The organism is Gammaproteobacteria bacterium (assembly GCA_014075255.1).
In the GTDB taxonomy this organism is placed as follows: Bacteria; Pseudomonadota; Gammaproteobacteria; order UBA4575; family UBA4575; genus JABDMD01.
This window is the reverse complement of record CP046178.1, coordinates 2,203,849-2,319,191: the sequence shown is the minus strand read 5'-3', so window position 1 is coordinate 2,319,191 and position 115,343 is coordinate 2,203,849. Positions and strand designations below refer to the sequence as shown.

Sequence of the window (115,343 nt, the reverse complement as noted above, 5' to 3'; positions counted from 1 at the left end):
ACTGTGTTGTACTAAATTATATTGCCAACAAAACAAACTCACTTATCCCTCTTATATCAACTCCACGGATATGGGCTATTGGATACCGGATGTAATTTTCCTTGCGCATAACGAGCAAAGCGGAATGGCTCCAACAATGAAGATGTAGTTCCGCATATTTCTTCTGCAACCAATTGGCCAATACCCAACATCTTATAACCATGATTTGAATCAGCAATGATGTAACAATTGTCTTTGAATACATCAAACACTGGAAAACTATCGGGGGTAAAACATCCTAAGCCGCCGGAGGGTTCACGCTTATACTGTGGTAATGTTCCTTCGAAGCGTTTTTGACAATGCGCAAGTGCCGATACCCACATCTCTACAAAATCATCATCCACAATGTAATGCGGTGACTCAGAACCGTAGGGATCAATGTCAACTTTATTAGGATCTTCATTGACTCTAAATGGAGCCGCACCACCTTGTATGCCGCCAAAATTAAAATCAGGTTTGTAATAAATTCCCCACATCTTATTGGTAATTAAATCACCTGTTTTATCTGAATAAAGGGGCGCTACTGAATCCACGTGCACAACGGGTGGGAATCCACCATCGTTGGTTTTTTGAATATCAGGGTCGACACCCAAAGTACCCTCTTGTAATGACCAATAAATCCACATGGGAACATCATTCACTATTTTCCCATCTGGTTGTTTAATACTTACCGTTTTTGGTAGCTCCAACATGTCCCAGAATGTTTTCACCCATGGCCCGGCACCAATAACAACGTAATCACATTCAATAGTGCCCTGGTTTGTTTCTACTGCTTTAATACTGTCACTTTCATTTGCATACTGGAAACCCGTAACCGTGACGTCGCTTATAATCTGAACGCCTTGCGCTTCTACCTTAGAAGCTAATCCTTGCATTGATTTAACATTGTTCGCATAACCGCCACGTTTTTCGTGCAATACGGAGGTAATCTCTTTGGCTTGCCAATCGTGAAAAAGACCTTGCATGTATTTCATGCTATCGCTTTCTCCCTCTATGAATACGGACTCATAACCAATTTCTTTTTGTTGTTTTGCAATGCTTGCAACATTTTCATGCATCACTTCCGGACTAATCTGCATATACCCTACAGGATGATAACTATAGGTTTCAGGATCGCTATCCCATACATTTACACTGTGCGCCATTAATTCACGCATGGCGGGTTGAAAGTAATTATTTCGAATAACACCACATGCAATGCCGGTGGCACCTGCGGCTATTCCACTTTTATCAACCACAAGTATATCTTTACCACTACCTTGCCCATTTGCTTTTAACTGCAATGCCAAATGATAGGCAGTGCTCAGCCCATGTATGCCAGCGCCAATGATTAAGTATTTTGAATGCTTGGGAATACCCATATATATACGTATGAATTCTTAGAAAATATTAATCTAAAAGCCTTTATAGGCTTGATTTAATAAACAAATATGGCCGTCGATGGGTAGTTCGGCAATTGCACTTAGGACGTACCACATAGTGAGTAATCTCCTTATAATAAAGAGACTAAATATTGGGAATCTTAATGTGCTGATATAAAGCTGCCAGCTGCAATTCATCGCACTTCAGAGAATTAGCTTCTTCTCAATCGCCACTGCCTAATTAGTCCATATAGACTAATCACAACCCAAAAGCCTTCAATGACAAATGCGGACATATTGAATTCGTACATCAGAGATACAACCACGAGAAAAGCCCCAAGCGCATTGAATAATGAGTATTTATAACTAGAGAATTCAATACGTTCCATTTGCAAAAGCAAATACATACCCACCATTAAGGCAACACCAATATTGCCCAAAAAATCATGCCATTGATAATTCATATTTAAGTTCTCTGTGCTCAATCCATATAAAATCAAATACCATACTGCTATTTGATTTGTCTGAAAGGAAAAATTATGAACTGGTTTCTTGCAATATTAGCAACTATTACATCCTATACTTTATTTTCAGTATTCGGCTTACGAACCGGACAAGCCGAATCAGTCTATCAAGCGGCTTTCTCTCTTGTTAGAGATCCTATAAATTTTCTGTTAATTATTATTGGTAGTGCCGGATTTGGAGTAGCCACTTTCTACGCCTATAAAAGTTCCCCTTTCGCAATTACCGTCGTAATTTCCATAGGGTTATTGGTGTCTTTTGTGTTTTCTGTCATCTTTGCAAATGGCGAAATAAATCTGCAAAAAATGGCTGCGCTATGTCTAATAGTGTTAGGTATATGGTTCATTAAGTAATCTTCAAACTCATTTGCAAAAGGATTTATCTAAATTTTTAAGAAATAAGTTTTCAGTCAAATCCCTTATATTAATTAGTGTTATTCAGCAGGTTTTATCATCTAAAATAATCACTATGCCTAAAAGAATATTTAAATATAAATGATAATCATTATTATTTAGAATACATATGAAATACCTCTTCATAACCACCCTTCTATGTTTAACGACTGCAATCCTTCATGCAGAAGAATTGGATCCGCCAGAAATAGTAAACGGTGAACGACTATTTATAGAAACAAGATTTGCACAATTTTTTTATCAGTATCTTGAAAACGGCGGAACAACAAACAAACCCATGCCGAAAGGCGATCCAGTCTTAAGCAAAACCGTACGCTTTTTTGGGCTACCGCCTTATCAAATTCCATTTACCAATAGCCCCTATGCAGGACAGTCCATAAACTGCCGCACCTGTCATATGGTTGATGAACATATAGAACAATCAGAACTCGGTATGCGCGCTTACGCAGATTTTGCAGCACGCAGCCCGGTCCCAGCACGCGAAGACAAGCAAACTACTGTTGTTAGAAACTCTCCTATTTTAGTAGACGCATCGATTGCACGTAATAATTTTCTATTACATTCAGACGGAGAATTCTCCAGCTTAAGACAGCTAATTGTCGACACATTGGCAGGTAGAAATTTTGGTTGGATACCAGGTGAAAAACAACTCGCCATTAACCATGTTTGCCGAATTTTAAAAGAAGATAACGGTGAAGATGAATTAGCAAAAGAATTTGGTGGGCTTTCCTATACAGAAATGTTTTCTGGGGTAACCCGTAATACCACTCCAGTTGATCAAGAATTTTTACTGCCAGAACAATACAGAGTAAATATTAACAAAGCATCATGTGATGAAATGTATGCTGGCGTTGTCAATTTAATAGCTGCCTATACTGAGGATCTAACCTTTGCAAGTGATGAAGAAATTTTTTCTCCTTATGATGTGTTTTTAAAGATTAACAACCTCCCAACCCAAGCAAATGAAAACGAAACGGATTTAGTCTATAGCAAGAGATTGCTTACAGAAATAGAGTCATTAAAGAAAAACAACAAACTTAAATTTGTAGAAAAAAACCCAAACACTGAAGATGGTAAATTTATAACTCATGATCCGGATTATAAATTTATGGAAGAAGAACTAGCAGGTCTAGAGGCTTTTTTCAATCAAGATCCGGAAGATAATATTGGCACAGGCAACTGTATTGCATGCCATGCTGCTCCACACTTTACAGACTTTGGATTACATAATATTGGCATTTCACAAATCGAGTATGACAACATCCATGGATTTGGTAAATTTGCCGCATTAAATATCCCTTCACTCAGTCAACGTGAAAAGAATCCAAATGTATTCTTACCAGCCAACGAGAAGAATCCTAAACGAAAAGGAATATTTAGAAGGCCCGCATCACAAGAACACCTCGCTTATACAGATTTAGGTACATGGAATATTTTCTTTAATACAGACTACCCGCTTCCCCAAGAAAGTATTTACAACTTAATATGCATAAAGAATGGAGAAGTAGTGTGCAAATCAAGAGATGATGCACTATCACGTAGCTTGGCAAGCTTCAAAACACCAAGCTTGCGAGACTTAGGACACTCTGCACCCTATATGCATAACGGTCAAATCAGCGATCTACATGCAGTAGTAGGGTTTTATCTAGCCGCTTCGATCAATACTCGTAACGAACAATTTAGAAACCCAGATGAAGATATTGCTAAAATTGATATCAAACCAAAAGATGTTATTCCCTTAACACTTTTTCTAATCTCGCTGTATGAAGATTATAACTAGCCGGCAATCGCAGCTACGCTAATTATTTTCAAAATAACAATTAGCCTTAACAAGCCCGGAAATCTTTCCATTTTTCAGCTTAACGCTAATCTTTTACAACCCCGGTAGCCGCTCCTGCGTTACCGGGATACAATTACATCCCTGGCAGAAAATTGCTCCTGCATTTTCTGCACTTCCGCCTTCCATGGCGGTCGTACATCATTTATTTTAAGAATAAAAAAGCCCCGCTAAAAGACGGGGCTAGTTACGCAACTAAGGGGAGAAATATCTACGTATAAAATCGGTATGTATTAAAAAATTAAAAGCATTAAGCCAAATACAGTCGATATTCCTACTACAAATAACAACACATCAGGCATCAATACATTGTATGCAAAGGCATTCTCTACGCAGCTAGTCATGGTAATGTTCCTCTATTTTAAAATTATGGGTTAAATTAATAATATCGTTAAAAATTATTTTTTCAGTACTTATGTTAGTTAGACGGAGCCAATCACTTCAAGTTCAATTTATCGATATGAATCTTTTTTATTCGTAATAATCGATATTCTTATAATCCTAAGATTTAACTACACCTTTATCGTCAATTAGCATCATTACTTAAGCATTTTTTAAACTGCTACGAGACAACTCGGTTCTAGTTTCAATCACCAGTCGTTTATCATCGGCATATTGAATATATAGATACTTAAATTCTTAAGCCCAACACTTTTGGCTTATCCTTTAAGTAACGGGGCGCAGACTATACACAGAAAGTTAATAAAATATTACAGGTGAACGACATCTTCACGACAAAAGGTGGAAGCAATGGAATAAACGACAAACAGAGGAGGAATAACTTGGAGCTTAGACGCGAAAAAAGACTTATGAACTAAATCTAATAAAGTAAATCAGAGGTATTACTTAAGTATAGTGTTTGTGATCTTTACGACGTGTACCCGCACGTTGAACAATAACGCCTCGCACTGCATCCCTATTCGAAAGTGATATTTCTTCATAGCCCTGTTTGAGTGCGCGCAGATAATAGCGATCATCTTCAACAATGAATTGGCGAAAAATATATTCTTCATTTACCATTGCCAGCACATAACTACCGCTCTCTACAGCCGCAGCTGAATCGATAATAATAATACAGCCATCTTTGAATTCAGGCTCCATACTGTCACCTATCACTCGCAACGCAAACGGCTCTGAATTTGCGCAACCACCGTGGTCGGCTAAATCAGCGTGCAGTACTTGTTCTTTTATGACAGCTTCTGAAGGATTTTTAGAGTCGCTCATATTTTGGCTCATAATTAATATTGTACTTTGCAAAAATGTCTCATACTAATTCCATTCTCGGTATCACTTAAACTTCTGATTCGACAGCTTTTTCCGCGGCACGTTCTTCCTGTTGTAGCGCCCACATATTGGCATAAATACCCTGTTGCGCTAGCAGCTCACGATGGCTACCCGTTTCCACTACCTGCCCATGGTCAAACACATAGATACTATCGGCATCAACAATAGTTGAAAGACGGTGCGCAATCACCAGGGTAGTGACCCCTTGGGTGACCTCTTGCATGGCATTCAAAATCATACTTTCCGATTGCGAATCCAAGCTGGAAGTCGCTTCGTCAAAAATAACAATCCTTGGATTTTTCAATACCGCACGCGCAATCGCAACGCGTTGCTTTTCACCACCTGAAAGCTTCAGGCCACGTTCACCGACAATGGTTTCATACTGTTGTGGAAGCTGTTCAATAAAGTCATGGATATTGGCCAGCCTCGCAGCCTGTTCAATCTCTTCTTTGCTCGCACCGGGTTTAGCGTACTGGATATTGAAAAAGATGCTCTCATTAAATAGCACGGTGTCTTGTGGAACGACGGCAATGTTTTCATGCAGACTTTGTTGCGTGCATTCGCGCAGATCCTGACCATCAATTCGTACTGCACCCTCAGTCACATCATAAAAACGAAACAGCAAACGTGCGACGGTCGACTTACCCGCACCCGAGGCGCCGACTACGGCTACTTTATGTCCCGAAGGAATAGCGATGGAAACATTACGTAAAATTTCGCGATCTTGGTTATATGAAAACGAAACATTATCGAATTCAATTTGCGCTGCACTTACTGCCAATTGCTTTGCATCGTTTGCATCTTTAATTTCAGTATCTTTTTGCAACAGCTTCACCAACATATCCATATCTGCCAGTGAATACGTAATCTGTCGATACACAATACCCAAAGTATTAAGCGGCACAAACAATTGCAACATCAATGCATTCACCAATACCAAATCACCCAACGTCATACTTCCATCAGCCACGCCACCGGCTGCAAAAATCATGATGATGGTAACGCCAATAGCAATGATGAAGGCTTGACCAAAGTTCAACATCGACATGGTAGTAATACTTTTTACCGCTGCATTCTCCCACTGCGAAAGCGTTTCACCATAGCGCGATAACTCATAACGCTCATTATTAAAATACTTTACGGTTTCATAGTTCAGCAAACTATCTACGGCAATCGAGTTGGCTTGCGAATCCAAACGGTTCATTTCGTGGCGATATTTCATGCGCCAATTAGTTACAAATAGAGTGAATGAGATATATATGATGATCGTAATCAAGGTCGCGACTGAAAATTTCAATGCATAAGCACCCAATAAAATGGCTGCAACCAATCCCAACTCAACAAAAGTCGGCACGATAATAAACACCATATAATTGATAATCGAAGACAGACTTTGCGTACCGCGTTCCAGATCACGTGTGATCGAGCCGGTTTGTCTTTCTAAATGAAAACGCAACGACAAGTTATGCAAGTGCTCCAACACACGCGTAGAAAGATTTTGGATTGCACGGTAGCGAACGCGCGCAAATAACACATCACGCAACTCATTAAATATCGCAGTGGTTAAACGCAAAGCGCCATAGGCTAATAAAAAACCTAATGGCAATATTAATAAACTAGCTTCTACATCTAATGAATCAACAATGCGCTTCAAAATTAATGGCACTGCAACCGTCGCCACTTTAGCGATCACTAAACACCCTAAAGCAATGAGCACTCGCCAACGAAAGGCCCACAAATAAGGAAACATCTGCAACAGATTTTTAAAATCGGTACGTTTTTTATGCGGCTCTTCGGTTCGTGCGTGAAATTGCATGTAATTACATTAGTTAATTATTAAAAATGACGGGACTTATGTATGCCTAGGCATCATGACGCAAACAAATTTTTTACTTAATATCTCTGAATTCACGTTGAATATATTTTTGAGTAAAAAATTAAATTTGGAAAAATTTAAACGGTCGTTTTTGCAGATCTCAGTGTGCCCCAGTACAAAAAAAAGAAGATCTTTTATAAAACTTTTCTATCCAATCGATCGAAAGATTTTAAGTCAAAAGCGCCAAAAAAAGCTTGCTTTTCTCCAACCACACGAACGTTCAGGATATTTTAACCTAATTGTATTCAACCAACGGCTTATCCACAGCTTATCCACAGCTTATTCCACACCATACACACAAGATGTTGTGCTTGACGAAATTCTCACCCCAATTTATAGTAATCCCCGTTCACAGCAGTCCACTTCAGTTTACCTGAAGTTTATAAAAATAGATCTAAGGGCGCGTGAAAAAGGGAAGTAAAAACAATAACTTATAATGCCAAGCTGAGAGACCAAATGCAGCCAGAACTTACTACTATTACCGAAGAAAAAACCCCAAACACTCCACATGAAAATAATGCACCTACTAAACTTGAAATTGCTGCCACAGCACCCGGCCAATATCGTGTAATTCGCCGTAATGGCAAGGTAACCACCTTTGATCGTGAAAAAATTAAGGTTGCGGTCACTAAAGCCTTTCTAGCCGTTGAAGGCGGTCATGCCGCGGCATCAACTCGTATTCATGAGATGGTGGATAAGATTACTGACACAGTTTTCTATGCCCTGTCACGCAGTCGCCCACAAGGCGGCACCTTCCATATAGAAGACATACAAGACCAGGTTGAACTGGCTCTGATGCGCAGTGAGCACCATAAAATAGCTCGCGCCTATGTCTTATATAGAGAAGAACGCACACAAGAACGCGCACAAATTGAATTGGCTGCACATACTAGCCAACAAGAAACCGACACTCCTAACCTGAACGTAAAAGATGAGGCAGGTAATGTAAAACTTCTAGATGTCGAGCGCTTGTCGCGCATGGTGGAAGAAGCCTGTACAGATACCGTTGATGTACCCGCACGACCGATCATCGATGAAACCCTGCGCAACTTATACGACGGCATTCCTGAAAATGAAGTGGGCACAGCGGTCACCATGAGCGCACGCACACTCATTGAACAAGAACCAAATTACAGCTATGTAGCAGCACGCTTATTGTTAGATACCCTGCGTCGTGAAGCACTTACTTTTGTCTATGACATGCCTACTGAAGCTACCTTCAAAGAAATGTCTTATCAGTATGCAGACTACTTTGAACACTATATTCACAAAGCGATTTCCTTAGAATTATTAGATCCAAAACTGGCTAGCGAATATGACATAAAGAAACTTGGTAAAGCGTTACAACCGAAGCGTGACCACCAGTTCACCTACCTGGGTATGCAAACTTTGTATGACCGTTACTTCATTCAAAGTGAGGGCACTCGATTTGAATTGCCACAAGCATTTTTTATGCGCGTAGCGATGGGTTTAGCACTGAACGAAGTGGAGCGTGAAGAACGTGCGATTGAGTTCTACATGTTGTTGTCTTCGTTTGACTTCATGAGCTCAACGCCTACTTTATTTAACTCTGGCACTTTACGCCCACAATTATCTTCTTGTTACTTAACCACCGTGCCGGATGATCTACACGGCATCTTTGAAGCGATTCAAGACGATGCCATGTTATCCAAGTTTGCGGGCGGTTTAGGCAATGATTGGACACCGGTACGCTCCATGGGCGCACACATCAAAGGTACTAATGGTAAATCACAAGGTGTGGTTCCGTTTCTTAAAGTGGCTAACGACACCGCGGTTGCAGTCAATCAAGGCGGTAAACGTAAAGGTGCAATGTGCGCCTACTTAGAAACTTGGCACTTAGACATAGAAGAGTTTTTAGACCTACGCAAAAACACCGGTGATGATCGTCGTCGCACCCATGATATGAACACGGCCAACTGGGTGCCAGATTTATTCATGAAGCGTGTCAGCGAGGACAAGCCTTGGACATTATTCTCACCACATGAAGCACCGGATTTACACGAGTTAAGTGGTAAAGCTTTTGAAGATCGTTATGCAGCTTACGAGAAAATGGCAGATAACGGTGAAATTAAAAACTTCAAACGTCTAAAAGCGGTAGACCTCTGGCGCAAGATGCTCGGCATGTTGTATGAAACCGGTCATCCTTGGATCACATTTAAAGATCCATGTAATTTACGTTCGCCACAACAACACACTGGTGTAGTGCACTCTTCTAATCTATGCACAGAAATCACGCTGAACACCAAGCAAGATGAAATTGCAGTGTGTAACCTAGGTTCTGTAAACCTCGCAGCGCATATAGATGAAAACGGCTTAAATCTTAATAAGCTAGAACAAACCATCTCTACCGCGATGCGCATGTTAGACAACGTAATTGAATACAACTATTACAGCGTAGACAAAGCAAAACGTTCTAACTTGCGTCACCGTCCAGTGGGCTTGGGTATGATGGGCTTTCAAGATGCACTGTATAAGCAACGCATCTCGTATAGCAGCCAAGACGCAGTGGAATTTGCCGATCGTTCGATGGAAGCGGTTAGCTACTTCGCCATTCAAGCTTCTAGCAACTTAGCCGAAGAGCGCGGCGCCTATGCAACCTATAAAGGCTCATTGTGGGACCAAGGTATTTTACCCATCGATTCGATTGAAATTTTAGAACAAGGTCGCGGTGATTATTTAAAACAAGATCGCAGCATGACGATGGATTGGGACAGCTTACGTCAACGTGTGCAATCCGTGGGCATGCGCAACTCCAACACCATGGCAATTGCACCAACCGCAACTATTTCTAATATTTGTGGTGTGACACAAAGCATCGAACCTACCTACCAAAATTTATTTGTGAAATCGAATTTATCCGGTGAGTTTACGGTAAGCAATCCACATTTAATTGACGACTTAAAGCAACGCAACATTTGGGATGAAGTCATGGCCAATGACCTCAAATATTATGATGGCAGTGTGCAATCGATTGATCGCGTTCCAGAAGATTTAAAAGTGTTATATGCCACTGCGTTTGAAGTAGATCCACGCTGGTTAGTCGAAGCGGCTTCGCGCCGACAAAAATGGATTGATCAAGCACAGTCGCTCAATTTATACATGTCAGAACCTTCAGGCACAAAACTAGATAACTTATACAAGTTAGCCTGGGTACGTGGCTTAAAAACTACTTACTACTTACGCTCTATGGGCGCTACGCATGTAGAAAAAAGTACCGTCGAAGGTCGAGAAAGCAAACTGAATGCAGTTAGTAATGGCGACAGTAAAGCACCGCAGGCTTGTTCGATCTTAGATCCAGAATGTGAAGCCTGCCAATAATAGACAGGCAATATAGTAGACCAAAACCTTGCTTAGAAAATATTTTTATAAGTTTGGTTTTTAAATAGAGGAGAGAGGAAATATGCAAAGCTGGGAAGACCCAATCGCTGATTCGCGCGTCATGACAAGTGCCGCCGCACCCGCCGTGTTTACAGATTCTGCTACATCACAAGATGTGCCAGTACTAACAGACCCAAAGACATCACACACTTTTGAAGAGGTGGTGGCTACGCCAAGTACCACCGCAATTGTTGAAGCCACACAAGCACTGCAAAACCTAAGAGATGAAGTTGCATCAGAAGAACAACAGGCTGAAAACACAAGCGCTAATGAAAGACATGAAGGTGTCACAGGTTTAGAAGGCATTGAAATGGGTGCAGACCGCATCCAAGTTGATGACAAAAAAATTATCAACTGCCGTGCAGACCTAAACCAATTGGTACCTTTCAAATATGAATGGGCTTGGCAGAAGTATTTAGATGGTTGTTCAAACCACTGGATGCCGCAAGAAGTAAACATGAATGCCGATATTTCTTTATGGAAAGATTCAGAAGGCTTAACTGAAGACGAGCGTACCGTAATCAAGCGCAACCTTGGTTTCTTCTCTACTGCCGATTCACTCGTAGCAAACAACTTAGTGTTAGCCGTATACAAACACATCACTAACCCTGAGTGTCGTCAATATTTATTACGTCAGTCGTTTGAAGAGGCGGTTCACACCCATGCATATCAATACTGCATTCAGTCTTTAGGTTTAGATGAAGGCGAAGTATTCAATATGTATCGCGAAGTACCCTCAGTAGCTAAAAAAGCGGAATGGGCACTGCCATACACCAACAGCTTGGGCGATCCAGACTTTCACACCGGTACCACAAAAGATGACCAACGTTTACTACGTGACCTCATTGCATTCTATGTAGTGTTTGAAGGCATCTTCTTCTACGTAGGTTTTGTGCAAATTCTTTCCATGGGCCGTCGCAATAAAATGACCGGCGTTGCAGAACAGTTCCAATACATTCTGCGCGATGAGTCTATGCACATGAACTTTGGCATCGACGTAATCAACCAAATCAAATTAGAAAATCCGCACTTATGGACTGAAGAGTTCCAACAAGAAATGATTGACCTGATTAAGGGTGGTGTAGATTTAGAAACGCAATATGCTTACGACACCATGCCACGTGGCATTTTAGGTTTGAACGCACCGATGTTTGAAGAATATCTGCAGTTCATCGCCAACCGACGTTTCTCACAAATTGGTTTGCCACAGCAATACAATGCAGCCAACAACCCTTTCCCTTGGATGTCTGAAATTTTGGACCTTAAAAAGGAAAAGAATTTCTTTGAAACACGCGTAACGGAGTACCAAACTGGCGGGGCGCTTACGTGGTAGGCAAGGCCTGGCAATAGGATTGGTAATCAACATGACAAATAATGCAATGTTAAACCAAGCGTATGTAACCAAAGAAAATGGTACAGAAACCATCAAAGTTTTTAACCAAGAAAAGAATGTTTATTTCGAATTAACCATGAACACTGTAACCAAAGAAGTTACCCATTATCGTTCACTACCTGTGAATGACGTATTGGTAAGCGATTTAATGCAGTAGTTAACCGGCGTTATGGGGCCACCACTATGGTGGTTATATTAAGGGAGCAACCTCTGCTCCCTTTTTTTTATCCAATAACTTTTTGCAATAAAGCTTGGTAGGATTTTTTAACACTATCTCCAAACAAAGGATCTTTAACAAACTCCAATTCGCTACTAATATTTTCCCAATCATCATCATTTAGGACTGAATTAATAATTGGATAAACAAGTGATTCTTCTTTATTCATATGTTCTTTTTGAACAGAAATATACTCTTTTAAGTATCGTTGAAGCTCCTCTCTTTTTTGAGGTATATCAGCTAGCGCACTTTGTAGCATTTCGATAAGTCTATCGGTGAGCTCAGGTAATTCATCATGTTCATGCAAAAGTGTTTTTAACTCGCTGCGAACTTCATCGTGATTTTCTAGGAAATATTTGAATACGACATTCTCTAAGGGGTGATGAACTAAATCAGGATATTCTTTCATATACTGAATTGCATCAAGCATGGATTCCAGGTCTGATTGTTGATAATTTTTCAACAGACGTAGCTGATTTTCTAGAAACTCTAAAAGCTTGATAAAGTTTATGTGGTCATTATGTAACTTATCTATTATAGGTTTCATAATTATTAGGCTAACGAATATGTATTTATGCCTTTGCCTCTTCTATCATTTTAATTGTCTTTTTTTCTACTTCATTAGCCGTTTCTTCTAAACTCTTATTTTGAGAAAGCGCTGATAACATTTTTTCTGGCTTAATCAAGCCTATTTTTGTAGTCGCGCCTTCTGTATAGACAGAGATTCTACACGGCAATGCCATATTAAGACGCATATCTGTAGATAAAACCTTCGCAGCTTGCTTAGGATTGCATACCTCAAATATTTTACATTCCTCATTGAAATCCACGCCTTTGCTACGCAGCGTGTTACCTAAATCATGAATATGCAACACTCCGAAACCATGTTTTTTTACTGCTATCTCTAAATCATCGACTGCCTGATCAAATAGTTTTTCAGTCTCAGCAATGTAATACATGCTTTGATTTGTTTCTTTATCTTGCATTTAAAACTCCTTAGACCAACCAAGCCCAATTTCATATTGTTTCATTTTAATGCGTATAGTTTGAGTAGGATCTAAAGGATTCACACCGTCTTGGGAATGATGGAATGCATGCATTGCTTCAAAATTTAGTTCGCCCATATTTTTAGTTTTATAGGTAAAACCTGCGGTAACATGATCTTCCACTACAGCGGTTGCTAGTATATTAAATAAAACTTGATCACTATCAATCGGCTGATCAGCATGACTAAAACCAAATCTCCAAGTTGCGCTTGGAGAAGCTTGCCATTGCAAACCAAGTTTAAACACATCAACATTGTTCCACCCAAATCCTGCACCCTCATCACCCCCTAAACATGCTTCCACATTAGAGCCACCCAATGCCGGACAATCAAATAGTCTCTCAAAATCATTACCTAATGAATCGATCTCGTCATACCAAATCTTTTGGTAATCAAATACTAGTGTCACACTCTCACTTAATTCTGCTGCAATACCCGCCCATAATGTAGGCGGTACATCAAAATCTCCATCTTCAGCTAACAAGTCAGAATAATCATCAAACTCACTCATCCAAATCTTTGAGCGATAAGAAATTCCAAAGTCTGTGGTTCCAATTAAATCTTTTGCTACCACTCCAATTTGCACACCACCACCATAAGAGTAGTCTTGTCCATTTTCAGTTAAATTAGTGGGCATTTGAGTAAAACCACTTTCTACAAAAGTTTTGGTGAAACCTGCAAATGGGCTTACACCATTGCCTCGAAATGACTGCACAGCAAAGATCGGGCTAATACCAATTGACAATGTATCGCTAAATTTATGCGCATAGGAAAAATTGATAAATAGTTGGGATAAATCAGCACCTGCGGTACCTCCACCAAATACGCCAGCAAAGGTAGTCACGGGTGCTGGACCCATTCCATCAGGATCAAACGTTGCGGAACCACCGCCAGATCTATACGTCGTATTTAAACCGCCATTTCCATAGACTGATAAACCAATCGCATCTCGCTCAGTCACCATCTTATTAATACCAAAACTAGGAATAAGAAAAATATTATCGCCACTGTCTTGCGCATCAGGCCCAATCGTAAATGCACCGCCCATACCATTCGCTAAACTATTAGAAGAGGAATAACCTCGATCAGGATTAAAAATGACTAAGCCCACATCATATCGATCACCAACAAAAACCATGCCTGCTGGATTAGTTGCACTAGCCATTGCATCTTGTGGAAATGCAACGCCCGCTCCTGCAAGAGCACGAGTTTTTATGCCAGTACCGTGGGAAAAATAACCATTGGTGGCGCTTGTAAGCGTTGGGGAAAAAATAAATATAAATATAATTAACGACCTTATTGAAAACATAAATAAACTTCCATGTACTGTTTGGTTTAAAAAGAACATAAATCAGCGCTTTTCCGCAACGTTCTTACTCGTTATTTTTTTAGCAGAATTTCCCCATTGTAACCGTTCATGGTTTACAACCGCAGCAACCTCTTCATTCGATAATTGCGCAGCAAACCCTGGCATGGGTGCAGAGTAATTCACACCTGAAATTTCTTTATCTTTTAGCCCATTCAAGACTATATCTATATGTTCGCTTGCGTCATCCGCTAACACTACTTCGCTATTTTTAAGAGGCGGAAATACACCTGGCAAACCTTCTCCATTACTTTGATGGCATGATGCACAGTAATTCCCATACACTTGCTCACCCAGTACAGAAACATCACTACTATCATTTTTACTAAGTTGATCTTTATTATCTGAATTAGAACTCGTACCACTATTAATTCCAGAACTAATACTCGAATTAGAAAGTAATGACTCCCGAGCACCATATTCCCAAGTAAGATAGCCAACCGCCCAAGAAAAAATAATTAAACAAAGTACCCATGCCCATGTTGGAATCGGCAAAGGTGTCTCTATACGTACTGGCTCAAATTCATCACCGATGCGGCTACTATAGGCGTTAGCTAATATTGAAACTTCTCCTGAAACCACATCATTATTACGAATACCGTGAAGAGCTATACTAGGGCCATTACTAACAATAAATTCAACTTCTCGCTCACTAGTGACACCATCTTTTTCAACTGCGCAAAAACGTAATCGATGACGACCATCTGATAATTCTTTGGAATTAATTTTTATATTCTCTGGTGGCTCTATAACCTTATATGGCTTTGAGTCATCATCTAAATATATTTCTATTTTCATTTTTTGAATCAGTCTTCTAAAACTTTACGCTTAATATGTGCTGATGAAGTTTCGCCAGGCCATAGGGTGCAAATAATCGCTTGGTAAAATGCATAAACAACAACCCCTGCAGAAAAAACAACAACCAGCAACGCCGGCACTGAAATATCAGAACTGACAATATCGCCACAAAGCGTTAGAAACAGCTTGAAATAATATGTAGCCTCTTCAAACATTATTGAATCTCTACCTGTTTAAGTGATTGCAAATACGCAACGATTGCTTGTGCATCATCAGTAGCCACAATTTGAGTATTTTTTGGTTTATATGTATCAGGTACAGGCACCAATACATCATTGATATCAGCTTGTTTTTTTTCTATGAAATACCACGGATAACCAGGCATTACTGAGCCTGCAACCACTGCTCTAGGGTTATAAAGATGGATTAAATTCCACACTTCGCTAGGCTGTCGAACACCAACATTGGACAAATCTGGCCCAGTACGCTGTGTCCCCAATAAAGGCGGGTCTTCAGTTGCAAAATCTCCCGCTACAGATCCTCTTCCATAAGGCGCATCTACAGGAAGATTACGAACAAATTGTGTATGACAAAATGCACAACCTTCTTCTATGTATAGCTCACGACCGCGTTCTTGTTGAACTGTGCGCGCAGTTATATTTTCTAATGGTAATGTTTTTTGTGCTTCAAATGCAGGAAACACTGCAATTATTAAAGTAAGCACGAAAAACCCTATCGCTGAAACAGCTACCAATGCACGATGATCAGTATGTAAACTCATGCATGCACTTCCTTTAATACTGTAGCTTCAGAACGTGGACGCATTTCCCAAAGATTAACTACAAATACAACATGACTTGCTACCATCATCAAACCACCCACAGACCTCCACAACCACAAAGGCGCAGCGGTATGCACAGAAGCCATAAATGACTCTCCCGCTACCCAAGAAATCCCCTGCAGTACTCCAGCAATTGAAATGGCAATTACATACATGCTGCCACCAACAAATGCTAACCAAAAATGCAAGCCCATCATGCCTTCAGTTGGCGAGCGCCCCGTTATACGTGGAAGCAAGCCATAGATCGCACCCCAAATTCCAAATGCTACAAACCCATACATAGCAAGATGTGAATGCCCTACTGTGAAATTAGTAAAATGCCAATAAATATTGGCAGATCTAAATGCTTCTATAGTTCCTTGCGTGGAAGACAGTGCATAACCCCAAATCCCTACTAATAAAAAAATAGCTGCATAACTTTTTCGCACCTTGTGCCACGAACCTTTTGCAGTCATAAAAAAATTACCAAACCCAGACCACACTGGCACCATCATCCCAACACTGAATAAAATTGCAGTCGTCTGCACCCACCAAGCAACTGGACTGAAAATAAAATGATGTGCACCAATGAGTGTGTAAAAAGCTAAACTAGTCCAAAAACCCAAAACTCCTAGCGCATAAGAATATATTGGCTTACCCAATATGCGAGGAAGTGCATAGTAAGTAATACCTAAAACCAATGGAGTAAACCACATGCCTACTCCCGTATGCATGTAATACCCTTGCGTGACAATATTTCCGATACCACCTTGATAGAATGGTAAGTACCCAACGGTATAAAGGATCGCAAGCCAACAAAATGCGCCTAAGATATACCAGTTAGAAATATATATTTCTTTAGGCTTACGATTAGCAACAGTTTGGTAACTGTTATACGCATTCAGTAATAAGCCTATTGCATATATCACCGCAATCGGCCAAATAAGTTCTCGATATTCTTGCGGTCCGCGCGTTATCCCTAACGACAAGGTGATCACTCCAAGCGCAATGGCAATATTCCATAAATACAAAGCATAACGTGAAGATCGCACGCTATATAATTTCACTTTTGAGGTACGTGAAACAATAAATAATGCCAAACCCACTAACGCCATAGATGACCATGCGAACATCACTACATTAGTATGCACTGGACGAATTCGCCCAAACGATAAGCCACTAAATGCTAAAAGATCGGGCCAATACAGTTTAAATGCGGCAAGCAACCCATAAATCGTGCCCACCATTAACCAAAATGCTGACCAAGAAAAATATGCGTATATCAGCCTTACGGTATCGGGCTCATGTCCTGATGGTAATGGGTTGTTATTTTCTTTCATTGCTAACTTTTATATTGTTACTTAAATTGTCATGAATATTTTTTGTAAGTTGCATGTAATCTTGATTATTTGCGTAGCTGCCAACTAGCACACCATTTGGATCTACGAGATAGAAATAGTCTGAATGAATTACTCCGTTATTCGAATCATTTGATGTCTGTGTGAATTGCGAAAAAGTTCTAAAAACCTTTTTAACTTTTGTTATCTCTTTTCTTGTTCCAGTCAGCCCAACTATGCGTGCATCAAAATGCGCAATGTAATTCTTCATTATTTTAGGTGTATCACGATCTGGATCCACAGTAATGAATATTGGTACTACTAAATTGGAATGCCCACTTAATTTCAGCTCTTGCAAAACTTTTTTCATAACAAACATTTGTGTTGGACATACCTTAGGGCAGTTGGTAAAACCAAAATATACAAACAACCACTTATCTTCAAAATTTTTTTCAGTTTTCTCAATATTATTATGGCTTATTAAATTAAAATTAATTTTTTTACTAAGGCCATCCTCATGATGCATAAATGCAAATATTGTTGTACCAATTAATACCAACGTTGCGGTTAGCATTAAAATAATTAAGCGTTTCACATGCATTTAAATTATTTAATTAATAAATTTAAATTTTCCACTGATAAGCTTCTTCGCCTGCGATGGCAAAAAACATCCATACATCAATTAATAACACCGTTAGAAATACGACAGAGGTACCAAGCGCCCATATAGGGTCGGCATGGTGATCACCGACCCCGATTGAATACAAAATAAAACCTATCATCGCTGTAAAAATTGTTATTGATAGTAATGCTAGTGGTGTTTTCATTTAAAATTCCTCAAAGAAATAGAATTAAGATGGTTTTTCACAAAGCGGCATGTCATGCCAGCCTGCGTTGTAATTCATTCTGGCTGCAATACTACGTTCGCCTTCGCTGGCTCTTGTTTCGTCCCACTCCGCAAGTCGCGGTTTTATAAATGCCTCCCATACTGGTGGCACAAGTAACATCGCAAACATTGTGTAGTACCCATAACCAGTATCGGGTGCACCACAATCATCTAACTCCCAAAAGTGAGTCTCGCCTCTATCGTGATGATCTGCCTGACGACCTATTTCTATGAAGCCCCATTGTGTAAAAGGAGAATCGCCTACATCCCATGAATGGTGATAATCGATCGGTTGGCCTTTCTCACGAATTAATCCGTAATGCTCAAGATAATTTAATACCTCTAATTCAAAAGCCGAAATTACCCAGGAACCCACCATCACACCCAAACCTACCCAACCACCTGCAAACCAAAACATGAAGATACTTGGAAGACTCATTGCGTAACCGCGTATCCAGCGATTTTGCCAAGAGATAAATGGCACACCTTTTTTAAGTAAACGCTGTTTTTCCATCACGAATAAAAATCGCGATTGGCCAAAGTGAGAAAGTAGATAGTGCTTGTAAATGCTACGACCTCTAGGAGAAGTTGCAGGATCATCTTCACAGCCTAATTCTAAATGATGGTTATACACATGCGCATAACAAAAATGTGCGATACCACTTAACGCCATCATCCAACGTGCTAATACAAAGGTAGGTCCTTTTGTGTGCGCAAGTTCATGCCCAAACATAATGCCGAGCCCAAGATAGATGCCTGCAGATACTGTTGCACCATACAATTGCCAACCTGTAACACCATGATGAATTGTGATGCCTAAAATTTCAGAAGGACCAAAAGATACGCCGCTTACATATTCATATACGCGCCATACCAATGCTAATTGCAGCATCACAAATATTGGATACTGCACCCACATCATTACCTTTAATAAATTAGCTATACCATACAACTCCCCATTCTCATCCGTGCCCGCAGGCCCGCAGTGAATAAATTTCATAGCACTCGTTAAATAATCGACAATGATGGATGCAATAAATAACCCCACCCCCGTCCATACCCAGGGCCCACCCACTACAACACCTACTAACGCTAAGAAAATTAAACTCGGTGTTAAAAAATATCTTATATTTACTAAAAATTTATGCATTATTTCCTCACTTACTATCTATTTATTATTTAAATTAATTTTCTTAGTAATTATCAATTACCACATCCTTAAGTTGTCCTTTCAGTGTCTCGCCTGAATTTGGCAACATGTCATAAGCTATGAGATCTTGGCCACATTGACTTTTTCTAAATTTAATTCGATCAAACCATGCTTTTACATTTTTTCTATCATCGATAATAGATTCATACCCAGCGACTACACAAAGATGAGCATATGCAGTCCAATGAAGATCTGCCCAGGTATACTTATCGCAAACAATATATTTGTTACTTGACAACTGCTGATCTAAAGCATCAAAAAATATTTTTAGATCTTCGTTATTAGCATTAATCACCTGTGTATCAGGCAAATAAGAAGAATCTTTTATTTTCTTTGTAATCGCTTCATCAACCATAAGATTTACATGAGGTGCAACATTTGATTCAGCTATATCTACCCAATAATTTTGCATTGCTGCAAGCGATGCATTACGTGGCGTAAGCGCATATCCCAAACCTCGTGCATCTGTGAATGAAGTTATGGCATCACTACCGCAAGTAACAAAGTCACCCTCTTTTAAGCAGGGAGTAATTGAGAATGGAGATATTTCTTTTATTAAATTATCCATGCCATCTACAGCATTAGTAATCATGCTGTAGCAATTCATCTCCATACCTTGTTCTGCAGCTGTGATAATACATTTGAGAGTATCTGCATCGGTTGGAGAGCCAATCAACTCAAGCACGTATTGTGTCTTTTTCATTTCACCAGACATGCCATATTTAGAAGCATCTGCATGTCCTGATTTTTCTGCCATTGCATTGAATAAATCTGTCATAATTTTTCCTATCATTAAAATGTATGTAATTTTTTATGCCGCTACTTTTTCAGTATTAGACTCATACCCTGGTATCTCTGTTTTAATTTTAGTCAACCATGAATTTAAGTTTTTGAAGCCACTAAATAAGCTGCTTTGACCTTGGTCTTCAAGTAACTTGAATACTGCAGACCAATGAACATCTGCGAGTGAGAATTCTCCAACAATATAATTGTTTCCAGCTATTTCCCTGTCTAAAACTTCTAGAATGTCTGAGATGCGCACTACATTACTTGGTATATCATTTAACAATGGTTCAAATTTTCTTGATAAAACTTGAACCCAATAATTTTGTGCAGCCAACAACCTAGCTTTTCTCGGATGTATTGTAGGTGCCGCCCCTTTTATATTTAAATAAGTTAAAACAGCCTCTGCTCCGCATACCGTAAAATCTCCTTCCTCTACACAGGGGAAACGATTCAATCCTGTCATATGCAAAGACTCTGACATTTTGTCATCGGCAACAGAAGATTCTTCCCAACTCACTTCAACAGGAAGTTTTCTATAAGATGCTAAAAAGACACATTTGTATGAACCAGCATCTTTTTTATTGCAAATAAGTTTTGTAGCTTGATGTACTTTTTTCTTTGAACTAAATAGACCCATGTTCTTAATCTCCAAATAATTTTGTGCCAAAATCTTGAACACAGGTTAATTTGGGCCTTACAGGATTACACTGATCTAAATCAGCATAATTTCTCAGATACTGAATAAAATGAATTATTATTCGTATTTACTGATCTAGAACAGGAAAGCTCAATTGAACAAATTAATTAAGATGCTTATTCATAATAATTAAGCGCTAGAATGCGTTAACATATGTATATAGAGACTGCACGCAAACCTTATAGTACAAAGGGAAATATAGAAACCTAATGCCTCAGACCGAACAAAAAGTTAATTTCAAATCACTTAAGGCTTCATGCAAAAATTGCTCATTGGTTGAGTTATGCCTTCCACGAGGCTTAGATAGTAATGATCTAACGACTCTAGATGAGGTAATCCAACAAAGAAGACTGGTACAGAAAGGCGAGACTATATTTAGACAAGGCGAAAAGTCGGGTTGTGTATATGCCGTTAGATCGGGATCTGTAAAGACATTTAGTACAGACAAAAATGGCGAAGAACAAGTACTAGGTTTCCATTTGCCCGGTGAACTGCTTGGTTTAGATGGCTTAGATAACGAAATACATAGTTGTTCGGGAATATCACTTGATACCACTACTATTTGTGAATTACCCATTAATGATCTAAATGTTTTATGCGTGAAAATACCAGGCCTTCAACAACAGTTACTCAGTTTGATTAGTAATGAAATTACCAAAGACCATACAATGCTGATGTTGCTTGCGCGCCGTAATGCTGAACAAAAACTAGCAACGTTTTTAATCAGCCTCTCTGGACGTTTTAAAGCTCGTGGATATTCAGCAGAAGAGTTTGACTTAACAATGACTCGATATGACATTGGTAACTATCTTGGACTTGCAGATGAAACAATAAGTAGATTAATTTCTAAATTTAAAGACAACAAAGTTTTAGATGCCAACAGAAAGAAAATATCGATACTTAACCATAGTCTATTGTGTGATATTGCTGAAGGCGATCAGTCTTTAAACTAAATAGCCTCCCCTATATACACTTCAATTTTCCTACCTAGACAATTCATTAGCTTATTCGCTAATTACTGATCTATATCAGATCACGCATATCGTTGCGCATTTAACCTATCTATATCGCTTCTAAAGCGAAAAGCCTTTAGTGGCAAAGACCGTTACTAAATTGATATCAATCTATGGAGGCGTTATGGATCAGACATTATTTGATGAGATAGGAGGCAAGGAAACTGTCGAAAAAGCTTCTGCCATTCTCTATGTAAATATACTACGTGACGAACGCATTAATGGTTTTTTCAAAAATATAGATATAGAAAAACAAAAGCGAAAAATGTCCAGTTTTTTAACAAACATATTTGGTGGCCCATCTTTATATTTAGGAAAAACGATGCGTAAAGCACATGAGAAGGTTGTTGAAAATGGCCTTAATGATGATCATGTAGATGCCATGATGGAATGCGTAAGCGCTACCTTAAAAGAATTAGCAATAGAAGACACATTAATAAATAAGGTAATGGCAAAAATCGAAGAGCATCGAAAAGATGTGCTTGGAAAATAGGAGCTTAGAAATGCGCTATCAATATAGTTTCGATAAAGCAAATTTATTAAAAATAAATACTACTCAAGCACTATTATTTTTACTTTTCTTAATATTATCTTGTAGCTTTAATACCGTGTCTGCGAGCGAATCTATAGATGCAGTAAATGCTGGCGCTAAAGAATTTCAGCAACGATGTGCGTTATGTCATGGAGATAATGGGAAAGGAAATGGACCCTATGCATTTGCGCTTGTTTTCAAACCCTCTGATCTCACCACACTGCTTGCAGATAATAATGGTGTCTTCCCTTTTCTTGAAACCTATTTAATTATCGATGGTAGAGAAATCGTAAAAAGCCATGGGCCAAGATTAATGCCAATTTGGGGAAACCGATATAGTACAGAATCTTGGTCAGAAGTAGACCCTGAGTACGGCGATACCTTAGTTAGAGGTAGAATTTTAGAACTCATTTTATTTCTATTCTCTATCCAAGAACCTATTACATCCAATAATTAAGCAAAAACTTAATCTATGAATACAAAATTAGAGGAGCTAGGGCAATGCAGGAAACGGCTGTTTAGGAAGTGAATTAAATCGTTACTGAAATGAAGAAATGATTCCAATTTTAAGCCAGGAGGTTAAATGTTGTATGGCATGGCTTGCAACCTCCTCTTCCACATGAAACTCAAGCAGCTCTTCACAAATTTCTGCAAAGTTACTGCCCTGTAAAAAACCGCTCAACATGGCATGCTCATCATTCGCAAGTGAACGAAACTCGGTAATGCGATCACGGTTACGCCATATCAACCATTGTGCTTTTAACTCTTCTTGTTGAGGTGGAGATTTTTCAGCTTTAAGAGCTTGCCAGCTAGGCACTGAATTCCAATCGGTTGTATAAATCTGCAGGCTCGGATGAAAACGTAATGTTAAATCCGGCCATTGCTCTTGTGGAATTGCAGTTAACTCTTCAATAGTCGCTCTTTGTGCATTCCCTGCATCAAATGCAATTAATAACAGTCTTTCGAAATCTGCAATCTCGGCAATAATAGGATGATCCGAAAAAGGTGCCGTCGTTCTTAAATACTCTGGCAAGTGTTGGCAAAAATCACGCAAGGAAGTGTAATGCGAAGGCTTAGATTCAATGTATCCCGCAGCCAGTAAATCAAACAGCTCATCTCCTAGATAGATGCCCAGCATTTCGTGGTCGTTTTCGATACTGCCTTTTAAACGAACCTTATAAGCATTGCCATAAATACCCAAGCGGGTAGAAACAGGCACCTGTCCTTGTTGCGTTACATTTTGAGCAATAACGGAATCTTTATCCAACAAATGTTGCATAAATTCATGTTGCAGCTTACTCAGTTCAAACATAAATAAACTTATCCATCGTTCTAGGCCACCCTTCTAGGCCGCTTGTGGATGAACCGTTTGCGCAATTTCTTTTGCGTGGTTCATTTCTGCCTGTAATTCTGAAAATTCTGGAATATTATCATCACGCTCAATCATTGCACTTACCGGACCAAAGCGTTTCAAAGCATCAGCATATAAATCCCAAACCGGGTCAGGCACATCATGATCGTGCGTATCAATTACATAATCACCACAGTCTTCATGCCCAGCCAAATGAAACTGTTGAACACAATTAGGATCAATATTATTTAGAAACTCTTGTGGTGAGAAACCATGATTACGTGAACTAACATAGATATTATTAATATCTAACAGCATTTTACAGTCCGCACGTTTTACAATTTCACTAATAAATTCCCACTCTTCCATTTCAGAGTTTTTATAGGTCAAATAACTAGACACATTTTCAAATAAAATCTGCCTGCCCATAAAATCTTGCACTTGAGTAATTCGATCCACAAGATGATCTATCGCTTCCTCGTTATAAGGCATGGGTAATAAGTCGTGGCTATTGATGTCACCTACCGCAGTCCAACAAAAATGATCTGAAATCCATTCAGGTTGAACTTCAGCCACTAAGGTTTTTAGTTTCTTCAAATAATCAAAATCTAACGGATCCGTACTGCCAATCGACATCGACACACCGTGTAAAACAAGAGGATAATGTTCACGAATGGCGTGTAAGTAATACTTAGGCTTGCCACCTGCGACCATAAAGTTTTCAGAATGCACCTCAAACCAATCCACATCCGGCTTGTGCTCTAAAACATGCTGATAGTGCACGGTACGCAGACCCAGACCATAACCAATAAATTTATTATTCATATTAATAAAACCGGGGAAGTGTTAATGCTCCCCCGGTCCTTGGAGGTGTTTAATATAGTAGAGCTAGTTTAGCCAACCTCTCCACCAACATCACCACAAGATTTAGCAGTAGTCCCTACAAATCCTGTTCCCTTACATGAAGCTTGACCAGCACAGTCATTATTTGCAGTACCGCAGTCATTGTGGCCTTTGCAAATATTTACACCATTACAATGAACAAGATCAGCCGTAGTGACTTCGCCTCTCCATTCATCTTTAACGGTTCCACCGATGTCACCACATGCCTTAACCGGCATTGCAACAAATCCTGTGCCTTTACATGAAGCTTGACCACCACAATCATTCGTTGCAGTGCCACAGTCATTGTGGCCTTTACAAGTGTTCACGCCATAACAGTGTGCAAGTTCTACGGTTTCCGCCGCAGCGGTAGTTTCCGCACTGTTAACCGACCCACTAGTAGTACAGCCAGCAATAAGACCTGCCGCCGCAAGCGCCATGGTCATACCCGACAATGCAGGCAATGTATGTTGTTTTTTCATTTGAATGACTCCTAAATTTTAGTTGAATTAACCATATACAGGCCTATAGACCTTATATATAGCGAATTAATTACTTCATTTCGAGAATTTTATGAGCAGTCCGTGAAACACACGGACTAATTATCAAGACCGGCACCCGTTCAAATATATTACATGCAAAAAATGAATCATTACGATGAATTTTTTGCGCGTAAATCAGGCAAATAAGCTGCAATGAATATTCCATTAGCCGTGTCTATTGAGTCGTAACTGATTAACTTAACAAAAAGGAAATATGGACATGAAAACAAAAGCGATCGTAACTCTTACATTATTGTTAACAAGCGGCTTGGCACTAGCCCAAGGTGGTCGCGACTTCAGCAATATAGATGTGAACAATGTTAAGCCCGCTGTAGTTGAAATGACTGAAATTAAGGCTCAAGGCCCAACGGATCAGTTCAATGTAAAAGTTGAAAATGCTGAGAAAGAGGATATCACTTCACTTCAGCAATCTTATGATTCACTTAATGACGTTTTATAAACTACGAAATGGCAGATTTTAAATATATAAGGATGTAATCAAGAACAAGGACGTTCTCTTTAAACATACATAATTATGAAAACTATATATACAAGTATATTCATTGCACTTTTAACCATAAGCGCTAGCGCAGCAACCGCCAGTGAATTTGAAATAAATGACGAAACAATGAATTTTAAAGAAATTGTTGAACCTCGTTTTCAGATGACGTTATTTCCAGGCATCGCAAGACCCGCTAAGAAACCATTAGCTATGCATATGGTAGAAACACCAAGAGATAACGCTAATTTATTAAATTTGAATTCAAGTTTAGTGAACTCAACAAATTCGGTTAAACCTGATACCTATTTAGATGACATAGAAGTAGTCAATAATAATATATTTGAACTTAGATTTTAAATTGTGAACTAAACCTTAACTGGAGCGAGAACATGAACCAAATAGAAAAATCAAAAAACTTGGACAAGCACTTAAATCTAGTGGCTGAATTATTCCTTCGCGAAATGATTCGCAAAGAGTACCCAGACTGGGTGGATTACAACGGCGAATGCAATAAGTGTGATGAATATTACAACTCTCTATTGGATGTAGTAGAAGTAAAGTAAAAGAGAACTACCATGCAAAATAAAATTAATCTTGAAGTCGTACTTGTATCCGTAGCAACTCTTTTATTATTGCTATCTGCTAATGCAAGTAACGCACGCGACTTAAATGAAGGTTTACATCGTACGGTCTACGAGTCAGAAGCTTTGCACTCCTCCCTAAACTTCAGCAAGGCTTCTCACTCTAGACATTATGGAAAACGAAATTACCGCCACAAATCGAAACGCAATCATTATCGCGGCAATCGATATTACCGAGGTGGAAATTCTCATTATAGAGGCCATCGATATAACCGCTATGGTCACCGTTATTACCAACCACGTAACTACTATTACTCTAATCGATACCACAATCGTTACCGATATGGACATTAGAAAATTTTACTAACAAAAGAAAATGAAACTTTAAGGAGAAAGGCGATGAATAAAATAGGAATACTAATATTAATGCTTGCAGCCATGACGGGCTGTGCCAGCTTACCTGGAACTAACCAAACTCAAGGCACCGTAGCCGGAGGCGCGATTGGTGCTATTTTAGGCTCCACCGTCGGCGATGGACGAGGAACAGTATGGGCCACAGCGGCAGGTGCCATTGGTGGCGCGCTGGTGGGTTCACATATTGGCAAACGCTTAGATACGAATGATCATCAAGCCATGCAAAAAGCCACGTATTCTGCACTTGAAACCAACAAGTCTAATACCGAAACAATGTGGTCCAACCCAGACAGTGGTAATGCTGGATCGGTGATACCGACCAACACCTTTGAAATGGCGGATGGCAGCTTCTGTCGTGAATACACCTCCATGGTTGAAGTGGGCGGTGAATCGGAAACGGCCTATGGCACTGCCTGCCGCCAAGATGATGGTAGCTGGAAAATAGCCAGCTAAACCACCCATCCTCAACATTAGAACCACTTACAAGTAAGGGATTAAATTTTCCCCTTACTTGTAAGGATTCCAACCCCTTCCCGGGTCTACTTGAGTAGAACCCATGCAACATAATGATCGTTGCATTAATCAAATTTCAGGAAATACAGCCATGAGTGAAGCTAGACAACAATTTTACAAAACGACAGAGCAATATTTTCTAAACCATACAGAACGTAACCCTCAAACCAAAGAAACCCATTCAACATCTCAAACAAAGAAGTTTTACATTAAAGAAGGTCCTTTCATCAATTCTACAAACGTTGATTACCGATAATGACTCATTCTTAAAACTCTTCTAGAAACATGTTAAAAATAAACACTTTCTTCACCCAAGCATTTTTTTTAATCGTCGCCAGTTTGGTTGCGAATACAATCCATGCCAGTGATGATCTACATCAACCTTTCACAGACGTATTAAGTGAGAGTGTTACAAATGGGCAAGTGAATTACAAAACCATTAATGAGAACCCAAAATTCGCTAGCTACCTAGAAACCCTTAAAGAAAAAGCTACTTTTGAAAACCAAGATGAAGAATTGGCGTATTGGATTAATGCTTATAATGCATTAGTTATTCAAGGCATTCTAAATGGTGGCTCACCCAGCTCATTCTTTAGCAGAATGCGTTTTTTCAAAAAAGACAAATACCAAGTAAATGGCCTAAGCATTAGCTTATTTGAAATTGAACATGAAGTGATACTTCCTCTTGGCGAACCGCGCATTCATTTCGCCATTAACTGTGCCTCTAGCTCATGTCCCAAACTCACCACACAAGCCTATAGCGCAGAAAATCTGGATGAAGAACTCACCCAAGCCGCAAAGTATTTTATTAATGACACCATGCGCAACCACTTTGATAAAGCTATGAACATCGCTTCCATTTCAAAAATATTTGACTGGTTTAAAAGCGACTTTACCAATCATTCTGGAACGGTTGAAAAATATATTGCGCAATATGTAAATGATGAAAACGTCGCAAAAGATTTAAGTGAAGGAAACTACAAAACTAAATACTTAAAATATGATTGGAGCCTAAACGGCACCGGGCCATAACGGGCCATAAACTACTTATTATTTACAACTAGAAAATCGTACCAAAATGCTGCGACTAACGTACTTCCTGATACTCCTCTTCGTTAGTTGCAGTACTTTTGTTTTTGCCCAAGAAGAAAATACAGAAAATAATAGTAGTAGCGACAAACCCGTACATGAATATGCCATCGATCTATATGGCGCTACCAGCATTCGTATCGCGGCCAGGCAATGGATGCTACAACGTGGCAAAACCGATGTCGTCCCAGCACTAATTCGTAGCCTGCGTTACTTCCCAGAAGACTCAAGCCAAACACTGCATCTATTAAGAGAGCTCACCCAACAAGATAGCGGCCCGCTTTGGCATGATTGGGTGCTATGGATGCAAGACAACCCCACCGAACCATTTGCTAAAAACGAATTATTTATAAAAACCATCACTAAACGCATTGATAAAAACTTCCAAGACTTTTTTCATGAAGATATACAGCGAAGCATACGTTTAGATGAAATAGTGTGGGGCGGTGTACGCAAAGATGGCATCCCAGCGCTAACCTACCCTTTCATGACTGCTGCAAAGGAAGCCGATTACATCAGCAAAGATGAACTCGTATTTGGCATTTCTATTAATGGCGATACCCGTGCCTATCCGTACCGCTTTATGGATTGGCATGAAATGCTAAACGACATGATCGGCGGCGTTTCCGTATCGTTAGCCTATTGCACGCTCTGTGGTTCCGGCATTTTATATAAAACCAAAATAACGCCGGATGAAGACCCACTTATATTTGGCTCATCAGGATTCTTATATCGCTCTAACAAACTCATGTATGACCAAAAAACCCATTCCCTATGGAATCAATTCAATGGTAAACCAGTTGTAGGTTCGTTGGTACAGAACGATATCGAACTCGAAGTGTTGCCACTGGTGACCACTACCTGGGGTGAATGGCTAGCACAACACCCTGATACTAAAATCATGTCATCCGAAACTGGATTTAAACGAGACTACACGCCCGGTGCAGCCTACGGTGCGTATTTCTTCAGTGATGAACTCATGTTTCCCGCAAGCGTAAAAGATGATTCACTCAAACAAAAAGACAAAGTGTTTGGTCTGCGCATTAGTGGTGCCAACAAAGCCTGGCCCTTAAAGTTGTTTGAACAAACTAAAGTGATAAACGACCAAGTCGGCATTATTCCCATCGTCCTCATTGGGGATGCAAAAACCGAGACCGTCCGTGCCTATCGTTCAGAAGGCAAAAAGTTTCAACTTTCAAAAAACGGCCAACTCATAGCAGACAAACAAGAATGGCAACAAACCGAAAACGAACTCATCGGTCCCAAAAATCAAAAACTCTCTCGCCTACCCGGGCATGTAGCCTATTGGTTTGCATGGAGTGGATATTTTCCAGAGACCTTAGCGAAAAAGCCTCCAAATCTGACTAAACATTAGTCACTTCTCCCCAGTAATTAAATAAGCTTTGATAGAATACCTATCAATGAACTTCTTTTGGTACAAGTTTTTCAAAAAATGACTCATGTCAAATACTTCAGAATCAGTCTTCTTTTCCCAATTGTTGTGGGGGCAACCTTAGCGGCATTAATTTTTTTATTTGAGAAATCTTTTTTCAAAAGTGACTTGCAACCTTATTTAGCTATCGCTGCGATAGGACATTTATATGCCGCAGCACCGTACATAATTTTTGCAATCATTATTGCAATACTAATTAAAGGTTGGAGCTCTAAACGAATAATTGTATTGCTATTACTAACCCCTATCCTATTTTTAATCGTACCCTTGGGTATGGATATATTACTTGGCCTAAAAGGACTCATTTGGATTGCGCTAGTCGCAACGTTAATCTGCGGCTATATCTATGTAGTGCTAATATTAGGTGGATATTTTATAGGCCGTTCATATGGATGGATTGAAATAAATGGGTAAATTCAACTACACAGGACAAACCGTAGTTATCACTGGCGCGGCAGGTGCACTGGGCTCAACCGTTGCAGAATTATTCTTTCGTGCAGGAGCAGACATCGCGCTAGTCGATATCAGCTTTGCAAAACTCACTCACCCGCGTTGGAAACATGCCAAAAACGTTGGTTTGTTTGAAACCGATTTAACCGATGTAAATTCTGTAAATAATACTGTCGCACAAATTATAGAGCGCTTTGGAAAAATAGATTGCCTAGCTAATGTTGCTGGAGGTTTTAAAATGGGGCCGATGGTGCACGAAACATCCGTAGCCGATTGGGACTTCATGATCAACCTGAATGCCAAAAGCGTGTTCTTAATGTGCCGCGCCGTGATCCCCCATATGCTTGAAAAGAAAAAAGGCAAAATTGTAAACGTTGCTGCACGTGCAGCGGTAGAAGGCAAAGCTAAAATGGCACCGTATTGTGTGAGTAAAGCCGCTGTAGTTACGCTCACCCAAAGCCTAGCAGCTGAACATAAAATGAATAACATCAATGTAAATTGTATTTTACCGGGAACGGTGGATACACAACAAAATAGAAATGATATGCCGGATGCTGATTTTAGTAACTGGGTACCTACGACTGATTTAGCCAATGAAATTTTGCACCTATGTTCAGAGCAAGCAAAAGGCGTGACGGGTGCTGCGGTGCCTGTTTATGGGAAGAGTTAGAGCTAAAATCTGCACAAAATAACTAACAATTTCAGGCTCTATTGATTTAAGGAATAAATTGAGGTCAGACTCCTTTTAATTGATATATTTAATTTAACTTAGTCTAATCCCACCAAAATCCCATAGCGTTTTTTTCTTTTAAGTCGCGTTGCAATAGTATTAAGCCATAATTTTCATCGCTAAAGTCGATTCCTTCGAGCAACTTTTCTGCTCAAGCAGGAATTTCATGACCATTTTCTTGCGACATTTCTAGCATGTCTTCCATACAACCATAGCCTTGATCGATAATATCGGGACAAAACTCATACATTTCATTCGCTAATGCTTCTAAGTTTTCTGGTAAATTTTCAAATTGAACCGTGAGGCGATCTGCTTCTATTTCTAAAATGGTTATTGTGTATTGCTCATCCCACTTCGTTAATTTTTCGATTACATCTTCATTGGTAATTTCATAATTAATTCCATTAGTACCTTTTTCATATACTTCTTTTAACTTTGGATTAATCGCATTAACTTTTTCTTTGCGCTTTTTAATTAGCTCACTAGGCATCTGTTGGATTAACCAGTCTGCAAGCTCTTGATAACCACCTTCTCGCGCTACTCGATCAGCTGTGTATTTATGATCGCCATATGCGTATTTAGTCGTATCTGCACCGGCATTAACCAACAACTTCACCATCTCTAAGCTTCCAAAACCTGCTGCCGTGATTAGACAGGTCTCGTCATTTTCATCTGTAAGGTTTCCATCTGGATTAACACCTTCTGCGATCAGTAACTTCATCATTTTAATATCTTGATTGCGAACCGCGTTACTTAATGGATTTATTTGTTGAGAAGTTAAATCTATCTTGTTGTCTATAAATTGCTGCACTTGTTCGTAGTTTTTATTCATTACAGCATTTGTAAATTTCAAAAACACTTCGTCACTTTGATCTGCATCATATTCAATTAGTAGTTTTTTGATCTTTTCCATTCTATCTTTAACTACATTATCACTTAGTCGAGCGATACAGATGCCCCACGGGGTAATATCATTTTTGTCTCTTAGTGAGGAATCTGCACCATTTTCTAATAATATTTTAACGGCCTTAGAGGAACTCATGCCGCCTTCGATAGCTTCTGTAAGGGGTGTTGCGCCATCTTCTGAAAATGAATTAACGTCTGCACCATTTTTCAGTGCATGCTTGATTTTAGAAATAAAATCTCCGCTTACACCGGGTTGTTCACACCAGGCAATTGCAAAGAATAATTCTTCATTTGGATCATCAAATTCAATTTTATCTAGAGGTGTATTTGGATCGATATCCATATTTGCTTTACTCTGATTTATTTATGGCTATGCAGATTAGTAATCTCTACTTAAAAGATTAAAACAAGTGGAATTAACGTTGCAATCCGTTGAGTGATGAGCATATTAGAAATCTCCTTATTTATGCTAGAAAAGACTCGTGTCAATTATAGCTAGAGTTTTTTTCAATCATGATGCGTGCTTCATAGATGGCGCTATATCCAGGATAAACCTGGTGAATTGAATACATTAATATTTAATAACGAATTTCGATAGGAGTCAGCCGTTCTCGGCATCCTATCTATCACGACACTTGTACATCCAGGTACATAGACTCGATTGAATGCATAGATACTAAAAATTCCCACGTAATTGAATGCTAGCCGCAATACCTGCAGCTGTGTTGCCTATTGTTTCTTCATAGTCTGAGTCAAATACATTATCAACTGCGAATATCAAATCTAAATTTGAATACGCATTCCAAACTGCGGAAACATCTACTTGTGTGTAGTCTTCAAGCGTGACGCGCCCTGTGGGTATAGCACTATCTTCTACATCATCTACATAAACAGCATTTACGTTATAGCTTACATTGTCTTTCGCCTGCCAATTTATCGATACACTACCTCGCCACTCCGGACGGTTTAATAACTCATCTTCACTGCCTTTTATATTCGTGTCGATATAATTGATAAACATTCGGCTCGATAATTTCTTTGTGGGAAAAAATGACAGTGCAAACTCCACTCCTTTTGCATTGACTTTGCTTCGATTCACCAAGCTGGGTGGGGGGCCTACATCAAAGTCGACGATGTTTTCAAATTCTTGCGTAAATAACGTTACATTGACTTGCCCTTTATCATTTAAAATATTGGTGTCCATACCCAACTCAAACGTTTCACTGGTTTCAGGCTTAATTTCTGCATTGCCGACAATTGGGTTGCCGAGTGCAAAAAAACTAGGCAACTTAAAACCTTTACCCCAATTCATTCTTAAATTTGAATTTAAATTTGGAAGTTGATACTTCACCCCAATATTTGGGCTAACACGATTACTAAAATCTTCCGGCATATCAAAGCGCAACCCTGACTGCAATGAAAATGATCCTACGAATGCTTCTATTTCTGCAAAGGCAGAGTATGTGGTACGTTCTAGATCAAAATCGGTTGGCATCTGAACAAAGCCAAAATCTAACAAGCCTTTTGTATCCCCTTCTTCAACTTCAACATTCACTCCTACCACGCTGGTGACATTGTGTGCAGTGGTAAATAAGCCACTGGTTGTAAACACGTACCGGGTAAATTCACTATCACTACTGTTTATTGGAATCCCGAAGGGGTCACGTATACCCGGCGCCACACCAGGTGATTTCGTATCTTCTTCGTGGTGAAATAATGAACCCTTAAAGGAGAGCTCCAAAAGACTACTCACATTATGTATCAGTTCGAAATTGCTTACGGATTCAAACACATCTCGTTTATCGACAGTTCGGTTCACTGCAAAGTCTGAACCACCGCTGTCTTCTGGAAAGGATGAGCCATCACTTTCGTAATAGCGTGTATGAAATTTTAATTGTGTGGCATCACTAAAAATCCAAGCGCCTGTTACATCTCTACTGCGACTTTCTAATTCTGTACCGCGTACTTGTTCTCCTGAATCATTATAAGCACCGGTCATGCTAAATTTAAACTGATCTGAATCTTGGGAAAATGTGGATGAAATAGAATGGAGTCCACTTTCACCTTTAACGACCTTCACAGTGGCGTCTGTTTCTGTGTCTGACTGTGTGGTAATGATATTAATGACACCTGAAAGCGCCGATGAGCCATAGGTAGAGGATAGGGGTCCTCTAATAATTTCAATGCGTTCTATGGTGTCTATATTAAGACTGGAAAAATCAAACGAACCGCCACGACTATTGGTGGGATCATTCACTTTTACACCATTGATTAGCACCAACGTAAAATTAGGATCTGCTCCTCGTACATATATAGAGCTTAAGCTACCTGGCCCTGCTGCTTGTTCAACATGCAAACCATAATGCGTTAATAATTCAGCTACATTATGAGCTGTATCATTTTCGATATCGTTACGACCTATTACGGTTACATTAGCAGGAATATTATTAAGTTTTGGAGATAGCCTATAGGACTGAATCTCCACTATCTCTGAATCATTAGCATGCACAGAAAGAGAGAAAATGCAGGCTATTAAACCAATCCAGCCACAAACATAGATCAATCTACATTCGATATATATGGTCAGGCCCTCTTATTTTTATTAGGTACTAATTTAGTTCTTTTAAATCTTGCAACATGGTTGGAATGAGCTCTGCAACCGTTGGATGCACATGCACTGCATTTTTAATGACATGATAAGGGGCTTTTGCATACATGGTGTCGATAAATAAATGAATAATTTCATCCCCACCAATCCCCAAAATATTCGCGCCTAAAATTTCATCCGTTTCTGCATCGATGAGCACTTTCATAAAACCTTGCGTTTCACCGCGCTCTTTGGCGCGACCGATGCGTGACATCATCATCTTTCCTACCAGTGCTTTTTTGCCGGAGTCTTTCACTTGCTGTTCGGTTAAACCTACACGGCCCAAGGGTGGGTCGATAAACAACCCGTAACACATGATGCGGTCATTCACGCGGCGTGTTTTGGCGTCGAATAAATTATCGGCGACGATCTCATAGTCATTATATGAGGTGTGTGTAAAGGCACCTTTGCCATTGCACTCTCCAATCGCCCATATTCCTGGAACATTGGTTTGAAGTTCATCATCGACTTCGATGATTCCAAATTTATTAACCTTCACACCTGCTTTATCTAACCCTAGATCATGGCTATTGGTCTCCCGCCCTACGGCGAGCAACACATGGCTGCCGATAATTTCATGTTTTTCATTATTACAGCTATCCGTTACTGCAATGTTAGAACCTTGTTTAGAAAAGCTAATACATTCTGCATCGAGGCGTATATTGACACCTTCATTTTCTAGAATTTCTTTTACGGTTTCGGATACATCTTCGTCTTCTCTTGGAATAAGTCGATCTGACATTTCAACTACCGTAACTTCGCTACCAAAACGACGGTATATTTGCGCAAACTCTAAGCCGATATAACTGCCCCCGATTATAATCAGGTGTTCGGGCAAGAAATCGACATCCATGATGTTGGAGTTGGTGAAATATTCAATTTCATTTAAGCCTTGCATCTCAGGCACACGTGCACGCGCACCTACATTGATAAATATTTTATCGGCTTGCAGTTGCTCGCCGTTTACACTTACTACATTTGAACTTTCAAACTGGCCGTGCCCTTCATACACATCTAGGCCTTCCATGTTTTTCATCCAACCGGTTACGCCTTGATTAGATTGCTGTACCACGGCATCTTTTCTGGCTTTGACTTTTTGCATGTCCATTTTGATATCGCCCGTGATATCCACTCCAAAATCATCTCCGCGACGCGCCATGTGTGCTGCACGCGCACTGGCCACTAACGTTTTGGTAGGAATGCACCCAGTGTTTACGCAAGTACCGCCAAATAAGTTACGTTCAATAATGGCCGTTTTTAGGTTTTTGGATACAAGCTTTGCAGCCAAAGAAGGGCCTGCTTGGCCTGCGCCGATAACAATGGCGTCATATTTTTTCATTATTCTTTTCCTATTTTTCTTAACTAAATATTCTGACTTAATTATTCTTTTTCTATGTTTATAGACCTATGTGTGATTGGTTCTATTACAAATAATACTCCTTATGTGTGAAATATGGACTACGTAATCCTATTTACCAGGCGTAAGATAGGTATACATGAATCAAGCATCGGCTAAATTACTTTCTATTAATGTGGGTACGCCTAGAGAATTTGAATATAAAGGGCGAACTGCGATTAGCGCTATTTGGAAGGTACCGGTCACCGGTCGTGTTGCAGCTAAAGGCGTTAATTTAGAAGGCGATGATCAAGCTGACCGTGAAGCGCATGGCGGAGTTGATAAAGCCCTTTATGCTTATGCCATTGAAGACCTGCAATGGTGGGAACAGCAAATTGAACAAGACATTGAGCCTGGTCAGTTTGGAGAAAATCTCACCACACAAGGGATTGATGTTAATAATGCGTTAGTAGGTGAACACTGGCAGATTGGCAGCACGATTTTGGAAGTGTCTGAACCCAGAATTCCTTGTTGGCGCTTTGGAGTGCGCATGAAGGACAAAACCTTCCCTAAAAAATTCACTCAAGCGTTACGACCCGGCACTTACCTGCGCATTATTCAAGAAGGTGATGTTGGAACCGGTGATGAAATAAAAGTTATCGAAAAACCAAAGCATGATCTAACCATTAAAGATGTGTTTCGCATCTATACAAAAGACCGTGACGAAGCCGAGCGCATACTTGAGGCAGAGCATGTATCAGATGCTTGGAAAGTATGGGCTAATAAACAATTAGCTAAAGCTAAGAAGTAGATATAGCACTCTAAGTGCTCCTAAGCTCAATATCTTTTCGAACCTCTACCAGCACTTTACATATCTTGGTTTGGAATATACGAATCACCGCCTGAAACATAAACTTAATCCACCAAGAAGCTTGCATTTCAAAATCAACATCCACTAAAGCTAAGGTATAATCACTTTTTGGTTTTAATATGCAGTTCAACAACACTGTGGTTGGTATATAGGTTGTGTTTTTATCTAAACTGGTTCTACGATCAAACTTCACTGACCATGCAATCTTCTCAAATGGCTCATACTCTATTATTTCTACTGTGAACACCTGCTTTCTAAGACTGGCACTGTGTTTGCTTTCTACTTCGTAACGGTATTTTTTTCCATAGCAGGCACTACCTAGATCATTTATGGTCTTGATGGAGCGCTTATCTTTATATAGATCTACCACATTTTGCAGATCACTTAGGTAATTAAATACCTGATCTTGAGAAGCATGAATTTTTTGTTTGCAAGTAGGCATATAGGTATTTACTAACGCTTTATTTTTTCCATTTGTTTAACTATCAATAACGTCACCTGGATAAGTTGCTCGTACGCTTCTTTTTTTGTTAATACTTGATCTATATGAAGATCAAATCTGAATGATTCATTATTATGCAAAGAATCTACATAGTTATCTTCAATATATCGCACTTCAATACTGTACTTAGCATCCAGTTGTGAGAGCGCATCACAAACCTCACTGGTTAACAAGGCAATTAGATAGTCATCATGTTTGGCTCGCAGGGTGAATTTTTTTTCAAACTCTTCAATACTCGTTTTTTGTTTTCTTAAATTTTTATCTGTTTCTAAATATTTTGTTGGCGTAGATCTACTGATTATTTTAAATACACAATCTTCAGAAAACTGATGGGTAGAAAAATGCACATAGGTAAATGCACCATGCTCATGAGGCATGGCAGAAATTTGAATGGTTAGATCTTGGTGGGGGAAAAATAGCTGAGGGTAATGGATGATTCCGTGCTTTACATTGCCATTGTATTGAGAGGCTAGTTGCTGAAATGCAAATTGGATGCTTACACTCTCTTGCTTAAATAGATACAGCCCTAGCAAGCAGAGCCCTATTATTATTGGCCAGAAGTAATCCATATCCTTACAGTATATGTGATAATCATTGAATCTTAGATGCCGCTTGTAACTGAAATTGACGATCCAATATGCTTTTTAACTTTGACAATACTTATGCAAAGCAACTTGAGGGGTTTTACTCCCCATATCAAAGTGCAAAATCACCAGCACCTTCAATCATTAAAATAAACACTGCGCTTGCCTCTCAACTTGGTTTAGATCTTTCATGTCTTAGCGAAGAACAACAAACAGAAATATTTTCTGGAAATCTTGCACCGGAGGGCGCATCACCACTCGCTCAAGTTTATGCAGGTCATCAGTTTGGTGGATTTGTACCGCAGTTAGGTGATGGCCGAGCTTTGTTATTAGGTGAAATTGTTGATAGCAACGGTGCACGTTTTGATATTCAACTAAAAGGTTCAGGCCGAACTCCTTATTCGCGTGCAGGTGATGGAAAATCTGCACTAGGACCTGTATTACGTGAATATATTGTAAGCGAGGCTATGCACGCACTTGGCATTCCAACCACACGTGCACTCGCTGCAGTCACTACGGGTGAACAAGTGACGCGCAATAAAGATATTTTACCTGGTGGAGTGTTTACCCGTGTGGCCGCGAGCCATATTCGTGTAGGGACGTTTCAGTATTTTGCAGCACGCGGTGAAACCGAAAAAATACAACAGTTAGCCGATTATACAATTGCGCGGCATTATCCTAAATTGAGGCAAGAACTAAAAGAATCTGAAAGTTTATATCTTTCTTTATTAACTGCTATTTCAGACGCACAAGCATTCCTCATTGCACAATGGATGTCGGTCGGTTTTATTCATGGCGTGATGAACACCGACAATATGACGGTATCAGGTGAAACTATTGATTACGGCCCTTGTGCATTTATGGATGTGTACTCACCCGATACGGTATTCAGTTCTATTGATAGACAAGGTCGTTATGCGTATCAGAATCAGCCACCTATTGCGCAATGGAATTTAGCACGCTTGGCAGAAACCATATTACCGTTGATAGACGATAATAATGAGCGTGCCATTGAATTAGCGACTGAAGCGATTAATGCTTTTCCAGAAAAATATACCGAACACTGGTTAACAAGCATGCGCGCAAAAATAGGCTTGAGTACTTCTGAAGAAGATGATTTAGCACTGATTAACGATTTACTAGCGACCATGGATGGACAACAGGTTGACTTTACACTGTTGTTTCGCAATCTTGCAGTTCTATTGCAAGACCATGAATTACCAGACACGCAACAGGCTGCCTACACACAATTTGATGATGCTTCTTTATTTAAACCGTGGGTGGAGCGATGGCGCGAACGGTTACGTCACGAGACACAAAATACAGATAAAAGCATTCAGCTAATGAATCAAGTTAACCCGCTCTACATTCCTCGTAACCACAAAGTGGAAGAAGCTCTAGACGCGGCTGTTTCTCATGCGGACTACTCTAAATTCGAAACTTTAATAGACACTCTTAGCAAGCCGCATCTGTTGCAAACAGGAAAAGATGAATACGCGCAACCCGCACCAGAAACATTTGGTGCTTACAAAACGTTTTGTGGTACTTAAATCTATTTATGTCTCAGCTGTCATTATCCATACCCAGTTTTTTTGCTAAGAAATAATCCAAACTTAATTTCCCAGGTCCCGTAGTTATCAACCAACCAAATAGAATTATGTACATCACTTGTGGCAAGTAAAGAAACCAGCTCATCCAGTCTAACGGGCCAATACCTTTTGGTATTATATGTTCAATTTCTACTGTGGCGATGGCTACAATCATAGCAATGGTTAGCGCGATACATACAAATGTAGACAAAAAACCTACCATAAGCATTAAACCACCAAAGAACTCTACGCATGCCAAAAACAATGCCATAAATTCAGGCAGCGGCACGCCGATTTCCATCATCAGTTCGATTAATCCTGCATGTTTCTCTTCATTAAAAAGTTTGTTGTAGCCTGAAACTGCAAAAAACAAACCCAGCGATACGCGTGCAACCAAGATAGGCAACCATTCCCAGCGTCGCTCACCCAGTAGCGTTATTTTAATTAAATTCGCAAACATAATATTTCTCCAAGTTTTATTCACATGAACTACGTTAGTTCATTACCACTAAACACCTTTAAATCCTGTTCTGCATTCTGCTTCTAGGCTAGGCACAGCCTTTTTTTCTGATATACCTTCATCTTGTAGTTTTTCTTGATGAATTTTTTGCAAGGTTGCATATAAAAAATTGCAATGCCGCTTAATAACACTGCGCCACCAATATAATGTGCGGAGCTAGGTTGCTCTCCAAGGATTAAATATGCGGCGAGTACACCGGATACCGGAGCAAATGAAGTAGCTAGCGATACATCAGTGGATTGTGATTTCCGTACACCGGTATCCCATGCTAGTTGACCGGATACGATAATAATGCCGCCATACACCAACATCCATTTCCAAAGAAAAGGCGAACCTATATCAACAAAATGACCCAGGCCAAATAGATACGAGGCTATGATAAAAAATACAATCGTGCCCACTGCGCTTCTAAATACACTAAAAATTCCAAGCGGTACATTTTTTAGAAATAATTTTGCAAGCACGATGGACACCGCATAAATTACCGCTGCAAGGGCTGCATAAACCTCACCCCGACCAATAATTAAGCCTTCTGTTTGCGGTTGTAGTAATGCAATTAACGCAACCCCTAGCAAACATATTATCGAGCCTATGAATGACCATTTACTAATTTGATCTTTAAACACCAACCAAGCTAAAAAAAGTAACAATGGAGGTTCAATTTGACTAATTAACACAACGTTGGTCACCATGGTGCTTTCTATTGCTACAAAAAATAGCCATGGTGCAAGACAATTAGCAAGCAGTGCTAAAATAACTAGAAACAACCACTCTAAATTTGTAAGTTTGCGCAAATTTTCCATGGTCCATTGCTTGCGGTGAACTGCATATAACACGATTACTGCACAAGCATTACCTGCAAATAGCAAATTACAAAATGATATGACGTTACGGCCATCCACCGTGTGCTGAGTGCCGAGTTCTGCAAGGATATGGACAATGGAACTTGCAGCTCCAAAAATGATAATGGAGTACCACAGAAGTGCTGGACCTGGAATACGTCCAATCATAATTTATTACATGACACGTGAGATGAGCATCTTAGGCTCGCTGTTCTTATTACTTATACAAACAAATTAGTGAAACACTACTACTTTGTCAATTTATAAAATTAACACTAACTCATTAGTTAGGGTTAATTGATTATTACAAAGAGTATAAGTGCTTCTGCCTTTCCACGTAAGTACAAGAAAAGTAATCAGAGCTCTTCTTACAGACCGCTTCCCATTAATTATCTAATAGAAAACTAATCAGGCAATACTTCTGCATTTATGGGTAACGTATCATCCCGAGACCATTCATTCCAAGAACCGAAGTAGTTGCGCATATGCTTAAATCCCGCCAGCCTCATAGCAACGAAGGTATTGGAAACCCGTGCACCTTTGAAACAATAAATTATAATATCGTCATCAGGATATAACCCATATTCTGCACACATGGCGCGCACTTTTTCGGGTGATTTGAAATAGGGAATGCCACTGCCACGTTCCATAAAGTTGTACCACTCTATCCAGCGCGCACCGGGTAAACGACCTTTGCGTGGTGCAAAATCTACGCCATAGGGTGAAGAACTTTTACCCACCCACTCAACTCGATCACGGTTGTCGAGTAATTTTATTCTGTAGTCTACTAAGGATGCGAGCACCACTTCTTTCGTGGCAATAATATCTTCACGTAGATTAAGTTCGAAATTTGATGGCTCAGGATTTGGAGTTTCATCGTCTGCAGACATGCCTGCTTCCAACCAAGCAGAAAAGCCGCCATCTAAAATGCCTGTATTCGGATGACCCAAATAAGTTAATAACCAATACCCTCGACAAGACCCGCCATAGCGACTATCAAATGCATCTTCATAAATAATAACGGTTTTGTCAGCGTTTATTCCTGCTGCTGAGAACAGTGCTTGAAACTTATCTTGTACTTCTTGCAAACCTTCATTTGATGTTTCTGCTAAATAGTAAAAAATATCAGGAATGCTTACTGCGCCAGGAATGTGATTCTCTTTGTAGTCTTCTTCATCACGAATATCGACCACTACGGTATTGCCTTTGGTAATTAATCTTTGAACTTCTTCAGGCGTATAGAGTATTTTATTTGCCATATGGTGCCTCACTTATTATTCATTTTATTTTTGAAACATAGAACAATTTGAACGATCGCTATTGACCGCAGATATGAACAAGAGTTTATATATTCTGCTCATAGAGCTGATTTAACCACCGCACACTACTGTGAGTATGGCGAACTTTATTTTATGCTACTTGAAGCGACTCTTAAGTAACAAATAGTATATTGCTATGAATACAATCAGGGTTTTCTATAGCATTAGTAACTATAGTAAATTCAAATATGTAGAGTTGCAAAGTAAAGACTACAATAATCTTGTAGAGGATAGAAATACTAAGAGAGTGTCATTATGAAACTGCACAATGTCGATTTTTCAGGAAATTGTTATAAGGTACGTCTGTTTTTATCTTTGCTAAAAATGGACTGCGAAATAGTACCCATCGATCTTGCCAACAAGGAACATAAATCTCCTGCATATTTACAGAAAAATCCTTTAGGTGAAATTCCCGTTCTTGAAGATGGTGATCTCGTCTTACGTGATTCTCAAGCGATTCTTGTTTATCTGGCAAGAAAATATGGTACTCAAGATTGGTTCCCTAACCAACCAGATGAAATGGCACTTGTGATGCAATGGCTATCTACTGCATGTAATGAAATTGCGCGCGGCCCAATGGATGCAAGAGCTCACTATAAATTTAAACTGGATATAGACATCAAAAAAGCGCAGGAGAAAAGCAGCTCTATTTTAACCATAATCAATAATCATCTTGCTGATAGAGATTGGCTGGAATTAAATCGCGTGACCATCGCTGACATTGCCTGCTTCCCCTACATTGCACTTGCATACGAAGGTAAAGTTTCTTTAGATCCTTACCCTAATATAAATAAGTGGATTGCAGGCATTAAGGAACTACCCGATTTTATTTCTATGCCAGGATTACAATGAATATTTAATCTGATATCACCCGCATACTTTTCCATGGGCCGGTTTTAAATCTCCAGAAAAATACCAAGCAATAAATCACTACATTTAAAGTAATAATCCACCAAAGTCCTAGTAACTTTGCATCAAAATATCGTATGTACAAATAACAGGGTACGACTAATAAAAATATAGAAATTAGAATACTCATTTTCATAATAAAATGCGTATCCCCTGCGCCTTCTAATGCACCTAGGAACACTAAAAAGATTGCATCAAACAGGCAAAAGAATGCAATAAATCTTAATAACACCACAATGGTTTCAACACTGTTATCTAACTCACTTAATCCTCCGTGCAAGGTGAATGGGTAGATAAACATTTTAGGAACGGTTAAATACAACACTGCAAGTACACCAAAGAATGCGAGTGCAAGATGAATTGCAGACCATGCTGCTTTTTCTGCAAGTTCAGGTTTGTTTTCACCCAGTCTTTGACCAACGATGACTGCAACTCCTATCATCATTCCCACCATCGGCAGAAAAGATAGTGCTTCAATATTAAATGCGATGTTAGTAGTTACACCTTCATATGTGCCAAGCGTTCCGACAATCAAAAGAAACCCAGTAAAGGCAGTCATATCAATAAATAATCTAAGTCCATTTGGAGCGCCAAAGTAGATCAATCTATTAAATAGCGATCTATCTAATTTCCAAGAGGATGTTAAATTAAACCTAGCACGGTATTTTTTTTGAAAAATTAGGTATAGATATAGTAGCGCACCAGATATGACAGCGATGTTACTTGCTGTAGCAGCACCGCGAATGCCCATTTCAGGGAACCCAAAATTTCCGAAAATGAAAATATAATCTAGCGCTATATTGATGATGGTAATTATTACACTTACCCACATTACAACCATTGTTTTCCCAAGACCCGAAAAGAAACTCCCTAATGCATTATTCAGCACCATAAACATGGCTGAATACATTAATATTTCAAAATACAGCGTTTCTTGTACTTGCACTTCTGGCGCATGCCCTACCATTGCAAAGAATTTACTGGCTAAGAAGTAGGCAGGAATAATCACTACTAACGACATTGCACTGAAGTAAATACCTTGCCATACGATAGCACCAATTTTATGGTCCTCTTCTGCTCCGTAATACTGTGCAACAAATGTATTTACATACGCTGCCGTTCCAATGAAAAAACACAACATTGCAAAACTTGTCATCCCTGCTGGCATTGCGGCTGCTATTGCGGCAGGTGAATACCAAGCGAGAAACATACGATCGAAAAATAATAAAATACTCCAAGCACCAGTGCTTAAAATTAAAGGGATTGATATTACTAAAACTTCACGGTATCCACTCTCTTCTGCCCATCGATGTTGCATTGCTTTTAACATGTGGGGAATCTTACAGATATTTACTTAGGTTTAAATTTTTTAAAAACTTGCATAAAAAAAGCCCTGCTATGCAGGGCTTTTTTTAATTAGCTAAATAATTAGAGCAGTTTATCTACGATCACGACGTCGGTCTCTTCGATCACCATCTCGTCCACGATCTCTTCTATCACGTGAGTCGTGTCTGTCTCGGTGACGATCTCGGCGATATTCATGTCGATCTCTGTGTCGATCATGAGTAGCATGATGTCGACGATCACGATGTCTATCGTAATGATGTCGATCACGCTTATAGTGATGTCTCTTGTGCTTGTAATGGTGTCGATAACGATGGCCATAGTGATGCCCATAATCATGATGGCGCTTATAATGACGTTTGTAGTGGCGTTTGTAGTTTCCGTGTCCACAGCTAGGCCCATGCCTATGTCCTCGGTCATAACCGTATCCACCGTTATAGCCAACCAGTATGCTCCATGGATAATCGTTATAACCTACATTTCCATACACACCGCTGGCATGTGAGGGTACCGTGGCAATTAAAAGCAGCATCCCTACTGGTATTAATATGAGCCGTTTCTTAATGTTCATCCTTTTTTCTCCTCTACTTTTCGCTATTGATACTGCCTACAACGCTTAGTACTGCCGTAGGGTTGACGTATTTCACAAAAATTCTTTATATACACTAAAAAAGGCTATAACTAACTGATATTTTGTGAATTGATCCATATAAAAAGTAATGAATTATGTACCTAATTGCTCAATTTTCCAGCAAGTTCGAGAGCATACTTATTGGTTAATATTCATCGCCAAATGTATTAAGATTCATATGGTTAAGGGAAAACTACAGCTGATTTTTAGCGTACAGCCCATCGATTTATATTTAGGGAGAGAATATCTTAATGACCACTCTGGATTCCCCATCAAAAGAGCAACAAGCCGATACACATGAGCTTGAGCTAGGTCTTGAGATTCCCGTACTTGGTGCATCCGAAAATGAATTAGCTTCACTTCGTTCTGCTTATGAAGCTGCTAGTTCTATACGTGATGAATTACAAGCCAAACTAAAAACTGCAGTCGAATATTCAAATGAACAAGCCAAACTCATCGATGATATTAAAGACAAACCATCTGAGATTACCGAATTAAAAACTTTACTTGGTAAGGCTACTCAACAAAACAATACTCTCAGCAAAAATCATCAAGAACATGAAGTTGAGATTCAAGACCTTAATGATGAAATTTCCTTTCTACGTGAAAGTATTTCTGACTTAGAACCTTTAAAAATACAACTTGATCGTGCGGACGAAGACAACCGAGCTCTTAGCAAACAATTACAAGAACGTGATAGTCAAATTGAAAGCCATAATGAGAAAATTTCTGTACTGCGCTCTAAGATTATTGATATTCAAGAAATAAGAACACAGCTCAAACAAGCAGATAGCGATAATCAAACATTAAGCAAAGCCCTTGAAGATCAACGCATTCATTTAACCAATCGAATTGAAGAATTAGATAGTCAGATTTTATCGTTTAACTCTATTAGTAAAGAATTCAATAGTCGTGGTGTTGAGCTAAAAAAGTTGCAAGATGAGCTAGGCCACTCTGATAATAAAATCTACCAGCTTACCGGTGAAGTGGAACAGCGCACCGAAAGAGAAAACTTATTACAGAAACAAATAGAGAAAGATAAGAAATCTATTGAACTACATGAAATCAAAATTCAAGCGCAAGAACTTCAATTAGCTGAACTAACAAAAATCCAGAGCCAGCTGGTTGATCGTGAAAATAAAGTTAAAAAGCTTAACCAAACAATAGAAGCTGAACGTACACACACACGATTGCTTGAAACCGAGATGAGCGAGGCTCGCATGGTAGTTGATAGCTTACAAACTAAAATTGAAAATGCTAATCAAGCCATTCCAAACCTGGAAAAAAATATTCGCTTACGAGACGATAAGATCTCTACGCTTGAACAAGAGCTAATTGCACAAGAAGAGCGACTAGAGTCCTATAACACTTCGATTAATTTACGTGACAGCAAAATCACTTCACTTGAAAATGTGCTAACTCAGGCCAAAGAACAAGTTTCACCTCTACGCAATGAGCTATCCACACAAGAAACAAGAATTCGCGAACTTGAAAAACTATTTCACGAAGCCAAGAAAATAGTTCCAATCTCTAATCGAGAAAAAGCCAAATAAACCGACTTTTAAGAGATAATTTTACGACAACTTTAGTAATTCAAGAATACAGCTATCAATTTCACCAGCACTCACTTCACCTTTCTCAAATAAAGAACCACATAAATTAACTGCAGCGATAGGCTGTGAAGATTTCTGTTGGAACAAATCAAGCGCTGAGCCGCCTCCATTGGCGATATCCTTAATAACCAATGGGCTTAGCATACCTGCCGCTTCTAGCACTGGACACTGCACAACATTATGAATAGCCGTTAGCAGCTTTGGTCCAATAAATTGAGGTGGCATACTACCTTTATTTTTTGCCAACAGACGCTCGGCCGTATCGATGTAGAAATCTAGAAAGGCATTTTCTTGTTTATACATCATAAAAGCATTATGAACTTTCACATATGCAGTGAGCTTATTTGAAGCCTCATCTGCATTCTGCACCCATACTTCTCGCCCTATTACGTATTTTTCATCAGGAAGATTAAACTTTTCTGGAAAAAATATAAGGAAATCAGCATCACACCAAACTACCGTTTCATACCCTTCAGCCAAATAGCTTTTAAGTGCAATCAAACGCGCCAAATCTGTGGCAATCACACGTTGATTCTTAGTTTTTTCTAAAATTTCAGCAGACACATGATCAAATAGCTCATCGCCGATAAATTTATAATCGAAACTATTAGTTTCAGCCCAGTTTTTTACAGAATCTACACACTTCTGCATCCATTTTGCAGGCAAAGGCAGCTGGTGAGACTGAAGCACTAATGTTTTCGTCATTACTTATAATGGGAAAATAAAAAACGAAAAGAGCATTACACTCTTTTCGCTCTCAGTTTGAAAATTATTACCCTAGTAGATTGGCATTAACGATATTTTCTGCAAATCCTTGATATTCACCCTCAAATTGTTTTGCCATAGAATCAGGAAACGCATGGAACTCTCCTTTTTCAAGCGCCTCAAGAATACTATCCGCAACTAGGCTAGGGGGTTCTGCAATTTCGCCGATACCAGCTGCATCAGCCATCTCGGTGGCTATTGGTCCTGGGTGCACACTCACAACCGTTGTTCCTTGCTCTTTTAAAAGATCACGCAAGGCTTGCGTAATTGAATATGCTGCTGCCTTAGATGCACTGTAGGTTGCAAAGGGTGCAAAACTCTTTATCGATGCCAATGAATTAAGTTGAATTAATGCTCCACCCCCATTCTTTTTTAATACCGGTGCAAAGGCTTGAGCCATTCTTACTAAACCCGATACATTCATATCCATTTCATACGCCATGCTGTCCAAAGCATTTGCATCTAAAGGTGTTGATGTTTTGAGCACGCCCGCATTGTTTACTATAATATCTACATCCGTCGCCTTAGTTGCAGCTTGCTTTATTGTTTCTGGTTTTTCTAAATCAATTAAAATAACCTCAACTTGATCTCCGTACTGGTCTATTAAAGGTTTAGCTGAGTCTAGATTTCTAACGGCTGCATAAACTTTTTTAACGCCACCTTTATCTATTAAGGTTTCTACAATCACTTTTCCAATGCCGCGATTTGCACCCGTTACTAATGCTGTTTTTCCTTTAATGTCGTATGAAGTCGTCATGGATTGCCCCTTTATTGTTTGATAAATTTACTATCTCGATGCACAGAATATCGAGCAGTTATACTGTATATAGATGACAGAATTTATATCGAGTGTATTACAAAAAAAGTATACGATTAACAAATATCGCATACCGATTTAGCTCTAAGACTGATAGGTAGAATTTATGAATATTCATGAAAAAATTAATTACGTAGAATTTCCGGCTAAAGATATTAATGCGGCAAAAGCATTTTTCACTGCTGCCTTTGATTGGACCTTTACTGACTACGGGCCAGACTACACTGCTTTTGAAAATCAAGGTCTTGATGGCGGTTTTTTCACATCAGATAAAACCACTTCAACTGAAGACGGTAGCGCCTTAGTAGTTTTTTATAGTAATGCATTAGAAGCAACACAAACTAAAATTAAAAATGCAGACGGAACAATCATTCAAGATATATTTCCTTTCCCAGGCGGTCGGCGCTTTCATTTTGCAGACCCAAATGGAAACGAGTATGCGGTTTGGTCAGATAAATAATCTGCTGGAAACGGCTAGTTTATCGTCTAAATACAACTATCTAAGCATCCTGATCTTATTAGCTCCTCTCTGCATCTTCTAAAATACTAGAATTGTTGAACTACCCTTATTCTGAATTAAGAAAAGGACAAAAATAATGCTAATTCTATTACAAACTCTATTTTTTTTCGTTGGAGCGCTATTTACTGGTTTTCTTCTGATTGAAGGATGGCTTACCCAAGCTGTATGGGTTAAAGGCTGCAGCAAAGGCTTACTTGCCAGTGTGACAGAAATGGAATCATGGGCCATTAAAAAACATCGTAACTCCGAACCAACAGACTATTGGGGATTTATGGGATTTTATGGCGCAGCTTTCCTGTTTTTTATTATCGTATTGGTTTTTTAGCTCAAACTTCTCTTATGATATAAATAAACATAAATTTTTATACCGTATATTTAAAGGTAATTTTAAAATTAAGTAATAGAGTTCACTTTTTATTTTTTTTGCGCCAATCCCAAGGTTTAGTTCTTTGACTTTCAGGTAATGTCCATATACCTAGTTTATTTTTCTCTGCTTGTGCTTGATACTGGTATAATTTCTTAGAAACTGCATAACGGTCGTACACATAAGCATAGCCCCGTTGCACCAACTCACCATTCACCCAAGTATCGTTTATGTAAACATGCCCGACGATGCGGCCATATTGATCACGATCAAACTCCTCAACCGAAACAGTTTTTCCAGACACATATTCTTCCAACGCTTTTCGTGACTGCTTCCAAAATGGCTGATTACGCTCAGGAGCATCAATCTCTGCTAGTCGAATGCGAACTTCTTTGCCTTGTTGAATAATATTTATTGAATCTCCATCCAGTACATTCACCACCTTTCCTTCATAAACTTCATTAAAAGAAAAGTCTTCGCATGCAACTACGCTGAGCAGTAAAGCAAACCATATAACTTTCTTGCTTAACTTCATACGGTCTATAGTAAAACAGAAATGAATATTCTTTTTAATTAAGACTTCTATTGCGTGAATAGCTTAATTGGCCCACAAAAAATAACGCACAACCTGTGACTAAAATCACTAATGAAATGATTAACAACTTAGTGTACTTATGCGCATCACCTAGCCATTGAGTATGACCTGATGATTCAAGAAAATAGAGCCCTGCACCTAATATGGCGATCATAAAAGCAAACAAATAACTCCAACTTGGAATATTTTTTTGCTTGCCAAAGATAGAAAAGAACACTACTGGCGCTAGAAATAACGATGCAGTTCCACTCACTGCCACAGCACTGAAAAGATCTTGATTGCCAAAAAATACACACAGCAATCCCAACAACATAAACACCAACATAATTACTCGACCATTTTTTACACTGGTACCTACAAGTCTCATATCTACAGCAATTAATTTTGCAGAGCTAGATAACGTGCTATCGAGTGTAGACATCGCAGAAACAACTAAGGTGGTACTAAACAGCAGCATTGGCCAGTCACCTAGTAACCGTATCAGCACGGTATTCATAGTATCGCCTTCTCCTGCATGCGCGCCCGCCCAAACACCCAAGACACCAAATGCAATAATACAAATAATACTTATCCAAGCCGCATGGTAAAAACTTTTACGCGTAGTATCTCTGTCTGCTATAAATCCTCGATCCATCATTACTGGATCATGCATTGGGTAGCTCCATATTTGTAATAATGCCACTAGCATTAATATTGGACCAGGTTGATCAAATTGAAACTCTTTAAATGCTAAATCAGCAATCGCAAATTGCCCACTCCCTAAAACCGTAGCAAGTAACATTAAAAGTACAAATACAAAAATACTCATCTGCAACACATCCGTTTTCAAAGAGGCATGTAATCCACCTAACATTGAATACAGTAAAGTGACTGCAGAAAAAGCAATGATGGCCAGAATGTAAGCATTCGAACCTGCCATGCCAAACAGCATGCCTATCACTAGTAAGTTAGCAAATACTTCACTTACTAGACGAATGATGATCACAATGTTGTAACAAGTGACCCCCATACGACCAAAACGTGCTTGTAAAAAATCTTGCACACTTGCAAATCCTTGTTCAAAGCGCAACTTATCTATTATTTTACCGCCAGTTAGAAACGACAAATAGTAAAGCGCATAAGCAAGTGTGCCCCATATTCCGTAGTAATAACCAAGAATGGCAGCGTTCATTAAAGAACGTGCAAATATCCAGGTAGTGACTTGAGAGAAGGTTAATGTAATTAAACTTGGTGCTTCACCCTGTGATGATGAACCCGAAAAAAACGTATTTACTGTTTTTGCGATGGGTGCAAATACAATAGACAAGGTAGCAATTACGCCTGCTATAGCGATCAGCGCATATTCCATTATGTAGGTCTATATCTTTTTAAATTTATTAGTTTGAGCAAAATATATGAGAATTGTGCCTATATATGACAGGAATAACATGAATTTACTTACAGAGGTCTTTGATAAACATTAGCGTAGTCGCTGAACTAAATCACATCGCTCAAATCTTATGGGTGTCATTGATTAAAGCATAACCACAAAGCACATTGATAAAAGTCTTTTAACGATTTGGGATCTTATATCGTTTAATTTATAGGCAATATATTTAAATTAGTAAAAAATAATTATAAAAATTCTTAAAGTTATCTTCTGTACATCAAAAATTCATAAGTAATAATTAAATATTTTTCACTTACGTTAAATACTTAATCTTTTACATTAACTGTTTTATTAATAAAAATTTTTTGTGGACTATTACCTTAAAAATAGTACCTCTATTTCCCTGAATGTAATAATATTGTCAAAGAATTGTCGTAAAAATAGGTATAAACAATTATTAACACCCGTTCAAAGTAGGCAAATCCTATTAAAAAAATTAATGCCAAGCACCTTATAAAAATAACCCGCTAGAGAGAATAAAGATGACTTATTTAATTTCCAATATTGTGTTTACACTTCTCGCAACATTTATATTGGGTTTAGTTATGGGATGGATTATCTGGGGTCGTTTAAAAAACCGACTTCAGTCAGTTGAAGCAAATTGGCGTACTCGTTATTTAAGTTTAGATAGTGAATACAAGTCAGTAATTAAAGATTTCAATGAAGTTGAGAAAGCACTTAAAGATAGGATAACGCATATCGATACACTCAATAGTGAAAAGAACGAACTAAATAGAAAACTAAGTGGCGCAGCAACTCTAACAAGTGAAGCAGATTATGAGATTGAGGAATTAAAGAATCAAATAGGAGAAACATCTACACGTAATCAAATTGCTAACAAAGAACTTGAAGAACATAAACAAGAATTAGAAATTTTACGCAGCACACCAAATGAAATAAGCGAACTTAAAACCTTGCTTGGTCAAGCCACTCAGCGTTATAACAATAATGGTCTTGAATTAAAAAATAAAAATGAGGAACTTGGGGTTTTACAGAATAAGTTTGACGAAATTAACAAACATAACAACTCGCTAAACAATGAGTTAGGAAAATTGCGAGAAAAACTATTACAGCAAGACAAAAAACATGATAACCAAACGGTGTCTATAACTAATTTACAAAATGAATTAAATAACACTAATGAAATGTATAAAGTTGCTCAGAACGAACTGGATTCACGTGATAATAACAGCGCTACAAACAATCTTCAATTAAGAGAACGTGATGAGAAAATATTAGTATTAGAAAACCAAGTTAAATTAGTATCTAAGCAATACAAAGATTCCCTATTAGAATTAAACGATGTTAAAAAAACATATTCCTGCTTTAAATAACGAAATCAATTCACTACAAAAACACATTCCATCTTTAGAGAGCTCACTAAAACAACGTAATTCGAGTATTGCAGCACTTGAAAGCGAAGTGAGCCGCTTAGCTAAACAATTCCCTCCATTACGAGATCAGCTTGAAGCACGCAGCACTGACTCAAATGTGCTAAAGCAGCAGGTGCATACATTACAGCAAAAAATTCCTGCTTTAAAAAGTACCATTGCTGCACGTGATGCACATATTCACGAACTAGAAGTGTTCATGAAAGAAGCACAGAAAGCGATTTTAAAACCAAGCCATGGCACTGCTATCCAAAACGGTAACGGACATAGTAATGGAAATGGTCACAGTAGTAGAAAAACAGCAAATGGTAAAAATGGTAACAGCGCAAAAGATGGCAATGTTATCCACATCAATGGTAAATCTAAAGCAAATGGCAATGGAGGCTCACAGAGTAACGGTGCATCCAAAGCAAATGGTTCGGCCAAACTAGCCACTGTAAATGGCAAAGCTATTACAAAAGCCCCAAAACGCAAAATCAAACCCTATGGCTTAAAAAAACCAACTCGCAAGCCAGACGACCTAAAACTCATTGCAGGAATAGGCGAAACACTTGAAAAGACGTTACACAAATGCGGAATCTACTACTTTGAGCAGATTGCTGGCTTTAATCTTAAAGATGTTAACACTGTAGATGAATTGCTAAATTTCAGGGGGCGCATTGATCGTGATGACTGGATTAAACAAGCACGCGCTTTGATTCGGAATAATAAGATTCCAGCAGCGACGAAGAAAACTACACAAAAACGCGCACCACAACGCACTAACCGCAAATCAAAAATGAAGCCTCTTGGAATGAAACGACCCACTGGCGAGTTAGATGATTTGCAACTCATTAATGGTGTTGGGCCAACACTGGAACGAAAACTTCATCGTCTAGGCATATATCATTATGAGCAAATTGCTCACCTAACCGCTGAAGATATAGTGATGATAGACAGCAAACTTAAAACCTACAAAGGTCGTGTGAAGCGTGACAAGTGGCCTATGCAGGCACGTAGATTACATAAAGAATTTTATGTCGGTTTATAAGCTAAATTGTAAAGCACACTAAAATTTTTACGTCCCTGTGCTCACAAGCTCAGACTGCTCTTGGCTCGCAAGATATTCTTCATAGTTGCCGTGAAATAATTGCATCTGCTGATCTTTTATTTCTACAATACAATTAGCCAGAGATGAAACAAATTCGCGGTCATGGCTGACAAATATCAAAGTACCTTCATAGTGCTCTAGTGCGAGATTGAGGGATTCGATACTTTCCATATCAAGGTGATTAGTAGGTTCATCTAATACCAAAATATTCGCATCAGACAACATTAACTTTCCAAACAACAAGCGATTTTTTTCGCCGCCCGAGCACACTTTAGCTTGTTTCTTAAAATCATCTGAAGAAAATAATAAACGACCTAGCGTGGCACGAACTGCCTCATCATCATGACTGGGTTTTCTCCACAGAGCCATCCAGTCAAATAAATTCATATTGCCTTCAAACTCGTTGCTTGTATCTTGTGGGCAGTACCCTAAGTTTGCATTCTCGGACCATTTGATCATGCCTAGATCAGGTTTAAGCTCATTCACTAAACAGCGTAGAAAAGTTGATTTCCCTACACCATTTTCTCCGATTACTGCCAAGCGTGTTCCTGCTTCAATAATCATTTCTCCACCATTGAATAACTCTTCGCCATCAAATCCATGGCCAAGGCCCTCTATAGTCAAGGCGTTGCGATGTATTTTTTTCTCTTGGTTAAAGCGAATAAAAGGACTGCGTCGACTTGAAGGTTTAATTTCTTCAAGCTGAATCTTTTCAATTTGCTTAGCACGTGAAGTCGCCTGACGGGCTTTCGATGCATTGGCTGAGAAGCGGCTAACAAACTGTTGCAAGTCTGCAATCTGCGTCTTCTTTTTAGCATTTTCTGATTGCATGCGTTCGCGCACTGCTGTAGATGCAATCATAAAGTCATCATAGTTGCCTGGATAAACACGCAGTTCACCAAAATCCATATCCGCCATATGCGTGCATACTGCATTTAGAAAGTGCCTATCGTGCGAGACGATAATCATTGTGCTTTTACGTTCGTTTAAGATGTTTTCTAACCAACGAATCGTATTAATATCTAAGTTATTGGTTGGTTCATCGAGCAGTAATAAATCTGGGTCTGAAAATAGAGCTTGCACTAATAACACACGCAACTTCCAACCAGGCGCTACTTCACTCATCGGACCATTATGAAATTCTAGCTCTATACCCGCACTAAGTAATAAATCACCAGCACGACTTTCTGCACTGTAGCCATCCAATTCAGCAAACTCTACTTCTAAATCAGCTACTTTCATGCCATCTTCTTCAGACATTTCCGGCAATGAATAAATACGCTCACGCTCTTGTTTAATTTCCCATAACTGCTGGTGACCCATGATCACCGTATCAATCACTGAAAACTCTTCAAAAGCAAATTGGTCCTGGCTCAACTTACCCAAACGTTCATTAGGGGTAATGGAAACATTGCCTGATGTAGGCACTTGGCTGCCATCCATGATTTTCATAAAGGTAGATTTACCGCAGCCATTAGCTCCAATTAAGCCATAACGATTACCATCACCAAATTTTGCAGAGATATTTTCAAATAATGGTTTTGCACCAAATTGCATGGTGATATTTGCGGTAGTAATCAATTGAAGTATTCCTGCAGAAGTAGATGAACAAGCCTTTTAAACGCAGCGTACTATAAAGTTTTGTGGCTTAATCGTCGAGTGAAACCGTGCAATATTGTGAAGTTTGTAATCTCAGATGAAATTAGCCGTACATATTCAAAGTACTAATGGTTTTTCTATTCACATTTGGATGTATTAGCTACCACCATAGCCAATGGATGATAAGGTTTGCTATAAGAACTCACTAATCAATTTACTTGTGTCCACAACTACTTTCTCATATCTGCCATTAATTCCCGAACTACTCACTAATATTGAGTCTTTAGACTATCAGGAAATGACTCCTATCCAAGCACAAAGCCTGCCTTATATACTGGACGGCAAAGATGTGCTTGCTCAAGCAAAAACGGGTAGCGGTAAAACTGCAGCTTTTGCTATTGGTATATTGGAAAAATTTAATCCTAAAAATTACCAAACTCAAGCTTTAGTAATTTGCCCTACTCGAGAACTTGCTGATCAAGTTAGCAAAGAGTTGCGTCGACTCGCTCGCGCAATTCCGAATACTAATATCCTCACTCTGTGCGGAGGCAAACCACTTGGCCCTCAGTTAGTTTCACTAGAACGCAATCCACATATAGTTGTGGGAACACCCGGGCGAATACTCAAGCATTTGCAAAAAGGCACCTTAAAACTCAATGCACTTAAGATATTAGTATTAGACGAAGCCGATCGCATGTTGGACCTAGGTTTTCTAGAAGACATAACGAATGTTATTGAAAAAACACCACAAAAAAAGCAAACCCTGCTCTTTTCTGCAACCTACCCAGATGAAATTAGAAACATCAGTAAATCTATTCAGAATAATCCCATCGATATTTGCGTAGAAAGTTTGCATGACGATAAGAAGATTAAACAAGTATTCTATGAAATAGAAAAAGGTGAGCGCACTAAAACATTAACGGCCATACTAGAACACTACCGACCTGAATCTAGCTTGGTGTTTTGTAATCGCAAACAACAGTGCCAAGAATTAGCGGATGAGTTATGGAGAAAGGGTTTTCATGCTTTAGCCTTACACGGTGATCTGGAACAAAAAGAACGCGATCAAGTACTGGTACAAGCTGCGAATAAAAGCACTTCTATCCTGGTAGCTACAGATGTGGCCGCACGCGGTTTAGATATTAAGGATTTGAGTGCAGTAATTGTGTTTGAAATATCTCCTGACCCTGAAGTACATATCCATCGTATTGGTCGTACGGGACGTGCTGGCAATGTTGGATTAGCATTAAGCTTGTTTATGATTTCTGAAATTCGAAAAATAACTGCTATTGAAGATTATCAACATACTCCAGCGACTATAAAAAAGCCCTCTACGCTTAAATCCAGAGAAAACTTTAATCTGAGTCCACCCATGGTGACTTTATGCATTAACGGTGGCCGCAAAGAAAAAGTTCGTGCTGGTGATATTTTGGGGGCATTAACTGCAAATCAGTCTCTTCCAGGTAAACAAATTGGCAAAATTGACATATTTGATCATGTAGCTTTTGTAGCAGTAGAGCGCCCTATTGCTAAGCAAGCTTTGAAAATACTTTCTGAAGGGAAAATTAAGGGCCGTAAATTCAGAGCACGTAAATTACGGTAGCCTGTACATTAAGTTTCAAGGGCTTCCTTGTCAGCATCCCATGCTAGGTGCATAAACAAAGGCTTCCTCTTTTCCTTCATGAACAATTCATCACGACTGCGCGTGACAATATGGCCACTATCTAGTTGAATGCGAAAACTCTCGATAATGTTTCCACGTTTAATCACTTCAATAATTTTACCATGCGATTTACTGAGCACGTCTTGCACTCTTATTCCAAGAAAAATCATGATACTTGCCTCTAGTCAAAATATCGTAACAATTAGACCATGAACCTTATCTACTCTATCCGCAAGTTTAGTAGTCATTATCAAGGATAATTGGGCCACCTTTAGCGATAAAGTCTTTCAATAAAGCCATAAAACAACTTGAAGTCTGCTCCAGGCGTACCCATATTTTAGTGACACACTTCAAGATTACTGATTTATTATGCTTAAATATGCACAAAATAATTTGATTGACTATTAGCACTCTATGTTAAGCATCCCTTCCACTCGCTCATCGCCACAAGATGTTTTGATATTAAAAAAAGCTTTTTATATTGCTTTGAGTTTTGTAGTTATTTTATGGGCAATCGAATTACTAAAGTTTTTTGCAGGCCTAGATACTTTTAAGCTTGGCACACACCCACAACAATTATCAGGCTTAATAGGAGTAGTTACCGCTCCGCTCATTCATGCATCATTTGAACATTTAATTTCTAATACACCCGCATTACTGATTCTTGGTACAGCACTTTTATATGGCTATCCACGCTCACGCTGGGTTGTGCTTTTTGTAGTATGGATACTTGCCGAACTAGGAGTGTGGTTTACCGCGAGACCTGTTTTTCATTTCGGTGCAAGCGGTCTTACTTACGGCATTATGGCATTTGTATTTGTAGTTGGAATTCTACGCAGAGATCGACTTGCCATCACACTTTCTCTATTGGTGTTCTTTTTATATGGCACGATGATATGGGGAATATTTCCGCATCAACCAGGCGTGTCTTTTGAGACCCATTTTTGGGGAGCGGGTCTCGGCGCTATCTGCGCAGTTATTTTTCGAAATTACGACCCTACTCCACCTGCAAAACAGTACAGCTGGGAAAACGAAGACGAGGAAGACTCTGTTATTGGTGAAGCTTGGAGTGAGGTTGATAGCGATGCAAAAGAAAGTGGAAAAGCCGAATAATACTTCGATCGTTTTCACGTAAGATATCAGATATGTATTCTCAAAGATTTATAAAACTGCAAAAACAGTTAAGAAGGCAAACCGGTAAAGCGATTGCTGACTACCATATGATTGATGATGGTGATCGTATTATGGTGTGCCTCTCTGGTGGAAAAGATTCATATACTTTGCTAGACATGTTATCGCAGCTGCAATCCGTTGCGCCAATTAAATTTGAGCTAATAGCGGTAAATTTAGATCAAAAACAACCTGGCTTCCCAGAACATGTCTTACCCAATTACCTTGATGCACTAAATATTGATTATCGCATTATTGAAAAAGATACCTATAGCATTGTTAAAGAGAAAATTGCACCTGGAAAAACTACTTGCTCGTTATGTTCACGTTTACGTCGCGGAATTCTATACAACACTGCACAAGAATTAGGTGCCAATAAAATTGCACTGGGTCACCACATGGACGACTTAGTCGAAACGATGTTTATAAATATGTTTCATGGTTCGCGACTTAAAACTATGCCACCAAAACTAGTCAGCGATGATAAACGCAATGTGGTAATTCGGCCTTTAGTATATTGCCGCGAAAAAGATACCACTCGCTACGCCGAGCGAAAAGAGTTTCCTATCATTCCATGTAATTTATGTGGATCACAACCAAATTTAGAGCGAACGCGCATAAAAAATATGCTTAAGGAATGGGACAAACAGTCTCCTGACCGTGTGAGCAATATCTTCCGCTCCATGCAAAATATTACTAGCAGTCATTTATTAGACACTAGTTTATTTGACTTCAATACCATGAACTCTGACTCATCAACTAAAGAGAATGAAGAAAAATTAATGTTTAGCGCTTTACCTAACTAAACTTAATTTCTAACTTTTCTTTCTAATTGAGAAAAGAAATGAAAAATTTTCTCGCCCATTATCCTATTTCTAGCCATTTACTTGTAATCATACAAATGACTGGCATTGCTTTTTGTTGCTACCCCGTTGGCCTACTAAATGCAGGTAAAATTTATTGGCTAATTTTTTGTGTATTTGGTGCGATCTTAGGCATACATACACTTTGCTATAACAAAATCGGTAACTTCAGTGTCTATCCGGAAATTAAACATCAGGCAACGCTAATCACTACTGGACCTTATCGTTATATTCGACACCCCATGTATACAAGTTTAATTGCGATGATGTTAGGCATTACACTTTATAACTTTCACTGGGTGAATGCGGTGGGTTTGGTGATGGTAATGAGTTCTGTTATAAAAAAAGCTAATAAAGAAGAAAAGCTATTACTTATGAGATTTGTTGAATACCTTAATTATCAACGGAAAAGCTATCGATTTTTACCATATATATACTAGTCAACGGAGTTTTAAGCTTACTGTCATGGCATAATATTTTTACTAAAAATGTGAAAAAGAAACATCATGCTTAACATAGTAATAATACTGGCATTACTCGGAACCATATCAGCGCTGGGTTTAGGCTTATTATCAATGGGAATCGGCGGTTCACTTGATAAAGATTTTGGTGAACGCTTTATGTGGATTCGCATAGGTCTCCAAGCGGCTACGGTTATCTTGATCATCGGCGCACTATTCCTTACCAAAGCTTAAAATCAACAAAACGGCTGTTTTCAATGTAAAACAGCAAATATTTTGTGGTTATTAGAGGATTCGTTCGTACTCCTCTATAATTCGCGGCCGTTTGCATAAAACACTCTCGGGCCAACTACATAATGCGCATAGCAACTAGCTCAAATTATGTACGCTGTCGCTTGATCGTTACTCTTTTGTACTAGATCGATTCAGGCCCAAAGCATCTAAAATGCACAACTATTATATATAAGTATAAATACACCCAGGTTTTTGAGTCGAGATGAGAATTTTTAATAAGCCCACCACTATTAAATCCCACATGGGGCAATCCAACCAGGGGCTATACGACCCTGCCTATGAACATGATGCCTGTGGCGTTGGTTTTGTAGTGGATATTAAAGGTCGCAAGTCACACAAGATTGTAGACAATGCAGTAACCATTCTTAAGAACCTAATCCATCGCGGCGCATGTGGCTGTGAAGAGAATACCGGTGATGGTGTGGGTATGCTTACCCAACTACCGCATAAGTTTTTTGTTCGCGTTTGCAATGAGCTTGGATTCGAACTACCAGAATACGGCCAATACGGTGCAGGCATGGTGTTTTTACCAAACGATGTCACCCAACAAAAGCACTGTATAGAAGAGTTTCATAAAATTATTGCAGAAGAAGGCCAACAGGTTTTAGGTTGGCGAGATGTACCAATCGATTCATCTTCTCTGGGTTCAATGGCTAAAGATGGTGAACCAACGTTTAAACAGATTTTTATTGGCCGCAGCGCAGATATAAATGATGAAATATCTTTTGAACGTAAATTATATGTAATTCGTAAGCGCATCGAACATACCATTTATAATAATGTAGAACTTTCTGAGCGTGAGCATTTTTATATCCCATCACTCTCACACCGTACCTGTATATACAAAGGTATGCTTACCGGTTCGCAATTTGAACCCATGTTTCCAGATGTATCTGAACCTGATTTTGAATCGGCCATGGCGTTGGTACATCAACGCTTTTCCACCAACACTTTCCCTGCTTGGGAACTTGCCCATCCATTTCGTTATGTTGCACACAATGGTGAAATTAATACTGCACGTGGCAATGCAAACTGGATGCGTGCACGTGAACCGCTATGCAAGTCAGATGTGTTTGGTGAAGATTTAGAAAAATTATTCCCTATCGTATTAGAAGGCGGCAGTGACTCCGCTACATTTGATAACGTAATGGAATTTTTACATATGAGTGGCCGGCCACTTTCTCATGCTGTGCTAATGATGATTCCTGAAGCTTGGAGTGGGCATGAAACCATGGATCCTGCTCGCAAAGCCTTTTATGAGTATCACGCCTGTTTAATGGAACCTTGGGATGGCCCAGCTTCGATTGCATTTACCGATGGCAATGTTATGGGAGCCGTTCTAGATCGTAATGGTCTGCGTCCATCACGTTACTATGTCACTAAAGATGACATGGTAGTTATGGCTTCTGAAGTTGGCGTGCTAGATATTCCGCCAGAAAACATATTAATTAAAGATCGTTTGCATCCAGGACGAATCTTTATGGTGGATACTGAACAAGGTCGCATAATCGATGATGAAGAGATTAAAAAAGAATTTGCTGAACAACATCCTTATGAACAATGGTTAAAAGAAAATCTAGTTGCATTAGAAGATTTACCTGTACCTAAAGATGTAGATACAGGTGACAAAGACACCTTGTTACAACGACAACAAGCATTCGGCTATACACACGAAGATTTACGCGTGCTCATGGCACCTATGGCAGCCAATGGCCTAGAGCCAACAGGCTCAATGGGTACCGACACTGCACTAGCTGTGTTATCGAATCGCTCACGCTTACTATATGACTATTTCAAGCAGTTGTTTGCGCAGGTTACCAATCCACCTTTAGATGGCATACGTGAAGAATTGGTTACCCAAGTAGCAACCACTGTTGGACCAGAAAAAAACTTATTAGAGGCCACTGCAGATAGCTGTAAACAAGTCAGACTGCCTTCGCCTATTCTTGCTAATAATGGTTTAGCTCGAATACGTGAAATAGCGGATGCCGGCTTAAAATCTAAAACCATACCTATTTTATATCGTGTTGCGGATGCAGGCGCAGGATTAGATAAAGCCCTTAAAAGTGTATTTGCTGATATTGATGCAGCGATTACAGATGGATATGCAAATATTATTCTTTCGGATCGTGGTATCACTCAAGAACTAGCAGCGATTCCTGCTCTTCTTGCTACTGCAGGTGTACACCATCATTTAATTCGTTCTGGTACGCGCACTAAAGTGGGGTTAATTCTTGAATCGGGCGAACCGCGTGAAATACATCATTTTGCAGTACTAATCGGTTATGGCATTGGTGCCATTAACCCGTACCTTGCACTTGAATCATTAGGCGACATGATCGGTAAAGGTCATTTGCCTGAAATGCCATTAGAAAAAGCAGTACAAAATTACACAAAGGCCATTAACAAAGGCTTAACCAAGACCATGGCGAAGATGGGTATTTCTACAGTGCAATCCTATCGTGGCGCACAAGTATTTGAAGCGATCGGTCTTAATAAAGAATTTGTAGACCAATATTTTACTTGGACTGCTTCACGCATTGGTGGAATCGGTTTAGAAGAAGTTGCAAAAGAGATGAGTATTCGACATCACAATGCATTCCCTGAGCGTACAGCTAAACGTCCTGACCTAGATTGGGGCGGTGAATACCAATGGCGTCGTGATGGTGAATATCATTTATTTAACCCTGATACCGTTTTCAAGTTGCAACATTCAACACGTTCCGGACAGTTCAGTATATTTAAAGAATATACTGACAAAGTAAACGAACAAAATGAAAACTTGGCCACCTTACGTGGTTTATTTAATTTTAAATTTTCAGACAACGCAATTCCTATAGAAGAAGTTGAGCCAATTGAGAACATTATGAAACGGTTTTCAACCGGCGCAATGTCTTATGGCTCAATCAGTAAACAAGCACACGAGACTTTAGCCATTGCAATGAATCGCATTGGTGGTAAATCAAATACTGGCGAAGGTGGCGAAGACTCTGATCGATTTACGCCTGATGAAAATGGTGACTCTAGAAGAAGCTCCATCAAACAAGTTGCATCCGGTCGTTTTGGTGTTACTAGTGAATATTTAGTTAATGCCGATGACATCCAAATTAAGATGGCACAGGGCGCAAAGCCGGGGGAAGGCGGGCAATTGCCAGGAACTAAAGTGTATCCGTGGATCGCAAAAGTACGTGGCTCTACTCCAGGAGTTGGATTAATTTCACCACCGCCACATCACGACATTTATTCGATTGAGGATTTAGCCCAGCTAATCTACGATTTAAAAAATTCTAATCCTGAAGCGCGCATTCATGTGAAATTAGTCGCTGAAGTGGGTGTAGGAACTGTTGCCGCGGGTGTAGCAAAAGCTCATTCAGATGTTGTACTGGTATCTGGTTATGATGGCGGCACGGGTGCATCACCCATGAGCTCCTTAAAGCATGCTGGACTGCCATGGGAGTTAGGCTTAGCAGAAACTCAGCAAGTACTAATGATGAATGGCTTACGTGACCGTATTGTTGTGCAAACTGATGGGCAATTAAAAACCGGACGCGATGTGATCGTTGCGGCTTTACTAGGTGCTGAAGAATTTGGTTTCTCGACAGCGCCACTTGTAGTGATGGGTTGTATTATGATGCGTGTTTGTCACTTAAACACCTGCCCAGTAGGTGTGGCGACTCAAAATCCAGAATTGACTAAGAAATTTACAGGGCAACCTGAATTCGTTGAAAATTTCTTTAAGTTTATTGCCGAAGAAGTTCGCGAATACATGGCAAAACTTGGATTCAGGACATTTGAGGAAATGATTGGGCAAGTGAAGCGTTTAGATGTGAATAACGCTATAGATCACTGGAAAGCGCACGGACTTGATTTCAGTAGCATTCTGCACACACCAACCAATCCAATGAACACTAAGTCGTATTGCACCACCACACAAGATCATGGTCTTGAGCAATCATTGGACGTCACTCAATTAGTGCCACTATCTCAAGATGCAATTGATAACGGCAAAGCAGTAGAAGTTTCGCTGGAAGTAAAAAATATCCATCGCTCAGTGGGTACCATTTTGGGTTATCACATTACTAAGCGTTATGGTGCAGCAGGCTTACCAGAAGATACGGTTAAAGCTCACTTCCATGGCTCAGCAGGAATGAGTTTTGGCGCCTTTGTCCCTAAAGGTGTCACCATGACCTTAGAAGGTGATGCGAATGATTATTTAGGAAAAGGTTTATCTGGTGGAAAAATTATTGTTTACCCATCCAGTAAATCTACTTTCATACCCGAAGAAAATATTATTGTCGGCAACGTGTTGTTATATGGCGCTACATCTGGTGAAGCCTACATTCGCGGCATGGCAGGCGAACGTTTTTGCGTACGTAATAGTGGTGTGCATACAGTAGTTGAAGGGATAGGCGATCACGGGTGTGAATACATGACGGGTGGCCGCGTAGTAGTCATTGGGCCTACAGGCCGTAATTTTGCAGCAGGAATGTCCGGCGGTGAAGCTTACGTGTTAGCCAACAAAGAAGAGTTTAAAATATTGTGCAACCTAGAAATGGTTGATCTTGATGAATTGGATGATGAAGATAAAGAAGTGGTTAAGAACTTACTAACTCATCATGGTGACTATACCAAGAGCACCGTTGCTTGCAATATATTAGATAACTGGAATGAATATCAGAGCAAATTTATTAAAGTGATGCCAAAAGATTATAAGCGCGTACTTGCAGCCATAAAGAAAGCTGAAGCAAAGGGGTCCTCAGTGGATGAAGCAGTAATGGAAGCCGCGCACGGGTAATAAAAACAATATGGATTATAAGATGATGATGGAACTTGCACATGGCTAAAGTTACAGGATTTATGGAATACACCAGGGCAAAACAACCGTATCGCCCCGTTGAAGTCCGTCTTAAAGACTGGAGCCAAGTGATGGCTCCATGGCCTATTGACCCACTACAAGACCAAGCTGCACGTTGCATGGATTGCGGCATTCCTTTCTGTCATCAAGGCTGTCCCCTTGGTAATTTAATTCCGGATTGGAACGATTTGGTATATCGAGACCAATGGGAAGATGCGATCCAACGACTGCATGCGACTAACAATTTCCCTGAATTCACGGGCACTTTATGTCCTGCGCCATGCGAAGGCTCTTGTGTGCTGGGTATCAATGATGACCCGGTTACTATCAAGGGTATTGAACTCACCATCATCGATAAAGCTTTCGAAAATGGTTTGGTACTGCCTCAAATAACAGAAAATAAAACCGGTAAAAATGTTGCCATTGTTGGTTCTGGTCCAGCAGGCTTAGCAGCCGCCCAACAACTCGCTAGAGCGGGTCATGATGTAACCGTTTTTGAACGCGCTGATCGCATTGGTGGTCTACTGCGTTACGGCATTCCTGAATTTAAAATGGAAAAGAAAGTTATTGATCGTCGCATGGAGCAAATGATTGCCGAAGGCGTAACGTTTAAAACCAACACACATGTAGGCGATAATATTTCCGTTGATGATCTTCGCAATGAGTTTGACGCCTTAATCCTAACAGGTGGTGCATGCGCTGCGCGCGACCTCCCTGCAGAAGGCCGTGAGCTAAAAGGAATTCATCAAGCCATGGAGTTTTTACCTATGCAGAATAAACTCTGCGAAGGTGACTCAATAGCCGATAATTTCATCAATGCAAAAGATAAACATGTCGTCATAATTGGCGGTGGTGATACTGGTGCAGATTGTCTAGGCACTTCGAATCGCCAAGGGGCTAAATCAGTTCATCAATTAGAGATTATGCCAAAACCACCTGAAGCACGCAGCACGAATAATCCATGGCCAGAATGGCCTCGTGTTTTTCGCACGGCTTCTGCACATGAAGAAGGTGTGGAACGAGTTTATTCTGTTTCTACTAAACGTTTTATAGATGATGGCAATGGCAATGTAAAAGCATTGGAACTCATAACGGTCGAAATGAATAATAATGGCCGCATGAGTTTCGAGGAAGTGCCCGGTAGCGAACAAACCCTACCCTGCGACCTAGCCTTGCTTGCTATGGGCTTTATAGGCCCAGAAAAACCTGGCATGTTAGAACAACTTGGAGTCGAACTTGACGCCCGTGGCAATGTAGTTTGTGATCAAAACTGGATGACGAATGTTGATGGTGTTTTCACCGCAGGTGATATGCAGCGCGGACAAAGTCTCATTGTATGGGCTATTGCCGAAGGACGCAGTGCTGCGCGAGGGGTGGATAGTTTCTTAATGGGCGCTAGCGAATTACCAGCTCCTGTATCTCCTGACAGTATGGGCCAATAAATTGACGACACTGCCATTTAGCGAGTTAGTTCGAACGGCTATCAGGAAGCGGTTTATTACATACGTAAACTAATCAACCATACAACCTTATAACAAGGTGGAGTGAAGTATGGAATGGTTAGTTCTAGGCGCGCTGATTTTAATCGGTGCATCGATCATAAAATGGCTTACTGAAAGAAATGCTAAAAAATCAGAAACTAAAGCCGCACAGAAACATGAAATAAGTAAACTGAGACTTGAGCCAAGCGCACGTTTACCTGAAGTTAGTACTCCAACTTATACGTTCCAAGTAAACCAATACATTCTTTCTCGAGCAGAGCAGAATTTTTACAAGGTCTTATCACAAGGTCTTTGCAGTCAATTCATAATATTGATGAAGGTCAGAGTTGCAGATGTACTGCAGCCAACAACAGGTATTTCTAAAAATGAGTGGACTAGCTCATTCAATAAAATTAAATCCAAACATTTTAATTTCTTACTCTGCAGTCAAGACACATATGAAATCATTGCTGCAATTGAGTTAGATGATCGTAGCAACAATCAGGCAGATAGAAAAAAACGCGATGCTTTTCTTAATGCTGCATGTGAAAGTGCAAGCTTTCCATTGATACGAATTACCGCTAGGCAGATATATTCTGCTCAAGAAATTAAATCGGCTGTGCTGGGTAGTCTACGTGATTACAAAATGAGCAAGGCTGCATAACTACATTAGTGTCACATGTGATGAACTAAAAGAGATTGACCAAAAAGTACTAAAAACTAAAACTAAAGAAGTATGGAAATACTATCCCTTAGAACGTAGGCACTAAGGTCTGCTCATTACGCTTGATCATGATGAAGTTGTAGAATGGGATGATAAGTTATAATAACTTTAAAAATGCATTTCTTTCTTGTCACATAGTGAGCGTAATTTTGACGCTCTATCCGTAGTTACCGTTTGTCGGTTTTTATTTGCCGTTCATTTCAGCCTAACTTTACCTTTATAATCAGATGGTGAACCCTAACCCTGCTCAACTAGAGGAGAGAGCATGGCACATTTCCAAGAACGGAGAACGGGTGGCGAGCGTCGCCAATTCAAGGGTGAAGACAGAAGGAAATCATCTGATCGCCGCGACAACATTGAAGGGAATGTAGAATTTATTGAACGCGCAAGATTCAAAGCTTGGATGGTTATGACAGACAAAAACACCAAAGATCAATCAAATTCATAAGCTCTACATAAATTTTAAATTTGCAATACTAACAACACACTATGTAAAAACTTAAGTCACTTACAGCCTCTAAGCTAAGTCAGCCCTTCTATCGGGAGCCATACTCTCAGCATGATTTAATATTGCATTATTGAGCATATGAACAGGACGATTACTAAAACATTAATACCTTGGATAACCGTCATTTCTCTCTTCCTATTTGGTTATTATTTATCATCCCACAGCACCACATCTGCGAATAACCGTGTTGCCTCTCTACAAAACGATTCTTCTAAAAGTCAGTTGGGTGATATAGATTATTCAGTAAGACAGAAATTAATAAATGATTTTGAAGTGGCTTTTCTCAAGCAATACACACCCCTAATCGGCTGCAAAGTACTAGATAGTGAAGTTAAATCTACTGAGTGCAGACAACATTTAGAACGAGCTAAAAACGATTTCAAACAGCAGTTTATAAAAAACCGTGGGCTACCTAAAGATACTTTTGAAGACTTAAAACTAAGCTTTATTGATTAAATTATATTAATCATCATTTCTTTGTAGCCATTTTTTTACCAATTAGAAGCATACGAATTACTCGCTCTGCTGCATTGGCTAGGTCTTGTTTAGAATTTTGAATTGCTATTTCTAAGGTCATGTCTTTAGCTGCGGCACTTTCAATGCAATCAATTCCGTGATCAAACACTTGCCTTGCGTCATCAGACAACGCTCCGCCAATTGCAATAACTGGGACATTATATTTCTTAGCAGCTTTTGCTACACCTGATGGAGTTTTACCAAAGGCTGTTTGAAAATCTACGCGTCCTTCACCCGTTAGCACTAAATCCGCACCTTTAATATACTTAGCAAGATTGGTTGCTTGTACTACAATATCAATTCCACTTTCTAGTTTAGCACCTGCAAATGCCACTAAGCCTGCACCTAAACCACCTGCAGCTCCCGCTCCTGGCATACGACCAACATCTTGCTTGAGATCTCGCTTCATCAATTTACTTAGATTTTTTAAATTTTCATCTAGTTGTTGCACCATTTTTGACGTAGCCCCTTTCTGTGGACCGAACACATGGGATGCACCTTTTTTCCCAAACAATGGATTTTTAACGTCACAGGCAACTACAATTTTTGTCTTGGCAACACGTGGATCAATGGTTTGCGCATCAATACTAGCCACTTTTGCAATCATGCCGCCTGATCCAAGTTCTTTAATCTCCTTTCCACTGGCATTTAGAAAGCGCACACCTAAAGCTTGCGCCATGCCAACGCCACCGTCATTTGTTGCTGAACCACCAATTCCAATAATGACCTTTTTAGCACCTTTGTTAATCGCATCTAAAATTAACTGGCCAGTACCATAGGTAGTAGTCTTCAATGGGTTTTTCTCACGCCCTTTAACTAACGGCAAACCTGATGCTTCTGCCATTTCAATCACCGCAGTTTTATCTTTAGCCAGCCAGCCATATTTTGCGGTTACTAGCTTACCAGCAGGGCCTTTAACTTTTTTTGAAACGAACCTTCCTTTTGCTGCATCTACCATAGATTGCACTGTACCTTCACCGCCGTCCGCCATAGGTACTTTTACACATTTAACTTTTGGTAAAACACGTTTTATACCTTTCTCCAAACAATTTGCCACCTCTAAAGAAGTGAGGTTTCCTTTAAAAGAATCAGGAGCAATAACAATTTTTTTCATAATGAATTACTTTTATAAAGTTCAAGAAACATTATATAAGAGCCAGTCATCAAAGCCATATCATCAAGAAGTGATACAAACATTACTGGTCAGCATAGGCCAAATTAATCCTAGCATGCAGCTTGGAAGAAAAGTTTTCCTCATCTTGATATTCATTGACTATGTGGTCAATGCGCGAGGCCTCATAAGCCTGATAATAAGGTAAATGAGTATCCATTTTACCTAGCTCATGTAATAGCTCTCCAGCTTTGGCCGGGAATATCGTTTCCAAACGAAGCCCAATTTTTTGTTGATAATGACGATCAATATGCTTCACTAAGGTAGTAGTGCAATTATCACGCAAAGTACGATAAAACTGCGGCTTAGCATTTAGTGAATTCGCGGACTTTGATAAATCGTTAAACAAGGAATTCATAAATTCAGGTTCAGCCTTGATAGGATAAAGGTGAATTTTCGACCCTCTATGCACTGCACGTAGTGTTAGGAGATCACGCTCTGAACCAATAACATATATCAATTCTAGCTGTTTCAATGCGCCTGCCACTAGACTATATGCTTCATTCTTTTCTTTGCGTGATTCAACTGAAATAATGACATGACCTTGATCTGCAAATTCAAAATCGAGCATGGTATGTGCCATATATTTTGAATCATGAAATGGCACTACTATAAGTGAAAGACTCTTTAACTTACTTAAATTATAGCTGCGCGTTTCCCAATTCTGATCACTGCTGTTAATATCTTGCCAGGTGAAATTGCGAAATTTTTCTATCGTAATCACATCATCTTCTATATTAATTCGAGGCAATACTGATACCTCTGTCAACCAATCTAAATCATTACTAGCTTGTATAGTAGACAACCAAATTAGTAGAACAACTAATATTAATGGTGGCACAATACTTATATAAAGTTTTTTTCCAAAAACAAACAAAACTATAATGCCTGCTAAAAAAATGAATAATCCTAGCTTCCTAGGAAAATTCAAAAAATGATGTAGCATTAATGTATTCATTCCCCAAATAAGCATTAGTAGTAAATTTTTCATTTTGCATTTAATAAGAATTAATTCTAATTTCTATATTACATCACAGCATTGCTGATTTAGAAAATACCAGCAATAGGTTGATAAAGCTGAAACACTAGTCTAATTAATGATTATTTTTATAAGTAATATATTATTTAATGCCCGCCATCTATCTGAAAATCTACCTTCTTTATTCCCTGTCCAACAGGTCTATTTGCATTATCGCCTACACTAAAATGTGATTAATTTACTTGGATGTAGCAAGGATTTAACCTTATCTGTGAAAAGGGTTTTATTGATGTCTACTTAATTATTTACATGAGTAAATGTTTTTCTTGCCAAAATCTTTTTATAGCATTTGTTGCGCTACAATGTGCTAGTTGCAGTTATGTTCATCACTATCAACAACAATCGCAGTTCTCTCATATACAACACAATATTTCATTATCCACACTAGACAAAGTAAATAAATACACAAGTCGTACTCCATTCCATAAAATCTATGAATTTGAATTTAATAGTTTGCATAATAAGCCTTATGCACTAATTTTTTATATGAGTGAAAGTAGTTTTTCGAAAAGTGTAATTAAACTTCGCGATACGAATGATTTACATCGAAGTGCTATCCGCATTGATGAAAGTAAAAATATCCTTAATGCTCTAAATATAAACTTGCCTAATCCAAATAGCATTATCTGGAAACAGGTAAGCAAAGACATCGAAAAAGATGAGGCGCGTGATGGTTATTTTGTAATGCAAGAATATATTCGACTTAAGATTCGAAATTTGTAAAACAAACTTTCTATACAACCGGCCTACAGATTCACCCTATACCCTATAGGGAACTAACCGTTACTCAGTCACTCTAACTAAAATGAGATTGTTGAGTACCCAGTTAATATCCATGGTATTTATAGGCTTTTTATTGATAAACAATGTAGCTGCTAAAAAAGATCGATATGAGTACGAAGATTGCCTATTAGAGCATTTAGATCATGCAAAATTGGATGTCGCAAGCCGCTTTATTGCGGAGGCCTGTGAGGAAAATTATGGCAGCGGACCCAGCAAAAGCATCATGAGCAATGAACGTCGATATAACGAATGCTTGCTTGACCACATGGTCGGTGTCGAAAGCGTCGATGCTGTTATACGAATACGTAGGGCTTGTGAAAGAAAGCATCGTTAATTTAATTCAATATGCAGCTGACAGATAAACGGTATTATTTAGTCCATTAAAGTTTAACAATGATATTGCAATAGAAATTTTAAAGAGTATAGTTCGCGACCGATGAAATATTTTACGCAACAACAAGCTAAATATACATGCCGCCCAGTGGTTACGTTTACACGTGCCCATAGCATGGCAAATAGAATGAAACACTATATAGAAACGATTATGAAACAAGTGAAACTTATTAAATAGCAAACCTTCTAATTTAAATGGGAGGTGCAGCTCACCTTCCGGATAGAACCTAAAACCCCGGTAGCGTGAGCTTCGGGGTTTTTTAATGCCCAGATTTTAATGAGCTATGAATTTGATATTGGCATTACAGTCATTATTGATGATCCAACTAGAGAACTTTTAACAACTTGAATATAAGGAGACAAACGATGAATTTAGACAAAGTCTTACAAAGCAATGAAAGCGTGAGCTTTATGTTTTTCCTTTCAGGAAAACTATGGTATCGCACTGAAAGTGGATTTAAGTTTCCTGTGCCTATTAAAGGCTCAGGCCAATCGGTTTTTCTTAACGAAGACCGTGTAAACCGCTTTTATCCATATATCAAAGCGCATGCAGAAAAATTAGATAGAGCTAAAGCAGCTTAAATATTAGTTAAGAAAATAATAATTACCTGCTTTAGCATTTATAAATAGAGGTTAAACATGGAAATCAAAGATATAGTAATTAGTAGCAAAGCAAAATTTTTGCGTTGTAAAAATGGTATTGCGTACTACGCTTTAACTGTGCCTTATAGCGAAATGCTATACAGCTTCCCTGTGCCACTAAATACCATGCAAGATGAAGCCTTAGCAGCAGAAAGTCATACTATTTACTTTATGGATTACATACATAAAGCAATTCGAGAGGGCACGCTAATTAAAGAAGCGGCTTAACTCTAATATATAACTTATAAATAAGGAGATGAAAATGACTAGTAAAATCAAGTCGCACCAAAATATGGTGACTAAATTATCGAGGCGCAATCCTTTGCATGATCATCCATTGCTAAGCAAAGGCGGAGGACACCGTAAAACTAACAAATCTAAACGAAATTTAGATAAAGTAAAATTGAAAAAAGAATGGCTTCCCCAAAATATATTCTTAGCAGTATATTTTAGAGAGTCTTTTCTTTTTACATAAGTAAAGTACGCCGACAAAAGAAAACTAGTTTAAATATTGAGTAAAGTTAAATAATAGTTAACTATTATTTAACTTTAGAACACAGTTTTTTACTATTGCAAATAAATAATGAATACGTTAGCCTGCGCTTGATTTCTAAACACATCGTATATTAAGTTTTATCAGCTAACATATGATGTTTACATTACACATCTATACTAATAATCAGTAATGGGGAGTTCAAATGAGTAAAGCCTTAATACTATTCCTAGGTTTACTACTGCTAGCCATTCTTGGCTACTTTTGCATCTACAATAACAGCTCCAGAATTCAAATCGATATTGATGCTCGAACACGTGCAGTACTCACAGAACATGGGTTAGACAATATTACAGTAGGTACTGATGGTCGAGAAATTGTACTAACGGGTTTGGTTTCAAATGAAGTCGTCAGACGACAGGCAGAAGAATATGCTCGAAAAGTTTATGGCGTTCGTACAGTAGACAATAAATTATCTGTTGCGGCACCTGAGCCAGTTGTTGAACCTGATAAAAACCCCGAGCCTGTTAAAAAAGTTATTCAGCAGCCTAAATTGGAAGTGCTACCTGAATTCACTTGTCAACAAGACTTTAATGCACTACTAAGTAGTAATGGAATACACTTTGCCACCAACAGTGCCGATATTGACCCTTCAAGTAATCGTCTTTTAAACGACCTAATTGAAGTTGCAAATCAGTGCCCTGAGGCCAAAATTGAAATTGGTGGACACACCGATTCTAGTGGTAGCAATGCTCACAATTTACGTCTAAGTCAGGCACGCGCATCCTCTGTTATGGACTATTTAGCAGCGAATGAAATAGATGCAATACGGTTAACTGCTGTCGGCTATGGTGAAAACAACCCAATTGCTGATAACGAAAGTGATGAGGGTAAGGCAAAAAACAGAAGAATTGAATTTAACGTAAAGGGGCTTTCACAATGAGTTATTTAATTCAACAAATGTGGTTATGTTTACTGCTTGCAGCATTACTTGGCGCACTAATTGGCTGGTGGTTAGCTAAATCATCATGTCGAAATCAGCTGGACGATTTAGATAAGAGTTGGCGTCGCAAGTTAGAAGACAAAGAGAGTAACTACACTAAAAGGCTCACAGAAGTTAGCAAACCTGCTGCCACGGGTACTGTTGACTCAATGATTTCAATGGCGGAGCAAACCAGTTACGAAGTCGAAGAAATAGAAGGCATAGGTAAGAGTTATGGTAAAAAACTTCGCGATATGGGAATTTCAACCACTGAGCAGTTACTGAATCAATGCTGCATTATGAACGGTCGCGTGACTGTATCAGAACATGTTGGTATCGAAGACTTTGTCGTACAAAAGTGGGCAAGTATGTCTGATTTAATGCGCATAAGCGGCATAGAAGGCCAGTTCTCTGAACTTATCGTCTACTCCGGAATTGATTCTGTACAAGACTTAGGCCAACAGAATGCAGGCGCACTACATAGCAAACTATTTACAACAAACCAGCAACAAAACCGCGTGAAAACAATTCCAGATGAGTCTTCTTTAGACCTGATGATTAACCAAGCAAAGTCATTAAAAGTTATCATGCAAGATAACTGATCGCTACAGAATTTAGTATTAATTCTGGCTTACGCAAATACTCAGGAGTAGTTTTAAAATATTTCGGGAGTGCACTTTTTATAGCTCGCCCCAGCTTTTACGTCTACGCCAAGGCACTCTGGTTAGCACCAAACCCAATGCCAAACTACCAATGGCCGTTAAAGCGCCAGTAACAAACCATTTTCGATCTTTGTGAATTGATTTGAATTCACGATTTTCTTTTTTAATTTCTTCCACCTGTGCACGCTCATCTTCAAGAGTTTTTTTCAGTTTTTGATTTTCCTGCTGCAATTCCAAAGGTCGCTTAGCAGCATTCTTTACCTTAGCAAGCTCAGTTGATAACTTAATAGTACGTTCCTTAACCTGAGTATCAAAATTAGCTTTTAACAGATCATATTCTTTTTTCAAAGCTTCATGCTGTGCACGACCTGCAGGCTCATTAATTAAATAACTTTCTAGCATCCAGCCCACTTTCTTATCCTGAGTAGCCACCATAACGTAACCTTCGTCACGATTAGTTTTTAATACTTTTACAGGTGTACCACTTATTAACTGCGCAACAATATCACTATTGAGACTCATGTTCCGATGTATGGTGATTTCCAATTCATCGGTCACATATCGAACATCTTCAGCATGCACATTCACACTGCTTACAGTTAACGTTAACATCAACATTACTGGAAATCGTTTGTGAAATAGATTATGAAACACGAATAAAACTTTAAATAACAGCTGTTCTAAGACTTGTCAGTTAGTGAACTAACAGGAACACGTTTTACCTGGTAGCCATCCTTCTCCATTAACGCCAAGACACCCTGATCACCATAAAGATGTAGCGCACCAACTGCAATAAAAGTTTTCTTTTCACGCATAGGCTTGCGCATATAATGTTCCATAACAACATTTCTATTTTTCACTACATGCTTTAAATAAGTTTCACGATACCGTTCATATTCAGGCTTATTAGGAATGAAACTGGTACTCACTTGATACATCTCTGTTAGATCTTCCTCTAAATAAGCATCTAACATTTTATTTATCGTATTACGCATTTCCTTATAACTATTGACGGTAAATTCGAGTAATTTAATTTGCACATCCTCTGGCATGGAATAAAAAGTTACCAGAAACTCTTCGATGCTCTCCACTTGATAAAGATCTTTTTTTTGTGCTGCTGCACGATCTAATAATTCATAATCTAATATTAAGTCTTCAGTATTTTCAGCTTTAACTGCAAAACTACGCATGGCTGCCCAGGGCTTCAGATGTAGAATAGTTTCTTTATCCAAACCCACATCTAACAATACTTCTTCCACACGCGCATAAAGCTCTTTCCCAATTAAGTCTTCCAATGTTTGGCCTTTTGGTAATGTCATGTCGCCCTTAATCATCTGCCCACCATGGTAGGGATTAAAGTAGTGATCACTTGGAAATGATTCCATCGCAAAGCTAGTCATTTCATCAAACTTTCCTATGATATTTTCACGCACTTCGTTTATGCGTTTATCATTCATATGAAGAGTGCCAAAAATATACCCAACAAATTCCTTATCTTTTTCAATCTGCCACAAAACTCCTTCGGTGAAACGACCTGATTCTTTGACGGGCTTTTGAAGTTCCTTCTCCATTTTTATCAATTCTTCATCACTTAATTCACCTATTTCCTCAACCATAGGCTTATGCACTTTTTGTGAAGATGCATTACTCATTTGCACTCCTACTAAAAAAGTTAGAACTGTAGCGAAAGCTACAAAAGTTAATGTTTTCCATGAATTCATTAGGTACATAGGTATGACTCCAGCAAAAAAATAATAGGTGGCCCTTAAAATTAGACTGTAAAAGTGAAATTATAATCCCCACTAATCACACATAAAAAAGCTGCTTTTGGCTTCCCAACAGCAGCTTTATACAATATTAAAACAAACTTATTCTGCGATTCGCGTAAATAACCGTGCAAACATCCACTAAGAAATTTTCCTAAGAGTCTTTGGCACCTTATCGTAATCTACAGAAATAGCATCATGCGGGCATGCCTCAACACAAGCAAAACATCGTATACACTCGTTTTCATCAATAAAAAGAGAGTTGTAGTACAAACCCGAAGTTTTTGCTGGCTGCACGCGATCAAAGCTAGAAACTTCCCCACCACCATTCATTTTGAAGTTAGTGGCTTCGACTAAACAATTAGGAGTTGGCTTCACCATTAAGCACTCATCACATAATACACACTTAGTATTATCAACTACCGGCGCAGGTGAACGCGCATCCTCAAATTTATCAAAATAAATATCACTGTCTGCTAAACCAGCTTCTTTCAATGCCTCAACACCAAGATCAATCATGACCGGTGGCCCACAAAAGAATGCTTTCATATTATTAACAGAAACTGCACCTTTACTTAAATACTCATCCTTAAAGTGATCCGTTACAAAACCGCGCGCTCCATCCCAATCGCTATCTTCTGCTTCTTCCGACAAGACAGGTATAAACTTAAATGAATTTTTCTTATTCCATTTACGTTCAATTTCTTGCATTTCTTCTTGCAAATATAAATCGGCTTGAGTTCTTGCGCCGTAAAAAAAGTAACAATCTCTTGTAACTTGTTCATTACATGCATGTTGCACAATTGCATTGATGGCACTCATACCACTACCACCAGCAATACAAACCATTGTTTTATCACTGGAATCTAGACCAAACTTACCGAGTGGCCCAGAAATTTTTACATGCTCCCCTTCGCGATTTTCCCCCGCTATCCAACTAGAAAGCTTGCCACCATGTACTAAACGAATAAAAAACGAATGCTCATTTTTATTTTCGTTTTCTTGAGCAAGAGCAAAAGAATACGAGCGAGGCTTTCTACAACCAGGCACGGTGATGGTTGCATATTGGCCTGCTTTAAAGACAATTTGCTTAGAATCCTCATTACATCTGATCACAACCTTATAGGTATCGTAGGTTAAGTTTTCTACACTACAAATAACCCCTTGGTTTACCGTTACACGTTTAGTCTGAATATCACGATTAGGTTCTGGTAACTTTCTAAAATAATTATCCAATGGGTCGTGAAAATTTTTCTGCGCCGTTGCCATTATCTCATTTACTCCTCAATTAACTCTTATTGGTCTTTATTCCATGCGTTTCAGCAACTCAGCTAAAGATACCGGGATGACGTTTTTCAGCAAATGCGAGAATTTCTTTATCACTTGCTTCAACACCCTGGTTTTGTGGATCTTCACGCCATTTTTGAACATAGCCTTTTTTACCGCCCCACTCTTTGAGTAGAGCTTTTTTACGCATCTCTTCACTAGCCTTATCAATTTCACAAAGCACAGAATAGAAAGTTGGACTAGTTCCAAAATCTGTAAGCATTTCTGAATTCAAGGCATTCACGTTCACACCGCCAGGTGTGTTACTACCTTTAAATTGTTTTTGCGTAGAACAAATACCATCCACATGGCCTTCAATAATCACAAGGTATGCATAGGTCTCACCTCTGTCATTATACAATCGACATAAATCACCATCTTCTAAGCCTCGTTTTTTGGCTTCTTTCGGATTTAATTCCACCGTTGGCCTAGACATCATGGCTTGTAAACGTGGCACTGATTGGAACGAATCACCAATAAAGTAGTGCGACGCACTACTTAATATCTGTAGAGGATATTTTTTACGTTTAGGATCTTCTTGACCTTCAATTTCTGGCACATAAGAAGGCAATGGATCTATTCCTTCTTCTTTCAATGCATCACACCAGATATCTATTTTACCTGATGGAGTTGGCCAGCCGTTTTTCATAAAGTTTCTGCTCTCCGTACTAGTATTGGCACGAACAAAACCTTTATTTTCAAAGTCTTCGTATTTAATACCTTCCATTAACAGATTAGATTCACCTTCATCACATAACACATCGCGAACAAGTTCTTCGTCTGTTTGTGTAAATGCATTATCACCGTCTTCAACGTAATCCATTTTCTTCGCTAAGATACGGAATAATTCCGAATTACGAACACTTTCGCCTAAAGGCTCAATGACGGGTTTATTCATTGTGAAATACCAGTTGCCATAGGTAGCTACCATATCCATGCGCTCTAACTGTGTATCTGCAGGAATAACGATATCAGCATAGTTACAGGTATCGGTCCAGAAAGTTTCATGCACTGCAACAAACAAGTCATCACGCATAAAACCGTTTCGCACACCATTTGTATTGGGTGCGCAGTTAGCGGGGTCAGAGTTATAAACAAAGATGCTTTTAATAGGCGGGTCTAACTGCTCACCATCTGCACCAATATTCTCAGATAAAGCACGACCAATTTGCACCATATTGATAGTACGTTCGCGTTTCCCTAAATCTGGACGATGTAATTGTGGAGTCATGCAGCGGAACCACATTTCTTCTAAATTACCAAAACAAGCACCACCACAATCTTCACGCCATGCACCTGTAATGCATGGTAGAACTAAAATGGAGCGACACATTTGTCCTGCATTTTGATGGCGGTTTAAACCGTAGTTTGCACGAATGAATGTCTTCTTCGTTGAAGCGTATTCCATTGCAAGCTTTTCAATATCTGCCGCAGGAACACCGGTAATTTTTTCCACTTTATCTAATGGATAGTCAGGAAGTTTGGTTTCTAGTAAAGCTTCCCAGCCATTTGTTTGCTCTTTCAAAAATTCAAGATCATGCTTGCCGGCATCTACTATGACTTTCATCATGCCTAGCGCTAAAGCAGCATCGGTACCTGGCTTAGGTTGAATATGCCAATCTGCCATCATCGTAGTACGTGTTACCCGCGGATCGATTACGATCAACTTCATGCCACGTTCTTTGGCTTCGCGAATAAATGGAATCGCATGCACACCGGTGCTGACTAAATTCGCACCCCAGAGGATCATCAAATCTGCTTTTTCAGCCGCTTCATGCACTGACATATTTGGATGCGCTAAACCGTAAGTATGTAAGCCCGCCCACATTGCTGCATATATGCAAATCGACTGCACTAAACCACCCGCTCCCATCTTGTTCCAGAAACGATAATCCATCGTCCAATAACCGACCATACCCATGGTTCCTGAATACGAATATGGCTGTACTGCAGCACTGCCGTATTCGCTAATTACACTTTTGAAATTTCCAGTAATGGTTTCTAGTGCTTCATCCCAACTGATGCGTTCAAATTTAGCACCTGGGCCTTTTGGTCCCACACGCTTATGCGGATAAAGCACACGATTTTCGTTGTAGACCAAATCAAGATAGTGATTCACCTTGTTACACAGATAACCGCGAGTAATAGGATGCGTTGGATCACCTTGAACGCGTACCGCTTTACCTGTTGAATCGTCTTTAGTTACCAGCATCGAACACGAGTCAGGACAGTCATGTGGGCAGGTTACGTGGTGAATCGAATGCCCTTCGGGCGCTTTAATTTTATCGGTCTGCATTTTTTGAATCTCCTAACACTACTGGTCCTCTACTCTTTATAATTTGCCAATTCTTGGCATTATTTGAGTAGCTTGATGATATGACATATATATAAGTGTCACTTCCTTTTCATTAGACATTACTACATGGCCCCAATGTCTACAATATGGGTCTACATATATATGGCATACCATTCATGACTTATCCATGAGCTAATTTTTGACAATAAGACATTAAAAAAAAAGGGGGATTTATGTATTCACCTGAAACATACAAAAGTATGCAAATAGGCTTTTACGCGAGCTTATAAAGAAGTTTTCATAGAAGAGAGAGTTGCTCTTCGTCTAGCTGCTCTAACATCGTCAATTTTGATACTGAAATACCCAACAACCGTACACGTCTTCCATTTACTTCCGCTTTATCGAGCAAATCTCTCAAAGGAGCCGTCATATCAGTAAGTTTACTAACATCATTACCTAGGGTTATGGAACGGGTTAGCTGCACAAAATTGTCAAATTTTACTTTAATCGTAATGGTACGGGCCGTCATGTGTTTATCGGACAGATCTTGCCAAACCTCTTCAGCAAGCTTCTCCAGCCTTTGTCGCATTTCTTCCATATTGGCCACGTCCTCACTATACGTTTTCTCTGAACCGATAGACTTACGTTGTCGGTGACTGACCACTTTACGATGATCTATACCGCGTGCAGCGTGGTAATAGTAATCACTCACTTTACCGAAAATCGGCTTTAGCTCTTCAAGGTTCCAAGCAAGTAAATCTTCACCGCTATACACCCCTAAGTCCTGCATTTTGCTTTCCGTTGCCGGCCCTATACCATGAAATTTCCCAATCAGTAATTGCTTAACAAAATCCGGCCCTTGCTGTTCGGTGATCAGCGTCAAACCGTCCGGCTTATCTAGATCTGATGCTATTTTGGCTATGAATTTATTGTAGGAAATACCTGCAGATGCGGTGAGTCCTGTCGCTTGTTGAATTTCATTTTTAATCGCTTTAGCTACAAGCGTCGGTGAACCAAAGCTACGCTTACATTGTGTGACATCTAAATAAGCCTCGTCTAAAGAGAGTGGTTCGACTAAATCCGTATAACTAAACATGATATCGCGTATCTGCTGTGATATTTCGCGATACAGCTCAAAGCGTGGCCGTACAAAAATGGCATTGGGACATAATCGTAAAGCATGTGCACAAGGCATCGCAGAGTGAATACCAAATTTTCGAGCTTCATAGCTGCACGTCGCCACCACACCTCGCTTTTCAGGGTCTCCACCAACAACCACAGGTTTATTGCGGTATTGTGGAAAATCTCTTTGTTCTACAGATGCGTAAAAGGCATCCATATCGATATGGATGATGTCTTGCATGTTTAACGTTTATTAAATTCCCTCATTTAAATTTATAACAAGCATTTTATCAATGAAAACTATCGATTCTTATTATTAAATGGCTATCAAATGACTATGAATATGATTTAGAATTTACTTAGAAATTAACTATATATAAATGCACTAGATTCATCGTAAATCTAGTCAACACCATAACGAGGTTAACACCATGGCCGCATTATCTGAAAAAATTCTTTGGCCCATAGTTGGCATTTTTATCTTTGGAGTACTCGCCGGATTTTATATCGACGACCGCAGAAGATTAACGGAAGAAGGCGCCGACCCTAACCAACAACAAGCGAGTTCAAATGAACATGGTGGTAAAGCGGCTGATCACAAGCAAGCAAACAGCGAACATGCTGGCAAAGCTGCAAAAAAGACGCCTTCTAGTGCGACTACAAAACAAGCTGCATCATCAAACAGTGCTGGCGCAACCTCCATGGATATAAACGAATATCTTGCACAATCATCTAATCAGCGTAGCACTGAACTTGAAGCCAACGTGACTCATCACCAAGGTTTTTCTGGCAGTATCGATGAATATCTCAGTGGCAGCCAAGCTAAAGTTACCAAAAATATGCAATCAAAGACTGATAACGCAAACTCAAATTCTAAACAAGCTAATGGCGCGAGCTCAATGAGCATGGAAGAATATCAAGCTAAGAATAGTGGCTCTTCTTCAGTCAAACAACAAAACTCAAATTTCAATGCATATCACGGCGGCATTGATGACTACTTAGCTAAGTATGGAGGCGACACTCAAACACCAGCAAAGAAGCAAAGCTCTGATCCATTTAACGAAAAAGAACACATGGGTTTTCATGGTTCCTATGAAGAGTACGCAAAAAAATATAATTAGAATTATATAAAAATTCACCAAAAAAAAACGCCGCAATTGCGGCGTTTTTTTTGAGTGTAAAATGCTTATGGAGTCAAAGTATCTAAGTTATACCAAAATCTTGTCTTCAATGGCCCTTTCGCCACTGGTTGCCCAGACTTAGTTCCATCCAGTAACCCCATTCCATCATAAGTAAAATATGGATTGACGCCTCCCCATAACGTATTGCCTACAAAATTTGCAGAATCAAAGACCGTATTCCCAGAAGTTGTGTAGAAAGAATCGGGTTGTCCTACTGGTCGGCCGTTAATATCAATCACAAACTGTGCACTTCTGCCAATGTCTCCAGCACATGAATTACCTGCTGAAGGTGGTTCATAGATACTAAAGTTTAATACACCTTGAATGGCATCAATATCTGTCATCACTTTATTGCCTTGTGGCCATTCAATTTTCCAGCCATTCACATTTGCACTTGGAGCGTTTGGATTAAAACTGAAATTAGAAGTAATATCTTCTACAGCATTTGCACCCGTTCCATCAATCTTAGGGGCAGGTGCCGTTGCAGGTATATCACCTTTAGCAGCATGTGGATCATAAATCATATAGGTTCGTTCAAGAATATCGCTATTTAATGGATGTGCTCGATAGCCTGAACCAATAGTGATACCTAATTTCCCATTACTCAAACGGGTAACACTAGGCTTAGTATAAAATCTTCGATTATGCGCATCGAATCCATCGCTTGCCAAATCAGCAAGCATATATCCAGTACTGTTTGAAAGTGTTTGATCTAAATCCATGCGCCACAAACGACCACCTGTATCACCAAAATACAAGCGATCATGTATGCCGTCTGAGTCTAAATCGATTACTGCAATACCACCTGGAACACTATTCTTCATGTCTACAAGTTCTAGATCGTGACTACTGTCAGGCCCAGCAGACCATATTAAAGAACCATCACTGGCATCGACTATAAATACAGCGCGACCTTCATCATCATCCGCACGCTGTAAATTATTGTCTTGATCTACATCATAACCACCACCAAAAACGACAACATCTTTAGTAGTAGTTGAATTGATATAAACTTTTGCAGGCGTAGGCTTTGACCACGTCTGCGCTAATTCTGCAAAGTCGCCTGCTACTCCACCTTTAATAATCCATTCTAGACTTGGACTAGATGAATCAGACACATCTAAGCTGTAATAATTTTTACCACCACGGCGCATGCCAAAGTAAAGATATTTATTGCCGGCAGTGTCCAACACACCATCAGGTTGAAATAGAGATAATGGACCATCAAGCCCATAAATTTTTTGTGTGCCTGAATTTCTACGCAAAGGGTCTAGATTTATTAATAAATCTCTAGGCATATACGCAAATATTTCGTCACCCCCTGTGCCCGAAGTAACGTTTGAACTCACGTCAATAGCATGTATATACCCTTCATTAGTCATCGCGTAAAGCACTCGTGCGGGCCCAGAGCCATACTGTGCAACTAATGGAACGGTATGCAGTGGATCACCCGCTTCAGCTCTAGCATCTGTTGTAGAACCATTATTATTTTGATCATCAACATCTACACCACGCGCCCAATCTACTAACTCATCAACCATTGTATGGTCGTTGGTTGAGTTGCCTGTGGAAGTTAAATTAAATAACGCTAAATCACCGTCATCAAAAGCGCTAACAGTTAAATCGACAAATGAAGGACTGCTGGCACCATCATCAGTGTGCAATGTACGAACACTTGGGTTAAGTTTTACTGCAAAACCACCCTTAGAAACATCATTTCCATCATCTCCAATCGTCCAGAAACTACGTGATGAATCTAAAAAATCACCATTAGCATCCGTAGCAATTTCCTCGTCTAAATCACGAATAGCAATGATTGGATCCGCTGGAGCAGTTGTTTTAGGTCCAAGATAATAGCCTTTAACATTTCCCGGCCAACGCGGTGTCTTTTTCGCTGCGAATTGTGTGTAGTACACTTCATTGCGTGTTGTTAAAGGGTTACCTAAATCAATCGTAGTAATCGGGGTTGAAATGGTTCTTGGTTTTGTCTCTAAAGAGGTAAGCAGATCTTGTAATTGATCAGCTAAATTACCTGGATCAGTAGAGGCATTATAAAAATTTCCTCCGCCTTCTAACGCAAGCAGATCTAAGTAATCTTTTGCCTCCGACGCACCTCCTCCTAATGCAAATCCAACCGTATGTGTAGTGATAAACGAATTATTAATCCCAGAAACTTGATTATTATCTCTTAAATATTTTGTAAGGTCTGGACCACATTCCCCTTTATCTATAATAGAATTATTAGAAAAGGTAATTGAGAAGTTAGAACGTAAATCCCTACAGTTATATGTTGGACTGTATAAGTCTTCAATTCTATTTTGAACAGTGCCATCTTCTTCTGATGGCGCTCCATCTGAAAGTAATACGATAAAGTTATTATCACATTGTGATGTAATTGGGGTTACATAGTTAGCACCATTCAGTCTCTGCTCAGTCTCTCTACACCTATAATGAGCTGGATCAGACCAAGTTTGCGTAGTGTATTGATTACATGTGCTTGATATACATTCAGTACCTGTTGCATCGTATTGCGTGCATGTCCATCCACCTGTGCATGCCTGATATGTGCCACTTGCTGCTGCTCTATAATTACACGAACTTGGCGGACTTCCATTTCCGTAAGGATTTACACATGCAGGCCCAGGAGCACCAGATGGCACAGGCGCTAGAGTACAACTATGAGCAGACGAATTAACAATTGATCCACCACTGTACGTTCGCATCCCCATTGCACGCCAATGTCCGCCTCTGTACTCAGAATCATTTATGTCATCGTCCCAGGAATCATGAGGTTCATCATAGTCGCCCGCATAGGGATTTTCTCCACGAAAATAAAGCGCAGCTTCATACAATGCTTCAACTGTAGGAGTTTTCGCACCACTATGTCTAGGATCGTATGCTCTTACGGCACGAACTAATAAATCAGAGTATGTCTCACCAGCAATAGAGTTTGCTTGTGGCTCTATCGAATCAGCGTCCAAGTTAATATTTGTGACTGGCAGATCTATACCGCTACCCGCCCAATCGCCATAGTCCATTATACCTACATTCAAGTTTTCCCAGTTACGACCCATAACAGTTGCGAATGCGTCTTTGAGAACATCTAGCCTTTTAGGCCCACTATTGCCACTTACGTACTGATCCATACTTCCAGAAACATCAATCACAAACAAAACATTAGCTGTTGGCGATGTTGCATAAATTTCAATATCTTCCGCAAACGATGATGTTGTGCCTGTCACAAAAATAAATGCGCTTGCACTTATTATGAATAATAATTTTCGTAATATAATCTTCATGTTCCAAATCCCATCCATGTAAAAAGTAATCTATCTAAAAGTTTGCGCAGTCGCCTGCTGTACCTGCTCCATTAAATGCCATACCAAGAGCTAGGTTTAATAATCCGCCACTACGCAAATGATTCTCTTGCGCGCCTGTGCCGCCAACTTGGCTATTTCCATTTACATCAAAGGCAAGCACTTCTACACCACCACCCCCTGAGCCAGATACTAAACTTGTACCTATACTCATAGGGTCACCACCACAAAATCTTGCAACCGTTGTAGTCTGCACATTAATAGATGCAGAATATGTATTTAGCTCAACATCAAATGCTCTTGCTTGAGTAATTTGATTATCATTCGTGCCATCATCTGCATCCATAATAGTTGGCTCAACAGCAGTACGCGAAAACATACTTTTAATTGCTGACTCCGCAGCTTGAAAACTGACAGTAGAGTACTGATTGTTACCAGCAGTGCGTTCATTACTAATGGTAGAGCTCATTGCTGACACACCTACAATAGTTATTAGTAAAAGCATTAATAATCCAATTACTAACACCACACCTTGTTGTTTATATAGCGAGTGCATAGCCTAGGTATCCTTATTGTTATTCCTGAGAGGAATCGTGGTGGTAAATACTCTACGATGTAATCGGTCATTTGGCGCTGTGTATGAAACACCTAAAAGCTGGTAAGTTTCAGCAGATGCTTGATCGCGCACTTGATTTTGACTTGAGATTAAAACTGCTAAACGCACAGCCACTACTTGATTGAAATCTGTTACAGCATCTGCAGTCTGGTATGTATTCGGAATCTCATCGCCATCATTGTCGACTCCGTACTCTAATTGTAAGTTTTCAACCCCGGCGATTAATGCTGTACCGTTACAACTTAAGTTTGTACCCACTATTGCAAAAGTACTAGTAATGGGTCCTGCGATATTAGCGCCCAAACAATTTTGCGTAGCTTGGTAGCTGACAGAAATTTGATCCGAATTATTTGGACCTGAGTCATTAGTTGGCACAGTAGAAAATGCAATTATGCTTAAATCAACTTTAGGAAAACCAGCATTGGCAATTGTCTCTCGCAGAAAGTGAATCGCGTATCGGCCATTTTCTTGCACCTCTTCGCTACTATCGATATATCGGTAGGTAGATTTATTATTAACATAAAACCCAGTGGTAATTAGCACAATAAAAAGTGATAAAACTAGGGTCACCATCAGTTCAACGATACTCAAACCCTGTTGCTGTTTAATGCTGATTAAATTGGTTAAAGGCTTCATGGTCGCACCACCAGCTGAACTTGAGCTTGAGCTAAGTTTGCGCGCTGCCATGAGATCACTATTTGATGGTTAGAGCCATCAGTACATGGATCTGCATCAACTCCAGCATCAGAATCAATACAGGCTACTGCTAAAGCTCCACTCGGGAAAATATTAGTAATGCCATCATTACCATTTGCATCGTAACCACATGAAATTTTATAAATATCATAAGTTGCAAGTTGTTGGGGCGTACAATTAACAGTACCTTCACAAAGTGCTGCAGGAGCCGTACCACAACCGGCCATATTGAAAGCATTTACATTGAAATCATTATTATTGACCGCATCAAGATTAAGGCTCATGCGCTCGGTTAACTCATTAATCATCATAGTTGCCTGACTGCGCAAATAGGAATCATGGTTATATCCCACACCAACTGTTTGCGTTGCGGCAATACCTAATAATCCTATTGAGAGAATAACCACAGTGACAAGAATTTCGATCAAACTCATCCCACTTTGATATTGTGTTGACCTCTTGCTCGTAAAATTTAACATATGGATATACTCAACTTCACCATGGACCTATGGACAAGATGTTGCCGGTTGTGCGGTTACCACTTGACCCGTTACATTAATTCGAATATTTCTTCCTGAAGCCGTATCAGCTGTAGTCTCATTACAAAGATTGAAGCTTCCACCAGTACTAGCTAGTAAGCCATTACTTCTAAATAGTATTAGATTGTTATTTGCAGCTGCAGAGTCCGTGTAACGAAGAGTACTGTCTGGAGTATTGTCAACACTTCGTAAAATTGTTTCGCCATCAACAGCACCATTGCTATTTGTGTCTATAAAAACTAACCACCCCTGTTCCCAGCTTGCTGTTCCAACTGTCACACACGCAAATCCATTAACAATTCTACAAACAGAAATAGGCAAACGACGTTTAATAGATTCAGAGCGAGCAAAATGTAGCGACGACACAAGTTCATTTGCTTGTGTAGATAAGCGATTCTCACGAATCGTATTTTGAAAACTGGGCACACCCACGGTTACAAAAATTGACATCAACACGATGACAATCATTAACTCAATTAGGGTGAAGCCAGCATTTTGTGCTGATTGGCTCACCACGCTCTCCATAAAAGTTTCCAACTCTAGTGCGATAACTGTACATATATCGCACTCTCAATAATGAGATATAGCTACAAATTCAGACTAAAAACCGTCGGATTGGCGTAAATGGAGGGGATTACGTGATTAGTGGAAGGAATTAATGTGACAAAGGTCTCAAGTATGCAGTTTTCCCTTAATTTACAGGTAATTGCGCACGAAGCTCATCTCGGTCAAACCACCATTGATCGGCGGTCATGATGTCAATAATCTTTGCCAAACGTTCAAATAATTGGTCGGTATCGTTCAATTCTAAAATCTCGATCCAGGTCTTAATCATCTCTTCGCCTTCAATATTGCGATGACGTTTTGCAACTTTGGCAATAATTTGAGTGGTAAGAAACATTAAGTTTTCGCGATGTTCATCGCCACGTATATCGGCAATATATTGCGCAGCCATTGCGGCCACTGCAGCACCATCTGAATTATCTGGCGTCTCATCAACGATGTTATGCAACATTTCCACAGATAATGTTGGATTGATTGGATAGGTTACGGCTAACCAACACCCTTGACCCAGCGCGACAATCGATAATTCCTGATCCGCTTGATACAGCACACGACAAGTACGCACTGCTAATTCAAATTCAGAGTCATTAATAAATAATTCAAGCAGAGGTCGCGCACTTTCCCAAGCACCATCTAATTGATCAAGACCAATAAATACCTCAGCAATTTCAAGTTCTAATTTAGCACGCTCCGTGTTACTAGCTTCGGCGGATAAATTTCTCAATTGCTGTTGAAATTTAATTAATTCATTTTCTAACCAGGCACGCTCATCAGCAGATTGCAATGAACCAATTGCATCCGGTAATGAATCTTTTACAGATTCGTTTTTTTTAGGGTTAAACTTTTCGATCATTATTTAGCTGATGTATTAAAAGTAATTTTTATTTATGTTAGAGAGTATTGATTTAAATTTTATAAATCGTTTGTTATGGGAAAACTATTTAGGAATGCATGCTTATTTAAGAATACTGGTTACTGCATCCTCGGCAACTGCTACAGCGTTGCTCTACCTTCTACATCCTTGTAGTCGTGCGTTACCAGCATACATTATGCCCCTGTAAATAAAAAAGCCCCGACCTAAAAGATCGGGGCTTTAATTTTTAGATTGCTAAACTAGCTGTTCGCTATTAAACGTATCCAGCCTGTTTATTCATCTGTGCAGCGATCTTAAGCTCACCTTCAGACGCCATCTCGTCATCCCACTTCCCCAGCTGTTTCTTCATGTAGGCATGAAACACAGGTGGCAATAAGCCTAATGCAAAGAGAGTGAAGTAGCCGCGCCCGCAGTTCGGAGCCCCCACTTCGTCGAGTTCCCAAAAGTGGGTCTCGCCTCGATCGTGGTGATCCGCTTGGCGACCAATTTCGATAAAGAACCAGCTGGTAAATGCGGTACTGTTGTCCCAGCTATGACGGTAGTCAATCGGTTGACCTTTTTCGCGTATCAGGCCGTAGTGCTCAAGGTAGTTCAGTACTTCAAGTTCAAAGTTGGAGATGAGCCATACACCGGCTAAACAAAGCATGCCGGTCCAGCCGCCTACGAACCAAAATAATAGAACGGTCGGTAGGGCCATGAAGTAGCCTCGGATCCAGCGGTTTTGCCAGGAGAGGAAGTTCACGCCGATTCTTTCGAGGCGTTGCTTCTCCATCATGAAGAGGAATTTGCTTTGCCCAAATCCTGATAAAGGATAGTGGGTGTACATGCTGCGTCCACGTGGAGCAGTCGCCGGGTCGTCTTGGTGACCGAGTTCTAGGTGGTGGTTGTAGACGTGGGCGTAGCAAAAGTGGGCTTTACCACTTAAGGCCATCATCCAGCGCGCGATCACAAAGCTGAAGCCTTTGGTGTGGGCCAGTTCGTGTCCGTAAATAATACCAATCCCCGCAAAGATGCCGGAGGACATCACTGCACCGATGAGTTGGCGTCCGGTGATGCCGTCTTGAACGGTGAGACCCAGAATACTGGTTTCGCCAATCGGCACGTTGCCCATGTATTGCCAGATGCGCCAAGCAAGGGCGAGTTGTATCAAGGCAAAGACGGCCAGCATGCCGTACATGGTGCCATTGAGTAACGGGACGATGCCCATGGTGTCGCCTTCGTCATCAAAGCCTGCACCCGGAGTTTGGGCCGTGGTTAAGGTGTCGACAATGATGCCTACGCCTAATAAAACTACGCCGGTCCACACCCATGGACCCCCCGCAATCACGCCAAATAAACTGGCGAATATTAATAATGGTGCGAGAAAGTACCGCGCGTTGATTAATAACTTCTTCATGTTTGCTCCTTAGTAATACCGCGAGCTTTCACTCAACGTTTACGGGTCATAGACCCTAATCTCAACAAGCATAACGCTTGTAAGATAAATTTGTATTGAAACTAATATATCACTCAGCTTGCTCGTTATAAAGCAGAAATTTCACTCTGACTCAACTTTGTCTTATACAATACTGTAACGATGCCCTATATATGTTATAATAATCAGACATTATTATTACAATATCTTAGACATAACTACGACAGACTAACGTGGCCGCTAGACAGACAAAAGTATCAACTGATGAGCACCCTATTCAAGTCGTTGCAAGACGCACAGGGCTCACCGCAGATGTAATTCGAGTTTGGGAACGACGCTACAGTGTTGTGAACCCCAAACGTGCCAACAACAGCCGCAGACTGTATAGCGACGTAGACGTACAAAAACTTCATTTATTACGTCGCGCTACATCTGCCGGACGACGAATCGGTGATGTTGCCGCCTTGACCATTCATGAACTTCAAGAATTAGTAGATAACGATGAGTCTGCAGCTGCGCGCGTGCCCGTAGCTAAAATAGAACAACGCCCCAGCACCGGCTCTGTGATGGAATATTTTGATGACTGTTTGGACGCGATACAGCGTTTAAATAGCCAAGATTTCTATCGCAGTTTAAATGATGCCTCTAAATCTTTAGGTATCATCTTCTTATTAGAAGACTTATTACGTCCTCTTGTGTCACACATTCAAGATGAATGTCGTCGTGGTGCTCTGCGCGATACACATTATGCAATTGCAATGTATTCAATTCGTGGATTTCTCTCAAACTTAGTAATGAACGAACCCTTTGCGGAGTCAGAATATAAACTTATCTGTGCATCTCCTGCCGGGCCGGTAAGCGATATTGCAGCCTTACGACTAGCCGCTGCAAGCAAATCGAATGGCTGGCAAGCAATATTTCTGGGCATGTATGGCTCAGTACATGAAATTATTTATGCGCAACGAAAAAGCAATGCTCAACTCATTGCAATTGGTATTACCAGACCCGCTGATGATCCTTTACTACCTAATCAATTACGGCGCTTACGTAACGAACTTGATTCCACAATTGAAATTGCTGTAACAGGTAGTGGCGCTGCAGCCTACTTTGATGTGCTCCAAGAAATTCAAGCTAACTTCATTCAAACAATTAGTGAACTGTATTTATTACTTGATCGTGTGAAACAGAACACACGGCTTGGGTAATAGTGAGAAGCATTAGCTAATTTCATTTGCTACACTTAGCCTCGTTAGAACAATGACTATTCCTATAATCCACACGGTTATGGATTAGCAACCCAGAATTTATTTAACAATAATAATCGTAAAAATTGTGACACAAAAAAATTCCTTTTCGTATGAAGACCTGCTGGCTTGCGGCAGAGGTGAAATGTTTGGCCCTGGTAATGCACAACTCCCCATGCCGAATATGTTAATGATGGATAGAGTCACTAAGATCTCCAGCGAAAATGGTACGTATGGGAAAGGTGAAGTCGTAGCAGAATTAGATATCAAGCCCGACTTATGGTTTTTTGATTGTCATTTTCCTGGTGACCCCGTTATGCCTGGTTGTCTAGGACTTGATGCGCTATGGCAACTACTGGGCTTCTTCATAGCCTGGCAAGGCAACCCAGGCAGAGGACGAGCATTAGGTGTTAACGAAGTTCGTTTTACTGGGCAAGTTCTACCAACCGCTAAAACGGTGACTTATCGCCTAGATATTAAAAGAGTCATCAGTCGCGGCACTGCAATGGGCATTGCCGATGGCGTGATGTCAGTTGATGGAAAAGATATTTATAAAACTAAAGACTTACGTGTAGGGTTATTCACTTCAACCGAAGGATTTTAAAACTTACTTTACTATTCGGCTGCAAAGCCAATCTTAGAATGGGTGCCGTCACAAAATGGCCGATTAGCACTTTTTTCACATCTACATAGACCGCCTACTTTTCGATATATTTTTTGACCACTTGCATCTTGGATGCATGCATTGCCTCGAAATATCAATGGCCCATTTGCTTGCACTTTAATAGATAAGGACCCTTCATTATTTTGATCTTCCTCAGATTCTGGCGGCTTAATAAATACACCTGGCTCAATAAATCCAGTTTGTTTATGTTCCCCGTCACAGTAAGGCTTATTACTAGATTGACCACATCTACATAAATATAACTCTTCAGATTTTTCTATTAACCCACCATCTGAATCTAATAATTCCAGTGTTCCGGTTACATGCAACGGCCCATTCTCAAGTGGCGTGATAATATTTTTTTTACTCATTATCTAAGCCTTTAAACTTTTAGAAACTATTTCAAATACGTCTTTTGATAATGTTTTATGCTTAGCGATTCTCTCTAACTGCTGACACATTTTTTTTCCACAAGGATTAGCATAATTTCTCCAGCGCATAAGAGTTCGCACTAAGCGAGAGGCAATCTGTGGATTTGTGTCATTAAGGTGTATCACTTGCTCAGTTACGAACTCATATCCACTGCCATCAGGATTGTGGAAATGATAAGCATTCTGACCAGCAAATACACCAACTAGAGAACGCACTTTATTCGGGTTACTCATAGTGAAAAGCGGATGCTGCATAAGTGCTTTTACAGTCTCTAACGCATTCGGAACTTTAGAACGCGCATGCATGGCAAACCATTTATCCATTACCAAGCTATCGTGCTGCCATTTTTTCTCGAACGCAGATAATACTTGCTCACGTTCTTCAGACTCAGAATGAATAAGAGCATTTATCGCACCTAATTGCTCTGTCATATTATTAGCTGATTGATATTGTTCCAAAGCAATTTTTCTATACTCAGGTTTATCTAATTTGCAAAGAATTTGTAAGCAAACATTGATAAGCCGTCTACGTGCCATTTCCTGCGAGTTATAACTATATTCGTTATTACTACGAATATTTGCCGATATCCTAGATAACAAATCAACTTCCAAACATTTTGCAATATCTTTAACTAACTTGTCACTTGCATTAACACAGTTACGCATATCTACAGTCTCGATATGTTGCTCCAAGTCTTTTTCGTTTGGCAACATTAGCAATTCCACCAGTAAACTTTGATCTAATGATGGAGAGTTTATCGAGTGTTCAAGAGCTTGTTGCAATACAAGCAAAGAATCTTGGCCATCACCAGATAAGTTTTCTAATAACACATTTACAGCTAAGCGATTACCCGCATTCCAACGATTAAACGAATCTGGTGAATGCTTTAACAAAAATGCTAATTGCTCATTACTATAACTATATTGAAGTTGAACCGGCGCGGAAAACTCTTGCAGTAAGTCTGGTACAGGCTTTGAGTCAATACCTTGAAACTTAAAAGTTTGTTGGTGTTCAGTCAAACTCAACACTTGGGATTCAACAAGAATTTCACCACTATCCCTTAAAAGTGAGGTTTTAAGTGGAATAACAAATGGAAGCTTTTCGCTACTTTCAGATGTTGCTGGGCAGCTTTGTTCGCATTCAATTTCGTAAGTACTGGTTGTAGCATCCCACCTATCTTTCACCTTAACCACCGGAGTGCCCGCCTGTGCATACCAACGCTTAAATTTTGTTAGATCTGCGTTATTTGCATCAGCCATGGCCGCAGCAAAATCATCCGTCGTAACCGCTTGGCCATCATGGCGTTGAAAATATAGATCCATACCTTTTCGAAACCCATCGACACCAAACATAGTTTGGTACATGCGCACAACTTCAGCACCTTTTTCATAAACCGTTAACGTATAGAAATTACTAATTTCCATAAAAGAAGCAGGGCGAATCGGATGCGCCATTGGACTAGCATCTTCTGCAAATTGATATGCACGCAAAGAACGCACATCGTCAATTCGTTTAACTGCTCGAGAAGTCACATCAGATGTAAATTCTTGATCACGAAATACCGTCAAACCTTCTTTAAGACTTAGTTGGAACCAATCACGGCAGGTAACTCTATTACCGGTCCAGTTATGAAAATATTCATGCGCAACAACGGCCTCTATATGCATAAATTCTGCATCCGTAGAAGTATCAGGTCTCGCCAATACACAACTAGAGTTAAAAATATTTAAACCTTTGTTTTCCATTGCGCCCATATTGAAATCGTCAACAGCAACAATCATATAAATATCTAAATCGCACTCTAGACCAAAGCGTTGCTCATCCCATTGCATGGCTTTTTGCAAGGAACGCAACGCATGCTCACACTTATCAGCGTTATGCTCTTCTGTATAAATACGTAAGACAATGTCTTTTCCTGATGTTGTGCGATGTGAACCCTCTAAAAATACTAAATCGCCTGCTACTAATGCAAAAAGATAACTAGGCTTTGGAAACGGATCTTCCCACACGGCAAAATGCTGATCGCCTACAACTCCTTCCTCTTTTAGATTTCCATTAGACAATAATACTGGGTAACGAGATTTATCTGCCTGGAGACGGACTGTGAATTTTGACATTACATCAGGACGATCTAGAAAATAGGTGATTTTACGAAAACCTTGAGCTTCGCACTGGGTGCAAAAGTTGCCGCTGGATTTATATAATCCCTCTAAAGATGTATTGGTCTGAGGCGTAATTTGAGTTTGGATAATCAATGAAAATTGCTTAGGAACACTAGGAATGAGTAGCGCCTCTTCGGAGCAACTGTATTGCTCGGCGCTCAATCGAACTTCATCAAGCTCTATAAATTGCAGATCTTGGTCTTCCCCATGTAAGTCCAATGTTGGGCTAGCATCGCCATAATCAGGATTACAGCGAATCTGCATATGGGAGGTTACAACAGTTACTTCTTCACCCAGCTCAAAATCAAGATACACTTGGTCAATAAAGAAATGTGGAGGTGTATAGTCTTTTAGATATACCGCTTGTGGTTGTCCTTCTTTCATAATGCTAACCCTAACCTATTAGATAATCTTTTGTTAAGTACTGTTTTATCACACAACCCTATATTGCCATGCCCGAACAAATAACAAATATTGCCGGTTATCAATTCAGCATTATTGATAATGTGGAAAAAGTTTTTGAGAGCGCTCAATCAATTTGTAGCGAAACTCACATAAAAGGCAATATTTTCATTAGCCCCGAAGGTATAAATCTTGGGTTGGCGAGCACGCAAAGTGACATTGAATATTTTTTACAAAAACTCGATAGCATATGTGGATTAAATAACTTGTTGCTCAATACCACTTACTCAGAATACATCCCTTTTAAAAGACTATTAATTAAAGTAAGAGATGAACTCGTTCCTACTCAGCCACTTCCAAGCGATCATCCAAGCTCGTCTACAACAAACGCATTATTAAAAAATATCGACGTAATTGAGAAAAAAGCACAGTACATTAGCAACAATGAACTAAAAGAATGGTTAGATTCAGGGAAAGATATCACGCTTTTGGATATGCGTAACGAGTTTGAAGTAGATTTAGGTTCTTTTGAAAATGCCGCCCATCTTGAAATTCGAAACTTCAGAGACATTATCCAACTCGATTCTAAAATTAACGAGATTCCCAAAGATAAACCCCTAGTCACCTTTTGCACTGGCGGCATACGCTGTGAAAAAGGCGCAAATATTTTAGCCAATAACGGTTTTGACCAAGTCTTTCAATTAGAAGGTGGAATCATAAAGTATATCGAAAAACATAAAAATCAGCACTGGCGTGGCGAATGTTTTGTCTTTGATGATCGAGTTTGTTTAGACACTAATTTACAACCTAGCGACACCAAGATTTGTCGCCATTGTCAAATCGTCATAGCAGATACTGATAATGAATACTGCGATGATTGCGCATATCTCGCTTAAGTCCAAACCGACAACTAAATATATTCAGAACAATGGAACTCGTCGATATTGGATTTAATTTTACGAGTAGTGCATTTCGAAAAGATGCAGGTCAAGTAGTTGCACGCGCCAATAAAGCAGGTGTAAAACATTTCGTATTAACAGGTTCTGATGTTGAAGAAAGTGAGCGTGCTAGAGAACTCGCCACACAATATGCGGGCATGGTTTCGACAGCCGGCGTGCATCCTCATCTTGCCAAACAGTGGCAAGATGATAGTTATGCCAAACTAAAAGCACTTGCAGAACAAAAAAATGTAGTGGCGATCGGTGAAGCAGGCTTGGACTATAACCGCAATTATTCAACACCAGAACAACAACGTTCCGTCTATGAAGCACAGCTAGAGCTAGCTGCGGAACTTAAGATGCCAATATTTTTACACGAGCGTGATGCACATAATGATTTTACAAAAATCTTAACTAAGCATAGGGAACACATAACTAAGGTTGTTGTGCACTGTTTTACAGGCGCCCTTGAAGAGCTGGATACTTATATAGAATTAGATTGTCATATCGGCATTACCGGTTGGATATGCGATGAACGCCGCGGCCATCATTTGCACGACACTATTATGAATATTCCGGCAAACAGATTAATGATAGAAACCGACGCACCTTATTTGCTACCTAGAGATTTACCTAAAGACATATATCCTAAACCCGATGGTAGACGTAATGAGCCTGCCTATTTACCTCATATTCTATCCACAGTAGCCAAATATCGTAACGTTAGTGTGGAACAAACTGCACAAGAAACCACTCAAACTGCTAAAGACTTCTTCTCTATTCGCTAACCTATGAAATTAACTAAAGAATGCTTTCATTCTTGAACGTATAAGTGGTATAAATTTTCTATGACCATCCAATCCAACATCGAAGCAAAAATTACTGACGCATTACGACCTGAATATTTAGAGGTCGCAAATGAAAGTCATATGCATAATGTGCCTCCTGATTCTGAATCACACTTCAAAGTTACCGTGGTAACTACTGAATTTGACGGCAAAATGTTAGTTGCAAGACATCGCATGCTTAATCAATTATTAAAAGAAGAGCTTGATGGACCCGTACATGCATTATCTCTAAACACCCTAACACCAGAGGAATGGCAAGAAAAAAATGGTGAAGTGCGAAAATCGCCGCCATGTCTCGGCGGCTCTAATGCTGAAAAATAGTTACTAAAACACTTCTCACGTAAAATTTTTGCTTATACATTTAGAGATGTTAACGTTGCCTCAATCGCTTCTTCTATAATTGGATAAGCAAACGTTGCATGAAAGCTATAACGTTCTTTTAACTTTTCAAATTGATGTAGAAATTCTTTTTCGTAAAATACGATCAGCTTAATATCTAAATTACGTTGAGCAATTGCAATCAACGACTCGAGGCTACTTGTGCGATCTCTAAAGTCTGACTGGTAATTAAATTCAGCCACTACTACAACCGGTTTCACCTTCTTAAGTGCAGTTAACGCTTTTCGCATGCTATAAACCACAATCGGCTCATAACCATGTCGCTTATACAGCGGGCTAAGATCTGGATAACCACCTAATTCAATAATAGACAGTAAAGATTTATCCCTAGCCATGCGGATAAAACCTAAAATTAGTAATGCTTAATATCAAATTCACTGTTAGGGAGTTTGTGGATATCGCCATAATGCAATTTAAATTTACTTCCTTGACGTCTATCTTCAAAGTAGTGTCGCAGACTTTCTCGAATTACTGGGAAAGCCAACTCATCCCAAGGTATTTCTGCTTCATCCATCAACGCCACTTCTAAACTTTCAATGCCTGGACTTGCCTTTCCAGCTACCAATTCAGCTCGAAACATCACGTATACTTGGCTTATATGTGGCAAGTTATATATGGTATATAAACTCATATTAGCCACTTCAGCAGTCGCCTCCTCTTGAGTTTCGCGCGCCGCCGCCGCATGTACCGTCTCTTCATTTTCCATAAAGCCCGCCGGCAACGTCCATTTTCCATAGCGTGGCTCTATCGCACGCTTACACATAAGAATTTTTCCCTGCCACTGCGCAATACAGCCCACTACCATTTTCGGATTGTGATAAAAAATTTCTTCGCATGAGGAACATACAAAGCGCAGACGATTATCGCCTTCAGGTATCGATTGTGTGATTGCTTCAGAACCGCAGCTACTACAAAATTTCAAAATGATGCCTACTATCTGAAATGGTTTTTAAACCATAACAGAATCAGAATAAATGGTTAAGAAGTGAAATACAGTGACTAGATAGATAACTAAGTTATATATAACTGAATTAAACTGTAGTTTTCATCCTGGTATTTCAGCCATAGTGGCAACGGTAGCATCAACAACAATTACTTCATCCAAATTTTCAGACTTACCAAAATAATAGCCTTGCCCGTAATCAACTCCGATTTCTTTCAAAGAATTACAGATTTCTTCATTTTCAACATATTCAGCAATGGTTTTCATTTTCATAACCTGACCCACATCATTAATGGCCTTAACCATTGCATAATTCACAGGCTCTAAATGAATACCTTTCACAAACATGCCATCAATTTTTAAGATATCAACAGGTAAATCTTTTAAGTATGCAAAGGAAGAATGCCCACTGCCAAAATCATCTAGTGCAAATTTACATCCATATTCTTTGATGGTATCGATGAAATCACGTGCCTTAGTGATATTTTTAATCGCAGCATTTTCTGTTACTTCAAAACTAATTTTTTCTAATGGAATTTTAGACTCTTGTAATTTTTCTTTTAAGAAGACTAAGAAATTGGGATCACCAATTGATGCGCCTGAAAGATTTATCGAACAAAGACTCAGTTGTTGGAGATGATCTGGATGCTTAATCAGCCAATCAAACACTGCATTCACTACCCAATTATCTACACGCGTCGCCATGTCAAACTGCTCTGCCGCATTGAGTAATTCACCTGGAGCCATAACTTCACCCGATTCATCTATTACCCGTAACAGGACCTCATAATGCAATCCCTCATCACAATCTTCTTGCAAAGGCATGATAGGTTGAAAATGCAATTGGAAACGATCAGAACGTAGTGCATCTTCTAACTGCAATACCCAATGCATTTCATCATGTCGGCGAATAACGGTTGAATCATGGGGCCGATACTCATGAATCCGCCCACGTCCACCATCTTTTGCAGCGGACAATGCCACATCAGCTGTCCCCAAAATTTCACTTACAGTCTTTTCAGCTGAGATTGGTACCAGCGCCATACTTAAATCGATATCGAAAACTTTTCCTGACCATTCAAAATGAAAGTTTTGCACAGCCTGCAACAATGTCTCCGCAACTTTTCGTGCTTCATCGCTCGAACAGTTAGTAATGATTAGAGAAAACTCATCACCGCCCATGCGCGCAAAGGTATCCTTTTCAGTTATATATGGCTTCAGATGTTCCGATATTTGTCGAAGCAATTCGTCACCTGCTTCGTGGCCACAAGTATCATTAACGACTTTAAAACGATCTAAATCAAAATAACAAAAAGTATTTTCTGTCGGATCTTCACTTAAAGACTGTAATAAAGCTTCTAACCTTTGCTGCATTTCAAATCTATTTAACAATCCTGTTAATGGATCATGCAAAGCTTGATGTTCTATTTTCACACTTAAAGCAAAGTTTTCAGTGACATCCCAACAGATCCCAACAACACTAATAACGATACCTTGTTCATTTTTTGTCGCTTCACCACGATTAATAATGACTCGAGTTTCACCATCTGGTCGCAATATCCGAAACTTAGTATCAAACTTGCCACCATCTTGATAATACGTTCTCCCAAGCTCAAGCTGTTCTTCTCGATCTTCAGGAAGCATGTAACTCAAAAAATCTCTTTGCTTACCTGAGAAACTTCCCGACTCAATACCAAAAAGTTTGTGCATGGTGTCGTCCCATGCAATACGGTTAGACATTAAATCCCAACTCCAAATTCCTATGTTGGCAGCTTGCAACGCCATATTGTGGCGTTCAATTGCAATACGCAGTCGTTTAACCTTTGAAGCATCATTGCTTGGCGCTTGAAACGCAACAAGAATACAAAGTTGATTTTGATATTTTAATAAAGAAGATGCTGCGGTAATTTTAAGATTCTTATTATCGAAGTTTGATATTTCTATTTGTTTGGGGGGTACAAATGTGTTTTTCTTTAACAGCTTAAATGCTTTACTTCTTTGTGTACCATCATCATACAAACCTGGAATCGTTTTTCCGATCATCTCATCCGTACTACTTCTCAGAATCACGCTCATAAGATGATTTGCAAATACTACGGTGCCATCGTTGGCACTCAGAAGTACAACAGCAAATGGTAACGAGCCGGCATCTAAAAGCGATGCAGCCGCATTGTTGGGCAATTCCACGGACGTCGTAGTTGCCGCCATATGAGGACTAACTTGAGAAATGTTGTTTGCCTATTTATTAAGGATACGCAAATACATTCAACGCATGCTTCACGTTGAACACCTTTTATATACACTATAAATAGTAATTGACGATGTGAGGGATCTCTAGAATCTAGCTTATAAGCGGGTCTAGCGGCATGACGAAGACGCTAAAGTAACTATATTTCAATACTATATACAGCTTTTTACAATTTATTCGAGATACTTATGCTTTACCAGTCGCCACTGGTCGACTTTTATCTTTGATCCATTGGCTCCATGAACCAACAAATAAACGCGCCATCGGTAAGCCCGCAATACTCATTGCTAGCAAATTATGACAGGCAGTAACTCCCGAGCCACACATACTAACAACTTGTTTATTTTCGATATTTGAAACCATTGATGAAAAACGCTTTTGCAATGTTTCTGCAGATAAAAACACCCCTTGCTTCGAGAGATTGTCAGAAAAAGGAAAATTCATTGCGCCAGGCACATGACCTGCAACCGGATCTGTTTTACTGTCTGCTGCGGTGAATCTTTCGTCTGATCTTGCATCTATTAGGTTAATTTTACTTTGTGCTATTTCTTCTTGAACAAACTCAACCTTCACCCACATATCATTATTTGCTTCACCGCGAAAAGAACCAGCCGCCCTTTGCGGGACATCTGTGTCTACTGGTAAGCCACTTGCGACCCACTTATCAATGCCTCCATCTAATACGGCAACATCGTTATGCCCTAACCATTTCAACAACCACCACATTCGTGCAGCAAAAGCGCCTGATATATCGTCATAACAAATAACTTGCGATGAATTGCTCACCCCCCAGGATTGTAATTTTTTTATTAGTTCATCTGGATTTGGCAATGGATGACGACCTGAAATTGGTGTCATAGGAGAAGCTAAGTCTGTATCCATATCTGCAAACTGTGCACCAGAAATATGATTTTTATTATACTTCTGTAATCCACCCGCAGGATCTTTGAGTAAAAATCTACAATCAAACACAAACCAATCCTGATTACTTATATTATTATTTAAATCCTCGACAGAAATTATGGTCTGATATGTCATGGTAACTCCTAATGCAATAGCTTTGCGGCCAAAATGTTCGTTTTATCTTTTACGTTTAATTTTAAATGCTGTCATCGAATCCACCAATTCTGGATATGGGATATTGCTAACAGACTCATAGCGTGAAACTGCTTGTTCTAGTAATTGGTATATATTCTCAACTCTTTCTATCATAGGTTGTCTGTTAGACTCTTTCGATACATCTTCAGCAACAATTTTGGCTAAACCGAGCAAACCTCCAAATTGGATTTTTGAAAACACACTAGCGGGTGTTTTTAATAAATCATCTTCTGCATCAAACGCCGGCAACCCTACCAATTTAAGCTGGTCATATAATTGCTGGCAACGTTGACTGCCTTGTTCTGACGCACAGGCTGTATCTGGACCCGCACGCCGAGTAACCAATTGAGCTTGTTCACAGGCAAATTCTTCTTTTATTAACGTGATAGCAAAACAACATTTACAATCAATCATGCCTTTAAACCGCGCTATGAATACATTTTAAGTTTGGATTTCCACGTATCACTTCATGATGAATATTTGTTTCTTTAAAACCCCTTTCCATCAGTAATTGTTGCACAAGCTTAGCAACTGGATTAGGCGAAACAATAAAAACTTCAGCATCTTTAACATGATCTATATGATGCAATGAGGCAACTATCTTATCCTCAATCACACACATTCCCTCGTATTGACTGTCGAGAATTTCATTAACATTTCTAGACATGTACAAAGGTATATAATGCATTTCATCCAATGCGTCGTCCCATGATCTGCATAAATTGTCTAAATATAACCCTTCAACACCGCATGCTAACCAATACAAATGTATAGAACGCTCCTTATCTTGTGCTGTGATGTGCTCCAGCAAGCTTTTAATCGTTGCAAAGCCAGTATCAAAAGCAAACATCACAATTGGAGATTCTTTTGTATCATCAATTACAAATTGTCCGTAAGGCCCTTGTATATTTAGCCAATCTCCAATACTAAGTTGATTAAACACCATGCTAGAAAATGCATCGCCCTCTAACTTGCGCACATGAAATTCAATACGCTTTTCATCACATGGACAACTTGCAATAGCATATTCATGCGATCGTTGTTGATCATCGTACACTCTCACATACTGACCTGCGATAAAACGTAATCGCACAGTACGAGGAACTTGCAAAGTTATAATCGCCAAATCATTGCTGACTCGATCTATTTTTCGTACTTTTATTCGCAACTCTTGTACAGGTATATCACCAGCTCTCGCAACAACATCAGCATCGATGACTACATCACCTTGGCATGAAGTTGAACACATCAGTGCATGACCTTGTATCTTATCTGCATCACGAATAACAAATTCATGTGTGCGTATCAGAGCGGTAGGCCCAGAAACTACTTTTGCTTTACACATGCCGCAGTTGCCATTACTACATCCATAGTTTAATGGCACACCCGCACGAATCGCTGCATCCAAAATGGATTCATGCGTATCAGCTTGAAAAGAATACTTGCCTGATTGAAGTTTTACTATATGCGCCATAGAAGTGTCTAAACCATACCAAACGGCTTTGGTTTATAGCCAGTAATCTAAGATTTGTTGTTTTGTTAAGTATAAATCTTATGCTTATCGAATGCGCATTTTTACCTTCAAAAACTTAAGAATTCTTATTTTAATTTCCATTCTTGGGGCCGTGCTTCTATACACACAGGACCAACGTTTAGTTACACAAGGTTGGTACAAACCTCTCGAAATAGTAATTTTTCCTATCAATGCTGACTCCAGTAACAGTGTTGATCAATATATAGAAAATCTCAGCACTAAAAGCTATGCAGATATCGATAAATTCATAAAACGAGAAAGCAAAAAATATGATGTAGTAAGTTCTACACCAACTTCCACCACTTTAGGGGAAAGAGTTACCACGCTTCCACCTAAACCGCCGGGTATGGGTTCTAACCCGCTCGCAATTGCTTTTTGGAGTATGAAACTGCGTTGGTGGGCCATGCAAAATACACCAGATGATAAATCTAACAAGCATCGGGTACGTATATTTGTTTTATATCATGACGACAAGCCTAACCTAAAGCTAGAACACTCGCTCGGCATTCAAAAAGGATTACTGGGCATCGTGCATGCCTTTGCAAGCAATGAACAATCTAAGCAAAACAATATAGTCGTTACACATGAGTTATTACACACGGTAGGTGCTAGTGATAAATATGATGCTTATGGCAATCCCATACCACCTGATGGTTTAGGTGAACCAAATTTAAGCCCGCTTTATCCACAAAAACGCGCAGAAATAATGGCAGGAACGATTGCAAGCAGTGCAGCACAATCAAAAATGGCACGCAGCCTTAAGCGTTGCGTTGTAGGCGAAAAGACGGCTCGAGAAATTGGCTGGCTACGCAATTAGACTAGACACTAAGTAATAAAATATATCTGTTAAGCAATATTGCCTAGGTGGTTCAGGATGCATTAAATTTCATTCATGGATAAAAGCCAAAATAAACTATCTTTCAACTACACTGAAAATGACAACGTCAATATTGGTGTGTTGTCGGATACCCATAGTCACATCAACCCCTCAGTGCTAAATCATCTTAGTGATTGCGATATTATCTTGCATGCGGGTGATATCGGCTCGATCGAGGTAATCAAGCAGCTACATAAAATTAGTAAAGATGTCGTCTCAGTGTGCGGCAACAATGATAATAATGAACAATGGATTTCATCTGAGCATATTGATTTAGAGAGTATCCCGCACATTGCAGAAATAGAATTACCTGGAGGAATCATTGCGATCACTCATGGCGATGAGCATTATTCAGAATACGAAACTTGGCACAAAAAACTTCGCAGTGATTTTCCTCGCGCTAAAGCAATCATCTATGGGCACAGTCATCGACTAGTATGTGATCAAGAAGAAGACCCTTGGGTGCTAAATCCTGGCCCAGCAGGTGAATCACGTATACATAGACATGGTGTCTCGTGTTTACGAATTACTGCTAACAAAGAAGAATGGAAAGTTTCTGAATTCAGGGTGCAAACAACTTAGTACTTTAGTTTGGCAAGCTTCCTTCAATAATTTCGCCGTCAGGATGTAACAAAGAAAGGTATTCCATACTATCTCTAGATACAACTGCAACACCGTGGTGTCGATCAACACCACCAATGCTAAATTCAAATGCATAAAATCTGCGAATAAATATATTATGTCGTGTAGTTTTACCTAAGCGTACGCGTGCGACGTGAACAGATTGGTCCAAAAATTGGACATTGTGATCTTCACACAATCTACGACATTTTTTCAGTGCCAATTCGCGACTGCGAAGACTATCTTGCCAATACCATACCACTGCGAATAGTGAGACAATGGCAAATAGAATTTTCAAAAACTTTTAATTTAGTGCGTTTTTGATTTGATCGCGAATCTCTTCCACCGTATCCACACCGCCTATCTTTCTATATTTTGGCGCATCACTATCACTACTTTCTGACCAAGTAGTGTAGTAATTTATTAGTGGTTCGGTTTGATCATGATAAACCTTTAAGCGTTCCTTAACAGTTTCTTCTTTATCATCTTCACGTTGGATAAGATCTTCACCACTTTCATCATCCTTGCCCTCAAGCTTAGGAGGATTAAAAATTATATGATAAGTACGACCCGATGCAGGATGCACACGTCTTCCAGTCATGCGCTTAATGACCTCTTCATCACTAACATCAATCTCAACCACGTAATCAATATCTACACCCTGTACTTTTAAACTTTCTGCTTGAGCCAAAGTGCGCGGGAAACCATCAAAAATATATCCATTTGCGCAATCAGTTTCTGTTATACGATCTTTCACCAAACCTAAAATGATTTCATCCGACACAAGGCCACCCGCTTCCATCACTTTCTTTGCTTCAAGGCCTAATGGAGTGCCTGCATTCACAGCTGCTCTTAACATATCACCAGTGGAAATTTGCGGTATGCCAAACAATTCCTCAATGAATTTTGCACGAGTGCCTTTCCCTGCACCCGGTCCGCCTAATAAAATCACTCGCATATGTACTACTCCATTAGTTTACAAATTTTGCACACCATAATGGAGAATTAAGCCAGCGCCTACTACTCTAATTAGCTAAACTAGAATAAAAATATCAGATAAGCATATAAAGATGCCGTGACTGACTCACTAATGTGAGCTATGGCACACTTCGCAATGCTGTAAACTCACAAAGACATCAAACTAAATAGACATTGCCCAATAATATTTAAAAATAAAACCCAAATAATAAACTTGTAGAATTAATCAATATGGAAAAACGCAACGCATTTTACGCACAATCGGGTGGTGTGACCGCCGTCATCAATGCCACAGCATGTGGGGTGATAGAAACCGCTCGCAAACACAAAAATAAGATAGGTAAAGTCTACGCTGGACGTAACGGCATTATTGGCGCCTTGACTGAAGATTTAATCGATACCTCTAAAGAGTCGGCGAGCTCGATTGCCGCACTGAAACACACCCCATCTGGCGCATTTGGCTCTTGTCGATATAAGCTGAAAAGTGTCGAAGAGAGTCGTGAACAATATGAACGGCTGATTGAGGTATTTAAAGCACACAACATCGGTTATTTCTTTTATAACGGTGGGGGTGACTCACAAGATACTTCACATAAAGTATCGCAGTTAAGCAAAAAAATGGGGTACCCCATTCAATGCATAGGAATACCCAAAACTGTTGACAATGATTTACCTATTACCGACAACTGCCCTGGTTTTGGTTCGGTGGCAAAATATGTTGCCGTATCCATAAAAGAAGCTGCCTTTGATGTGAAATCAATGGCGGAAACTTCTACCAAAGTATTTGTGATGGAAGTGATGGGGCGACACGCAGGTTGGATTGCTGCAGCCAGCGGACTAGCAAAACAAGAAAAAGGAGATGCTCCGCACATCATTCTTTTCCCAGAAATTCCTTTTGATAAAAAGTTAGTGCTTAAGCGTGTTAAAGAATCAGTAGAACAATATGGTTACTGTGTTATTTGTGTATCTGAAGGCGCGCGCTTTGTAGATGGAACCTTTCTGGCTGACTCTGGAAACACCGATGCCTTTGGTCATAAACAATTAGGTGGTGTCGCACCGGTAATTGCCGACATGATTAAGCAAGAACATGGTTACAAATATCATTGGGCGGTAGCTGATTACTTACAACGCGCTGCTCGACATATTGCTTCTAAAACGGATGTAGATCACGCCTACGCAATGGGTAAAGCAGCAGTACAATTTGCTTTACAAGGCAAAACCGCAGTGATGCCCATAATTGTTAGAACTTCTAACAAACCTTATAAATGGAAAATTGGTAGCACTACTTTAGCTAAGGTCGCCAATGTAGAAAAAATGATGCCGCGCAGTTACATCACTAAAGATGGCTTAGGGATCACAGAGCGTTGTCGCACTTACTTGCAGCCATTAATTAAAGGTGAAGCATATCCCCCGTACCGTGATGGACTACCGAGGTATATTCAATTGAAGAATATACAAGTACCAAAAATACTAAACACTAATTTCAAAATATAAGTATAAATGTCCGCTGACGACCTAAAGCGGACATTAAAAAACCCCGTATTATTGACGGGGTTAATTTAAAGCAAGATGAGGAGTATATAATAAGTCTAAGAAAACATTGTTAGCAAAACTCCGAATGCGCCGGTTAAGCCAATAACTAAAATTGCAAAATCTGGCAATAAGATATTATAAGCAAAGGCTGTTTCAGCTTGTTTAATGGTTTTTATTTTCTTCTGGTCTGCTTGGCTGTTTTGTATTTCGTGGTTCATTTTCTAGGTCTCCCTATAATCAAAGGTTAATGTGTTATCTATACTTATACTGACTAGTTGGTATAAGTTAATAATACACCTGATTCTCTAGTTGTCAACCATTTAGTCTATATTTATTCATATTTATATATTTCTTATAATACATATAGTTATATATTTATTACTGTTATTTCAGTAAAAATATTGCAAAAATATTAAAATATTTGTTATCATACAGACTAGTTAGTTCAAATAAGGATATGAATATGGCACGAGATGGAAGTATTACTAAGGACAAAATCATTGAATCTGCAATGGGCCTCGCACTAAAACAAGGGCATGTAGCGACTTCCGTTGATGAAGTCATTGAAGCAGCCGAAATAACTAAAGGTACTTTCTTCTATCACTTCAAAAGTAAAAAAGCCCTCGCTGTAGCCCTGATTGAGAAGTTTTCAGCTATTGAAATGCAGATTCTTGAAGAGAATATGGAGAAGGCCAATAAATTAAGTAAAGACCCGCTTCAACAGATTTTAATCTTTGTAGGGCTGATACAAGAATTACATGCTCAGCTTGAAGAAGATCATATTGGATGTCTGTTTGCTAGTTATAGCTATGAAAATCAATTAGTAGATAAGGACCTATTAGCTTTAGCTACCGATACACTCACGGAGTGGAAAGATCAATTAAGCAAAAAAATTCAAGAAATCATAAAAGTATATCCTCCTCGTTACTCAGTTGACCCTGATGAATTAGCAGATTCGTTTCTTGTTACATTAGAAGGCGCGTATGTCATGACACGAGTCATGCATAAGCCTGAAATTATACAAACACATTTGGAACAATATAAAACATACTTGGAGTCTTTATTTAGACCACTCTAAATTTTGCTTGTATCGAATGACTGCCATTGGCCGAAAGCATACAATTAGGCAAGATTTTAGCTTTACTGCCGAATAGTCAGTTGATTGCCTTTGTGAGTAATAGATAGGTCACGTAGAAAAGACATGCCTAGTAATATTTCATCACCATCCATATGCGGATTTATATCTGCTTTAATATCGTAGAGTTTGATTTCACCAATGCTGACTTCTTCTAAAATCGTTGCGTATACCGAAACGCTCCCATTTGCAGTAGATACCAACATCTCTGCACCTTTTTTCAAACCTACTTTTTTTGCAACGCCCTCAGGAACTGAAACATAACTCGCACCCGTGTCTACAAGAAAAGTAACTTCTGTACGATTAATCTTTCCTGTAGCAACATAATGCCCATATGCACCACTTTCCAGTACTACTTCTTTTTCGCCAGTGCTGAGCACTTGTGTGCTTATATTTTGATTGGGGTTGCGTTTATTCTTTTCTAACACACCAAAAAACCAAACCAACATACCAAAAATTAACACCCAGGCGATGATGATCATGCCTTTACCTAGTTGCCTAGTTTGATTGCCTTGGGTTTGTTCTTCTGGCGGAGTATCGTCCATCAGTAAATTTTAAGGAAACTTGCGTTACACGCCATGCTATCGATCTGTTTTTATTGAGATCTTAAGGATATATATAGCTAAAAAGTAAATAGAACCTGCATAAAACCAATCAGAAAAGCCGTGCTTGCACCGAATAACAACAATCCGCCCATTGCTTCAAAGGTGCTCAACAATTGCCAACGTTCTGAGAGCGTGATATCTCCGTAGCCTAGCGCAGTACACGTCACGACAGAAAAATATAATGCCTTGCTTAACTCCTTAAATTCCCCGAGTTTTAAATATATAAACGCCCAAGCCCAAGCCTCAACAGTGTGTATACCAATTATCATAAAAACCGCAAACCCCAACATACACATCGTACCAAACTGTGTTTGCCAAAATTCTGAAGTAATGGGCATCCACTTTAATAAATCAATCAGTCCAACCAAGCACACAACATGAAATACAACAACCAGTATAATGACTATGGTTCCTAAGGATATCTGCTTATGCAACACGTTGGTTTTTGTTCTGTAATTTAATAATCAATGAATTTGAATTCATGCATATATAGTCGAAGCTTTCTTACTCCGATGATAAACTGATATAACAATCAGATCCTCAAAAATAATAACCAGCCAAGAATATGTCATTCGTCTATCGCAATTCATCCATCATTGGAAAAATAACCATACTAGTTTGCATGTTATTTCTAACGGTGTTCACAAATTCGAATGCTGCAGAGACAATCCGTATAGGGGTTCTTTTAGACGGCCCCATAAAACGAGAATACGTCCCTCTTGATCAAATTATTAGTGAAATACGAGATTTAAATAAGGATGACTTTAATGTTGAGTTTCCAGATAACAAAATTAAACACGGAAACTGGCAAGTGGCTCAAATTCGAGATGAATTACTAAATTTATTAAGCGATCCAAACATAGATGTAATCATTACCAATGGTATTTTAGGCTCCCAACAAGCTGCTCAAATTAAAAACCTAAATAAACCAGTCATTGCAGCCATAGTTGCTGATCGAGTACTCCAACGACTTCCATATACCGAATCAGGTGTTAGTGGGAAAGACAATTATGTCTATATAAGTGATGACCGCACCGTTGGAAATGATTTGCGGAAATTTCATGAATTAGTCCAGTTTGGCCATCTCGGAATTATTGTAGACAAATTGTTTTTAGACTCTTTGCCAGAACTGGCTAATATAACGGAAGGTGCCCAGAATGAACTGGGGTTTAAACTCACTTTTATTCCTGTCACAAATAATCTAGGCAGCGCATTAAACGAGATGCCTAGTGATATCGATGCCATGTATGTTCCACCGTTATTGCGCTTTGGGAGTGATGAGTTCCAACAATTTACACAAAAATTAATTGCATTAAAAATGCCCAGCTACTCTCTTATGGGCAGAGACGAATTGGAAATGGGCATACTTGCAACCTCTAGCGGCAGAGACCGAGATACAATTCGTTATGCGAGAAGAATTGCGCTATTAACGCAAAGTATATTGTTAGGAGAAAATGCAGCCAATCTTAAAGTAGCCCTCGCACAACCTGAAAAACTAGCCATAAATATGCAAACCGCGCGTGCAATTAACTTCTCGCCGAATTGGAGGTTTCTTGAAACTGCAGATTTACTCCATGAAGACTCATTTGAAAATCAATCATTGCTAACACTTACAGAAGCCATTGAAGAAGCGGTTGCTTCAAATCTTTCTTTACAAGTAGATAGATTAGACTTAGAGCTTGCTAAAGATAGTGTAACTAATTCGCGTTCTACTCTATTACCGCAATTAAATATCGGTACGGACATAACACAAATTGGTGAAGATCAAGCAGAACTACAGGGGTCAGAACGCTCTTCTAATGGCTCATTAAACTTAAGTCAAACTATTTATTCTGAAAGTCGCCGATCTGGTCATGCAGTCGCAAAATTATTGCAGCAAGCTGAAGATGCCAATCTCCAAAGTAGTATATTAAATATAGTAAGCAGTACAGCCACCTCATATTTACAACTATTATCAGCAGAAGCCACTGAAGAAGTCAGAAAGTCTAATGTGAAAGTTACTGAGACTAACCTAGAGTTAGCAGAATCGCGATTAAGAATCGGTTCGTCTGATCGTTCCGAGGTATTACGCTGGCGCAGTCAAATCGCTACGGATAGAAGAAACTTATATTCAGCTGAAGCTAGCCGCGAACAAGCCGGGATTAATTTAAAACAATTAATACACAAACCTTTGTCTGAACCCATCGGAGTTACCGATGATGGTATTGCTAATCAACTTAGCATTTTAGAAAGCGAAAAATTTACAAGGTTTTTTGATAACCCTCGTAGTTTCAATATATTCACTGAGTTTGAGGTCGAACGGGCAATCGATAATGCACCCGAGTTAATTAGCTCTGATCACTTAATTGCTTCTAATAAACGGGAACTGAAAGCAGCAAAACGATCCTACTATGTTCCAGACGTTAATCTGAATGCTCGCTACGGTGAAAATTTTGATCGCAGTGGTACAGGGAGCAATAATTCTTTATTACTGGATGATGAATGGTCTGTTGGAATCGAAGCAAGTCTGCCTATATTTACTGGAGGTGCATTGAAGTCTGAGGTATCTCGCACAAGAAATACTTTACTGCAAAACGAATATAATAATAAAAACCTTCAAGAACAGATTGAAACCCGGGTAAGAAACTCACTTAAGCAAGCCAAAGGAAGTTATCCTGCGATTCGGCTTGCGAATGATGCTGCTCAAGCCGCAGAAGAAAACTTGTCGCTAGTGATTGATTCTTATTCACAGGGCGCTGTTTCCATAACCGACTTAATTGACGCACAAGATGCATCACTAGAAGCAAATCTTGCTGCTGTAAATGCACAATATCAGTTTATGATTGATTGGATCGAGGTACAGCGAGCAACTGCAAACTTTGATGTATTACTAGAGCCCGATGGGTTTGAAAACTGGTATCAAGCTTTAAATGAATACTATGCAACAAAATAATCTCGAAAATTAAGAAGAATATGGACATCTCTATGAAAATATATGCAAAATTAGTTTTATATTTTTTGTTGCTACTAATTTTGTCGGCATGCGGAGAAGATCAAACACTTCAACAGGAAGAGCAAGTTTTAAGGTCTGTTAAAACCCAATTAGTAGGCTCATCACAGCATGGGGTTACACGTACTTTTTCAGGTTCAGCTAAAGCTAATCAACGATCTAATCTGAGTTTTAGAGTTGCAGGGAACATGCAATCCTTGAAGGTCGAAGTAGGTGACCGCCTTCAACCAGGTGATGTAATTGCTACTCTCGACCCCTTTGAGTATCAATTACAAGCACAAGAAGCGTTAGCTAATCTCACCCAAGCACAAGCCACCTTGCGCAATGCCAAATCTAATTTTGAACGTACTAAGGGACTTTATGAAAACAATAATATCTCCAGAAACGAGTTGGACTCTGCGCGAGCCAATGCGGAATCAAGTCGTGCGCAAGTAAGCGCAGCAAATAAAGTGCTTGAATTAGCACGACTCAATGAGTCTTATGCAAAGTTGAAAGCGGTTGAAACATGCAGTGTTGCCAACACACTAGCTGAAGTGAACGAACAAGTAACGGCTGGCCAGACCATTATTGAAGTCACCTGTGGTGAGGGCTTAGATGTTGAATTAGTAGTGCCTGAAAGTATTATTGCATTACTTCAACGCGGCATGAGTGCAAGTGTTAGTTTTAGTGCAATTCCTGATAAACAATTTATAGGAAAAGTAACTGAAGTGGGTGTCGCATCAAGTGCAGGCACCACATATCCAGTAACAATAGCTTTAATAGATACAACGGACGGCTTGCGCCCAGGCCTCGCGGCACAAGTCTCCTTCACATTTGAGAAAGCTGAAAACCAACGTAATTTTATAGTGCCTGCAGTAGCAGTAGGTAAAGATGTGTCTGGTAAATATGTTTATCTAGTAGAAAAAACTGAAAAAGAAAATATCGGTATTATTAAACGCCAAGCTGTAACAACTGGAGAGTTGACCACCACCGGATTAGAGATCATAGAAGGCGTTGAAGAAGGTGACCAAGTTGTAACTGCTGGTGTGAATATTGTAAGAGAAGGGCTAGAAGTTTTAATAAACTAAATTATGAATCTTACACAATTTGCCTTTCGATACGATCGTATTGTTTATATTTTAATAGCGCTTTTAGTCTTAAGTGGAATTGCAGCATTTTTTCAACTACCTAAAGCCACAGATCCAGGCTTTACCATTCGAGTTGCAGTAATTACCACTCAATTACCTGGCGCCAACCCCGAGCGTGTCGAGCTGCTTGTTACTGACAAGCTGGAAAAGAAAGTCCAAGAAATGCCTGAAGTTGATTTCATTACCAGTGAATCACGCAATGGCATTTCAATTATAAATGTGAATTTCCTGCAATCGTATAAAAACATGCGGCCTATATTTGATGATCTACGACGCAAAGTAGAAGATGTAAAAACCGACTTGCCAGATAATGTAAACGGTCCATTTGTTAATGATGAATTTGGTGATGTATTTGGAAGTGTTTATACCTTAAAGGGGGATGGTTATAGCTACGCGGAACTAAAAGATGTTGCAGATGATATTCGAGATCGTCTTCTAAAATTACCTGATGTAGCTAAAGTAGAAATACATGGCGATCAAGAAGAAGCTGTATTTGTCGAATATAACAATGCGCGACTCGCAGAACTTGGCATTTCGCCAAAACAACTTTCCAGCGTACTAAGCACCGTAAATATTTTATCCTCTGGAGGCGATGTCTTAACCGGCAGAGAACGAATAGTTTTAGAGCCAACCGGTAACTTCGAATCGATTGAAGACTTACGCACTACAGTAATCCAAATACCTGACGGTGGCGTGGTGTATTTAGGTGATATTGCCAATATCTATCGAGATTACAAAGACCCGCCTTCTAGCGTTGCTAGAGCCAATGGCCAGTCAACCTTGGCGATCGCTATCTCGATGCGTGATGGCGGAGATATAACTAAATTAGGCACAGAACTAGACCTGACTATGCCTGACATACAGGCACTTTACCCTTGGGGTGTAGAAATAGAAAAAATATGGTTTGAAGCAGATTTAGTCGAAGCCAATATTGATAATTTCATTCTGAGTTTATTACAGGCGGTTGGAATTGTTTGTCTAGTAGTGATTTTATTCATTGGCTTAAAAACAGGAATTGTAGTAGCCACGTTAATTCCAGTCGCAATGGTGATTGCCGTGTACGTCATGCAAGTATTTGGAATAACCATTAATCAAATTTCGCTAGCCGCATTAATTATTTCTTTAGGGCTTTTGGTAGATAACGCCATCGTTATGGTCGAGTCCGTTATCGTGAAATTTGACTCCGGATTATCTGCCATCAATGCGGCGATAGATTCAGGCCGCGAACTATTTTTACCTTTGCTAACTTCATCACTTACCACCAGTGCTGCATTCTTACCTATTGGATTAGCCGAGTCATCTGTTGGTGAGTACACCTCTGATATTTTTTATGTAGTGACCATTACCTTATTAGTGTCTTTCTGTGTTGCGATGACGCTAATCCCAATGCTTGCTGCCTTTTCTATGCAAAATAAAAAGCAGCAACAGAGTGACACAGACCAGCAAGTATTTTCTGGCCCAATGTATGCTGTATATAGAAATACATTACTATTTTCTTTAAAACATAAACTATTATTTGGAATAATTATAATTTCAATATTCTTTGCGGCTATCAAAGGTGTGGCCTATGTGAGGGTCATTTTTATCGAACCGTCAGAAGACCCCGTATTCAATGGCGGCCTTGAGATGCCGTTAGGCACTTCTATTGAAGCCAGCCAAGCAGTAATCGAAGACATCGACCAATATATATATGACACATTTTATAAACCTCAGGAAGGCACACCAAAAATTAAAAACTGGTTAACATTCATAGGAACTGGTGGCCCTCGCCTAACCTTAAGTCTTAATCCACCCAATCAAAACCCAGCTAATTCTTTTTTAGTTGCTAATACGGTGACTGGAAAAGATGTTGAGACTATCATTCAAGGAATTGAAAAGTACGCTGCTGAAAAATATCCAGACTTAAATTTAAGGTTAAGCCGACTTGAGAATGGACCTCCTGTGGGTTATCCAATCCAGATCCGTCTTTCTGGCCCTGAATTTAAACCGCTCTATACCATTGCTGAGCAGATAACAGAATATCTTTACTCTCGACCAGAGGTTTCCACAGTAAAAAATACCTGGGGCAAACAAACCAAAAAACTTTTAGTTGAAGTGGATCAAGAGCGTGCTCGACGCGCGGGTGTGACCAGTGATGATGTCGCTTATTCATTAAAAGCGAGTTTAACCGGAATTGATATGACTGAATTTCGAGAAGACGATAAATTAATACCCATCACCTTACGTTCTATTGCAGCAGACAGACAAGATATTGGTAAGCTAGACGGAACTAGTGTGTATTCAGAAGCGACTGGTGAATCTGTACCTCTCAAACAAGTTGCAGATGTACGCTTGGTATTTGAGCCCGGCATGATAGAACGTCGCGATCGTGATCGAACCATCACACTCAAAGCAAAGCTAAATCCAGGAGCAACGGCAACGGACGTAAATAATTCGTTATCCCCATGGCTACAAAGCGCACAAAAGAACTGGCCGAAAGACTATTACTATAATGAAGGTGGTGAATCTGAAGAAGCCGATAAAGGTAATGCTTCGATAGCTGCAAAATTACCCATTGCTGGTATGGTTATTCTATTATTACTCGTAGCGCAATTTAACTCATTCCGACGACCTATTATTATATTCGCAACCATA

At 39.4% G+C, this 115,343-nt stretch carries 117 protein-coding genes and 2 pseudogenes (1 of these 119 running past the window's edge); 56 read left to right on the top strand and 63 right to left on the bottom strand.

Annotation, left to right across the window (positions count from 1 at the left end; genetic code table 11):
* Window positions 1–56: 56 nt before the first annotated feature.
* Both GKR92_11835 and GKR92_11830 read right to left on the bottom strand, forming a co-directional pair.
* A complete protein-coding gene (locus GKR92_11835; GenBank protein ID QMU62348.1) occupies window positions 57–1,400 on the bottom strand; it encodes an FAD-dependent oxidoreductase in 1,344 nt (447 codons plus the stop codon).
* Between the two features lie 212 nt (window positions 1,401–1,612).
* On the bottom strand, window positions 1,613–1,864 hold the full coding sequence (locus tag GKR92_11830; protein QMU62347.1) for a hypothetical protein: 252 nt from the start codon (window positions 1,862–1,864) through the stop codon (window positions 1,613–1,615).
* A gap of 75 nt (window positions 1,865–1,939) precedes the next feature.
* On the opposite strand from GKR92_11830, the gene GKR92_11825 reads away from it, so the two are divergent.
* Together GKR92_11825 and GKR92_11820 are read left to right on the top strand one after the other, a co-directional pair.
* The gene (locus tag GKR92_11825) at window positions 1,940–2,275 is read left to right on the top strand and encodes a hypothetical protein (GenBank protein QMU62346.1); all 336 of its coding nucleotides are present in this window, start codon (window positions 1,940–1,942) and stop codon (window positions 2,273–2,275) included.
* Window positions 2,276–2,444: 169 nt separating this feature from the next.
* Complete coding sequence (locus GKR92_11820) at window positions 2,445–4,115, top strand: hypothetical protein (GenBank protein QMU62345.1); 1,671 nt, start codon at window positions 2,445–2,447, stop codon at window positions 4,113–4,115.
* A gap of 903 nt (window positions 4,116–5,018) precedes the next feature.
* On the opposite strand, the gene GKR92_11815 is transcribed toward GKR92_11820, so the two are convergent.
* Window positions 5,019–5,396, bottom strand: coding sequence for a S24 family peptidase (locus GKR92_11815; protein QMU62344.1), 378 nt, complete (start codon window positions 5,394–5,396; stop codon window positions 5,019–5,021).
* A 67-nt stretch (window positions 5,397–5,463) separates the two neighbouring features.
* Window positions 5,464–7,272, bottom strand: a complete 1,809-nt coding sequence (locus GKR92_11810; GenBank protein QMU62343.1) for an ATP-binding cassette domain-containing protein — start codon at window positions 7,270–7,272, stop codon at window positions 5,464–5,466.
* Between the two features lie 516 nt (window positions 7,273–7,788).
* On the opposite strand from GKR92_11810, the gene GKR92_11805 reads away from it, so the two are divergent.
* The 3 genes from GKR92_11805 (at window position 7,789) to GKR92_11795 (ending at window position 12,281) form a co-directional block, all read left to right on the top strand.
* A complete protein-coding gene (locus GKR92_11805; protein ID QMU62342.1) occupies window positions 7,789–10,671 on the top strand; it encodes a ribonucleoside-diphosphate reductase subunit alpha in 2,883 nt (960 codons plus the stop codon).
* A 175-nt stretch (window positions 10,672–10,846) separates the two neighbouring features.
* A complete protein-coding gene (locus tag GKR92_11800) occupies window positions 10,847–12,064 on the top strand; it encodes a ribonucleotide-diphosphate reductase subunit beta (protein ID QMU62793.1) in 1,218 nt (405 codons plus the stop codon).
* 31 nt (window positions 12,065–12,095) lie between these two features.
* Window positions 12,096–12,281: a hypothetical protein gene (locus GKR92_11795; protein ID QMU62341.1), complete on the top strand. Its 186-nt coding sequence runs from the start codon at window positions 12,096–12,098 to the stop codon at window positions 12,279–12,281.
* 67 nt (window positions 12,282–12,348) lie between these two features.
* Here the strand turns inward: GKR92_11795 and GKR92_11790 are convergent, their stop codons facing one another.
* The 12 genes from GKR92_11790 to GKR92_11735 are packed head-to-tail and all read right to left on the bottom strand — an operon-like array spanning window position 12,349 to window position 21,226.
* Window positions 12,349–12,888 carry a hypothetical protein gene (locus GKR92_11790; protein ID QMU62340.1) on the bottom strand — a complete coding sequence of 180 codons (540 nt, stop codon included), beginning with the start codon at window positions 12,886–12,888 and terminating at the stop codon, window positions 12,349–12,351.
* Between the two features lie 25 nt (window positions 12,889–12,913).
* Window positions 12,914–13,300, bottom strand: coding sequence for a DUF302 domain-containing protein (locus tag GKR92_11785; GenBank protein QMU62792.1), 387 nt, complete (start codon window positions 13,298–13,300; stop codon window positions 12,914–12,916).
* A gap of 27 nt (window positions 13,301–13,327) precedes the next feature.
* Window positions 13,328–14,734, bottom strand: a complete 1,407-nt coding sequence (locus GKR92_11780) for a hypothetical protein (GenBank protein QMU62339.1) — start codon at window positions 14,732–14,734, stop codon at window positions 13,328–13,330.
* 3 nt (window positions 14,735–14,737) lie between these two features.
* Complete coding sequence (locus tag GKR92_11775) at window positions 14,738–15,550, bottom strand: c-type cytochrome (protein QMU62338.1); 813 nt, start codon at window positions 15,548–15,550, stop codon at window positions 14,738–14,740.
* 8 nt (window positions 15,551–15,558) lie between these two features.
* A complete protein-coding gene (locus GKR92_11770) occupies window positions 15,559–15,765 on the bottom strand; it encodes a hypothetical protein (protein ID QMU62337.1) in 207 nt (68 codons plus the stop codon).
* On the bottom strand, window positions 15,765–16,331 hold the full coding sequence (locus GKR92_11765) for a c-type cytochrome (protein ID QMU62336.1): 567 nt from the start codon (window positions 16,329–16,331) through the stop codon (window positions 15,765–15,767). The genes GKR92_11770 and GKR92_11765 overlap by 1 nt, the downstream gene beginning before the upstream one ends.
* Window positions 16,328–17,710: a cytochrome oxidase gene (locus GKR92_11760; GenBank protein QMU62335.1), complete on the bottom strand. Its 1,383-nt coding sequence runs from the start codon at window positions 17,708–17,710 to the stop codon at window positions 16,328–16,330. Before GKR92_11760 ends, GKR92_11765 begins: the two co-directional genes overlap by 4 nt.
* Complete coding sequence (locus GKR92_11755) at window positions 17,697–18,308, bottom strand: SCO family protein (GenBank protein QMU62334.1); 612 nt, start codon at window positions 18,306–18,308, stop codon at window positions 17,697–17,699. Before GKR92_11755 ends, GKR92_11760 begins: the two co-directional genes overlap by 14 nt.
* A gap of 22 nt (window positions 18,309–18,330) precedes the next feature.
* Window positions 18,331–18,534, bottom strand: a complete 204-nt coding sequence (locus GKR92_11750) for a hypothetical protein (GenBank protein ID QMU62333.1) — start codon at window positions 18,532–18,534, stop codon at window positions 18,331–18,333.
* Window positions 18,535–18,558: 24 nt separating this feature from the next.
* A complete protein-coding gene (locus tag GKR92_11745) occupies window positions 18,559–19,743 on the bottom strand; it encodes a fatty acid desaturase (GenBank protein QMU62332.1) in 1,185 nt (394 codons plus the stop codon).
* A 43-nt stretch (window positions 19,744–19,786) separates the two neighbouring features.
* Window positions 19,787–20,596 carry a hypothetical protein gene (locus GKR92_11740; GenBank protein ID QMU62331.1) on the bottom strand — a complete coding sequence of 270 codons (810 nt, stop codon included), beginning with the start codon at window positions 20,594–20,596 and terminating at the stop codon, window positions 19,787–19,789.
* A gap of 18 nt (window positions 20,597–20,614) precedes the next feature.
* Complete coding sequence (locus GKR92_11735) at window positions 20,615–21,226, bottom strand: hypothetical protein (protein QMU62330.1); 612 nt, start codon at window positions 21,224–21,226, stop codon at window positions 20,615–20,617.
* A 269-nt stretch (window positions 21,227–21,495) separates the two neighbouring features.
* On the opposite strand from GKR92_11735, the gene fnr reads away from it, so the two are divergent.
* The 3 genes from fnr (at window position 21,496) to GKR92_11720 (ending at window position 23,288) form a co-directional block, all read left to right on the top strand.
* The gene (gene fnr / locus GKR92_11730; GenBank protein QMU62329.1) at window positions 21,496–22,239 is read left to right on the top strand and encodes a fumarate/nitrate reduction transcriptional regulator Fnr; all 744 of its coding nucleotides are present in this window, start codon (window positions 21,496–21,498) and stop codon (window positions 22,237–22,239) included.
* 184 nt (window positions 22,240–22,423) lie between these two features.
* Window positions 22,424–22,792, top strand: a complete 369-nt coding sequence (locus GKR92_11725; GenBank protein QMU62328.1) for a group 1 truncated hemoglobin — start codon at window positions 22,424–22,426, stop codon at window positions 22,790–22,792.
* 10 nt (window positions 22,793–22,802) lie between these two features.
* Window positions 22,803–23,288 (top strand): cytochrome c, encoded by a 486-nt coding sequence (locus GKR92_11720; GenBank protein ID QMU62327.1) that lies wholly within the window; start codon window positions 22,803–22,805, stop codon window positions 23,286–23,288.
* Window positions 23,289–23,369: 81 nt separating this feature from the next.
* On the opposite strand, the gene GKR92_11715 is transcribed toward GKR92_11720, so the two are convergent.
* The 3 genes from GKR92_11715 to GKR92_11705 form a co-directional block, all read right to left on the bottom strand.
* The gene (locus tag GKR92_11715; GenBank protein ID QMU62326.1) at window positions 23,370–24,143 is read right to left on the bottom strand and encodes a DUF2063 domain-containing protein; all 774 of its coding nucleotides are present in this window, start codon (window positions 24,141–24,143) and stop codon (window positions 23,370–23,372) included.
* Between the two features lie 33 nt (window positions 24,144–24,176).
* On the bottom strand, window positions 24,177–25,007 hold the full coding sequence (locus GKR92_11710; protein QMU62325.1) for a DUF692 family protein: 831 nt from the start codon (window positions 25,005–25,007) through the stop codon (window positions 24,177–24,179).
* A 68-nt stretch (window positions 25,008–25,075) separates the two neighbouring features.
* Window positions 25,076–25,546, bottom strand: coding sequence for a hypothetical protein (locus GKR92_11705; protein QMU62324.1), 471 nt, complete (start codon window positions 25,544–25,546; stop codon window positions 25,076–25,078).
* Window positions 25,547–25,820: 274 nt separating this feature from the next.
* Between GKR92_11705 and GKR92_11700 the strand changes: the two genes are divergently transcribed.
* The 10 genes from GKR92_11700 (at window position 25,821) to GKR92_11655 (ending at window position 31,278) form a co-directional block, all read left to right on the top strand.
* Entirely contained in the window at window positions 25,821–26,066 is a 246-nt protein-coding gene (locus GKR92_11700; protein ID QMU62323.1) for a hypothetical protein, read from the top strand.
* Window positions 26,067–26,141: 75 nt separating this feature from the next.
* The gene (locus GKR92_11695) at window positions 26,142–26,465 is read left to right on the top strand and encodes a hypothetical protein (protein QMU62322.1); all 324 of its coding nucleotides are present in this window, start codon (window positions 26,142–26,144) and stop codon (window positions 26,463–26,465) included.
* Window positions 26,466–26,497: 32 nt separating this feature from the next.
* A complete protein-coding gene (locus GKR92_11690; protein QMU62321.1) occupies window positions 26,498–26,671 on the top strand; it encodes a hypothetical protein in 174 nt (57 codons plus the stop codon).
* A gap of 12 nt (window positions 26,672–26,683) precedes the next feature.
* Window positions 26,684–27,043, top strand: a complete 360-nt coding sequence (locus GKR92_11685) for a hypothetical protein (protein ID QMU62320.1) — start codon at window positions 26,684–26,686, stop codon at window positions 27,041–27,043.
* 45 nt (window positions 27,044–27,088) lie between these two features.
* On the top strand, window positions 27,089–27,556 hold the full coding sequence (locus GKR92_11680; GenBank protein ID QMU62319.1) for a glycine zipper 2TM domain-containing protein: 468 nt from the start codon (window positions 27,089–27,091) through the stop codon (window positions 27,554–27,556).
* 103 nt (window positions 27,557–27,659) lie between these two features.
* Window positions 27,660–27,872, top strand: coding sequence for a hypothetical protein (locus GKR92_11675; protein QMU62318.1), 213 nt, complete (start codon window positions 27,660–27,662; stop codon window positions 27,870–27,872).
* 29 nt (window positions 27,873–27,901) lie between these two features.
* A complete protein-coding gene (locus tag GKR92_11670) occupies window positions 27,902–28,648 on the top strand; it encodes a DUF547 domain-containing protein (GenBank protein ID QMU62317.1) in 747 nt (248 codons plus the stop codon).
* A 46-nt stretch (window positions 28,649–28,694) separates the two neighbouring features.
* Complete coding sequence (locus GKR92_11665) at window positions 28,695–30,080, top strand: DUF3179 domain-containing protein (protein QMU62316.1); 1,386 nt, start codon at window positions 28,695–28,697, stop codon at window positions 30,078–30,080.
* Window positions 30,081–30,158: 78 nt separating this feature from the next.
* Entirely contained in the window at window positions 30,159–30,572 is a 414-nt protein-coding gene (locus tag GKR92_11660) for a hypothetical protein (protein ID QMU62315.1), read from the top strand.
* Window positions 30,565–31,278, top strand: a complete 714-nt coding sequence (locus GKR92_11655; GenBank protein ID QMU62314.1) for an SDR family NAD(P)-dependent oxidoreductase — start codon at window positions 30,565–30,567, stop codon at window positions 31,276–31,278. Before GKR92_11660 ends, GKR92_11655 begins: the two co-directional genes overlap by 8 nt.
* Before the next feature lie 103 nt (window positions 31,279–31,381).
* Here GKR92_11655 and GKR92_11650 read toward each other — a convergent pair.
* The 4 genes and pseudogenes from GKR92_11650 to GKR92_11635 form a co-directional block, all read right to left on the bottom strand.
* Window positions 31,382–31,828: pseudogene (locus GKR92_11650) on the bottom strand (DUF4253 domain-containing protein).
* 90 nt (window positions 31,829–31,918) lie between these two features.
* A pseudogene (locus GKR92_11645) lies at window positions 31,919–32,587 on the bottom strand (hypothetical protein).
* 333 nt (window positions 32,588–32,920) lie between these two features.
* Entirely contained in the window at window positions 32,921–34,729 is a 1,809-nt protein-coding gene (locus GKR92_11640; GenBank protein ID QMU62313.1) for a TonB-dependent receptor, read from the bottom strand.
* Window positions 34,730–34,853: 124 nt separating this feature from the next.
* The gene (locus GKR92_11635; protein ID QMU62312.1) at window positions 34,854–36,233 is read right to left on the bottom strand and encodes an FAD-containing oxidoreductase; all 1,380 of its coding nucleotides are present in this window, start codon (window positions 36,231–36,233) and stop codon (window positions 34,854–34,856) included.
* A gap of 154 nt (window positions 36,234–36,387) precedes the next feature.
* On the opposite strand from GKR92_11635, the gene GKR92_11630 reads away from it, so the two are divergent.
* On the top strand, window positions 36,388–37,038 hold the full coding sequence (locus tag GKR92_11630; GenBank protein ID QMU62311.1) for an MOSC domain-containing protein: 651 nt from the start codon (window positions 36,388–36,390) through the stop codon (window positions 37,036–37,038).
* A 10-nt stretch (window positions 37,039–37,048) separates the two neighbouring features.
* Here the strand turns inward: GKR92_11630 and GKR92_11625 are convergent, their stop codons facing one another.
* The gene (locus GKR92_11625; protein QMU62310.1) at window positions 37,049–37,540 is read right to left on the bottom strand and encodes a hypothetical protein; all 492 of its coding nucleotides are present in this window, start codon (window positions 37,538–37,540) and stop codon (window positions 37,049–37,051) included.
* 11 nt (window positions 37,541–37,551) lie between these two features.
* On the bottom strand, window positions 37,552–38,169 hold the full coding sequence (locus tag GKR92_11620; protein ID QMU62309.1) for a hypothetical protein: 618 nt from the start codon (window positions 38,167–38,169) through the stop codon (window positions 37,552–37,554).
* A gap of 68 nt (window positions 38,170–38,237) precedes the next feature.
* Between GKR92_11620 and GKR92_11615 the strand changes: the two genes are divergently transcribed.
* Complete coding sequence (locus GKR92_11615) at window positions 38,238–39,734, top strand: YdiU family protein (protein ID QMU62308.1); 1,497 nt, start codon at window positions 38,238–38,240, stop codon at window positions 39,732–39,734.
* A 13-nt stretch (window positions 39,735–39,747) separates the two neighbouring features.
* Here the strand turns inward: GKR92_11615 and GKR92_11610 are convergent, their stop codons facing one another.
* The 3 genes from GKR92_11610 to GKR92_11600 all read right to left on the bottom strand — a co-directional run bounded on the left by GKR92_11610 (window position 39,748) and on the right by GKR92_11600 (window position 42,394).
* Window positions 39,748–40,233: a DoxX family membrane protein gene (locus GKR92_11610; protein ID QMU62307.1), complete on the bottom strand. Its 486-nt coding sequence runs from the start codon at window positions 40,231–40,233 to the stop codon at window positions 39,748–39,750.
* A gap of 83 nt (window positions 40,234–40,316) precedes the next feature.
* The gene (locus tag GKR92_11605; protein ID QMU62306.1) at window positions 40,317–41,303 is read right to left on the bottom strand and encodes an EamA family transporter; all 987 of its coding nucleotides are present in this window, start codon (window positions 41,301–41,303) and stop codon (window positions 40,317–40,319) included.
* Between the two features lie 236 nt (window positions 41,304–41,539).
* Window positions 41,540–42,394 (bottom strand): sulfurtransferase, encoded by an 855-nt coding sequence (locus tag GKR92_11600; GenBank protein QMU62305.1) that lies wholly within the window; start codon window positions 42,392–42,394, stop codon window positions 41,540–41,542.
* Between the two features lie 312 nt (window positions 42,395–42,706).
* Between GKR92_11600 and GKR92_11595 the strand changes: the two genes are divergently transcribed.
* Window positions 42,707–43,306 (top strand): glutathione S-transferase, encoded by a 600-nt coding sequence (locus GKR92_11595; protein ID QMU62304.1) that lies wholly within the window; start codon window positions 42,707–42,709, stop codon window positions 43,304–43,306.
* 4 nt (window positions 43,307–43,310) lie between these two features.
* On the opposite strand, the gene GKR92_11590 is transcribed toward GKR92_11595, so the two are convergent.
* Both GKR92_11590 and GKR92_11585 read right to left on the bottom strand, forming a co-directional pair.
* Window positions 43,311–44,693 (bottom strand): MATE family efflux transporter, encoded by a 1,383-nt coding sequence (locus tag GKR92_11590; GenBank protein QMU62303.1) that lies wholly within the window; start codon window positions 44,691–44,693, stop codon window positions 43,311–43,313.
* A gap of 108 nt (window positions 44,694–44,801) precedes the next feature.
* Window positions 44,802–45,278, bottom strand: coding sequence for a hypothetical protein (locus GKR92_11585; protein QMU62302.1), 477 nt, complete (start codon window positions 45,276–45,278; stop codon window positions 44,802–44,804).
* Window positions 45,279–45,589: 311 nt separating this feature from the next.
* Between GKR92_11585 and GKR92_11580 the strand changes: the two genes are divergently transcribed.
* Window positions 45,590–46,891: a hypothetical protein gene (locus tag GKR92_11580; GenBank protein QMU62301.1), complete on the top strand. Its 1,302-nt coding sequence runs from the start codon at window positions 45,590–45,592 to the stop codon at window positions 46,889–46,891.
* Window positions 46,892–46,912: 21 nt separating this feature from the next.
* On the opposite strand, the gene GKR92_11575 is transcribed toward GKR92_11580, so the two are convergent.
* Both GKR92_11575 and GKR92_11570 read right to left on the bottom strand, forming a co-directional pair.
* Window positions 46,913–47,656, bottom strand: a complete 744-nt coding sequence (locus GKR92_11575; GenBank protein QMU62300.1) for a hypothetical protein — start codon at window positions 47,654–47,656, stop codon at window positions 46,913–46,915.
* Window positions 47,657–47,723: 67 nt separating this feature from the next.
* Window positions 47,724–48,473 (bottom strand): SDR family NAD(P)-dependent oxidoreductase, encoded by a 750-nt coding sequence (locus GKR92_11570; GenBank protein ID QMU62299.1) that lies wholly within the window; start codon window positions 48,471–48,473, stop codon window positions 47,724–47,726.
* A 166-nt stretch (window positions 48,474–48,639) separates the two neighbouring features.
* Here GKR92_11570 and GKR92_11565 point away from each other — a divergent pair, with 166 nt between their 5' ends.
* On the top strand, window positions 48,640–48,993 hold the full coding sequence (locus GKR92_11565) for a VOC family protein (protein QMU62298.1): 354 nt from the start codon (window positions 48,640–48,642) through the stop codon (window positions 48,991–48,993).
* A 136-nt stretch (window positions 48,994–49,129) separates the two neighbouring features.
* Window positions 49,130–49,378 carry a hypothetical protein gene (locus tag GKR92_11560; GenBank protein ID QMU62297.1) on the top strand — a complete coding sequence of 83 codons (249 nt, stop codon included), beginning with the start codon at window positions 49,130–49,132 and terminating at the stop codon, window positions 49,376–49,378.
* Window positions 49,379–49,460: 82 nt separating this feature from the next.
* Here GKR92_11560 and GKR92_11555 read toward each other — a convergent pair whose 3' ends face one another.
* Window positions 49,461–49,952 carry a nuclease gene (locus GKR92_11555; protein QMU62296.1) on the bottom strand — a complete coding sequence of 164 codons (492 nt, stop codon included), beginning with the start codon at window positions 49,950–49,952 and terminating at the stop codon, window positions 49,461–49,463.
* Between the two features lie 34 nt (window positions 49,953–49,986).
* A complete protein-coding gene (locus GKR92_11550) occupies window positions 49,987–51,360 on the bottom strand; it encodes a sodium:proline symporter (protein ID QMU62295.1) in 1,374 nt (457 codons plus the stop codon).
* 563 nt (window positions 51,361–51,923) lie between these two features.
* Here GKR92_11550 and GKR92_11545 point away from each other — a divergent pair.
* Together GKR92_11545 and GKR92_11540 are read left to right on the top strand one after the other, a co-directional pair.
* On the top strand, window positions 51,924–52,775 hold the full coding sequence (locus GKR92_11545; protein QMU62294.1) for a hypothetical protein: 852 nt from the start codon (window positions 51,924–51,926) through the stop codon (window positions 52,773–52,775).
* Window positions 52,744–53,862, top strand: a complete 1,119-nt coding sequence (locus GKR92_11540) for a hypothetical protein (GenBank protein QMU62293.1) — start codon at window positions 52,744–52,746, stop codon at window positions 53,860–53,862. Before GKR92_11545 ends, GKR92_11540 begins: the two co-directional genes overlap by 32 nt.
* Before the next feature lie 27 nt (window positions 53,863–53,889).
* On the opposite strand, the gene GKR92_11535 is transcribed toward GKR92_11540, so the two are convergent.
* Complete coding sequence (locus GKR92_11535; protein QMU62292.1) at window positions 53,890–55,503, bottom strand: ABC-F family ATPase; 1,614 nt, start codon at window positions 55,501–55,503, stop codon at window positions 53,890–53,892.
* A gap of 238 nt (window positions 55,504–55,741) precedes the next feature.
* On the opposite strand from GKR92_11535, the gene dbpA reads away from it, so the two are divergent.
* Complete coding sequence (gene dbpA, locus GKR92_11530) at window positions 55,742–57,124, top strand: ATP-dependent RNA helicase DbpA (protein ID QMU62291.1); 1,383 nt, start codon at window positions 55,742–55,744, stop codon at window positions 57,122–57,124.
* Between the two features lie 8 nt (window positions 57,125–57,132).
* Here dbpA and GKR92_11525 read toward each other — a convergent pair whose 3' ends face one another.
* Entirely contained in the window at window positions 57,133–57,354 is a 222-nt protein-coding gene (locus GKR92_11525) for a hypothetical protein (protein ID QMU62290.1), read from the bottom strand.
* A gap of 244 nt (window positions 57,355–57,598) precedes the next feature.
* Here GKR92_11525 and GKR92_11520 point away from each other — a divergent pair, with 244 nt between their 5' ends.
* The 9 genes from GKR92_11520 (at window position 57,599) to GKR92_11480 (ending at window position 67,996) form a co-directional block, all read left to right on the top strand.
* Window positions 57,599–58,297: a rhomboid family intramembrane serine protease gene (locus GKR92_11520; protein ID QMU62289.1), complete on the top strand. Its 699-nt coding sequence runs from the start codon at window positions 57,599–57,601 to the stop codon at window positions 58,295–58,297.
* 32 nt (window positions 58,298–58,329) lie between these two features.
* Window positions 58,330–59,160 carry a tRNA 2-thiocytidine(32) synthetase TtcA gene (ttcA, locus tag GKR92_11515; protein ID QMU62288.1) on the top strand — a complete coding sequence of 277 codons (831 nt, stop codon included), beginning with the start codon at window positions 58,330–58,332 and terminating at the stop codon, window positions 59,158–59,160.
* Window positions 59,161–59,198: 38 nt separating this feature from the next.
* Window positions 59,199–59,657, top strand: coding sequence for an isoprenylcysteine carboxylmethyltransferase family protein (locus tag GKR92_11510; protein QMU62287.1), 459 nt, complete (start codon window positions 59,199–59,201; stop codon window positions 59,655–59,657).
* Between the two features lie 66 nt (window positions 59,658–59,723).
* Entirely contained in the window at window positions 59,724–59,912 is a 189-nt protein-coding gene (locus GKR92_11505; GenBank protein ID QMU62286.1) for a hypothetical protein, read from the top strand.
* 301 nt (window positions 59,913–60,213) lie between these two features.
* Window positions 60,214–64,767, top strand: a complete 4,554-nt coding sequence (gene gltB, locus GKR92_11500; GenBank protein QMU62285.1) for a glutamate synthase large subunit — start codon at window positions 60,214–60,216, stop codon at window positions 64,765–64,767.
* Between the two features lie 41 nt (window positions 64,768–64,808).
* Entirely contained in the window at window positions 64,809–66,269 is a 1,461-nt protein-coding gene (gene gltD, locus GKR92_11495; protein QMU62284.1) for a glutamate synthase small subunit, read from the top strand.
* Window positions 66,270–66,378: 109 nt separating this feature from the next.
* Window positions 66,379–66,972, top strand: a complete 594-nt coding sequence (locus GKR92_11490; GenBank protein QMU62283.1) for a DUF2726 domain-containing protein — start codon at window positions 66,379–66,381, stop codon at window positions 66,970–66,972.
* A gap of 325 nt (window positions 66,973–67,297) precedes the next feature.
* Window positions 67,298–67,480: a hypothetical protein gene (locus tag GKR92_11485; protein QMU62282.1), complete on the top strand. Its 183-nt coding sequence runs from the start codon at window positions 67,298–67,300 to the stop codon at window positions 67,478–67,480.
* Window positions 67,481–67,618: 138 nt separating this feature from the next.
* Entirely contained in the window at window positions 67,619–67,996 is a 378-nt protein-coding gene (locus tag GKR92_11480) for a hypothetical protein (protein QMU62281.1), read from the top strand.
* 13 nt (window positions 67,997–68,009) lie between these two features.
* Here GKR92_11480 and GKR92_11475 read toward each other — a convergent pair whose 3' ends face one another.
* Together GKR92_11475 and GKR92_11470 are read right to left on the bottom strand one after the other, a co-directional pair.
* A complete protein-coding gene (locus tag GKR92_11475; GenBank protein ID QMU62280.1) occupies window positions 68,010–69,170 on the bottom strand; it encodes a glycerate kinase in 1,161 nt (386 codons plus the stop codon).
* Between the two features lie 82 nt (window positions 69,171–69,252).
* Entirely contained in the window at window positions 69,253–70,218 is a 966-nt protein-coding gene (locus tag GKR92_11470; GenBank protein ID QMU62279.1) for a DUF4105 domain-containing protein, read from the bottom strand.
* A gap of 534 nt (window positions 70,219–70,752) precedes the next feature.
* Here GKR92_11470 and GKR92_11465 point away from each other — a divergent pair.
* The 7 genes from GKR92_11465 (at window position 70,753) to GKR92_11435 (ending at window position 74,161) form a co-directional block, all read left to right on the top strand.
* Entirely contained in the window at window positions 70,753–70,989 is a 237-nt protein-coding gene (locus GKR92_11465) for a hypothetical protein (protein ID QMU62278.1), read from the top strand.
* Between the two features lie 82 nt (window positions 70,990–71,071).
* A complete protein-coding gene (locus tag GKR92_11460) occupies window positions 71,072–71,383 on the top strand; it encodes a hypothetical protein (protein QMU62277.1) in 312 nt (103 codons plus the stop codon).
* A 425-nt stretch (window positions 71,384–71,808) separates the two neighbouring features.
* Window positions 71,809–72,024, top strand: a complete 216-nt coding sequence (locus GKR92_11455) for a hypothetical protein (GenBank protein ID QMU62276.1) — start codon at window positions 71,809–71,811, stop codon at window positions 72,022–72,024.
* A gap of 57 nt (window positions 72,025–72,081) precedes the next feature.
* Window positions 72,082–72,312: a hypothetical protein gene (locus GKR92_11450; protein QMU62275.1), complete on the top strand. Its 231-nt coding sequence runs from the start codon at window positions 72,082–72,084 to the stop codon at window positions 72,310–72,312.
* 34 nt (window positions 72,313–72,346) lie between these two features.
* The gene (locus GKR92_11445) at window positions 72,347–72,559 is read left to right on the top strand and encodes a hypothetical protein (GenBank protein QMU62274.1); all 213 of its coding nucleotides are present in this window, start codon (window positions 72,347–72,349) and stop codon (window positions 72,557–72,559) included.
* Window positions 72,560–72,782: 223 nt separating this feature from the next.
* Window positions 72,783–73,520, top strand: coding sequence for an OmpA family protein (locus tag GKR92_11440; GenBank protein ID QMU62273.1), 738 nt, complete (start codon window positions 72,783–72,785; stop codon window positions 73,518–73,520).
* On the top strand, window positions 73,517–74,161 hold the full coding sequence (locus tag GKR92_11435) for a DUF4332 domain-containing protein (protein ID QMU62272.1): 645 nt from the start codon (window positions 73,517–73,519) through the stop codon (window positions 74,159–74,161). The genes GKR92_11440 and GKR92_11435 overlap by 4 nt, the downstream gene beginning before the upstream one ends.
* A gap of 78 nt (window positions 74,162–74,239) precedes the next feature.
* Here the strand turns inward: GKR92_11435 and GKR92_11430 are convergent, their stop codons facing one another.
* The 5 genes from GKR92_11430 to dinB form a co-directional block, all read right to left on the bottom strand.
* Window positions 74,240–74,875, bottom strand: coding sequence for a TIGR04211 family SH3 domain-containing protein (locus GKR92_11430; protein ID QMU62271.1), 636 nt, complete (start codon window positions 74,873–74,875; stop codon window positions 74,240–74,242).
* 26 nt (window positions 74,876–74,901) lie between these two features.
* Window positions 74,902–75,951 (bottom strand): hypothetical protein, encoded by a 1,050-nt coding sequence (locus tag GKR92_11425; protein ID QMU62270.1) that lies wholly within the window; start codon window positions 75,949–75,951, stop codon window positions 74,902–74,904.
* A gap of 177 nt (window positions 75,952–76,128) precedes the next feature.
* Window positions 76,129–77,256: a hypothetical protein gene (locus GKR92_11420; GenBank protein ID QMU62269.1), complete on the bottom strand. Its 1,128-nt coding sequence runs from the start codon at window positions 77,254–77,256 to the stop codon at window positions 76,129–76,131.
* Window positions 77,257–77,314: 58 nt separating this feature from the next.
* On the bottom strand, window positions 77,315–79,609 hold the full coding sequence (locus GKR92_11415) for a molybdopterin-dependent oxidoreductase (GenBank protein QMU62268.1): 2,295 nt from the start codon (window positions 79,607–79,609) through the stop codon (window positions 77,315–77,317).
* 298 nt (window positions 79,610–79,907) lie between these two features.
* On the bottom strand, window positions 79,908–80,972 hold the full coding sequence (gene dinB / locus GKR92_11410) for a DNA polymerase IV (protein ID QMU62267.1): 1,065 nt from the start codon (window positions 80,970–80,972) through the stop codon (window positions 79,908–79,910).
* Between the two features lie 190 nt (window positions 80,973–81,162).
* On the opposite strand from dinB, the gene GKR92_11405 reads away from it, so the two are divergent.
* Window positions 81,163–81,852 (top strand): hypothetical protein, encoded by a 690-nt coding sequence (locus GKR92_11405; protein QMU62266.1) that lies wholly within the window; start codon window positions 81,163–81,165, stop codon window positions 81,850–81,852.
* A gap of 65 nt (window positions 81,853–81,917) precedes the next feature.
* Here the strand turns inward: GKR92_11405 and GKR92_11400 are convergent, their stop codons facing one another.
* The 7 genes from GKR92_11400 to GKR92_11370 form a co-directional block, all read right to left on the bottom strand.
* Complete coding sequence (locus GKR92_11400) at window positions 81,918–85,229, bottom strand: VWA domain-containing protein (protein QMU62265.1); 3,312 nt, start codon at window positions 85,227–85,229, stop codon at window positions 81,918–81,920.
* Window positions 85,230–85,245: 16 nt separating this feature from the next.
* Window positions 85,246–85,785, bottom strand: a complete 540-nt coding sequence (locus tag GKR92_11395) for a hypothetical protein (protein QMU62264.1) — start codon at window positions 85,783–85,785, stop codon at window positions 85,246–85,248.
* A 3-nt stretch (window positions 85,786–85,788) separates the two neighbouring features.
* Window positions 85,789–86,532 carry a hypothetical protein gene (locus GKR92_11390; protein ID QMU62263.1) on the bottom strand — a complete coding sequence of 248 codons (744 nt, stop codon included), beginning with the start codon at window positions 86,530–86,532 and terminating at the stop codon, window positions 85,789–85,791.
* The gene (gene pilV, locus GKR92_11385; protein QMU62262.1) at window positions 86,478–87,020 is read right to left on the bottom strand and encodes a type IV pilus modification protein PilV; all 543 of its coding nucleotides are present in this window, start codon (window positions 87,018–87,020) and stop codon (window positions 86,478–86,480) included. The genes GKR92_11390 and pilV overlap by 55 nt, the downstream gene beginning before the upstream one ends.
* A gap of 27 nt (window positions 87,021–87,047) precedes the next feature.
* Entirely contained in the window at window positions 87,048–87,617 is a 570-nt protein-coding gene (locus GKR92_11380; GenBank protein QMU62261.1) for a prepilin-type N-terminal cleavage/methylation domain-containing protein, read from the bottom strand.
* Between the two features lie 154 nt (window positions 87,618–87,771).
* Window positions 87,772–88,437: a hypothetical protein gene (locus GKR92_11375; protein QMU62791.1), complete on the bottom strand. Its 666-nt coding sequence runs from the start codon at window positions 88,435–88,437 to the stop codon at window positions 87,772–87,774.
* Between the two features lie 334 nt (window positions 88,438–88,771).
* A complete protein-coding gene (locus tag GKR92_11370; protein QMU62790.1) occupies window positions 88,772–89,695 on the bottom strand; it encodes a fatty acid desaturase in 924 nt (307 codons plus the stop codon).
* A 470-nt stretch (window positions 89,696–90,165) separates the two neighbouring features.
* On the opposite strand from GKR92_11370, the gene GKR92_11365 reads away from it, so the two are divergent.
* Both GKR92_11365 and fabA read left to right on the top strand, forming a co-directional pair.
* Window positions 90,166–91,137 carry a MerR family transcriptional regulator gene (locus GKR92_11365; protein QMU62260.1) on the top strand — a complete coding sequence of 324 codons (972 nt, stop codon included), beginning with the start codon at window positions 90,166–90,168 and terminating at the stop codon, window positions 91,135–91,137.
* 127 nt (window positions 91,138–91,264) lie between these two features.
* Complete coding sequence (gene fabA / locus GKR92_11360; GenBank protein ID QMU62259.1) at window positions 91,265–91,780, top strand: 3-hydroxyacyl-[acyl-carrier-protein] dehydratase FabA; 516 nt, start codon at window positions 91,265–91,267, stop codon at window positions 91,778–91,780.
* Window positions 91,781–91,791: 11 nt separating this feature from the next.
* Here the strand turns inward: fabA and GKR92_11355 are convergent, their stop codons facing one another.
* Together GKR92_11355 and pepN are read right to left on the bottom strand one after the other, a co-directional pair.
* The gene (locus GKR92_11355; protein ID QMU62258.1) at window positions 91,792–92,211 is read right to left on the bottom strand and encodes a hypothetical protein; all 420 of its coding nucleotides are present in this window, start codon (window positions 92,209–92,211) and stop codon (window positions 91,792–91,794) included.
* A gap of 3 nt (window positions 92,212–92,214) precedes the next feature.
* Entirely contained in the window at window positions 92,215–94,818 is a 2,604-nt protein-coding gene (gene pepN, locus GKR92_11350; GenBank protein ID QMU62257.1) for an aminopeptidase N, read from the bottom strand.
* Window positions 94,819–94,886: 68 nt separating this feature from the next.
* Between pepN and GKR92_11345 the strand changes: the two genes are divergently transcribed.
* Genes GKR92_11345 through GKR92_11335 form a run of 3 tightly spaced genes read left to right on the top strand, consistent with a single transcriptional unit; the run spans window position 94,887 to window position 96,943 of the window.
* Window positions 94,887–95,732 carry a hypothetical protein gene (locus GKR92_11345; protein ID QMU62256.1) on the top strand — a complete coding sequence of 282 codons (846 nt, stop codon included), beginning with the start codon at window positions 94,887–94,889 and terminating at the stop codon, window positions 95,730–95,732.
* Window positions 95,733–95,764: 32 nt separating this feature from the next.
* On the top strand, window positions 95,765–96,562 hold the full coding sequence (locus GKR92_11340) for a hydrolase TatD (protein ID QMU62255.1): 798 nt from the start codon (window positions 95,765–95,767) through the stop codon (window positions 96,560–96,562).
* Window positions 96,563–96,622: 60 nt separating this feature from the next.
* Window positions 96,623–96,943, top strand: coding sequence for a BolA/IbaG family iron-sulfur metabolism protein (locus GKR92_11335; GenBank protein ID QMU62254.1), 321 nt, complete (start codon window positions 96,623–96,625; stop codon window positions 96,941–96,943).
* A 32-nt stretch (window positions 96,944–96,975) separates the two neighbouring features.
* On the opposite strand, the gene GKR92_11330 is transcribed toward GKR92_11335, so the two are convergent.
* The 6 genes from GKR92_11330 to GKR92_11305 form a co-directional block, all read right to left on the bottom strand.
* Entirely contained in the window at window positions 96,976–97,356 is a 381-nt protein-coding gene (locus GKR92_11330) for a hypothetical protein (protein ID QMU62253.1), read from the bottom strand.
* A gap of 17 nt (window positions 97,357–97,373) precedes the next feature.
* Complete coding sequence (locus tag GKR92_11325) at window positions 97,374–97,943, bottom strand: NUDIX domain-containing protein (protein QMU62252.1); 570 nt, start codon at window positions 97,941–97,943, stop codon at window positions 97,374–97,376.
* A gap of 123 nt (window positions 97,944–98,066) precedes the next feature.
* Window positions 98,067–100,172, bottom strand: coding sequence for an EAL domain-containing protein (locus GKR92_11320; GenBank protein ID QMU62251.1), 2,106 nt, complete (start codon window positions 100,170–100,172; stop codon window positions 98,067–98,069).
* 226 nt (window positions 100,173–100,398) lie between these two features.
* Entirely contained in the window at window positions 100,399–101,250 is an 852-nt protein-coding gene (locus GKR92_11315; protein QMU62250.1) for a sulfurtransferase, read from the bottom strand.
* Between the two features lie 42 nt (window positions 101,251–101,292).
* Window positions 101,293–101,724, bottom strand: coding sequence for a hypothetical protein (locus GKR92_11310; GenBank protein ID QMU62249.1), 432 nt, complete (start codon window positions 101,722–101,724; stop codon window positions 101,293–101,295).
* Between the two features lie 4 nt (window positions 101,725–101,728).
* Window positions 101,729–102,784, bottom strand: coding sequence for a 2Fe-2S iron-sulfur cluster binding domain-containing protein (locus GKR92_11305; GenBank protein ID QMU62248.1), 1,056 nt, complete (start codon window positions 102,782–102,784; stop codon window positions 101,729–101,731).
* A 91-nt stretch (window positions 102,785–102,875) separates the two neighbouring features.
* Here GKR92_11305 and GKR92_11300 point away from each other — a divergent pair, with 91 nt between their 5' ends.
* Both GKR92_11300 and GKR92_11295 read left to right on the top strand, forming a co-directional pair.
* Window positions 102,876–103,661 (top strand): hypothetical protein, encoded by a 786-nt coding sequence (locus GKR92_11300; protein QMU62247.1) that lies wholly within the window; start codon window positions 102,876–102,878, stop codon window positions 103,659–103,661.
* Window positions 103,662–103,736: 75 nt separating this feature from the next.
* Window positions 103,737–104,303 (top strand): YfcE family phosphodiesterase, encoded by a 567-nt coding sequence (locus GKR92_11295; protein QMU62246.1) that lies wholly within the window; start codon window positions 103,737–103,739, stop codon window positions 104,301–104,303.
* 4 nt (window positions 104,304–104,307) lie between these two features.
* Here the strand turns inward: GKR92_11295 and GKR92_11290 are convergent, their stop codons facing one another.
* A complete protein-coding gene (locus GKR92_11290; GenBank protein QMU62245.1) occupies window positions 104,308–104,640 on the bottom strand; it encodes a DUF3301 domain-containing protein in 333 nt (110 codons plus the stop codon).
* Window positions 104,641–104,646: 6 nt separating this feature from the next.
* The gene (locus GKR92_11285; protein ID QMU62244.1) at window positions 104,647–105,300 is read right to left on the bottom strand and encodes an adenylate kinase; all 654 of its coding nucleotides are present in this window, start codon (window positions 105,298–105,300) and stop codon (window positions 104,647–104,649) included.
* Window positions 105,301–105,551: 251 nt separating this feature from the next.
* Between GKR92_11285 and GKR92_11280 the strand changes: the two genes are divergently transcribed.
* The gene (locus GKR92_11280) at window positions 105,552–106,814 is read left to right on the top strand and encodes a diphosphate--fructose-6-phosphate 1-phosphotransferase (GenBank protein ID QMU62243.1); all 1,263 of its coding nucleotides are present in this window, start codon (window positions 105,552–105,554) and stop codon (window positions 106,812–106,814) included.
* 95 nt (window positions 106,815–106,909) lie between these two features.
* Here GKR92_11280 and GKR92_11275 read toward each other — a convergent pair whose 3' ends face one another.
* Window positions 106,910–107,071 (bottom strand): hypothetical protein, encoded by a 162-nt coding sequence (locus GKR92_11275; protein QMU62242.1) that lies wholly within the window; start codon window positions 107,069–107,071, stop codon window positions 106,910–106,912.
* Window positions 107,072–107,310: 239 nt separating this feature from the next.
* Between GKR92_11275 and GKR92_11270 the strand changes: the two genes are divergently transcribed.
* The gene (locus GKR92_11270) at window positions 107,311–107,931 is read left to right on the top strand and encodes a TetR family transcriptional regulator (GenBank protein ID QMU62241.1); all 621 of its coding nucleotides are present in this window, start codon (window positions 107,311–107,313) and stop codon (window positions 107,929–107,931) included.
* Window positions 107,932–107,993: 62 nt separating this feature from the next.
* On the opposite strand, the gene GKR92_11265 is transcribed toward GKR92_11270, so the two are convergent.
* Window positions 107,994–108,533 (bottom strand): TIGR02281 family clan AA aspartic protease, encoded by a 540-nt coding sequence (locus GKR92_11265; protein QMU62240.1) that lies wholly within the window; start codon window positions 108,531–108,533, stop codon window positions 107,994–107,996.
* A gap of 77 nt (window positions 108,534–108,610) precedes the next feature.
* Window positions 108,611–109,027 carry a hypothetical protein gene (locus GKR92_11260; GenBank protein QMU62239.1) on the bottom strand — a complete coding sequence of 139 codons (417 nt, stop codon included), beginning with the start codon at window positions 109,025–109,027 and terminating at the stop codon, window positions 108,611–108,613.
* Between the two features lie 131 nt (window positions 109,028–109,158).
* Between GKR92_11260 and GKR92_11255 the strand changes: the two genes are divergently transcribed.
* The 3 genes in view from GKR92_11255 to GKR92_11245 are tightly spaced (at most 20 nt apart) and all read left to right on the top strand, a layout consistent with a single transcriptional unit that may run on beyond the window.
* On the top strand, window positions 109,159–111,525 hold the full coding sequence (locus GKR92_11255) for a hypothetical protein (protein ID QMU62238.1): 2,367 nt from the start codon (window positions 109,159–109,161) through the stop codon (window positions 111,523–111,525).
* 20 nt (window positions 111,526–111,545) lie between these two features.
* Window positions 111,546–112,649, top strand: a complete 1,104-nt coding sequence (locus GKR92_11250) for an efflux RND transporter periplasmic adaptor subunit (GenBank protein ID QMU62237.1) — start codon at window positions 111,546–111,548, stop codon at window positions 112,647–112,649.
* Between the two features lie 3 nt (window positions 112,650–112,652).
* Window positions 112,653–115,343 carry the 5' portion of an MMPL family transporter gene (locus GKR92_11245; protein ID QMU62236.1) on the top strand. 393 nt of this gene lie beyond the right edge of the window, so 2,691 of the gene's 3,084 nt are visible here — the first part of the coding sequence; its start codon is at window positions 112,653–112,655; its stop codon lies off the right edge, out of view.

Coding starts and splice junctions, on each gene's coding strand:
- GKR92_11740 (QMU62331.1), bottom strand. CDS start 20,596: ATGATAGGAAAAATTATGACAGATTTATTCAATGCAATGGCAGAAAAA.
- GKR92_11480 (QMU62281.1), top strand. CDS start 67,619: ATGAACAGGACGATTACTAAAACATTAATACCTTGGATAACCGTCATT.
- GKR92_11765 (QMU62336.1), bottom strand. CDS start 16,331: ATGAGTTTACATACTGATCATCGTGCATTGGTAGCTGTTTCAGCGATA.
- GKR92_11660 (QMU62315.1), top strand. CDS start 30,159: ATGACTCATGTCAAATACTTCAGAATCAGTCTTCTTTTCCCAATTGTT.
- GKR92_11805 (QMU62342.1), top strand. CDS start 7,789: ATGCAGCCAGAACTTACTACTATTACCGAAGAAAAAACCCCAAACACT.
- GKR92_11575 (QMU62300.1), bottom strand. CDS start 47,656: ATGACGAAAACATTAGTGCTTCAGTCTCACCAGCTGCCTTTGCCTGCA.
- GKR92_11695 (QMU62322.1), top strand. CDS start 26,142: ATGAAAACTATATATACAAGTATATTCATTGCACTTTTAACCATAAGC.
- GKR92_11445 (QMU62274.1), top strand. CDS start 72,347: ATGACTAGTAAAATCAAGTCGCACCAAAATATGGTGACTAAATTATCG.
- GKR92_11285 (QMU62244.1), bottom strand. CDS start 105,300: ATGCGAGTGATTTTATTAGGCGGACCGGGTGCAGGGAAAGGCACTCGT.
- GKR92_11580 (QMU62301.1), top strand. CDS start 45,590: ATGACCACTCTGGATTCCCCATCAAAAGAGCAACAAGCCGATACACAT.
- GKR92_11265 (QMU62240.1), bottom strand. CDS start 108,533: ATGGACGATACTCCGCCAGAAGAACAAACCCAAGGCAATCAAACTAGG.
- GKR92_11655 (QMU62314.1), top strand. CDS start 30,565: ATGGGTAAATTCAACTACACAGGACAAACCGTAGTTATCACTGGCGCG.
- GKR92_11435 (QMU62272.1), top strand. CDS start 73,517: ATGAGTTATTTAATTCAACAAATGTGGTTATGTTTACTGCTTGCAGCA.
- pepN (QMU62257.1), bottom strand. CDS start 94,818: ATGAAAGAAGGACAACCACAAGCGGTATATCTAAAAGACTATACACCT.
- GKR92_11610 (QMU62307.1), bottom strand. CDS start 40,233: ATGTTTGCGAATTTAATTAAAATAACGCTACTGGGTGAGCGACGCTGG.
- GKR92_11470 (QMU62279.1), bottom strand. CDS start 70,218: ATGAAAAATTTACTACTAATGCTTATTTGGGGAATGAATACATTAATG.
- GKR92_11680 (QMU62319.1), top strand. CDS start 27,089: ATGAATAAAATAGGAATACTAATATTAATGCTTGCAGCCATGACGGGC.
- ttcA (QMU62288.1), top strand. CDS start 58,330: ATGTATTCTCAAAGATTTATAAAACTGCAAAAACAGTTAAGAAGGCAA.
- GKR92_11270 (QMU62241.1), top strand. CDS start 107,311: ATGAATATGGCACGAGATGGAAGTATTACTAAGGACAAAATCATTGAA.
- GKR92_11560 (QMU62297.1), top strand. CDS start 49,130: ATGCTAATTCTATTACAAACTCTATTTTTTTTCGTTGGAGCGCTATTT.
- GKR92_11810 (QMU62343.1), bottom strand. CDS start 7,272: ATGCAATTTCACGCACGAACCGAAGAGCCGCATAAAAAACGTACCGAT.
- GKR92_11550 (QMU62295.1), bottom strand. CDS start 51,360: ATGGAATATGCGCTGATCGCTATAGCAGGCGTAATTGCTACCTTGTCT.
- GKR92_11525 (QMU62290.1), bottom strand. CDS start 57,354: ATGATTTTTCTTGGAATAAGAGTGCAAGACGTGCTCAGTAAATCGCAT.
- GKR92_11505 (QMU62286.1), top strand. CDS start 59,724: ATGCTTAACATAGTAATAATACTGGCATTACTCGGAACCATATCAGCG.
- GKR92_11770 (QMU62337.1), bottom strand. CDS start 15,765: ATGTTTGAAGAGGCTACATATTATTTCAAGCTGTTTCTAACGCTTTGT.
- GKR92_11815 (QMU62344.1), bottom strand. CDS start 5,396: ATGAGCGACTCTAAAAATCCTTCAGAAGCTGTCATAAAAGAACAAGTA.
- GKR92_11590 (QMU62303.1), bottom strand. CDS start 44,693: ATGTTAAAAGCAATGCAACATCGATGGGCAGAAGAGAGTGGATACCGT.
- GKR92_11675 (QMU62318.1), top strand. CDS start 27,660: ATGCAACATAATGATCGTTGCATTAATCAAATTTCAGGAAATACAGCC.
- GKR92_11370 (QMU62790.1), bottom strand. CDS start 89,695: ATGTACGGCATGCTGGCCGTCTTTGCCTTGATACAACTCGCCCTTGCT.
- GKR92_11295 (QMU62246.1), top strand. CDS start 103,737: ATGGATAAAAGCCAAAATAAACTATCTTTCAACTACACTGAAAATGAC.
- GKR92_11690 (QMU62321.1), top strand. CDS start 26,498: ATGAACCAAATAGAAAAATCAAAAAACTTGGACAAGCACTTAAATCTA.
- GKR92_11785 (QMU62792.1), bottom strand. CDS start 13,300: ATGTATTACATTGCTGAGACTGAAAAACTATTTGATCAGGCAGTCGAT.
- fnr (QMU62329.1), top strand. CDS start 21,496: ATGCCTCAGACCGAACAAAAAGTTAATTTCAAATCACTTAAGGCTTCA.
- GKR92_11760 (QMU62335.1), bottom strand. CDS start 17,710: ATGAAAGAAAATAACAACCCATTACCATCAGGACATGAGCCCGATACC.
- GKR92_11670 (QMU62317.1), top strand. CDS start 27,902: ATGTTAAAAATAAACACTTTCTTCACCCAAGCATTTTTTTTAATCGTC.
- GKR92_11390 (QMU62263.1), bottom strand. CDS start 86,532: ATGGCAGCGCGCAAACTTAGCTCAAGCTCAAGTTCAGCTGGTGGTGCG.
- GKR92_11250 (QMU62237.1), top strand. CDS start 111,546: ATGGACATCTCTATGAAAATATATGCAAAATTAGTTTTATATTTTTTG.
- gltD (QMU62284.1), top strand. CDS start 64,809: ATGGCTAAAGTTACAGGATTTATGGAATACACCAGGGCAAAACAACCG.
- GKR92_11490 (QMU62283.1), top strand. CDS start 66,379: ATGGAATGGTTAGTTCTAGGCGCGCTGATTTTAATCGGTGCATCGATC.
- GKR92_11705 (QMU62324.1), bottom strand. CDS start 25,546: ATGAAAAAACAACATACATTGCCTGCATTGTCGGGTATGACCATGGCG.
- pilV (QMU62262.1), bottom strand. CDS start 87,020: ATGTTAAATTTTACGAGCAAGAGGTCAACACAATATCAAAGTGGGATG.
- GKR92_11475 (QMU62280.1), bottom strand. CDS start 69,170: ATGAAAAAAATTGTTATTGCTCCTGATTCTTTTAAAGGAAACCTCACT.
- GKR92_11400 (QMU62265.1), bottom strand. CDS start 85,229: ATGGATGGGATTTGGAACATGAAGATTATATTACGAAAATTATTATTC.
- GKR92_11710 (QMU62325.1), bottom strand. CDS start 25,007: ATGAATAATAAATTTATTGGTTATGGTCTGGGTCTGCGTACCGTGCAC.
- GKR92_11570 (QMU62299.1), bottom strand. CDS start 48,473: ATGACGACTTCATACGACATTAAAGGAAAAACAGCATTAGTAACGGGT.
- GKR92_11700 (QMU62323.1), top strand. CDS start 25,821: ATGGACATGAAAACAAAAGCGATCGTAACTCTTACATTATTGTTAACA.
- GKR92_11775 (QMU62338.1), bottom strand. CDS start 15,550: ATGAAAATAGAAATATATTTAGATGATGACTCAAAGCCATATAAGGTT.
- GKR92_11685 (QMU62320.1), top strand. CDS start 26,684: ATGCAAAATAAAATTAATCTTGAAGTCGTACTTGTATCCGTAGCAACT.
- GKR92_11615 (QMU62308.1), top strand. CDS start 38,238: ATGCTTTTTAACTTTGACAATACTTATGCAAAGCAACTTGAGGGGTTT.
- GKR92_11460 (QMU62277.1), top strand. CDS start 71,072: ATGAGATTGTTGAGTACCCAGTTAATATCCATGGTATTTATAGGCTTT.
- GKR92_11305 (QMU62248.1), bottom strand. CDS start 102,784: ATGGCGCATATAGTAAAACTTCAATCAGGCAAGTATTCTTTTCAAGCT.
- GKR92_11330 (QMU62253.1), bottom strand. CDS start 97,356: ATGGCTAGGGATAAATCTTTACTGTCTATTATTGAATTAGGTGGTTAT.
- GKR92_11625 (QMU62310.1), bottom strand. CDS start 37,540: ATGCCTACTTGCAAACAAAAAATTCATGCTTCTCAAGATCAGGTATTT.
- GKR92_11465 (QMU62278.1), top strand. CDS start 70,753: ATGAGTGAAAGTAGTTTTTCGAAAAGTGTAATTAAACTTCGCGATACG.
- GKR92_11795 (QMU62341.1), top strand. CDS start 12,096: ATGACAAATAATGCAATGTTAAACCAAGCGTATGTAACCAAAGAAAAT.
- GKR92_11830 (QMU62347.1), bottom strand. CDS start 1,864: ATGAATTATCAATGGCATGATTTTTTGGGCAATATTGGTGTTGCCTTA.
- GKR92_11790 (QMU62340.1), bottom strand. CDS start 12,888: ATGAAACCTATAATAGATAAGTTACATAATGACCACATAAACTTTATC.
- GKR92_11440 (QMU62273.1), top strand. CDS start 72,783: ATGAGTAAAGCCTTAATACTATTCCTAGGTTTACTACTGCTAGCCATT.
- GKR92_11255 (QMU62238.1), top strand. CDS start 109,159: ATGTCATTCGTCTATCGCAATTCATCCATCATTGGAAAAATAACCATA.
- GKR92_11415 (QMU62268.1), bottom strand. CDS start 79,609: ATGCAGACCGATAAAATTAAAGCGCCCGAAGGGCATTCGATTCACCAC.
- GKR92_11520 (QMU62289.1), top strand. CDS start 57,599: ATGTTAAGCATCCCTTCCACTCGCTCATCGCCACAAGATGTTTTGATA.
- GKR92_11565 (QMU62298.1), top strand. CDS start 48,640: ATGAATATTCATGAAAAAATTAATTACGTAGAATTTCCGGCTAAAGAT.
- GKR92_11825 (QMU62346.1), top strand. CDS start 1,940: ATGAACTGGTTTCTTGCAATATTAGCAACTATTACATCCTATACTTTA.
- GKR92_11395 (QMU62264.1), bottom strand. CDS start 85,785: ATGCACTCGCTATATAAACAACAAGGTGTGGTGTTAGTAATTGGATTA.
- GKR92_11725 (QMU62328.1), top strand. CDS start 22,424: ATGGATCAGACATTATTTGATGAGATAGGAGGCAAGGAAACTGTCGAA.
- GKR92_11545 (QMU62294.1), top strand. CDS start 51,924: ATGACTTATTTAATTTCCAATATTGTGTTTACACTTCTCGCAACATTT.
- GKR92_11600 (QMU62305.1), bottom strand. CDS start 42,394: ATGGCAAATAAAATACTCTATACGCCTGAAGAAGTTCAAAGATTAATT.
- GKR92_11310 (QMU62249.1), bottom strand. CDS start 101,724: ATGATTGATTGTAAATGTTGTTTTGCTATCACGTTAATAAAAGAAGAA.
- GKR92_11425 (QMU62270.1), bottom strand. CDS start 75,951: ATGTACCTAATGAATTCATGGAAAACATTAACTTTTGTAGCTTTCGCT.
- GKR92_11630 (QMU62311.1), top strand. CDS start 36,388: ATGAATCAAGCATCGGCTAAATTACTTTCTATTAATGTGGGTACGCCT.
- GKR92_11755 (QMU62334.1), bottom strand. CDS start 18,308: ATGCATGTGAAACGCTTAATTATTTTAATGCTAACCGCAACGTTGGTA.
- GKR92_11835 (QMU62348.1), bottom strand. CDS start 1,400: ATGGGTATTCCCAAGCATTCAAAATACTTAATCATTGGCGCTGGCATA.
- GKR92_11820 (QMU62345.1), top strand. CDS start 2,445: ATGAAATACCTCTTCATAACCACCCTTCTATGTTTAACGACTGCAATC.
- GKR92_11405 (QMU62266.1), top strand. CDS start 81,163: ATGGCCGCATTATCTGAAAAAATTCTTTGGCCCATAGTTGGCATTTTT.
- GKR92_11555 (QMU62296.1), bottom strand. CDS start 49,952: ATGAAGTTAAGCAAGAAAGTTATATGGTTTGCTTTACTGCTCAGCGTA.
- dinB (QMU62267.1), bottom strand. CDS start 80,972: ATGCAAGACATCATCCATATCGATATGGATGCCTTTTACGCATCTGTA.
- GKR92_11620 (QMU62309.1), bottom strand. CDS start 38,169: ATGGATTACTTCTGGCCAATAATAATAGGGCTCTGCTTGCTAGGGCTG.
- GKR92_11585 (QMU62302.1), bottom strand. CDS start 45,278: ATGAACATTAAGAAACGGCTCATATTAATACCAGTAGGGATGCTGCTT.
- GKR92_11720 (QMU62327.1), top strand. CDS start 22,803: ATGCGCTATCAATATAGTTTCGATAAAGCAAATTTATTAAAAATAAAT.
- GKR92_11780 (QMU62339.1), bottom strand. CDS start 14,734: ATGTTCTTTTTAAACCAAACAGTACATGGAAGTTTATTTATGTTTTCA.
- GKR92_11450 (QMU62275.1), top strand. CDS start 72,082: ATGGAAATCAAAGATATAGTAATTAGTAGCAAAGCAAAATTTTTGCGT.
- gltB (QMU62285.1), top strand. CDS start 60,214: ATGGGGCAATCCAACCAGGGGCTATACGACCCTGCCTATGAACATGAT.
- GKR92_11750 (QMU62333.1), bottom strand. CDS start 18,534: ATGAAAACACCACTAGCATTACTATCAATAACAATTTTTACAGCGATG.
- GKR92_11340 (QMU62255.1), top strand. CDS start 95,765: ATGGAACTCGTCGATATTGGATTTAATTTTACGAGTAGTGCATTTCGA.
- GKR92_11485 (QMU62282.1), top strand. CDS start 67,298: ATGGCACATTTCCAAGAACGGAGAACGGGTGGCGAGCGTCGCCAATTC.
- GKR92_11280 (QMU62243.1), top strand. CDS start 105,552: ATGGAAAAACGCAACGCATTTTACGCACAATCGGGTGGTGTGACCGCC.
- GKR92_11320 (QMU62251.1), bottom strand. CDS start 100,172: ATGGCGGCAACTACGACGTCCGTGGAATTGCCCAACAATGCGGCTGCA.
- GKR92_11275 (QMU62242.1), bottom strand. CDS start 107,071: ATGAACCACGAAATACAAAACAGCCAAGCAGACCAGAAGAAAATAAAA.
- GKR92_11510 (QMU62287.1), top strand. CDS start 59,199: ATGAAAAATTTTCTCGCCCATTATCCTATTTCTAGCCATTTACTTGTA.
- GKR92_11300 (QMU62247.1), top strand. CDS start 102,876: ATGCGCATTTTTACCTTCAAAAACTTAAGAATTCTTATTTTAATTTCC.
- GKR92_11745 (QMU62332.1), bottom strand. CDS start 19,743: ATGCATAAATTTTTAGTAAATATAAGATATTTTTTAACACCGAGTTTA.
- GKR92_11335 (QMU62254.1), top strand. CDS start 96,623: ATGACCATCCAATCCAACATCGAAGCAAAAATTACTGACGCATTACGA.
- GKR92_11665 (QMU62316.1), top strand. CDS start 28,695: ATGCTGCGACTAACGTACTTCCTGATACTCCTCTTCGTTAGTTGCAGT.
- GKR92_11540 (QMU62293.1), top strand. CDS start 52,744: ATGTTAAAAAAACATATTCCTGCTTTAAATAACGAAATCAATTCACTA.
- GKR92_11605 (QMU62306.1), bottom strand. CDS start 41,303: ATGATTGGACGTATTCCAGGTCCAGCACTTCTGTGGTACTCCATTATC.
- GKR92_11345 (QMU62256.1), top strand. CDS start 94,887: ATGCCCGAACAAATAACAAATATTGCCGGTTATCAATTCAGCATTATT.
- GKR92_11735 (QMU62330.1), bottom strand. CDS start 21,226: ATGGGTCTATTTAGTTCAAAGAAAAAAGTACATCAAGCTACAAAACTT.
- GKR92_11455 (QMU62276.1), top strand. CDS start 71,809: ATGAATTTAGACAAAGTCTTACAAAGCAATGAAAGCGTGAGCTTTATG.
- GKR92_11355 (QMU62258.1), bottom strand. CDS start 92,211: ATGAGTAAAAAAAATATTATCACGCCACTTGAGAATGGGCCGTTGCAT.
- GKR92_11420 (QMU62269.1), bottom strand. CDS start 77,256: ATGGCAACGGCGCAGAAAAATTTTCACGACCCATTGGATAATTATTTT.
- GKR92_11315 (QMU62250.1), bottom strand. CDS start 101,250: ATGACATATCAGACCATAATTTCTGTCGAGGATTTAAATAATAATATA.
- GKR92_11715 (QMU62326.1), bottom strand. CDS start 24,143: ATGTTTGAACTGAGTAAGCTGCAACATGAATTTATGCAACATTTGTTG.